Origin of the sequence: Leifsonia sp. RAF41, assembly GCF_052114085.1 — a bacterium.
Taxonomy (GTDB): Bacteria; Actinomycetota; Actinomycetes; order Actinomycetales; family Microbacteriaceae; genus Leifsonia.
This window is the reverse complement of record NZ_JBFREB010000001.1, coordinates 620413-735431: the sequence shown is the minus strand read 5'-3', so window position 1 is coordinate 735431 and position 115019 is coordinate 620413. Positions and strand designations below refer to the sequence as shown.

102 protein-coding genes, 1 pseudogene and 1 riboswitch (2 of these 104 only partly in view) are annotated in these 115019 nt (G+C 69.0%); of the genes and pseudogenes, 46 read left to right on the top strand and 57 right to left on the bottom strand.

The window, feature by feature from the left end:
* The 3 genes from ahcY to AB4Y74_RS03465 all read right to left on the bottom strand — a co-directional run.
* On the bottom strand, nt 1–401 hold the 5' end (the start) of the coding sequence (gene ahcY, locus AB4Y74_RS03475; protein ID WP_441797724.1) for an adenosylhomocysteinase. It extends 1078 nt beyond the left edge of the window; 401 of the gene's 1479 nt are visible here — the first part of the coding sequence; its start codon is at nt 399–401; its stop codon lies off the left edge, out of view.
* Nucleotides 402–505: 104 nt separating this feature from the next.
* Nucleotides 506–1930, bottom strand: coding sequence for a phosphomannomutase/phosphoglucomutase (locus tag AB4Y74_RS03470; protein ID WP_441797723.1), 1425 nt, complete (start codon nt 1928–1930; stop codon nt 506–508).
* A 39-nt stretch (nt 1931–1969) separates the two neighbouring features.
* Complete coding sequence (locus AB4Y74_RS03465; RefSeq protein ID WP_441797722.1) at nt 1970–2176, bottom strand: DUF3499 family protein; 207 nt, start codon at nt 2174–2176, stop codon at nt 1970–1972.
* A gap of 42 nt (nt 2177–2218) precedes the next feature.
* On the opposite strand from AB4Y74_RS03465, the gene AB4Y74_RS03460 reads away from it, so the two are divergent.
* Nucleotides 2219–2662: a metallopeptidase family protein gene (locus AB4Y74_RS03460; RefSeq protein WP_441797721.1), complete on the top strand. Its 444-nt coding sequence runs from the start codon at nt 2219–2221 to the stop codon at nt 2660–2662.
* 25 nt (nt 2663–2687) lie between these two features.
* On the opposite strand, the gene AB4Y74_RS03455 is transcribed toward AB4Y74_RS03460, so the two are convergent.
* From AB4Y74_RS03455 to AB4Y74_RS03435, 5 genes are all read right to left on the bottom strand, one after another.
* Nucleotides 2688–4124 carry a DUF5719 family protein gene (locus AB4Y74_RS03455; RefSeq protein WP_441797720.1) on the bottom strand — a complete coding sequence of 479 codons (1437 nt, stop codon included), beginning with the start codon at nt 4122–4124 and terminating at the stop codon, nt 2688–2690.
* Nucleotides 4117–7323, bottom strand: coding sequence for a glycosyltransferase (locus AB4Y74_RS03450; protein WP_441797719.1), 3207 nt, complete (start codon nt 7321–7323; stop codon nt 4117–4119). Before AB4Y74_RS03450 ends, AB4Y74_RS03455 begins: the two co-directional genes overlap by 8 nt.
* Nucleotides 7324–7404: 81 nt before the next feature.
* The gene (locus tag AB4Y74_RS03445; protein ID WP_441797718.1) at nt 7405–7728 is read right to left on the bottom strand and encodes a WhiB family transcriptional regulator; all 324 of its coding nucleotides are present in this window, start codon (nt 7726–7728) and stop codon (nt 7405–7407) included.
* 187 nt (nt 7729–7915) lie between these two features.
* Complete coding sequence (gene galE / locus AB4Y74_RS03440) at nt 7916–8878, bottom strand: UDP-glucose 4-epimerase GalE (RefSeq protein ID WP_441797717.1); 963 nt, start codon at nt 8876–8878, stop codon at nt 7916–7918.
* Between the two features lie 95 nt (nt 8879–8973).
* On the bottom strand, nt 8974–10152 hold the full coding sequence (locus AB4Y74_RS03435) for an acyl-CoA dehydrogenase family protein (RefSeq protein ID WP_441797716.1): 1179 nt from the start codon (nt 10150–10152) through the stop codon (nt 8974–8976).
* Between the two features lie 114 nt (nt 10153–10266).
* On the opposite strand from AB4Y74_RS03435, the gene manA reads away from it, so the two are divergent.
* The 4 genes from manA (at nt 10267) to AB4Y74_RS03415 (ending at nt 15410) form a co-directional block, all read left to right on the top strand.
* A complete protein-coding gene (gene manA / locus AB4Y74_RS03430; RefSeq protein WP_441797715.1) occupies nt 10267–11433 on the top strand; it encodes a mannose-6-phosphate isomerase, class I in 1167 nt (388 codons plus the stop codon).
* Nucleotides 11434–11447: 14 nt separating this feature from the next.
* Nucleotides 11448–12788 (top strand): O-antigen ligase family protein, encoded by a 1341-nt coding sequence (locus AB4Y74_RS03425; protein WP_441797714.1) that lies wholly within the window; start codon nt 11448–11450, stop codon nt 12786–12788.
* Between the two features lie 115 nt (nt 12789–12903).
* On the top strand, nt 12904–14058 hold the full coding sequence (locus AB4Y74_RS03420) for an SGNH/GDSL hydrolase family protein (RefSeq protein WP_441797713.1): 1155 nt from the start codon (nt 12904–12906) through the stop codon (nt 14056–14058).
* A gap of 62 nt (nt 14059–14120) precedes the next feature.
* Nucleotides 14121–15410, top strand: a complete 1290-nt coding sequence (locus tag AB4Y74_RS03415; protein ID WP_441797712.1) for an O-antigen ligase family protein — start codon at nt 14121–14123, stop codon at nt 15408–15410.
* 60 nt (nt 15411–15470) lie between these two features.
* On the opposite strand, the gene AB4Y74_RS03410 is transcribed toward AB4Y74_RS03415, so the two are convergent.
* From AB4Y74_RS03410 to AB4Y74_RS03400, 3 genes are read right to left on the bottom strand one after another with little or no spacing between them, the layout of a single operon-like run.
* On the bottom strand, nt 15471–15878 hold the full coding sequence (locus tag AB4Y74_RS03410) for a DUF2304 domain-containing protein (RefSeq protein ID WP_441797711.1): 408 nt from the start codon (nt 15876–15878) through the stop codon (nt 15471–15473).
* On the bottom strand, nt 15875–16612 hold the full coding sequence (locus tag AB4Y74_RS03405) for a glycosyltransferase family 2 protein (RefSeq protein WP_441797710.1): 738 nt from the start codon (nt 16610–16612) through the stop codon (nt 15875–15877). The genes AB4Y74_RS03410 and AB4Y74_RS03405 overlap by 4 nt, the downstream gene beginning before the upstream one ends.
* 51 nt (nt 16613–16663) lie before the next feature.
* Entirely contained in the window at nt 16664–17551 is an 888-nt protein-coding gene (locus tag AB4Y74_RS03400; protein WP_441797709.1) for a glycosyltransferase family 2 protein, read from the bottom strand.
* A 29-nt stretch (nt 17552–17580) separates the two neighbouring features.
* Here AB4Y74_RS03400 and AB4Y74_RS03395 point away from each other — a divergent pair, with 29 nt between their 5' ends.
* Both AB4Y74_RS03395 and AB4Y74_RS03390 read left to right on the top strand, forming a co-directional pair.
* Entirely contained in the window at nt 17581–18939 is a 1359-nt protein-coding gene (locus tag AB4Y74_RS03395; protein ID WP_441797708.1) for a lipopolysaccharide biosynthesis protein, read from the top strand.
* A 68-nt stretch (nt 18940–19007) separates the two neighbouring features.
* Complete coding sequence (locus AB4Y74_RS03390; protein WP_441797707.1) at nt 19008–20642, top strand: DUF2142 domain-containing protein; 1635 nt, start codon at nt 19008–19010, stop codon at nt 20640–20642.
* A gap of 1406 nt (nt 20643–22048) precedes the next feature.
* On the opposite strand, the gene AB4Y74_RS03385 is transcribed toward AB4Y74_RS03390, so the two are convergent.
* The 3 genes from AB4Y74_RS03385 to AB4Y74_RS03375 form a co-directional block, all read right to left on the bottom strand.
* Nucleotides 22049–23023: a glycosyltransferase family 2 protein gene (locus AB4Y74_RS03385; protein WP_441797706.1), complete on the bottom strand. Its 975-nt coding sequence runs from the start codon at nt 23021–23023 to the stop codon at nt 22049–22051.
* Nucleotides 23020–25497: a glycosyltransferase gene (locus AB4Y74_RS03380; RefSeq protein WP_441797705.1), complete on the bottom strand. Its 2478-nt coding sequence runs from the start codon at nt 25495–25497 to the stop codon at nt 23020–23022. Before AB4Y74_RS03380 ends, AB4Y74_RS03385 begins: the two co-directional genes overlap by 4 nt.
* A gap of 72 nt (nt 25498–25569) precedes the next feature.
* Nucleotides 25570–27567 carry a hypothetical protein gene (locus AB4Y74_RS03375; RefSeq protein ID WP_441797704.1) on the bottom strand — a complete coding sequence of 666 codons (1998 nt, stop codon included), beginning with the start codon at nt 27565–27567 and terminating at the stop codon, nt 25570–25572.
* Nucleotides 27568–27771: 204 nt separating this feature from the next.
* Between AB4Y74_RS03375 and AB4Y74_RS03370 the strand changes: the two genes are divergently transcribed.
* The 8 genes from AB4Y74_RS03370 to AB4Y74_RS03335 all read left to right on the top strand — a co-directional run bounded on the left by AB4Y74_RS03370 (nt 27772) and on the right by AB4Y74_RS03335 (nt 36523).
* Nucleotides 27772–28011 carry a hypothetical protein gene (locus AB4Y74_RS03370; protein WP_441797703.1) on the top strand — a complete coding sequence of 80 codons (240 nt, stop codon included), beginning with the start codon at nt 27772–27774 and terminating at the stop codon, nt 28009–28011.
* Between the two features lie 3 nt (nt 28012–28014).
* Nucleotides 28015–28839, top strand: coding sequence for a rhamnan synthesis F family protein (locus AB4Y74_RS03365; protein ID WP_441797702.1), 825 nt, complete (start codon nt 28015–28017; stop codon nt 28837–28839).
* 20 nt (nt 28840–28859) lie between these two features.
* On the top strand, nt 28860–30896 hold the full coding sequence (locus AB4Y74_RS03360) for a glycoside hydrolase family 99-like domain-containing protein (RefSeq protein ID WP_441797701.1): 2037 nt from the start codon (nt 28860–28862) through the stop codon (nt 30894–30896).
* Nucleotides 30897–30904: 8 nt separating this feature from the next.
* Entirely contained in the window at nt 30905–32026 is a 1122-nt protein-coding gene (locus tag AB4Y74_RS03355; protein ID WP_441797700.1) for a glycosyltransferase family 2 protein, read from the top strand.
* A gap of 96 nt (nt 32027–32122) precedes the next feature.
* Nucleotides 32123–33025 (top strand): ABC transporter permease, encoded by a 903-nt coding sequence (locus AB4Y74_RS03350; protein ID WP_441797699.1) that lies wholly within the window; start codon nt 32123–32125, stop codon nt 33023–33025.
* A gap of 10 nt (nt 33026–33035) precedes the next feature.
* Nucleotides 33036–34274 carry an ABC transporter ATP-binding protein gene (locus AB4Y74_RS03345; protein WP_441797698.1) on the top strand — a complete coding sequence of 413 codons (1239 nt, stop codon included), beginning with the start codon at nt 33036–33038 and terminating at the stop codon, nt 34272–34274.
* Between the two features lie 13 nt (nt 34275–34287).
* Entirely contained in the window at nt 34288–35145 is an 858-nt protein-coding gene (locus AB4Y74_RS03340; RefSeq protein ID WP_441797697.1) for a glycosyltransferase family 2 protein, read from the top strand.
* Nucleotides 35146–35161: 16 nt separating this feature from the next.
* Complete coding sequence (locus tag AB4Y74_RS03335) at nt 35162–36523, top strand: glycosyltransferase family 4 protein (RefSeq protein ID WP_441797696.1); 1362 nt, start codon at nt 35162–35164, stop codon at nt 36521–36523.
* A gap of 33 nt (nt 36524–36556) precedes the next feature.
* Here AB4Y74_RS03335 and AB4Y74_RS03330 read toward each other — a convergent pair whose 3' ends face one another.
* The 8 genes from AB4Y74_RS03330 to AB4Y74_RS03295 form a co-directional block, all read right to left on the bottom strand.
* Nucleotides 36557–37357, bottom strand: a complete 801-nt coding sequence (locus AB4Y74_RS03330; RefSeq protein ID WP_441797695.1) for a hypothetical protein — start codon at nt 37355–37357, stop codon at nt 36557–36559.
* A 23-nt stretch (nt 37358–37380) separates the two neighbouring features.
* Entirely contained in the window at nt 37381–38238 is an 858-nt protein-coding gene (locus AB4Y74_RS03325) for an NAD-dependent epimerase/dehydratase family protein (RefSeq protein WP_441797694.1), read from the bottom strand.
* Nucleotides 38235–39599 (bottom strand): polysaccharide biosynthesis protein, encoded by a 1365-nt coding sequence (locus AB4Y74_RS03320; protein ID WP_441797693.1) that lies wholly within the window; start codon nt 39597–39599, stop codon nt 38235–38237. Before AB4Y74_RS03320 ends, AB4Y74_RS03325 begins: the two co-directional genes overlap by 4 nt.
* An 88-nt stretch (nt 39600–39687) precedes the next feature.
* A complete protein-coding gene (locus tag AB4Y74_RS03315; protein ID WP_441797692.1) occupies nt 39688–42015 on the bottom strand; it encodes a cell wall-binding repeat-containing protein in 2328 nt (775 codons plus the stop codon).
* Between the two features lie 113 nt (nt 42016–42128).
* Nucleotides 42129–43409: a cell wall-binding repeat-containing protein gene (locus AB4Y74_RS03310; protein ID WP_441797691.1), complete on the bottom strand. Its 1281-nt coding sequence runs from the start codon at nt 43407–43409 to the stop codon at nt 42129–42131.
* Between the two features lie 72 nt (nt 43410–43481).
* Nucleotides 43482–44363, bottom strand: coding sequence for a glucose-1-phosphate thymidylyltransferase RfbA (gene rfbA / locus AB4Y74_RS03305; RefSeq protein WP_441797690.1), 882 nt, complete (start codon nt 44361–44363; stop codon nt 43482–43484).
* A 1-nt stretch (nt 44364) separates the two neighbouring features.
* Nucleotides 44365–44988 carry a dTDP-4-dehydrorhamnose 3,5-epimerase family protein gene (locus AB4Y74_RS03300; RefSeq protein ID WP_441797689.1) on the bottom strand — a complete coding sequence of 208 codons (624 nt, stop codon included), beginning with the start codon at nt 44986–44988 and terminating at the stop codon, nt 44365–44367.
* Nucleotides 44989–45031: 43 nt separating this feature from the next.
* Nucleotides 45032–46876, bottom strand: coding sequence for a cell wall-binding repeat-containing protein (locus AB4Y74_RS03295; RefSeq protein ID WP_441797688.1), 1845 nt, complete (start codon nt 46874–46876; stop codon nt 45032–45034).
* A gap of 68 nt (nt 46877–46944) precedes the next feature.
* Between AB4Y74_RS03295 and rfbB the strand changes: the two genes are divergently transcribed.
* The 4 genes from rfbB to AB4Y74_RS03275 are packed head-to-tail and all read left to right on the top strand — an operon-like array spanning nt 46945 to nt 51164.
* Complete coding sequence (gene rfbB, locus AB4Y74_RS03290; RefSeq protein WP_441797687.1) at nt 46945–47934, top strand: dTDP-glucose 4,6-dehydratase; 990 nt, start codon at nt 46945–46947, stop codon at nt 47932–47934.
* A complete protein-coding gene (gene rfbD / locus AB4Y74_RS03285; protein ID WP_441797686.1) occupies nt 47934–48785 on the top strand; it encodes a dTDP-4-dehydrorhamnose reductase in 852 nt (283 codons plus the stop codon). Before rfbB ends, rfbD begins: the two co-directional genes overlap by 1 nt.
* Nucleotides 48782–49930, top strand: coding sequence for a glycosyltransferase family 4 protein (locus tag AB4Y74_RS03280; RefSeq protein ID WP_441797685.1), 1149 nt, complete (start codon nt 48782–48784; stop codon nt 49928–49930). Before rfbD ends, AB4Y74_RS03280 begins: the two co-directional genes overlap by 4 nt.
* 16 nt (nt 49931–49946) lie before the next feature.
* Nucleotides 49947–51164, top strand: a complete 1218-nt coding sequence (locus AB4Y74_RS03275; RefSeq protein ID WP_441797684.1) for an acyltransferase family protein — start codon at nt 49947–49949, stop codon at nt 51162–51164.
* On the opposite strand, the gene AB4Y74_RS03270 is transcribed toward AB4Y74_RS03275, so the two are convergent.
* Complete coding sequence (locus AB4Y74_RS03270; RefSeq protein ID WP_441797683.1) at nt 51141–52397, bottom strand: acyltransferase family protein; 1257 nt, start codon at nt 52395–52397, stop codon at nt 51141–51143. The genes AB4Y74_RS03275 and AB4Y74_RS03270 overlap by 24 nt on opposite strands.
* A 138-nt stretch (nt 52398–52535) precedes the next feature.
* Here AB4Y74_RS03270 and purE point away from each other — a divergent pair, with 138 nt between their 5' ends.
* Together purE and AB4Y74_RS03260 are read left to right on the top strand one after the other, a co-directional pair.
* Entirely contained in the window at nt 52536–53039 is a 504-nt protein-coding gene (gene purE, locus AB4Y74_RS03265) for a 5-(carboxyamino)imidazole ribonucleotide mutase (protein WP_441797682.1), read from the top strand.
* A 10-nt stretch (nt 53040–53049) separates the two neighbouring features.
* Complete coding sequence (locus AB4Y74_RS03260) at nt 53050–54408, top strand: LCP family glycopolymer transferase (RefSeq protein ID WP_441797681.1); 1359 nt, start codon at nt 53050–53052, stop codon at nt 54406–54408.
* Nucleotides 54409–54411: 3 nt separating this feature from the next.
* Here the strand turns inward: AB4Y74_RS03260 and AB4Y74_RS03255 are convergent.
* A pseudogene (locus AB4Y74_RS03255) lies at nt 54412–55554 on the bottom strand (5-(carboxyamino)imidazole ribonucleotide synthase); the annotation flags it as partial.
* Between the two features lie 115 nt (nt 55555–55669).
* Between AB4Y74_RS03255 and AB4Y74_RS03250 the strand changes: the two are divergent.
* The gene (locus AB4Y74_RS03250; RefSeq protein ID WP_441797680.1) at nt 55670–56257 is read left to right on the top strand and encodes a GtrA family protein; all 588 of its coding nucleotides are present in this window, start codon (nt 55670–55672) and stop codon (nt 56255–56257) included.
* Here AB4Y74_RS03250 and AB4Y74_RS03245 read toward each other — a convergent pair.
* Together AB4Y74_RS03245 and AB4Y74_RS03240 are read right to left on the bottom strand one after the other, a co-directional pair.
* Complete coding sequence (locus AB4Y74_RS03245; protein ID WP_441797679.1) at nt 56219–56773, bottom strand: PH domain-containing protein; 555 nt, start codon at nt 56771–56773, stop codon at nt 56219–56221. The two genes, AB4Y74_RS03250 and AB4Y74_RS03245, sit on opposite strands and share 39 nt — an antisense overlap.
* Nucleotides 56774–56779: 6 nt before the next feature.
* The gene (locus AB4Y74_RS03240) at nt 56780–57541 is read right to left on the bottom strand and encodes a biotin--[acetyl-CoA-carboxylase] ligase (RefSeq protein WP_441797678.1); all 762 of its coding nucleotides are present in this window, start codon (nt 57539–57541) and stop codon (nt 56780–56782) included.
* A gap of 94 nt (nt 57542–57635) precedes the next feature.
* Here AB4Y74_RS03240 and AB4Y74_RS03235 point away from each other — a divergent pair, with 94 nt between their 5' ends.
* Both AB4Y74_RS03235 and AB4Y74_RS03230 read left to right on the top strand, forming a co-directional pair.
* Complete coding sequence (locus tag AB4Y74_RS03235; RefSeq protein WP_441797677.1) at nt 57636–59258, top strand: acyl-CoA carboxylase subunit beta; 1623 nt, start codon at nt 57636–57638, stop codon at nt 59256–59258.
* On the top strand, nt 59255–59509 hold the full coding sequence (locus tag AB4Y74_RS03230) for an acyl-CoA carboxylase epsilon subunit (RefSeq protein WP_441797676.1): 255 nt from the start codon (nt 59255–59257) through the stop codon (nt 59507–59509). The genes AB4Y74_RS03235 and AB4Y74_RS03230 overlap by 4 nt, the downstream gene beginning before the upstream one ends.
* 391 nt (nt 59510–59900) lie before the next feature.
* On the opposite strand, the gene AB4Y74_RS03225 is transcribed toward AB4Y74_RS03230, so the two are convergent.
* Genes AB4Y74_RS03225 through AB4Y74_RS03210 form a run of 4 tightly spaced genes read right to left on the bottom strand, consistent with a single transcriptional unit; the run spans nt 59901 to nt 64290 of the window.
* On the bottom strand, nt 59901–60926 hold the full coding sequence (locus AB4Y74_RS03225; RefSeq protein ID WP_441797675.1) for a hypothetical protein: 1026 nt from the start codon (nt 60924–60926) through the stop codon (nt 59901–59903).
* Nucleotides 60923–62224, bottom strand: coding sequence for a sensor histidine kinase (locus AB4Y74_RS03220; RefSeq protein WP_441797674.1), 1302 nt, complete (start codon nt 62222–62224; stop codon nt 60923–60925). The genes AB4Y74_RS03225 and AB4Y74_RS03220 overlap by 4 nt, the downstream gene beginning before the upstream one ends.
* Nucleotides 62211–62870, bottom strand: coding sequence for a response regulator transcription factor (locus AB4Y74_RS03215; RefSeq protein WP_441788316.1), 660 nt, complete (start codon nt 62868–62870; stop codon nt 62211–62213). Before AB4Y74_RS03215 ends, AB4Y74_RS03220 begins: the two co-directional genes overlap by 14 nt.
* Nucleotides 62871–62916: 46 nt before the next feature.
* Nucleotides 62917–64290, bottom strand: coding sequence for a class I SAM-dependent RNA methyltransferase (locus AB4Y74_RS03210; protein WP_441797673.1), 1374 nt, complete (start codon nt 64288–64290; stop codon nt 62917–62919).
* Between the two features lie 24 nt (nt 64291–64314).
* On the opposite strand from AB4Y74_RS03210, the gene AB4Y74_RS03205 reads away from it, so the two are divergent.
* Entirely contained in the window at nt 64315–64953 is a 639-nt protein-coding gene (locus AB4Y74_RS03205) for a Maf family protein (protein WP_441800384.1), read from the top strand.
* 94 nt (nt 64954–65047) lie between these two features.
* Complete coding sequence (locus AB4Y74_RS03200) at nt 65048–66811, top strand: acetyl/propionyl/methylcrotonyl-CoA carboxylase subunit alpha (protein WP_441797672.1); 1764 nt, start codon at nt 65048–65050, stop codon at nt 66809–66811.
* Nucleotides 66812–66881: 70 nt separating this feature from the next.
* On the opposite strand, the gene AB4Y74_RS03195 is transcribed toward AB4Y74_RS03200, so the two are convergent.
* The 3 genes from AB4Y74_RS03195 to AB4Y74_RS03185 all read right to left on the bottom strand — a co-directional run bounded on the left by AB4Y74_RS03195 (nt 66882) and on the right by AB4Y74_RS03185 (nt 71159).
* Nucleotides 66882–67202, bottom strand: coding sequence for an endonuclease domain-containing protein (locus AB4Y74_RS03195; protein ID WP_441797671.1), 321 nt, complete (start codon nt 67200–67202; stop codon nt 66882–66884).
* Between the two features lie 614 nt (nt 67203–67816).
* Nucleotides 67817–69706, bottom strand: coding sequence for a cation:proton antiporter (locus tag AB4Y74_RS03190; RefSeq protein WP_441797670.1), 1890 nt, complete (start codon nt 69704–69706; stop codon nt 67817–67819).
* A gap of 16 nt (nt 69707–69722) precedes the next feature.
* Entirely contained in the window at nt 69723–71159 is a 1437-nt protein-coding gene (locus AB4Y74_RS03185) for an NAD(P)H-quinone dehydrogenase (protein WP_441797669.1), read from the bottom strand.
* An 85-nt stretch (nt 71160–71244) separates the two neighbouring features.
* On the opposite strand from AB4Y74_RS03185, the gene AB4Y74_RS03180 reads away from it, so the two are divergent.
* Both AB4Y74_RS03180 and AB4Y74_RS03175 read left to right on the top strand, forming a co-directional pair.
* Nucleotides 71245–72078: a purine-nucleoside phosphorylase gene (locus AB4Y74_RS03180; RefSeq protein ID WP_441797668.1), complete on the top strand. Its 834-nt coding sequence runs from the start codon at nt 71245–71247 to the stop codon at nt 72076–72078.
* A complete protein-coding gene (locus tag AB4Y74_RS03175) occupies nt 72075–73778 on the top strand; it encodes a phospho-sugar mutase (protein WP_441797667.1) in 1704 nt (567 codons plus the stop codon). The genes AB4Y74_RS03180 and AB4Y74_RS03175 overlap by 4 nt, the downstream gene beginning before the upstream one ends.
* A 10-nt stretch (nt 73779–73788) precedes the next feature.
* On the opposite strand, the gene AB4Y74_RS03170 is transcribed toward AB4Y74_RS03175, so the two are convergent.
* Complete coding sequence (locus AB4Y74_RS03170) at nt 73789–74976, bottom strand: MFS transporter (RefSeq protein WP_441797666.1); 1188 nt, start codon at nt 74974–74976, stop codon at nt 73789–73791.
* Nucleotides 74977–75049: 73 nt separating this feature from the next.
* Between AB4Y74_RS03170 and AB4Y74_RS03165 the strand changes: the two genes are divergently transcribed.
* Nucleotides 75050–75328 carry an ArsR/SmtB family transcription factor gene (locus AB4Y74_RS03165; protein WP_441797665.1) on the top strand — a complete coding sequence of 93 codons (279 nt, stop codon included), beginning with the start codon at nt 75050–75052 and terminating at the stop codon, nt 75326–75328.
* An 82-nt stretch (nt 75329–75410) separates the two neighbouring features.
* Here AB4Y74_RS03165 and AB4Y74_RS03160 read toward each other — a convergent pair whose 3' ends face one another.
* The 11 genes from AB4Y74_RS03160 to AB4Y74_RS03110 all read right to left on the bottom strand — a co-directional run bounded on the left by AB4Y74_RS03160 (nt 75411) and on the right by AB4Y74_RS03110 (nt 87146).
* Nucleotides 75411–75683 (bottom strand): PTS sugar transporter subunit IIB, encoded by a 273-nt coding sequence (locus tag AB4Y74_RS03160; protein ID WP_441788422.1) that lies wholly within the window; start codon nt 75681–75683, stop codon nt 75411–75413.
* Nucleotides 75684–75696: 13 nt separating this feature from the next.
* Complete coding sequence (locus tag AB4Y74_RS03155) at nt 75697–76158, bottom strand: PTS sugar transporter subunit IIA (RefSeq protein ID WP_441797664.1); 462 nt, start codon at nt 76156–76158, stop codon at nt 75697–75699.
* A 25-nt stretch (nt 76159–76183) separates the two neighbouring features.
* Complete coding sequence (locus AB4Y74_RS03150; protein ID WP_441797663.1) at nt 76184–77302, bottom strand: adenosine deaminase; 1119 nt, start codon at nt 77300–77302, stop codon at nt 76184–76186.
* 10 nt (nt 77303–77312) lie between these two features.
* Nucleotides 77313–78620 (bottom strand): thymidine phosphorylase, encoded by a 1308-nt coding sequence (locus tag AB4Y74_RS03145; protein ID WP_441797662.1) that lies wholly within the window; start codon nt 78618–78620, stop codon nt 77313–77315.
* 14 nt (nt 78621–78634) lie between these two features.
* Nucleotides 78635–79054: a cytidine deaminase gene (locus AB4Y74_RS03140; protein ID WP_441797661.1), complete on the bottom strand. Its 420-nt coding sequence runs from the start codon at nt 79052–79054 to the stop codon at nt 78635–78637.
* Nucleotides 79051–80343 (bottom strand): ABC transporter permease, encoded by a 1293-nt coding sequence (locus tag AB4Y74_RS03135; protein ID WP_441797660.1) that lies wholly within the window; start codon nt 80341–80343, stop codon nt 79051–79053. Before AB4Y74_RS03135 ends, AB4Y74_RS03140 begins: the two co-directional genes overlap by 4 nt.
* On the bottom strand, nt 80340–81626 hold the full coding sequence (locus AB4Y74_RS03130) for an ABC transporter permease (protein ID WP_441797659.1): 1287 nt from the start codon (nt 81624–81626) through the stop codon (nt 80340–80342). The genes AB4Y74_RS03135 and AB4Y74_RS03130 overlap by 4 nt, the downstream gene beginning before the upstream one ends.
* Nucleotides 81623–83143 carry an ABC transporter ATP-binding protein gene (locus tag AB4Y74_RS03125; RefSeq protein ID WP_441797658.1) on the bottom strand — a complete coding sequence of 507 codons (1521 nt, stop codon included), beginning with the start codon at nt 83141–83143 and terminating at the stop codon, nt 81623–81625. Before AB4Y74_RS03125 ends, AB4Y74_RS03130 begins: the two co-directional genes overlap by 4 nt.
* A gap of 212 nt (nt 83144–83355) precedes the next feature.
* On the bottom strand, nt 83356–84438 hold the full coding sequence (locus AB4Y74_RS03120) for a BMP family lipoprotein (RefSeq protein WP_441797657.1): 1083 nt from the start codon (nt 84436–84438) through the stop codon (nt 83356–83358).
* Nucleotides 84439–84778: 340 nt separating this feature from the next.
* A complete protein-coding gene (locus AB4Y74_RS03115) occupies nt 84779–85912 on the bottom strand; it encodes a magnesium and cobalt transport protein CorA (RefSeq protein WP_441797656.1) in 1134 nt (377 codons plus the stop codon).
* A gap of 64 nt (nt 85913–85976) precedes the next feature.
* Nucleotides 85977–87146 carry a glycosyltransferase family 4 protein gene (locus AB4Y74_RS03110; RefSeq protein WP_441797655.1) on the bottom strand — a complete coding sequence of 390 codons (1170 nt, stop codon included), beginning with the start codon at nt 87144–87146 and terminating at the stop codon, nt 85977–85979.
* A 75-nt stretch (nt 87147–87221) separates the two neighbouring features.
* On the opposite strand from AB4Y74_RS03110, the gene AB4Y74_RS03105 reads away from it, so the two are divergent.
* Nucleotides 87222–88355 (top strand): mannose-1-phosphate guanylyltransferase, encoded by a 1134-nt coding sequence (locus AB4Y74_RS03105; RefSeq protein ID WP_441797654.1) that lies wholly within the window; start codon nt 87222–87224, stop codon nt 88353–88355.
* A gap of 5 nt (nt 88356–88360) precedes the next feature.
* On the opposite strand, the gene AB4Y74_RS03100 is transcribed toward AB4Y74_RS03105, so the two are convergent.
* The gene (locus tag AB4Y74_RS03100) at nt 88361–88585 is read right to left on the bottom strand and encodes a hypothetical protein (RefSeq protein ID WP_441797653.1); all 225 of its coding nucleotides are present in this window, start codon (nt 88583–88585) and stop codon (nt 88361–88363) included.
* Between the two features lie 186 nt (nt 88586–88771).
* On the opposite strand from AB4Y74_RS03100, the gene sdhC reads away from it, so the two are divergent.
* From sdhC to AB4Y74_RS03055, 9 genes are all read left to right on the top strand, one after another.
* Nucleotides 88772–89164 (top strand): succinate dehydrogenase, cytochrome b556 subunit, encoded by a 393-nt coding sequence (gene sdhC / locus AB4Y74_RS03095; RefSeq protein ID WP_441800383.1) that lies wholly within the window; start codon nt 88772–88774, stop codon nt 89162–89164.
* Between the two features lies 1 nt (nt 89165).
* On the top strand, nt 89166–89609 hold the full coding sequence (locus tag AB4Y74_RS03090) for a succinate dehydrogenase hydrophobic membrane anchor subunit (protein ID WP_441797652.1): 444 nt from the start codon (nt 89166–89168) through the stop codon (nt 89607–89609).
* A gap of 17 nt (nt 89610–89626) precedes the next feature.
* Complete coding sequence (gene sdhA, locus AB4Y74_RS03085) at nt 89627–91429, top strand: succinate dehydrogenase flavoprotein subunit (protein WP_441797651.1); 1803 nt, start codon at nt 89627–89629, stop codon at nt 91427–91429.
* A complete protein-coding gene (locus AB4Y74_RS03080; protein WP_441797650.1) occupies nt 91429–92190 on the top strand; it encodes a succinate dehydrogenase iron-sulfur subunit in 762 nt (253 codons plus the stop codon). Before sdhA ends, AB4Y74_RS03080 begins: the two co-directional genes overlap by 1 nt.
* A gap of 150 nt (nt 92191–92340) precedes the next feature.
* Nucleotides 92341–93570 carry a YihY/virulence factor BrkB family protein gene (locus tag AB4Y74_RS03075; protein WP_441797649.1) on the top strand — a complete coding sequence of 410 codons (1230 nt, stop codon included), beginning with the start codon at nt 92341–92343 and terminating at the stop codon, nt 93568–93570.
* Nucleotides 93571–93579: 9 nt separating this feature from the next.
* Complete coding sequence (locus AB4Y74_RS03070; protein WP_441797648.1) at nt 93580–94416, top strand: exodeoxyribonuclease III; 837 nt, start codon at nt 93580–93582, stop codon at nt 94414–94416.
* A 44-nt stretch (nt 94417–94460) separates the two neighbouring features.
* On the top strand, nt 94461–95471 hold the full coding sequence (trpS, locus tag AB4Y74_RS03065) for a tryptophan--tRNA ligase (RefSeq protein ID WP_441797647.1): 1011 nt from the start codon (nt 94461–94463) through the stop codon (nt 95469–95471).
* Nucleotides 95471–96064, top strand: coding sequence for a GNAT family N-acetyltransferase (locus AB4Y74_RS03060; protein WP_441797646.1), 594 nt, complete (start codon nt 95471–95473; stop codon nt 96062–96064). Before trpS ends, AB4Y74_RS03060 begins: the two co-directional genes overlap by 1 nt.
* Nucleotides 96061–96813, top strand: coding sequence for an HAD family hydrolase (locus tag AB4Y74_RS03055; RefSeq protein WP_441797645.1), 753 nt, complete (start codon nt 96061–96063; stop codon nt 96811–96813). The genes AB4Y74_RS03060 and AB4Y74_RS03055 overlap by 4 nt, the downstream gene beginning before the upstream one ends.
* A gap of 159 nt (nt 96814–96972) precedes the next feature.
* Here AB4Y74_RS03055 and glpK read toward each other — a convergent pair whose 3' ends face one another.
* The 3 genes from glpK to AB4Y74_RS03040 all read right to left on the bottom strand — a co-directional run bounded on the left by glpK (nt 96973) and on the right by AB4Y74_RS03040 (nt 101213).
* On the bottom strand, nt 96973–98493 hold the full coding sequence (gene glpK / locus AB4Y74_RS03050) for a glycerol kinase GlpK (RefSeq protein ID WP_441797644.1): 1521 nt from the start codon (nt 98491–98493) through the stop codon (nt 96973–96975).
* A 72-nt stretch (nt 98494–98565) separates the two neighbouring features.
* On the bottom strand, nt 98566–99294 hold the full coding sequence (locus tag AB4Y74_RS03045; RefSeq protein WP_441800382.1) for an MIP/aquaporin family protein: 729 nt from the start codon (nt 99292–99294) through the stop codon (nt 98566–98568).
* Between the two features lie 179 nt (nt 99295–99473).
* Entirely contained in the window at nt 99474–101213 is a 1740-nt protein-coding gene (locus tag AB4Y74_RS03040) for an FAD-dependent oxidoreductase (RefSeq protein WP_441797643.1), read from the bottom strand.
* Nucleotides 101214–101332: 119 nt separating this feature from the next.
* Here AB4Y74_RS03040 and AB4Y74_RS03035 point away from each other — a divergent pair, with 119 nt between their 5' ends.
* The 5 genes from AB4Y74_RS03035 to ribH all read left to right on the top strand — a co-directional run bounded on the left by AB4Y74_RS03035 (nt 101333) and on the right by ribH (nt 106116).
* A complete protein-coding gene (locus AB4Y74_RS03035) occupies nt 101333–102355 on the top strand; it encodes a sugar-binding transcriptional regulator (RefSeq protein ID WP_441797642.1) in 1023 nt (340 codons plus the stop codon).
* A gap of 85 nt (nt 102356–102440) precedes the next feature.
* Nucleotides 102441–102593, top strand: a riboswitch (FMN riboswitch).
* 74 nt (nt 102594–102667) lie between these two features.
* Nucleotides 102668–103711: a bifunctional diaminohydroxyphosphoribosylaminopyrimidine deaminase/5-amino-6-(5-phosphoribosylamino)uracil reductase RibD gene (gene ribD / locus AB4Y74_RS03030; protein WP_441797641.1), complete on the top strand. Its 1044-nt coding sequence runs from the start codon at nt 102668–102670 to the stop codon at nt 103709–103711.
* Between the two features lie 4 nt (nt 103712–103715).
* Nucleotides 103716–104345: a riboflavin synthase gene (locus tag AB4Y74_RS03025; RefSeq protein WP_441797640.1), complete on the top strand. Its 630-nt coding sequence runs from the start codon at nt 103716–103718 to the stop codon at nt 104343–104345.
* Nucleotides 104342–105643 carry a GTP cyclohydrolase II gene (gene ribA / locus AB4Y74_RS03020; RefSeq protein ID WP_441797639.1) on the top strand — a complete coding sequence of 434 codons (1302 nt, stop codon included), beginning with the start codon at nt 104342–104344 and terminating at the stop codon, nt 105641–105643. Before AB4Y74_RS03025 ends, ribA begins: the two co-directional genes overlap by 4 nt.
* Nucleotides 105640–106116 (top strand): 6,7-dimethyl-8-ribityllumazine synthase, encoded by a 477-nt coding sequence (ribH, locus tag AB4Y74_RS03015; RefSeq protein WP_441797638.1) that lies wholly within the window; start codon nt 105640–105642, stop codon nt 106114–106116. The genes ribA and ribH overlap by 4 nt, the downstream gene beginning before the upstream one ends.
* Before the next feature lie 4 nt (nt 106117–106120).
* Here ribH and AB4Y74_RS03010 read toward each other — a convergent pair whose 3' ends face one another.
* The 4 genes from AB4Y74_RS03010 to AB4Y74_RS02995 form a co-directional block, all read right to left on the bottom strand.
* Entirely contained in the window at nt 106121–106531 is a 411-nt protein-coding gene (locus tag AB4Y74_RS03010; RefSeq protein ID WP_441797637.1) for a VOC family protein, read from the bottom strand.
* Nucleotides 106528–107004, bottom strand: coding sequence for an SRPBCC family protein (locus tag AB4Y74_RS03005; RefSeq protein ID WP_441797636.1), 477 nt, complete (start codon nt 107002–107004; stop codon nt 106528–106530). Before AB4Y74_RS03005 ends, AB4Y74_RS03010 begins: the two co-directional genes overlap by 4 nt.
* Complete coding sequence (locus AB4Y74_RS03000; protein WP_441797635.1) at nt 107001–107357, bottom strand: ArsR/SmtB family transcription factor; 357 nt, start codon at nt 107355–107357, stop codon at nt 107001–107003. Before AB4Y74_RS03000 ends, AB4Y74_RS03005 begins: the two co-directional genes overlap by 4 nt.
* Before the next feature lie 85 nt (nt 107358–107442).
* The gene (locus AB4Y74_RS02995) at nt 107443–107871 is read right to left on the bottom strand and encodes a DUF2269 family protein (RefSeq protein WP_441797634.1); all 429 of its coding nucleotides are present in this window, start codon (nt 107869–107871) and stop codon (nt 107443–107445) included.
* Between the two features lie 168 nt (nt 107872–108039).
* On the opposite strand from AB4Y74_RS02995, the gene AB4Y74_RS02990 reads away from it, so the two are divergent.
* On the top strand, nt 108040–109434 hold the full coding sequence (locus AB4Y74_RS02990) for an MFS transporter (RefSeq protein WP_441797633.1): 1395 nt from the start codon (nt 108040–108042) through the stop codon (nt 109432–109434).
* Nucleotides 109435–109455: 21 nt separating this feature from the next.
* Here AB4Y74_RS02990 and AB4Y74_RS02985 read toward each other — a convergent pair whose 3' ends face one another.
* Genes AB4Y74_RS02985 through AB4Y74_RS02975 form a run of 3 tightly spaced genes read right to left on the bottom strand, consistent with a single transcriptional unit; the run spans nt 109456 to nt 112081 of the window.
* Nucleotides 109456–110286, bottom strand: coding sequence for an ABC transporter permease (locus AB4Y74_RS02985; protein ID WP_441797632.1), 831 nt, complete (start codon nt 110284–110286; stop codon nt 109456–109458).
* Nucleotides 110283–111161 (bottom strand): ABC transporter permease, encoded by an 879-nt coding sequence (locus AB4Y74_RS02980; protein ID WP_441797631.1) that lies wholly within the window; start codon nt 111159–111161, stop codon nt 110283–110285. The genes AB4Y74_RS02985 and AB4Y74_RS02980 overlap by 4 nt, the downstream gene beginning before the upstream one ends.
* Nucleotides 111158–112081, bottom strand: a complete 924-nt coding sequence (locus AB4Y74_RS02975; protein ID WP_441797630.1) for an ABC transporter ATP-binding protein — start codon at nt 112079–112081, stop codon at nt 111158–111160. The genes AB4Y74_RS02980 and AB4Y74_RS02975 overlap by 4 nt, the downstream gene beginning before the upstream one ends.
* A 171-nt stretch (nt 112082–112252) precedes the next feature.
* Between AB4Y74_RS02975 and AB4Y74_RS02970 the strand changes: the two genes are divergently transcribed.
* Nucleotides 112253–114232 (top strand): ABC transporter ATP-binding protein, encoded by a 1980-nt coding sequence (locus tag AB4Y74_RS02970; protein WP_441797629.1) that lies wholly within the window; start codon nt 112253–112255, stop codon nt 114230–114232.
* An 89-nt stretch (nt 114233–114321) separates the two neighbouring features.
* On the opposite strand, the gene AB4Y74_RS02965 is transcribed toward AB4Y74_RS02970, so the two are convergent.
* Nucleotides 114322–115019 carry the 3' end of a phosphoenolpyruvate carboxykinase (GTP) gene (locus tag AB4Y74_RS02965; protein WP_441797628.1) on the bottom strand. Its footprint extends 1135 nt past the window's final position, so only the last 698 of its 1833 coding nucleotides appear in the window; the start codon falls outside the window, past its right edge; it ends in the stop codon at nt 114322–114324.

The following is a 115019-nucleotide window of genomic DNA, read 5'->3' as shown; positions in this document are numbered from 1 at the left end:
GACCAGTCGAAGATCTGCTGGGTGCACCACCAGTACTCCTCCAACGTCTCGCCCTTCCAGGCGAAGACCGGCTCGCCGGCGGGCGCCTCAGGCGTGCCCGTCGGGCCGACCGCGATCGCCGCGGCGGCCTCATCCTGTGTGGAGAAGATGTTGCAGCTCGCCCAGCGCACGCGGGCGCCCAACGCCACCAGCGTCTCGATGAGGACGGCGGTCTGCACGGTCATGTGCAGCGAGCCGGCGATGCGCGCTCCGGCGAGCGGCTTGCTGTCGCCGAACTCGGCACGCAGGGCCATCAGCCCCGGCATCTCGTTCTCGGCGAGGCGGATCTGGTGACGTCCCGCTTCTGCGAGGGACAGGTCGGCGACCTTGAACGGAAGGGCGGTCGAGGTGGGAGCTGGCATGGTGCCATTCTCGCATGCCCACCTCCCGCTGAAGATTTGCGCCAATTCGCGGTTATACGCCCGCCATAACCGCGAATTGGCGCAAATCTCAAAGGAGGGTGAGGTCAGGCGCGGATGAGGGAGAGCACCTCGTCGCGGATCCGGGCCATGGTCGCCTGGTCGGCCGCCTCGACGTTGAGTCGCAGCAGCGGTTCGGTGTTGGAGGGACGCACCGAGAACCACCAGAACGGATCGTCCTGGCCGACCCGCCCCGTGACGGTCAGCCCGTCGAGCTCGTCGAAGTCGGCACGGCTGGCGAACGCCTCCACCACACGCGTGAAGGCGGCGGGAACGTCGTCGACCGTCGAGTTGATCTCCCCCGACATCGCGTACGGCGTGTACTCGGCGGAAAGCGCCGAAAGCGGTCGCTCCTGGGAGCCGAACTCGGCGAGCAGGTGCATCGCCGCGAGCATCCCGTTGTCGGCGCTCCAGAAGTCGCGGAAGTAGTAGTGGGCCGAGTGCTCACCGCCGAAGACGGCGCCGGAACGCCGCATCGCATCCTTGATCAGGGTGTGCCCGACGCGCGTGCGCAGAGGAACCGCCCCGGCCGCCTCGATGGTCTCCGGCACGATGTTCGAGGTGATCAGGTTGTGGATGACCGTGATCTCCGCATCCGGATCCTCCGCCCGCGCACGGGCGATCTCACGCAGCGCGACGATGGCGGCGACGGCGGACGGTGTGACGGCCGAGCCGCGCTCGTCCACGACGAAGCAGCGGTCGGCGTCACCGTCGAACGCGAGCCCGAGGTCTGCACCGTGTTCGACGACCGCGTGCTGCAGGTCGACGATGTTCTTCGGCTCCAGCGGGTTGGCCTCGTGATTCGGAAACGTCCCGTCGAGCTCGAAGTAGAGCGGGATGATCGTGATCGGCAGAGCCGGAAGGCCTGCCGCGGTCTCCAGGACGGCCGGGACCGTGAGCCCGCCCATCCCGTTGCCCGCATCGACCACGACGGTGATCGGGCGGATCGTGCTCAAGTCGACGAGCGACCGGAGGTAGGCCGCATAGCGCTCCAGCACATCCTCTTCGCGGAAGCCGCCCTGCCGGTCGACCGCCGGAATGCCGTCGCGGAGGTACGCGTCTGCGCGGTCGCGGACCGCGCCGAGCCCGGTATCCATGCTCAAGCCCTGAGCGCCCGCGCGGGACAGCTTGATGCCGTTGTACGTGGGCGGGTTGTGGCTCGCCGTGAACATGGCGGCCGGCGCCTGCAGGTACCCGGAGGCGAAGTACGACTCGTCGGTGGAGCACAGGCCGATGGAGACCACGTCGGCGCCCCGCGCCTGGGCTCCGCGTGCGAAGGCGGCCGCGAATGCCGGGGACGAGTCGCGCATGTCGTGACCGACGATGACGTCGGTGCCCGCCGCATCCACCTCGTCGACGAAGGCGGCGGCGATGGCCTCGACGACGTCCACGGTGAGGTCCTTGCCGACCAGCCCCCGGATGTCGTAGGTCTTGACGACGGACTGCAGACGAGGGTCCTTGGGGCTGCTCATGGCCCTAACCTACCGCGACGCCCCCACGAGCGCCGGTAGTCAGTCGGTGACGCCGACGTGACGGACGATCTGCCAGCCCTGCGGCGCGGAGAGCCGTTCGGCGTGGATCGCGCAGAGGTCGTACGAGTGCGGCTCGTGCGACAGGCTGAGCGGGCCGATGACCGCCATCGAGTCCGCATAGACATACGTCAGCGTCTGGATGGCGTCGCGCGGACACGCGACACGGGAACAAGGGCGGCTCAGCATCGGGCTCAGAATAGCGGAGCGGAGCGGACGTAGGATGGCGACATGCCCCGCAACCGCCGCACCAGCAGCCAGCCCCCGGCGACGAGCCGCTGGCGGAGCCGCCACGGGCGCGGGGCCCGGGGCCCGGTGACGGGTCCGCACCTGCCCATGCTGCAGAACCGGATCGACTTTTTCGACATGACCGTCGCCTCCACCGCCGACTACCTCAAGGGCGTCTGGCCCGAGGAGTTGTCGAGCGTGCATTTCGAGGTCGCCGCGACGCCGATCGGCAACTCCGGAGGCGATGGAGTGGACCGCTGGCGGGTGGATGCCGCCCGTCGCCGCATCGTGCTCTACCGGGTGCCCATCCAGCGACTCACGAAGCTGCACCGCGACGACGAGCTCCATCGCCGCATGTACATCGAGGGGTGCGTCTTCCGCGCCGTCGCCGAGCTGCTCGGCAAAGACCCGTGGGACCTGGCGCCGGACCGGTACCGGCACTTCTGATCGCGTCGCCCGTCGGGCCGGATCCCTACTTCGGGTACACGGTGATCGGCGCGGCGAGCGCGCCGGGCGGGGCGAGCGCGAAGCTGCTCGCGCGTCCGTCGCCCGCGAAGCTGATGCTGCCGTGCAGTCCGTCGGCCCCGGCCACGCGGTAGCTGCCCGGCGCCACCTTCACGTGGACGCCGCCCTCGGCGGGGACTGTCAGCGTGGTGGGCTTTCCGCCGCCGGTCACTCCCGTCACCGTGACCGTGCGGTCGGATTCGCCCGCGTTCGCGAAGTGCAGGGTGGCTTCCCCACCCGAGGGCACGGATGCCAGCAGATCCTTCTGCAGCGGCTGCGTCGACGAGAACCAGGTGAAGTCGCGCAGCTTGGTTCCGATGACCGACGTGCGGACCGCGGAGACGACCGGCACGCTGGAGTTCACCGTCACCGTGTAGCTGCCGTCCTTCAGCTGGTCGAGCGGGACTTCGGCGACCGTCCCGGCCTTGAGGGTCGTTGCGTAGGAGTTGCCGGCGGCGGTGCCCGCCTCACCGACCGCCCCGATCGTGATCTGCGCGTCCTTGTCGCCGGGCACGAGCAGCCGGACGACCGGGAAGTCGACGCCGACTCCCTCCGCCGACTGCGCGCCGGAGATCGCCGCCATCGAGGCGATGGTCACGCCGGGGATGATCTGTTGACGACTCGGCGCAGCCGTCGCTCCCGCGATCTCGGCACCGCGCGGCTGGATGCCCTGCTCGTAGCTCTGCTGCATGGAGGCGACGACCTCGCCGCCGCTGGCGCGCACGCGGACCACCGGCGCGGATGCGGAGGTCGCGAGACCGGCGAGCGGCACGACCTTCTGCGAGCCGGCCGGGACGACGATTCCGGTGGCGCCCGGAGCGCTGACGACACCGGACTCCGTGTAGATCGAGAGCTCGACGGTCGCGTCGACCTCCCCCGCGTTCGACAGCAGCACGAGGCTGGTCTGCCCGAGGGAGGTTGCTCCCGCCACCAGCCACGCATCCGCGCTGGGCTCCGCGCACGCGGACGAAGCGAGGCCGGCCAGGTCCTCGGTGGACGCGATCTGGGACTGTGCGGCCGCGAACAGCGGGGGCTTTGTCGCGCCCTGCGGAGTCGAGACCGACGCGACGAGTGGCGCCTGATCGGACGACGCACTCTCGGCGTCGGGCTTGAGGGGCCGCGCACGCACGTCGGCTCCGTCGGCACTGGAGGCGAAGGACGGAGAGCTGACAGCGCTCGGCCGGGTGGCCGCTCCCGCGTCTGCGGCGAGCGCCAGCACCGGGCCAGGGCACACTCGTTGCTGGTCGGCGGGCACGGGCGTGACGGTCTGCGCCGGCGCGGAGATGGCGTAGTCGGGCAACGGCAGCAGGGTCGCGCCGGCGACGGCGACGATCGCCACACCGATGCCGACCACTCCGCCGACCGCGCGCATCCCGATCCGGGCGATACCCCTGCGGTCAGCCACGGTCGCCTCCCTCGAAGCGGGCACGGGGTCGGATGATGGTCTCCTCCAGTCCGTCCTCGAGCGTCGTCGGGGCGGGCGGCGTGGTCACGCGTTCCGTCTCGCGCTCGAACGGGCGATCGGTGTCGAGGTCGGCGTCCGGCTCGGCCACCCGATCCTGCTCCGGCGTCTCCGGCAGCAGCCCCGGCTGCGGCTCCGGCGGCGCCTCCGACTGCGGCTCCGGCATCTCGTCCTCTTCGGCCGACTCCACGACGGCCTCGTCCTCCGGTTCGGCCTCGTACTCGGTGAGCGTCTCGTCCGCCACGCCGCCGGCCGTGTCCGGCGCATCCGGCTCATCGTCCGGCTCCACCGCCCTCTCGTCGGCCGTCCGCCGCGGGCGACGCGCGGACAGCTCGGACACCCGATCGGCGGAGCGCGTCGTCGGGATCGCGAGGAGAAGCGTGACTCCGACGATGAGGCCCTGCACGACGAGGACGATCACGCGCCAGATACCGCCGGCATCGGCCGGGATCTGCGCGGCGGGTGGGACGACGGCGGTGGCACGGTCGAAGGCCCAGAGCCGGCCGGTGCCGGTGGATCCGACGGGGGCCAGCAGCGGGTTCGCATCCATGGCGACCTCCGCGCGGGCGCGGGTGGCGTCGGCCGCCGAGGTGTCCGACGACCCGAGCGCGGTGGCGGACGGCGTGAGCAGCACGAAGTCGACGCCGAGCCGCTTGAGCTCAGGAGATGCGTCGTAGCCGCTCCGCGAGGCGAGGTTGCCGGCCAGCATGGCGAGGCTGCTCTGGCCCGGTGTTAGGGCGCGCTGGGTGTTCGCAAGGGTCGACTGGTCGTCCAGGGTCTGGCCGCTGCCGCGAAGGATGTCGGCGCGGATGCCCCCTCCCGGCTCCGGCACGATCCTCAGGGTTCCGGTGCGCGGCTGGGTCGCCGCCTTGGCCGTCACGACGGCGGGCAGGGTGCGCCCGTCACTCTCGGCGACGGCCGCCCGGCCGGTGAGGCTGGCGATGCCGACCGGCACGATGGCGATCGCCAGCGCGACGACGACGACCCAGGCGGGGTATACCGCCGCGCGGCCCAGGGCCGACAGCGCGAGCACCGCAGCGCCGACCAGTCCCAGCCAGTAGAGGCTCACAGCGCTTCCCGGCCAGATCGGGACGACGGTCCCGCCGCTCACGGCGAGCTGCAGATGCAGGGCGACGACGGCCGTGACGAAGCCGGCGAGCGCGACGAGAAGGGCGACGATGGCGCGGACCGTCCCGCGCAGGAAGAGCGCCAGAATGGCCAGCACGCCGAGCGGCGCCAGCAGGATGGGCACGATGACGGTGGCCGAGGTGGTCGGCAGCGACAGGCTCGCGGCGAGGGCGTGCCAGCCGCCGAGGGTGCCGTCCGGGAAGCCGAGGGCGAGCTGCCAGGCCGGGGTCTGGTGGGCGTCCAGCGGGACGCCCGGGTCGGCGAAGATCGACAGCCAGGCGCCGCGCGACAGCTGTTGCCAGACGAGCGGCGCGAACAGCACGACCGCAGGCAGCGGGATGAAGACGATGCGGGCCGCGCGGCGGCCGGCGAACGCGATGGCTGCGATCCATGCGATCGCGAGGGCCGGGATCAGGATCGGCGCGCACGCGACGGTGGCGGCGGCCAGCAGTGCCGTGGTGGCGCTGGCTGCCCACGAGCGCCGAGCGGCCAGGCCCGCGAAGAACAGCCAGGGCAGCAGGATGTGCGCGAGCACAGCCGCAGGGCGGCCGCCCTGCAGTGCCACCAGCAGCGTCGGCGCCAGCGCATAGGCGAGGGCACCCACCGCCCGCAGGATGCCGCGGTTGGTCAGTCGGGCGGCAGCGAGCCATGCCCCGAGAGAGGCCAGCGGCAGGGCGAGGATCCAGAGCAGCACCAGTGACTGCGACGGCTGCCAGAACGTGATGGTGCCGAGCACCGCGAGCACGGCCGAGAAGGGGTCGGCAGCGCCCGTGAACCCGAGGCTCACATCCCGCCAGCCGTACCCGAGTTCCGCCCACAGCTGCCCGACCGACGCGTTCAGCGGGAGCAGTCCGCCTCCGCTGAGGGCGCCCGACCCGACGAGCGGGAAAAACAGCGCGACGCCGACGAGAAGCGCGGCGAGCACCGCCCATCCCCCGCCGGTGCCGAAGAAGTCGAGGTCCTGCCGCTCGCCCTGCTGCTGCACCAGCGCAGCCTCACGCTTCAGGGCGTGCGCGCGGCGCACCTCGGAGAAGGGGATGCGCAGCGGCGCGATGGCCGCCCAGCCCACCTCGCGGGCGGAGGCCAGCCTGCGGCGGGCGTTGCCGACGGCGAGACCGGAGAATGCGACACGGAAGGCGGCGCCGAGCTCGCCTCCGACCGAGCCTGGCTCCTTCCGCAGCAGTCGGACGACTCCGCGGAGCACCGCGAGCGGGACGAGGGTCAGCCAGTGCAGCGGAACGGCCCAGCCCGGGGCGTAGGCCATCCGGCGGTGCAGCTGCGCGCGGCGACGCTCCCCGGCGAGACGCCGGCGCACCGTCCACTTGCGCGACAGGTTGGGTCCGGCCAGGCCGTCTCCGGCGAGCGCGACGCGTGCCTGGGCGACCAGGGTGACGCGGAAGCCCGCCAGGCGGGCGCGCGTGCAGAAGTCGAGGGCGTCATCCGCCGTCGGGAGCGCCGGGTCGAAGCCGTCCAGCCGCTCCCAGAGGGCCTGACGGACGAGCATCCCGGCGCTGGAGACCGCGAGCACGTCGCTCAGGCCGTCGTGCTGCGCCTGGTCGAGCTCGTTCTCGACCAGGGGGACGGACGCGCCGAACGGCGTCATCGCCTCGCCGAACTCGCGGATGAAAGCGGGGTCGTCCCAGTCGACGAGCTTCGGACCGACGACCGCGACGGAGGGTGAGACCTCCAGAGCGGCGAGAAGGGCCTCGAGGGCCTCCGGCTCGGGGGCGGTGTCCTGAGCGAGCAGCCACAAGAGCTGCTCGGGACCGGAGGCGGGAGGGAGCACGCGGACGGCGGCGCCGACGGCCGCTCCGAACGCGAGCTTCTCGGGGAGGGCGATCAGCTGCGTGGGCTGGAACTCGGACAGCAGCCGCGAGGCGTCGTCGGTGGACGCACCGTCGACGGCGATCACGGCGTCCGGTCGACGGGTCTGTTCCGCGAGGGCGTCGAGAGTGCGTTGCAGGTGGGGCCCGCCGCTCTGGGCGACGACGATGGCGGTGACTCTCGGATACATCGGGAGCCAGCCTAGGTTGGGGTCGCGCCTAATTCGTCTTTGACGTGGGCGCGGCGCGGATCAGCCAGGCGCGTGGGTCGGTCAGCCGGCGCGCTTGCGGAGCTTGCGACGCTCGCGCTCGGACAGCCCGCCCCAGATCCCGAACCGCTCGTCGTTGGCGAGCGCGTACTCGAGGCACTGCGACCGCACCTCGCACGTGGTGCAGATGCGCTTCGCGTCGCGGGTCGAGCCGCCCTTCTCCGGGAAGAACGCCTCAGGGTCGGTCTGCGCGCAGAGCGCGTCGGACTGCCAGGACAGCGGGTTGTCGTCGTCGACCTCCGCTGCCCGGACTCCGGGGACCCCGAGTTTGACCGGGTCGATGAACCAGTCGTCGGGTACCCCCGCACGATATTCGGGTACTGGCATATCGGTCTCCCCACCCATGAACTGCTGAAACACGAGATTCCCGTGTGCCACTAATTACACCGTTGTCATTCGCTCACGTCAAGTCGCGAATCGTAAAGCCTGTACCGCTAGTCGAGAGTTCGCGACGCGCCGAGGAACGACAACAATCGCGACACGCCCGGCCCGGGCCCCCGGCCGGGCGACGGTGTCAGGACGCCGCCTGGCGTGCTTCCCAGGCGCTGCGCACCATCTGGTCGAGGGTGTGTCGCATCTTCCAGTCGAGATCGCGCGCGGCGAGCTCTCCCGAGGCAACGATCCTCGCCGGATCGCCCGGGCGTCGAGGCCCCACTTCTGGGGTGAAGTCGATGCCGGTCACATCGGCGACCGTGGACATGATCTCGCCGACCGAGACACCCTCACCGCTGCCGAGGTTGTAGACCGGCTCGATCGGCACGCCGGCATCCAGTCTCTTCGCCGCCGCGACGTGCGAGACCGCCAGGTCGGCGACGTGGATGTAGTCGCGCACGCACGTGCCATCCGGCGTCGGGTAGTCGTTGCCGTTGATGCGCGGCGTGCGCCCCTCGGCCAGCGCGTCGAAGACGAGGGGGAAGAGGTTGTGCGGGCTGGTGTCGCGCAGACTGACGTCTCCCGAGCCGACGACGTTGAAGTACCGCAGCGAGGTATGGCGCAGGCCGACGGCCACACCCTGGTCGCGCAGCAGCCACTCCCCGATCAGCTTCGACTCGCCGTACGGCGACTCCGGGCTCTTCGGAGTGGACTCGGTGACGATGTCGACGTCCGGCGTGCCGTACACAGCGGCGGAGGACGAGAAGACGATCGCGTCGACTCCCGCGTCCTGCATGGCGGCAAGGAGGACGGCGGTCGCGGTCACGTTCTGCTCGTACGTGTGCAGCGGACGCTGCACGGACACTCCGGCGTACTTGAAGCCGGCCACGTGCACGACGCCGCTGATGCTGTTCTCGGCGAAGATCGTCGACAGCAGCTCCCCGTCGAGGATCGTGCCCCGGTAGAAGGGGACGCCCGCCGGCACGAACTCCGCGTGCCCGCTGGACAGGTCGTCGATGACGACCACGTCGATCCCCTGCTCACGGAACGCCCGCACGACGTGCGCCCCGATGTAGCCCGCTCCTCCGGTCACCAACCACGCCACGACGGGTCCTCCTCCAGCTCGATGGAGCCTCCCACCCTACCGGGCGGGAACGGAGGAGTCCGGTGCCCCATCCGACCCGCCGGCCACCGGGTCAGCTAGACGAAGGCGGCCTGCCCGGTGATCGCACGACCGACGATGAGGGTGTTCATCTCGCGCGTCCCCTCGTACGAGTAGAGAGCCTCGGCATCCGCGAAGAAACGCGCGACGTCGTAGTCGAGCACGATGCCGTTGCCGCCGAGGGCCTCACGGCACCACGCGACCGTCTCGCGCATGCGTGCGGTCGCGAATGCTTTCGCGAGCGCCGAGTGCTCATCGCGCTGCTCACCGGCGTCGAGCATCTCCGAGACGCGTGTGCACAGGCCGATCGAGGCGGTGATGTTGCCGATCGACTTCACCAACAGGTCCTGGATGAGCTGGTGGCCGGCGATCGGCTTGCCGAACTGCACCCGCTCCTTCGTGTAGCGCACAGCCGCCTCGTAGGCCCCCACCGCGACGCCGACGGCCGCCCAGGCGACCTCCGCGCGGGTGAGCCGGAGAACGCGGGCCGTGTCCTTGAAGCTGTTCGCGTTCTGCAGGCGCAGCGACTCGGGAACGACCACGTTCTCGAGCGTGATGTCGGCGTTCTGCACCATACGCAACGACTGCTTCCCCTCGATCTTGGTCGCGGTGAAGCCGGGCGTGGAGTTCGGGACGATGAAACCCTTCACCTGCCCGTCCTCCGCGCTCTTCGCCCAGATGACGGTGATGTCGCTGAAGGTGGCATTCCCGATCCAGCGCTTCGAGCCGTTCAGGACCCAGTTGTCGCCGTCGCGCGTCGCCACGGTCTTGAGCCCCTGGGCGGAGTCCGAGCCGGAGGTCGGCTCGGTGAGCCCGAACGCACCGAGCACCTCGCCGCTCGCCAGCTTCGGCAGCCACTCGGCCCGCTGCTCCTCCGAGCCGCACACGCCGATCGCGCCGAGCGCCAACCCGTTCTGCACGCCGACGTAGGTGCTGACCGACGCGTCGATGCGCGCCAGCTCGAGCGCGACCCAGCCGCGGAACACGGCCGAATTCTCGAACGCCGCCGTCTCGGCGAAGCCCAGGCCGATCACCTTGTTCCGGTGCAGCACATCGATGATCTGGTGCGGGAACTCCGCCTTCTCCCAGTACTCGTTGACGATCGGCTTGACCTCGGACTCCAACTCCGCACGGAGCGTCGCGATGAACTCCTTCTCGCGGTCGGTCAGCAGGTTCTCGAAGCCGTAGAAGTCTCCGGCGATGGTCTCGAAAGGCATGTGTGCTCCAGTGCGTCCACAGGTTGGTCGGGCGGTCGCCAGCCTAGGGAAAGGATGCGGGACCGGCCAAAGGGATTGGTAGTTTGGTCCAAGCGACAAAAGGGATGAGGACGCATGTTTGTGCGCATCGGCAACACTCCGCGCGACTACGCCTGGGGTTCCACGACGGCGATCGCCGCCCTGCTCGGGACCGAGCCGAGCGGAGGGCCGGAGGCCGAACTGTGGCTGGGAGCGCATCCCGGTTCCCCCGCTCGCGTGCTCGACCCCACTCTCGCGGACGGCGCGGCGAACCTCGCCGAGTGGGAGCGCACCAGCGACCTGCCCTACCTGCTCAAGGTGCTCGCGGCCGACGGGCCGCTCTCGCTGCAGGCGCATCCCTCCCCTGAGCAGGCGCGCGCCGGCTTCGAGCGGGAGAACGCGGCGGGGCTCGCCGCGGACTCGCCCGACCGCAACTACAAGGACCCGTTCCACAAGCCGGAGCTGATCTTCGCGCTCAGCGACCCGTTCGAGGCACTATGCGGCTTCCGCGACCCGGCCGAGAGCCGGGCCGCCCTGGAGCGGCTCGCCGCCGCCGGCCCGGGAGGCGCGGTGCTGTCCGGATTCGCGCGCACCCTCGACGGCGAGCCGGGAACGGTGCTGCGCCGCGCCACGGAGTGGCTGCTCGGCGAAGACGGCGATGTCGACCTGCTGGTGGCCGAGGTCGTCGCGGCGGCTCGTGCACTGCCGGATGATCGGGATGCCGACACCGTGAGGATGCTCGACGACGCGTTCCCCGGCGACCCGGGGATCGTCCTCGCGCTGCTCCTCAACCGGGCGACCCTGCGACCCGGTCAGGTGCTCTACCTGCCGGCGGGCAACATCCATGCGTACCTTCGGGGACTCGGTATCGAGCTGATGGCGGCGTCGGACAACGTGCTTCGCGGCGGGCTCACCCGGAAGCGGATCGACGTCCCCGAACTGGTCTCGGTGCTCGACTTCTCGCCCATCCGAGCGACCCCTCTCGCGCCCGAGCACCCGGCGGACGGTGTCGAGGTCTTCCGGCCCGACGTGCCCGACTTCCAGCTGTCGCGCATCGAGCTCGGTGGCGATGTGACCTTCGCCGAACTGTCGCTCCCCGGGACGGCCATCGCGCTGTGCACCGAGGGGACGGTGGAACTGACCGGCGCCACCGATTCGCTGGTGCTGACGCGCGGCGAGGCCGCGCTCGTGACCGCCGACGAGGGCACCCTCTCGGTCGCGTCCGGACCGGGCACGCTCTTCGTCGCGACGCCGAACCGGTGAGCTATTCTGCGGGAGTGACGAGCCCGCTTCCCGCGCTGAAAGAGCGCGTCCGCGCTGCCCAATCGTCGACCGGGACCGGCGAGGCTGTCTTCGCCACGGTCGTCCTGTTCACGTTGTTCGCCGGTGAATTCTGGCGCAACCTCATCAGCTGGCCGGGATACTTCGTCCTGGCCGCGGTGCTGGCCGTGGGCAGCGCCCTGCTCCTCGTTCGGGCGCGGCCCGCGTTCCGCTGGCGGAAGACCCCGAAGACACTCGTCCTCTTCCTGGCGCTCGCGATCGTGTCGATCGCATGGTCGGCCTATCCGGGGGCGAGCGCGCTCGGCGTGGTCGCCCAGCTGGCGACCACCCTCGCGGGGCTGTTCCTGGGGCTGCGGCTCGGCTGGGCGGGACTGCTCAGCGCCCTCTCCTCCGCATTCCGCTGGATCCTCGGGCTCTCGCTGCTCTTCGAGTTCGTCGTGGCGGTCTTCGTCCGCCAGCCGGTGCTGCCGCTCACGCCGGCCGAGGCTGTGCCGTCCGGTCCGCTGCCGCAAGCCTTCTACTGGAGCCGTGGGCTGCTGTTCCACGGAGGGCCGCTCCAGGGAATCGTCGGCAACAGCAACCTCCTGGCGATGATCGCCCTGCTGGCAATCATCGTGTTCGGCATCCAGTTCGCCGACCGGACCATCCGGCGCGGATCGGCGGCGACCTGGCTGGTGATCGCCGTGCTCACCCTCGTGCTGACCCGCTCCGCCACCGTCATCGCGGCCACCCTCGCCACGCTGGTGGTCCTCGGCTTCGCACTGTGGACGCGCCGGGTCGGCCCCCGACGGCGGACTCCCGTGTACGTCGTCGCGATCGTCGCCGTGGCCGCCGTCATCGCGCTCGTTTCCGTCTTCGCGTCCCGGATCCCCGCACTGTTCGGCAAGAGCGAAGACCTCACCGGCCGGCTCGACATCTGGGACAAGGTCATCGGGCTGGCGCAGCAGCGGCCGGTCTTCGGCTGGGGATGGGTGAGCTACTGGGCGCCCTGGGTCAAGCCGTTCGACGGACTCGCCACCCGCAACGGTGTGGAGTACCTGCAGGCGCACAATGCCTGGCTCGACGTCTGGCTGCAGCTCGGCATCGTCGGGCTCGTGGTGTTCATCCTGCTCGTGCTGTCGACCTTCGGCCGGTCGTGGTTCCTCGCGGTGGACCGCCCGCGCGCCGGCATCGCGGACGACCGCGCATACAGCGCGACGACCCTCCTTCCGCTCCTGCTGCTCGCCGCGCTGATCGCGCAGAGCTTCGCCGAGAGCCGGCTCCTCATCGAGGGCGGGTGGGCGCTCCTCGTGGCGCTGGCGATATCGACCAAGCGTTTCGACCCTGTCGCGTCATGAATCCGTAAACGTCTTCGTCTACCCCTACGAGGCCGCGTCGCGGTCACGAAGGAGACGAAGCGTGTCATTTTCGAAACGTCGAGCGGTACTGGCCGCAGTAGTGACAATCACAGCGATGGTGGGATCCGTGGCCATCGCGGGTTCTGCCGCGAGCGCAGTGACGTCGACCGGAGCGACGGCGAGCGAGCAGCTGTCAGGAAAGCGCTATGTCGCGCTCGGGGACTCGTATGCCGCCGGCTACGGACTGCCGCCCTACGCCGCGACGCCCGCACCCGGCTGCCTGCAGTCGGCGGACAGCATCGCACACCGGATCGCGGCGACCTATGGCCTCGATCTGAGCGATGTCAGCTGCACCGGCGCCACCATCGCCAATGTGGTGTCGTCTCCGCAGACTGTCGCCGGTGCGACAGTGCCTGTCCAGCTCGACGCCGTCACGAACGATACGACGCTCGTCACGGTGACGATCGGCGGGAACGACAGCAGGTTCTCGTCCGTGCTGTCGTCGTGCGTCGCGGCGAGCCCCGCCGGCCCCCTGCTCCAGGACCCCACGGCCGCGAACTGCGCCGCGCAGTACGGCTCACAGCTGGGCGGCGCCATCCAGGGCGTCGTCGAGCCGGCTCTGGACGGGATGCTGGCGGCGATCCGCCAGAAGGCGCCGGACGCGGCCATCATCGTTCTCGGCTACCCGGCGCTCGCGCCGAGTGACGCCGCGGTTCCGGCCGCGGGCTGCTTCAGCTCAGCGCTCGGCACCGGAGTGCCGCCGCTCCCGCAGAACGCGTTCCCCTTCACCGAGGTCGATCGTTCGTACTTCGCGGGGCTGAGCGCCCAGCTCGACGCGGCCCAGCGAGCGTCTGCCGCGCGGAACGGCGCCACCTTCGTGTCGGTGCTTGAAGCATCCGATACCCACTCTCCCTGCACGGGGAGCCCTGAGCCGTATCTGAACGGTGTGACCCTCCGGTCCCTGACCCCTCCGACCCTTGCCGAGGGCGCGATGCACCCCAACGCGGCCGGAGCCTCGTTCTTGACAGCGCAGCTGTCCGCGGCGATCGACGAAGCATTCCCGGAGACGGCCGCTGGTCCCACAGCCGGCCAGACACCTCCCGCAACGCCCGTCGGCGCGGACTCGTCCGCGATCGCGTCGGCCACGGGACCGACGGGAGAGCTGGCGGCCACCGGAACGGACGTCGCGTCCGCCACCGTCATCGGTCTGCTCGCGCTCGTCACGGGGTCGGCGGCGCTGATGGCTCGTCGGCGCCGACGCTCCGTGTGACCGGCGGCGCCGGGCGGGGGCCGCTGCGTCCGCCCGGCGCCCCGCCCTCTAAGATGCCTCATATGGCAACGCCCCGTCGGACCCTGGTGCCCCCCGCGGTCACCGAGTTCCTGGGCTCCGCCCGCTTCACCTCCACGCTCGCTTTCCTGGCCGTGGTCACCGGATTCTCGACGCACGCCATCCGCGCTCTGATCGGCTGGCCGGGCCTCATCGGCGCCCTCGCCGTGCTGGTCGCCCTCGCGGCCGTGTCGTTCGCGGCGCAGTGGCGCCTCATCGAATGGCACGGACTCCTGCCCATATCGGCGCTGACCTTCGTCGGATGGTGTGCGCTCTCCCTCCTGTGGAGCCAGTACCAGTGGGCAACCTTGGGCGCGGTCATCTACCAGCTGATCTTCGCGTTCATCGCCGTCTACATCGCGCTGGTCCGAGACGCCATCCAGATCGTGCGCGTGGTCGGCGACGCGCTCCGCTTCCTGCTCACGCTCTCGCTGTCGCTCGAGGTTCTGAGCGGGCTGCTGCTCGACTCCCCGATGCGCTTCCTGGGCATCCAGGGCAACATCGCCCTCGGCGGTCCGATCCAGGGGCTGTTCGGCACCCGCAACCAGTTGAGTATCGTCGCTCTGATCGCGTTCGTCACGTTCCTCGTCGAGTTGCGCACCCGCTCCGTCCGGCCGCCGGTCGCGGCGTACTCGATCACGCTCGCCGGCCTGTGCATCCTGCTCGCCCACTCCCCCGTGATCGCGGCGGTCTCCGTCGTCGTCGGACTCGCAACGCTCGCGCTCTACCTCATGCGCAAGGCTCCCGCGCAGCAGCGGCCGTACTTCCAGTGGGGACTCGCCATCCTGACCGTCGCGGTGCTGGTCGCGGCGTACATCTACCGCACCAGGGTGATCGATCTGCTGAACGCGCGGGCCGATTTCCAGGTGCGCTACCAGCTGTGGATCCAGATCTGGGAGCTCATTCCCGTTCAGCAGACCGTCGGCTGGGGCTGGGTGGGCTCGTGGCCGACCGATCTCTACCCGTTCACGGCCATCCAGTCGGCCACTGGGGTCTACCACTCGAACGGCCTGAACGCGTATCTCGACGTCTACCTGCAGGTCGGGATCATCGGGCTGTTGCTGTTCGTGGCCCTCATCGCCTTGGCGTTCGGCCGCTCCTGGCTTCTCGCCTCCAACCGTCGCAGCGTCGTCTACGCCTGGGCCCCGCTCGTGCTCGTCGCGCTGCTGGTCACGAGCGTGTTCGAGAGCTCGATCCTGTTCGAGTCCGGATGGATGCTCCTGGTGATCTGCACGGTCAAGGCGTCGCAGGGGATGAGCTGGCGGCTCCGGCTACCGCACCGCGACGCGAGCTGACCCGCGGAGGTCAGGCGGCCAGAAAGGCCAGCGACCCGAAAAGCCACGCGGCCCGAAAGGTCAGGCGGCGGGCGGCACGCTTCCGGTGTCGGCCGATCGGTCTCCGCCGTTCGCGCCGAGTCGGCGCTCGAGCTCTTCCACACGCAGCTGCAGCAGGACGGTGTGCTCGGCGAGCGAACGCGTCTTGTCCTCCAGCGTGGTCAGCTCGGAACTGGCCTGGATGCAGACCAGGAACAGCACGGCGATGCTCACGAAGAACACCAGGTTGGTCGGAGCGCCGACCCCGAAGAGTCCGGCCGCCCAGTTCAGGATGCCCGGGAAGACGCCGATCACGAGCGCCAGCGTTCCCGCGAGGAGCCACCAGATGGCGTGACGTTCGCGCATCCGCTTGCGGCGCATCATCTCGATGACCAGACCGAGGGTCAGGAGGGCGGCGAGGATGCCGAGGATGTAGGCGGTGAGGCTCACGAGGGGTTCAGCTGCCTCTCGGCGGGGGCGATCGGGCGGAACAAGGCGAAGCCGAGGGCCAGGAAGGCCCGGCCCAGGTAGGTGGCGGCCTTGATCGGGTTGTGCGACGGCACCCCGGCGGCGCGGGGGCGCATGACGACCGGCACCTGCACGATGCGGCAGCCGGCGCGAGCGGCGATCACGAGCGCCTCGATGGTGTCACCGAGGTACTCGGCCGGATAGTTGCTGGCGAACAGGGCGACGGCGCGGGGTCCGCTGGCCTTGAAGCCGGACGTGGTGTCGCTGAGCTGCGTGCCGGCGGTGCGGCTGAGCGTGCGGGAGAGCATCCGCATCGCCCACTTGCGCGGACCGCGGACCGTGTAGTCGCCCGCACCGGCGAAGCGGGCCCCGATCACGAGGTCGGCGCCCTCGAGTGCGGCGAGCAGTGCCGGGACGTTCGACGGGTCGTGCTGGCCATCCGCGTCGATCTGGATGACATTGTTGAAGCCGTGCTCCAGCGCGTACTTGAAGCCGAAGCGCATGGCTCCGCCGACGCCCATGTTGAACGGGAGCCGGGCGACCTCCGCGCCGGCCTCGGCGGCGACGACGCTGGTGGTGTCGGACGACCCGTCGTCGACGACGAGGACGCTGACGCCCGGCAGGGTGGCGGCAATCTCACGCACGACGGCCCCGACGGCGGCCTCCTCGTTGAAAGCGGGCACGACGATGAGAGTCTGTGCGAGCGAGGTGGGCATGATCCGGGATTCTAGCAGTCGAGGGTGTCGGAAACGCCGTCAGGACGCACGTCACCAGCCGCGGACGACGTGGCGCAGGAGGGCGCCGACGCCCGAACCGTCGCGCTTGGCGAGGGCGGAGGGAAGCCGGGTGACGGCGTTGAGCCGACTGGACACATGGGCGGAAGCGACCCGTGCGGCGCGCCTCCAGCCGCGCTCTCGCAGGCGGCGCTTCACGTCGAGGAAGAACGCACGCTCCTCGTCGAAACGGGTGCCGTCCTGCGCGGTCCAGGAGGACACGCTCCCCGCGTGCCGGCGGTAGCGGAAGGTGTGCTCCGGGAGGAGCACGAGGTCACCGCCGTCGAGAACGATGTCGAGCTGAAGCGCCAGGTCGAGCACCACGTCGAACGCCGGGTCGAAGCCGTGCCGGCGCACGGTCTCGGTGCGCCAGCAGATCGAGGGGAAGTAGGTCCAGTTGCCGCGCAGCAGGCTGACCGCCAGTTCCTGCCCGCTCATCGCGGTCGCCTCCGAACGGTTCGGGCGGTACCAGGCCTTCACCCTGTCGGCGAGCGGCAGGGCGGCCGAGCCGTCGTCGTCGATGACCGTCACCGCGGGCTGCAGGTACGACGCTCCGGGATGCGCGTCGATCGCGCTCCGCATCGAGGCGACGTACTCCGTCTCCATCAGGTCGTCGCAGCCCATCAGCACGAAGTACTCGGCGGCGACCAGCTCGACCGACTTGCTGAAGTTGCCGCTGACCCCGAGATTCGACTCGTTCCGGACGTAGTGGATGCGCGGGTCGTCTAGCGAGGACACCCACTCCCCCGGAGCTGTGTCCGGGTAGACGTCGTCGATCACCACGAGCCGCCAGTCACCGTCGGACTGCGCCAGCACGCTCTCCACGGCCGCCCGGAACAGCCCCGGATCGCCGTAGAACGGCATCATGATGTCGATCGTCACTGCGTCCAGGCTTTCGTCATAAAGTGGGCGTGCCGCGCTCCGCGGCCGCCGTCCATCCTTTCACGCGACCCGGGGAGTCACCCATCACCGCCTTCGAACCGCTGAACGAGCCCATCCCCGATATCGAGGAGCCCGGGGCGCCGCGGTCGGCACGGAACTCGGTGGCGCTCATTCTCGGCGCGACGGTGATCGCCGGGGTCGCGGGCTATGTCGTCACGTGGCGGGTCTACACGGAGGCGGGCGCAGCGGGGTACGGCGTGTTCTCCGTGTTCTGGTCGGCGCTGTTCCTCGTCGTCGGGGTTCTCTTCGGACTGCAGCAGGAGTCGACGCGCGCGACGGCGCAGACCGTCTCTACGCGCGGGACGGATGCGGCAGCCACCCAGCGCACCACCTCCCTCTGGATCTTCTCCGCGGTGGCGGCGCTCACCGTCGGCGTGGTCGTCATCGCCACCAGTGTGCTCTGGGCGGTCCCGAGCCTGGGGGCCGCGAACGCCGGCCTGGCCTGGTTCGTCGCGCTCGGGGCAGCGCTGAACTGCCTGGTCGCCGCCGCCTCCGGGGTCATGGCCGGGGCCGGGATGTGGCGCCAGCTCGCCGCCATCGTCGCGCTGGACGGCATCCTGCGTGTCGTAGGCGTCGTCGGGGTGCTGAGCGTGACGCACGACATCGTTCCCCTGGCGATCGCGGTCATCCTGCCGTTCCCGGTGTCGCTCGCGATCGTGTTCCTCAGCGCACCGCGCGCCCTGGTGGAGAACGCGCGAGTGAACCTCGGCGTCCGGCGGCTGATCGCCAACACGGGACGCACGATGCTGGCGGCATCGGCGACCGCCGTCCTCATCAACGGCTTCCCGTTGGTCTTGTCGTTCTTCGCCGGCCCGGACAACCATGCCGCCCTCGGGTCTCTCGTCCTCGCGGTCACGCTCACGCGGGCGCCGATCCTGGTTCCCTTGACCGCGCTCTCCAGCTTCCTGGTGAGCCGGTTCTCCCACCACCCGGAGCGCACCGGGCGCACGGTCGCGATCCTGCTCGCCGGCATCGCCGCCGTCATCCTGGTGCTGTGCGGCGCGGCCTGGCTGTTCGGGGAGCCGGTGATGCACTTCGTCTTCGGCGAGCAGTTCGACCTCAGCGCGGGCATCCTGGTCGCCTTGATCGCCTCCTCGGGGCTCATCGGCGCGCTGTTCGTGAGCGGTTCCGCGGTGCTGGCGCGCAACCTGCATGGCCTCTACGCGGTTGGATGGGTCGCCGCTTCGGTCGTCACACTGGCACTGCTGTTCCTGCCCTTGCCGCTGCCGGAGCGCGCCGCGCTCGCCCTCGCGGTCGGCCCCGCGGTCGGCTTGGTGGTTCACCTGGTGGGGATGCGGTTGCTACCACAAAGACGCCCCCACGCCTAGATCGTGACGCCTGCCGAACTGCGAATCCCCTAGGGTGTTTGTGTGCAACCTGTGCTTTCGGCGATGCAATGACGCTCCTGCAGCGACGAGCCGTCGGCCTCGATGAGACGAGCCCTGTGAACGACCATCCCGCCACCGTCCGGAGCACTCGCTTCCCCGTACGGGCGTTCCTGATCGCCTGGGCCCTGCTCAGTGCGCTCTGCCTGTGCTGGAGCTTCGCCACCCCGATCTCCGGCTCCCCCGACGAACCGGCTCACATCGTTCGGGCCGCCAGCGTCGTGCGCGGCGAGTGGGTCGGACAGCCCTCCCCCGACGGCAACATCGTGACGGTGCCCGCGTACATCGCGCGGTCGCAGGCGGTCACCTGCTTCGCGTTCCACCCCGCCGTCGACGCCGACTGCGGCATCGCCGAGCCGAGCGACCCGGGGGCCGACACGAAGTCGACCACGACGGCGGGCCTCTACAACCCGCTCTACTACCTCGCCGTCGGCTGGCCGACGCTGGTCATCCACGACACGTCGGGCATCTTCGCAATGCGTGCCGTGAGCGCCCTCCTCACCGCGCTCTTCCTGGCGCTCGCGTTCGCCGTCACCACCACCCTGCCGTTCCGCCGGCTGGCCATGCTGTCGTATGCGCTCGCGATCACGCCGATGGTGCTGTTCCTCGGCGGCACCGTGAACCCGAACAGCCTGGAGGCGGCGGCAACACTGGCCGTCTTCGTCGGGATGCTGTCGATCGCGCTCGACCGCACCTCGGTCCGGCTACGGGCGGACCTCACGATCGTGGCAGCCGGTGTCGCCGTCGGGGTGAACGCTCGCGGGCTCTCACCACTGTGGCTCGTCGTCGCGCTCGGCGCGCCGCTCGTGCTCATCGAGCGCAAGCGACTGCTCTCGCTGCTGCGCCGACCGGCCACCCTCATCGCCATGGCCGTCTCCGCCCTGTTCGTGATCGGCGCGCTGGCCTGGACGCTCGGGTCGAACTCCCTCGCCAACGCCATCGTGAAGCCAGAGGACGCGCTCCACTTCCCCGGTGTCGGGGCGTCGCCGCTGACCGGATTCCTGCGCGTGCTGACGGGAACGGTCGGCTACGGCCAGGGACTCGTCGGGCTGTTCGGCTGGCTGGACACCCCCGCGCCGGACGTCGTCATCTACGCCTACGGCGCCGGGATCGCGGCTCTCGTCCTGGCGGCCCTGCTGGTGCTGCGCGGCCGCAAGCTTCTCGCGTTCGCGATCGTCCTGGCCGCGTTCCTGCTGCTCCCGGCCCTAGTGCAGGCCGTCTACATCCACGGCGGCGGTCTCATCTGGCAGGGACGCTACAACCTGCCGCTCTTCCTCTGCCTGATCGTCGGCGCGGCCGCACTGCTCGGCTCACGCGCAGACCGGATGGCACCGACCACGATGCGCCGCCTGATCCTGCTGGTGACTGTGGTCGCGGTGGGCGCCCAGTGGTGGGCATTCGAGGCCACGCTGCGCCGCTACTCCGTCGGCGGCAACGGCACCCTGAAGCTCTTCCTCTTCGGGGGCGCCCCGTGGTCAGCTCCGGGTGGGAACCTGCTCTGGCTGGCCGCCAGCGCTCTCCTTCTTCTGGCTGCCGGAGTCCTCCTGGCTGTGGCCACGTGGCCGCGCGGACGCGATGTCCCGGTCGGGCAGCGTCGCGTCGTCCCCGTCTACGCGCCCCAGGGCGCCGACGGCCCCGAGGCCTGACCGCCCGCCGAGTGCGGTGAACAGGTAGAGCGCGATGACTGCCAGGAACAGGCCGAGCAGCGATAGTCCGTAACGGTCGCTGAGCGGCGTGTAGTAGCCCACGGTCAGCCGGGTGAAGAACGCGAGCGCCGGGCCGAGCAGCAGAGCGACGAGCAGCAGCGCGCCGGCGATGACGAGGCCTCTGACCCCCCAGACCCGGAAACCGACGACCAACCCGACGAGGGATCCGATGGTCAGCAGCACCAGCAGGCTCGACACCGCGAACCCGAGCGCTCCGGAACCGTCGACGGGACCGCCGACGCTGGTCAGGAACCGGAACGACTCGGTCACGAGCGCGTGGAGCGAGAGGGGCTGCCGGACGGTGTCGACACCCGGGGTGGTCCCGGGCAACTTGATCGCGGACCGATAGGCCAGCCAGGCGACCTGCGCGCACAGCGCGAGCACCACAGCCGCAATGGCGGAGAGCGAGCGCCCATCGGTGAAGATCCGGGCGAAACGGTTGGAGCGCAGCGGCCGATCGGGGGTGGACCTCTCCACGATCACCCCGACAAGGAGCGCGAGGCCCACCGCCCCGACCGCTGCCAGGTTCTGGACCTTGATCAGCACGACGAGGATCGCGGCGAGCGGGAGCAGGACGAGCGCGGCTCGCCGGCGCATCCACGCCCAGACCCCGAGGCATCCCACCCAGGCGCCGGCGGCGAGCGACGGCGCGTCCGTACTGATGTACGTGGTCGACCAGTACACCGCCGGGGTGGCGATCACCAGCAGCCCGAGCGCCAACCCGTAGAGCGGGTCGATCCGCAACAGCCGCACCAGCAGCCAGACCCCGACCGTGCCGAGGGCAAGCCAGAACGCCCCCACGAGTCGGCCGGCGTCGACGAGGTCGAGCCCGGCCCAGGTCAGCGGCTGGGCCAGAGCCCAGGTGACCGCGAAGTAGACCGGGGTGTAGATGTCGGCGCCGGTGTGGCCGGCGTACGGGTAGATCTTGTCGTCCGAGAAGTCGGTGCCGCGGCACGGCTGAACCTTGATGGTGTACCACTGCACGCCTAAGCACGCGAGCGCCTGCCGGGCGATGTCGCCGGTCTCCTCCCCCGTACGGACCACGCCCTCGGTGGGCACCTTGGCTAGGTAGTCGACGTAGACGTACTCGTCGTAAGGAGAGAGAGCGCGAGAGTGCGAGGTCTGCCAGCCGACGAATCCAGCGCTCGCCACGACGAGGATGAGCACCGGAGCGACGACCCCCCTCAGCACCCGCAGAAGGCGCGACGCGAGACTCTGTGTGGCAGCCACCGGCTCCGCCCTCCCATCGATGTGCGCGCGGACGGTGTCGGCCCCCGCGGCTGCGGCGATCGACCGCCCGGCAATCGTATCAACGGGTCTCGGGCGCTCCCGGCGCCGCTGGCCGTTTACGCGGGCTGCAGCAGGTCGCGGAGAATGTCTGCCCGGCCGCGGCTGGCGAACCGCTCGTAGTCACGGCGAACGGCCAATCGCACGATAGACGGAAGCCGCAACGCCCGCGTCGCAGGCATCGCAGCGCGCTCCGCCTCGAACGCCTGTTTGCGCCGCGCCGACTCCAGCGTCGCGGCAGGGATGCGGTCGCCGAGCGATTCCAGCCGCTCCACCAGCACCGCAGCGCGACGGGCGAGCCCCCGATTGCGGTCACCGCGCGCCTGCAGCACGCGCGCCACCTTGCCGCGCAGTGTCGGGTCGGCGACGCCGATCTGGTTCGAGCCGTGCCGGCGGTACTCGGTGAGCGGTTCCTCCAGCAGGTCCGCGCCGGACAGCGCTGCCGCGATGATCGCGAGCCACTCGTCGTGCACCCATTCGTCCGGGAACGGCAGGGCCGCCTCCAGCAGCGACCGCCGGAAGACCACGGTCGCGCCGGTCGCCAGGTTGCGGCGCAGGTAGACGCGGAACGCATCCCCCGCGTGCACGGCGTCGCGGTCCGCCTGACTGACCTCCAGGGACGCGAACACCGTTCCCCCGGCGGGCCGGCCGACGCCGTCGATCAGGCGGGCGTCGGTGTGCAGGAAGAGCAGCCCCGGATCGTCGGCGAAGCGCGCCGCCATCCGTTCGAGCTTCTCGGGCAGCCAGAGGTCGTCCTGGTCGCTCAGAGCGATCAGGTCGCCGTGCGTGGCGGTCACCGCCTGCTGGAAGTTGCGGACCACGCCGAGCGGACGCTCGTTCCGGATCACCCGCGCCTGCGGGAAGCCGGCGAGCACCGTCTCGGCGACAGCGACCGTCGTGTCGGCCGACCCGTCATCCGAGACGACGATCTCCGCCGGCGGGCGCGTCTGCGACCGGATGGACCGCAGCTGGGCGTCGACGAACGGCGCGCCGTTGTACGTGCACAGCGCGACCGAGACGGTCGGCCCGGTCACAGCGTCCGCTTGATCCGGCTCGTGATCTTCTTGGCGACGACCTTCGGGCCGCCGTTGCTCATGTAGTGGAAGAACAGCCCGACGTCGTGGCGGACGCCGTGCTTCTTCCGGCGCGCGGGGCGGCCGCCGACCGGGCGGGCCGAGCGCACGGTGCCGCTCTCCACCAGGTCGGGCGCGTGGCGGGCGTCGGCCACGAACGCGGTCAGCGGCCGCAGCACGTTCTCCCAGAAGTAGCGCTGGCGGACGCGGCGGATGTTGCGCTTGGCCGACGCCGCGAAGGCCTCGTCGTAGAGCACCTTCTCCAGTGCGTCGCGCAGCGCGGCCACGTCTCCGGACGGGACGACGATGCCCAGCTTCTCGTCACGCACCAGCTCGGCGAAGTGATCGCCCTCGGTGACGACCATGGGCAGTTCGGCCCAGAGGTAGTCCAGGATGCGCGTCCGGAACGAGAACGTCGTCTCGATGTGCGCGAAGTGGGTGCTCACGCCGGCATCCGCCTCGGTGAGGAAGTTCTGCCGGTCGGCGTAGTCGACCCAGGAGTCGTTGAAGAACACCGCGGAGTCGAGCACGCCCAGTTCGCGAGCGAGCGACCGCGACTCGGCGACGATGCCCATCTCGGGGACCCCGGGATGCGGGTGCTTGGTCCCCTGGAAGAAGAGCCGCACATCCGGGTGCGTCTCGGTCAGCGCCGCGACCGCCCGAATCAGCGAGGCCGGATCGAACCAGTTGTAGAGGCCACCGCTCCAGAGCAGCACCTTGTCGTCCACGCCGATGCCCGGACGAACGCCCTTGAGCACCTCGCGCTCGTGGCGTGGGGGCGTGCTCGACAGGCCGAACGGGACCACGTCGATCAGGTGCTCGAGATCCGGGTCGGACTCGTACACGGAGGGGTTGATGCGCCCGAGGGCGGCCAGCTGCCCGAGGTAGAAGTGCCGCTGCCGCTCCGACGCGCACAGGAAGAAGTCGCCACGCTCCAGCTGCTCGTTGAGCACGTCCGTCGCATCGCCGACCTGCTTCTTCCACTGGGCGGCGCCGAGCTCGCGTCCTTGCTCCAGCTGCTCCAGATGCATCGGGTCGTAGATGTCGGCCACGATGATCTTGTCGGTCGTGCGGATGCTGTCGAACAGTGCCATCGCGAGGCCCTGGAACACGATCACATCGGCTTCGCGCTCGAACGGGCGCATGGCGCGGTCGTCGCCCGGCCGCACGTGCTCGACGCGGAACGGCGCGGACACCGGTTCCACCCCGGCCAGCGACACGAGGGTGACCTCGTTCGAGGCCGAGAGCGCCTCGGCCATATGCCAGGCGCGGATGGCCGGGCCGGCCATCTTCTCGCCGATCGGGTCGCCGGTGATGATGAGGACGCGCGTGACCTGGGGCGACTCCGTCACCGGGAACGCGGTGGCCAGCTTGTCGTAGCCCTCCAGGTAGTGGTCGTTCTGGAAGGACGGCGCGTCCGTCTCGCCGAACAGCGACCAGAGCCGCGCATCCGAGACCACCCGGGTGGCCTGGATCTCGCGGCGGGACTCGACCAGCGACGGCAGATTCTCGACGAACTGGTCGATCGCGAAGACGCCGGCGAGCGTCTCGCGCGACACCTCCTGGGTCGGCGCGTCGTCGATCCCCTTGCGGAGGTCGAAGGAGTCGGAGTCGAGGCCGCCCTTGGCGACGGCACGGCGAACGGCGAGCGCCAGCGTGGCGGGCAGCGCGTCGGCGAGGGCCTCGTCGCCCAAGTTCTTGTACTGCGTGTAGAGCGCGTTGCGCTCCAGCAGGTACGTCTCTTTGAACTGCCCGAACGCGCTCATCGACGCGTGGTGCTTGTGGTACGCCAGCGACTTCGGCTCGTAGACGTAGCGCCAGCCGCGGAGGTTGAGGCGCCAGCCGAGGTCCACATCCTCGAAGAACATGAAGTAGCGCTCGTCGAAGCCGCCGAGCGCGTCGTACACGCTCCGGCGCACGAACATGGCGGACCCCGTTCCGAACAGGACGTCGGCTGGGATATCGGCGGACGCCGGGACCGGCTGCGCGGTCAGCGGCTTGTAGCCCTGGCCGAACCAGGTGAGGGCTGAGCCGACGTAGTCGACCAGCTCGCCGTCCCAGTCGAGCACCTTGCTGGCAACGGCGCCGATCGCGCTGCTCTCGCCGAACCGCTCCACCGCAGCGGCGATCCAGCGGGCATCCGGACGTGCGTCGTTGTTCAGGAAAGCCACGAACTCGCCGGAGGACGACTTCACGCCGAGGTTGCAGCCGCCCGCGAAGCCGAGATTCTTCTTCGACACGACCAGCGTGATCCCCTCGATCGCGCGCAACCTCTCGAGGCTGTCGTCGCCGGAGCCGTTCTCGACGACGACGATCTCGAGGCGCTCGGCGGGCCAGTCCTGTTCACGGAGGTGACGGATGGCCAGCAGCGTGTCGTCGGTTCCGCGGAAGTTGACGAGCACGACGGAGACGACGCCGGGACGGAGGTTCGGCATGGAGCCCTTCCTGTTGGCTTGCGGAAACCGATCCTATCAATCGGGCCCTCCGCGGCCGTTCCGCGCGTGACCTCAGCGCACGGTGACGGCGCGGCAGCCCAACGGCGTCAGCGCGGACATCGTCGTCACACAGACGTTGTAAGTGCCCGGCGGACGCGGGATCGTCACGTCGTAGCCGTGCGCCTGCCCCGATCCCGGGTAGAGCCCGTCGAACCAGGTGAGGGGAACGGAGGCCTTGGCCGGGCTGCCCGAGCCGTCGACGTCGATCCAGACATACGACGGAACGCTGCGCTGTGTGAGGTCGACCGCCCAGCCGTGTACGCGGATGCCCCCGGGGACGGCGTCGGCGCCGTCGAACGAGCCGTCGTCGGACTTCGTGACCGTCGCGGTCTTGCAGCCGAGCAGTTGTGTGCCGCCCACCCCATACACGCAGAACTGGTGCGTGCCCTTCGGGGCCGTGACGTAGAGGTCGAACCCACTCCCCTGCCCGATCCCGGGAAGGTACCCCGGCAACCAGGTCAGGTTCTTGTTCGTCTTGTAGAAGCCGCCCTGGCCATCCACGTTCACCCAGACATAGGACTGGTTCGGGGACGAGTAGTCGGCAGACCAGCCCGAGACCTGCACGCCGCCCGGCACCGGGGTCGCGGCGTCGAACGACCCGGTGCCCCGCGGCACGGTCACGGTGGTCGACGCGATCAGAGGGCTTTGATTGCCGTACATGCCGTAGACGTCGATGCGATGGGCCCCCGGCGTCGCCGGCGCCACGACATCGAAGCCGTGCGCCGTGCCCGATCCCGGGTAGTAGGTGTTCAGCCAGGAGGTGGCATTGCCGGCCTTGAACGGGCCACCCTGACCGTCGACGTTGACCCAGATGTACGACGGAGCGGTCGTACCGAAGTCGACCGACCATCCGGTGAGCTTCACACCGCCCCACGTTCCGGTCGCCGCATCGAGGTTCCCCGCCCCGTAAGGCACGGTCACGTCCTTGCAGCCCAGCAACGGGCTGCTCGACGCGAGCATGGCGTAGACGCACACCTGGTGCGGGCCGGGGGTGGCGGCGATCGTCTCGGCGTAGCCGTGGTTCGGCCCGAAGCCGGGGAACATCGTGTTGAACCAGCTGAGCGGCTTGTTGGCCGACGCCGGGCCGCCCTGGCCGTCGACGTTGATCCAGACGTAACCGGATGCGGTCTTCGACGGGTCGTACGACCATCCGCTGACCTGGATGCCCTTGTAGATCCCGGTCGCGCTGTCGAACGCGCCGTAGCGGGGAGCCGTCGGCGACCCGAACCAGTCGGTGTACATGCGGAAGAAGTTGCGGTTGCCGTACGAGGAGCAGCCGTCGCCCGTCCCGTACAGGTTCGCGAGGGCCGCAGCGTTCGGCTGGTACGGCGTGTAGTAGTAGAGAGCGGCCGTTGCGGCGTTCTGGATTCGCACGGGGGCTCCACCGCAGGCGGCGTTGGGGCTGTACTGGATGGTGGGGGTGCCACCGACGGGGATCCAGGTGAAGAAGGCGCTCGTGCCCGCGGGGTTGCCGTAGCGCTTGAGCTGCCACGCGGCCTTGTAGACCTGGTTGTAGAACCCGAAGTACTCGGCCGCGCAGGGCGCGGTGTCCGGGCAGGCGTACCCCATCGCTATCTGGTAGCGACCGGACGTCGGGGAGGTCGACGTCACCAGCCCCTGCTCCTTCTCGAGCGTGGTCAGGATGACCTTCGCGCTGATACTGCACGCCTGCTGGACTTTGAAGATGATCTGGGCGGCCGATTCCGATCCCGAGCCGGTGTAGGCGGTGCACATCGCATCGGCAGCGCGGCTGTACGTGCTCTGGCCGTAGCTCTTCAGGCAGGTGTAACCCGACTGGCAGCTCGGGACCCGGGCGTTCAGGAACGACTGGATCTGGGAGGCCGTCATGGCGTCACGCGCATAGAAGTTGTCGTCGCTGATGATGTAGCCCGGCTGGAAGTCGCCGCCGGCGGCAGCCTGCGCGGGCTCCGCCGGCAGCAGCTGCGTCACGGGCACGAGCACGCCGACGGCGAGCAGCAGCGCCCCAAGGGCGGAGAGGACTCGCTTCATGATGTGGGTTCCCTGGTTGGCGGGGGCGACCGGCGAGCGTCGTCTGCAACGTGCCGGCGGGCCCGGATGCACCAGGTCGGCAGGCACATCCACCCACAGGTTAGGGCAGGCCCAGCGACTTTCCGCGTACCCGCGCCGCCCGTCGTCAGACGGGAACGCCCCTTTTCGAGGGTCAGCTGCGGATGCCCTCGTAAGATGTCAACCATGGCTTCCACCACTTCCCGTCCGACCACGGACGACGAGCTGGCCGCCGCTCGGCGGGAGATCCGCGCCCTCCGCGCGGAACTGGCCGGCAGCGCCCCCCTGATCGACGACCTCCGCCGGCAGGTGGCCGCTGCGGAGGAGCAGTCCGAGCGATACCGGAAGCAGGTGACGGCCATGCGGGCCTCGCTCTCCTGGCGCGTCACCAAGCCGCTGCGTATGCTCGCGCGCCGTCGGGGCTGAGTCGTGGCCCGTCAACGCGCGTCTCAGCGCGTCCTCGACCTTGTCCGCGGCGCGGTGACGATCGAACGCGGTCCAGCACGGCTTCCCGCCGGCGACCGAGCGGCGATCGTCGCCAGCTGGGCCCCGGACGCGCGGGTGAGCCGTTCCCTCGCCGCACTCGTCAGCTCCCTCGACGCCGCCGGTTATCCGTCCGTCCTGGTCCGCGCGTCGGACGACCCGACGCCGTTGCGGTGGCCCAGCGCGCCCCCCGAGTCCACCATCGTCGTGCGCAAGCCGAACATCGGCTACGACTTCGGCTCCTGGACTGTCGGACTCGACCGGTTCCCGTCCATCGCGAAGCGCCGCAATGTCATCCTCGTCAACGACTCGATGGCCGGCCCGTTCGCCCCGCTCGACGAGATGGTGGCATCGCTCGAGTCGACCGGCGCGAATGTGTGGGGCGCGACGAACACCCGGCAGATCGTTCCGCATCTGCAGAGCTACCTGCTGGGCTTCCGCGACGGGATCCTCGCCGACCCGGCGGTCCGCCAGTTCTGGAGGAACGTTCACCACCTCGAAGACAAGGGCCGCATCATCGGCGATTACGAAGTCGGCCTCAGCAACCTGCTCAGCGCGGAGGGCCTCACCACGAGTGCCTGGTTCGCCTCGGAACGCGTGGTGTCGCCCGCCGACAACCCGGTCGTGAACGGCTGGCGCCGGCTGGTCGACCTCGGCTTCCCATTCGTGAAGCGCGAGGTCCTCCGCGAGCCCGCGGTCGTGCTCGATGCACGACTCGCCCCCGAAGTCATCCGCGAGCGGTTCGGCGCCGAGGTCGCCGAGTGGCTGTGAGCGGCCAGGAAGGAGAACCCGTGGTCTCGCGTGGAAAACGGATCCGCCGGAACGTCAGCGCCGTGTTCCAGATCGCCGCGAGCGGGATCGCACCGCACGAACCGATCCTTCCCCCGGAACGGCATCCCGCCGAGCATGCCGCCTGGGTCGACCGCCTCTCCGGCAAGCTGCGCCCGACCCTCCCGGACGCCTGGTCGTCGCTCTACGAGTTCCCGCCCGCGCCCGCCCGGGTCGCGGTGCTGATGCACGTCTTCTATACGGACCTGGTCCCCGAACTGTGCAAGCAGCTCGCGAACATCCCGGTGCCGTTCGACCTGATCGTCACCAACGCGAGCGGTGAAGAGCTGGAACTGCCGCTGCACGGCATCCCGCTGGTCGGCCACGTCGCCGTGCTGCCCGTCGCCAACCACGGGCGCGACATCCTCCCCCTCGTCGAGGTGGTCAACGCCGGGCTGCTCGATCCGTACGAGCTCGTGCTCAAGATCCACACCAAGAAGAGCACCTGGCGCGCGGAGCACACGGAGCTCTCGGGCACGGGAGACGCCTGGCGCGACTCCCTGTACTCCACCGTGCTCGGCTCCCCCGAGAACGTGGAGGCTGTGCTCGGCGCGTTCGCGGAGGACCCGAGCGTCGGGATCGTCACGGCCGACGCGGACATCGTCGGCACGGAGTTCTGGGGCGGCGACCTGGTGCGCACCCGCGAACTGATGCGGCGACTCCAGCTGGAGGTCAGCGAGCACGACCTGCGCTTCGCGTCCGGTTCGGTCTACTGGATCCGCGGTTTCCTGCTGCAGGGGCTGCGCGCCTTCGCGATGGATGCCGAAGACTTCGAGCCGGAGGCCGGCCAGGTCGACGGCACCACGGCGCACGCGGTCGAGCGGGCGCTCGGGCTGGTCACGACCGAGGCGGGCTACCGGATCGCGGGCCGGACCTCGCTCGAGACGACCGACGCCGAGTCCTGGCGCCGCTACCAGCAGGACGCCGACCGCGTCCCGCGCGCACGCGTCGTCCCCTTCTACCTGCCGCAGTTCCACACGTTCCCCGAGAACGACCAGTGGTGGGGTCCTGGCTTCACCGAGTGGTCGAACGTGACAGCGGCGCGCCCGGTGTTCGAGGGTCACAACCAGCCGTTCCTGCCCTCCGAACTGGGCTTCTACGACCTGTCGGTGGAGGGCGTCCGCGATCGCCAGTACGAGCTCGCCCGGTCGGCGGGGCTCGAAGGCTTCATGTACTACTACTACTGGTTCTCGGGCAAGAAGCTGATGGACATGCCCGTTGAGCGCCTGCACGCGGCCGACGGCGACCAGCCGTTCTGCCTGATGTGGGCCAACGAGAACTGGTCCCGCCGCTGGGATGGCAGTGAGTCGAGCATCCTGATCGCCCAGGACTACGACGAGGTCCCCGCCGAGCAGTTCATCGACGACGTCATGCACCTACTGCTCGACCCGCGCTACATCCGCGTCGACGGCAAGCCGCTGATCGCGGTTTACAAGATCGCGCAGCTGCCTGATATCCGGGGCACGCTCAGCCACTGGCGAAGGCGTGCGGCCGAGGAGGGCCTGCCGGGCCTGCACATCGTCACGGTGGATGTCGGCCGCGAGCTGGACGGCGTCGACGGCGACCTGGGGTCGTACGACATCGACGCGTTCCTGGAGTTCGCGCCGCACAACCGCCGGTGGAGTCTCATCGACCGGAACGACCTCGACGAACTCGACTCGCGATTCGACGGACACATCATGAGCTACACCGAGATGGCCCGGCACTCCGAGCTGGTTCTGCGCGAGCCCGTCGACCCCCGGCGCTACCCCGGCGTCATGGTCAATTTCGACAACACGGCCCGCCGTCAGTGGCGTCCGGACCTCTGGTATGGTTCCAATCCATACACGTTCCGGCGGTGGTTGAACTCCGCCATTTCCGCTGTCGCCGACCGTGAACCCGAACACCGCATCGTCTTCGTGAACGCGTGGAACGAGTGGGCGGAGTCCGCTGTGCTCGAGCCGTCGCAGCGCTTCGGCCGGACGTTCCTGCTCGCCGTGAGGGATGCGCTCCTCAGCTAAGGAAACCCGTGAAACTGGCAATGACGGTGATGGTTCGCGACGAGGCGGACATCATCCGGCCCATGATCGAGCACCATCTCGAGCAGGGTGTCGACGTATTCATCGTGACCGACAACGGCTCGGTCGACGGCACAGCCGAGATCCTCGGCGAGTTCGCCGAGCGCGGACTCATCGACCTGCGGCACGACCCGGTCCAGCGCAAGCAGCAGGGCGCCGTGGTCACCGGCATGGCGCGCGACGCGGCCACCCGGTACGGAGCCGACTGGGTGATCAACGCCGACGCCGACGAGTTCTGGATCACGCGCGACCCCGCTCTGACGCTCAAGCAGGCGTTCGAGCACATCGATCCCGCCGTGCGGACTTTCACGGTGCCGGTCACCGACATGACGGGTCCGGCGGCACGCGCCGGAACCGGCCTCCAGCGTCTGATCTACCGCGACGAACGCGACACGGAGCAGCTCAACGCGGTCGGACTGCATGCCCATGCGACACCGGATGCCGTCCACGTCGGCGACCCGTCGATCGAGGTCGCACAGGGCAACCACTTCGTGAACATCGAGAGCTCGGGCCGGCCCGACGACGCATACGAGCTCGAGGTGCTCCACTTCCCGTGGCGTTCGTGGCAGCAATTCGCCCGCAAGGTGGAGAACGCCGGACGTGCCTACGAGGACAACCCGGAACTCAAGCCGAGCCCCAACCACCACGGTATGCGCGACTACCGGCGCCTGCTCGGCGGCACCCTCCTCGGTTCCTACCTGGTGCGCAACCCGACAGCGCAGGAGCTGGCGGACGGCCTGGCCAGTGGCGCTTTCCGCGAGGAGCGCCGCGTCGCCGATCGCTGGCCGTCGCCCGTCCCGGACGAACCGATCGACGAAGAGCAGGTGGCTACCGAGTACGCCTACGGACGCGAACTCGGCGCGATGGAACTGCGTATCCGGGAGCTGGAGCGCCAGGGCGTGCGCGAACGCGACATGATCTTCGACATGGCCGCACACGTCGACTCCCTGCAGGAGCGCATCGCGGAGCTCACGCAGGAGGTCCGCGAGGCGGACGCACGCACCGATCGCTACGCCTCGCGCAAGCTCGTCCGCGCGGCCGACAAGGTCTCCCGCACGCTGCGCCGCGGCTGAACGAGGGCGCCGTCCGGCACTCAGCCGCCGCACGGCCGGGCTCAGGAGCCTCCGACTATACTTGCGAGGTCCCCCACCCCCGACGAAAAGAAGTGCATGTCAGCCCAGGCGCGATTCGAGGCTCTCTCCCGCCAGAAACTGGCGACGGTCGGAGCCGCCTCGCCCAGCGGTCGGCGTTCCATCGCCGCCCTCAAGGAGATCTTCTCGCACCGCGAGATGCTCTCCCTCCTGGTCCGCCGTGACCTGAAGTCCCGCTACAAAGACAGCGCGCTCGGGTTCCTCTGGACCCTGATCCGGCCGCTGACGCAGCTCTTCATCTACTACATCGTCATCGGCAAGTTCCTCTCGGCCGAGCGCGGCATCCCCGAGTTCGCGGTGTACGTCTTCACCGGTCTGACGGCGTACGGCCTGCTCAGCGAGATCATCGGCGGCGGCACGGCGTCGATCGTCGGCAACTCCGGCCTGATCAAGAAGGTCTACCTCCCCCGCGAGGTGTTCCCCCTGGCGAGCGTGGGCTCGGCGCTGTTCAACTTCGTGATCCAGCTCGCCATCCTGCTGATCTTCTCCGCCATCCTCGGGTCGTTCCCGTGGTCGCCCGACTTCTTCTACTTCTTCCCCTCGGTGCTCGTGCTGCTGGTGTATGGGACGGCCTTCGGCCTCCTGCTCTCCGCGCTGAACGTCTATCTGCGCGACATCCAGTACCTCGTCGAGGTGATGCTCCTCCTCCTGCTGTGGGCCTCCCCGATCGTGTACTCGTGGAGCATGGTCAAGGGCATCCTGGGCAACGGCCTGGCGATGCAGATCTACACGAACAACCCGATCACGCTCGCCGTTCTGGGCTTCCAGAAGGCGTTCTGGATGGGCGGCCAGGCCACCGCGGAGTACCCGGCTGGCCTCGGGCTGCGCCTGGGCATCGCCTTCGTCATCGGGCTCGTCCTGCTGGTGCTCTTCCAGCGGGTGTTCCAGCGCCTCCAGGGCAACTTCGCACAGGCTCTCTAGGAAGCACGGTATGACTGACAGACTCACCACCCGCCCGGAGCAGAGCGTCAACGACGCCGCGCCCGAGATCGTCGTCATCGACGACGTCTCCAAGCGCTTCGTGCTGCGCAAAGACAACTCCCTCAAGGAGCGTTTGACCGGCCTCGGCCGCGGCAAGAAGCACCGCGAGGAGTTCTGGGCGCTCCGCAACGTCACCGCATCGATCAGCGCCGGGCACACCGTCGCCCTGATCGGTCACAACGGTTCGGGCAAGTCCACCCTGCTGAAGGTGATCGGCGGCATCGTCGACCCGACCAGTGGGACCGTGAGCCGCCGCGGTCGCATCGCGGCCCTGCTCGAGCTCGGCGCCGGCTTCCACCCGGATCTGACGGGACGCGAGAACGTCTTCCTGAACGCCTCGATCATGGGGCTGAGCCGTTCCGAGACCGAGTCCCGCTTCGACGACATCGTCACCTTCTCGGGCATCGGCGACTTCATCGACACCCAGGTGAAGTTCTACTCGTCCGGCATGTACGTGCGGCTGGCGTTCGCTGTCGCCGTGCACACCGACCCCGACCTCCTCCTCGTGGACGAGGTGCTGGCGGTGGGCGATGAGGCGTTCCAGCGCAAGTGCCTCGACAAGATCCGTTCCTTCCAGGAGGAAGGGCGCACGATCATCCTGGTGACGCACACCCTGAGCCAGGTCGTCGAGCTGTGCGACCGCGCGATCCTGCTCAACAAGGGCGAGATCGTGTTCGACGGGGAGCCGCGCGACGCGGTATCGCAGTTCCGCGACATCCTCGAGGAGCGCCGGGTGTCCGAAGTGGACGCGGCGGGCGACCTGACCGCGCCGCCGAAGGAAGCCCGCATCAACGTCGTTTCGGCGAAGCCCGCGGGAAAGACGGTCGGAGCGGTGCTCGAAGATGGCGAAGACCTCATCGTGTCGGTCCAGATCGACCACTACGAGGCGATCGAGGGCTGGTTCTGCGGCATCCAGATCGACAGCACGCTCGGCCAGGTCGTCTACGGCACGACCACCAAGCGCGCGGGCGTCGAACTTCCGGCGGTCACCGGTCCGCAGACGATCGAGCTCCGACTCGACCGTCCGCAGTTCGGCGGCGGCAAGTACTTCGTGAACGTCTCACTCATGGACCCGACCGGTCGTCACTTCGCCGACCTGCCACAGGGGACCAGCTTCGATGTCGCTCCGAAGAAGAAGTCGGCCGGTACGCTCTACGCCGAGCCCGTCTTCAGCGTCGTCACCGATTGATCCTCGACCCAGGATGCCGCACCCCCACACGCCGTCCGTGCTGATCGTCACGGTCACGCACAACACCGGCGACGTGCTGCACGAATTCCTGCGCTCCGCCCGCACGGCCACCGCGGAGCCCGCCCAGATCGTGGTGGTCGACAACGCCTCGGCGGACACCACGGTCGAACAGGCCGCGAGCGACGAGTTCGGTGCCGAGTTCATCGCGTCGACGGAGAACCTCGGCTACGGAGGCGGGATCGAGGCGGGCTACCGCCACGGCTCCCCGGACGCCGAGTACCTGGTGATCGCGAATCCCGACGTCGTCTTCTCCCCCGGCTCGGTGGACGAGCTGGTGCGCGTGCTGCGCGAGCGCCCGGCCGCAGGGTCGGCCGGCCCCCGCATCCTGAACGCCGACGGAACGGTGTACCCGTCCGCCCGCAGCCTCCCCTCGCTTCGCACCGGCGTGGGCCACGCCCTCTTCGGCCGCCTGTGGCCGGGCAACCCCTGGACGAAGCGTTACCGCGGAGTCGACTACGCGAGCGACGCAGTCCGCCCGGTCGGGTGGCTCTCCGGCGCGTGCTTCGTCGTCCGCCGCGACGCCTTCGAACAGATCGGCGGCTTCGACACCTCGTACTTCATGTACTTCGAGGACGTCGACCTGGGCGCCCGGCTGAGCAAGGCCGCCTGGGCCAACCTGTACGTCCCCACCGCGAGCGTCATTCACACCGGCGCGCACTCGACGAGCACCGCCTCGCGTCGCATGGAGGCCGTCCACCACGAAAGCGCCTACCGGTACCTGTCGCGCAAGTACGCGGGCTGGTATCTGCTGCCCGTGCGGGCCACATTGTGGGTCGGGCTGCGGGTGCGCCAGTGGTGGGTCACGCGATGAGAGAAAGGGTCAGCTGATGGAGGACCGCAGGAAGCACATCCTCGTCGTCACCCCGGACACGATCGGCGAGAGGATGGCCGGCCCGGCCATCCGCGCCTGGAACGTGTCGCAGGCGCTCAGCGCCGTCGGCGAGGTCCGCCTCGCGTCGACGGTGGGCGCGACGGTCACGACCTCCGACTTTACGATCCTCCACGCGGGCGGAGAGGCGTTGAAGCCGCACGCCGAGTGGGCGGACATCGTGGTCTTCCAGGGCCACATCCTCCGCACCCACCCCTGGCTGAAGCCGATGGACAAGCTCCTCGTCGCCGACATCTACGACCCGGTGCACCTGGAGTGGCTGGAGCAGGGCCGCGACCTGCCCGAGGCCGACTATTACGCCTCCACCATCGACGCCGTCGAGGTGATGAACGACCAGATCGAGCGCGCCGACTTCATGGTCTGCGCCTCGGAGAAGCAGCGCGACTTCTGGCTGGGCCAGCTGGCAGCGATGACCCGGGTGAACCCGGCGACGTACGCGGCCGACCCGACCCTGCGCAACCTGCTCGATGTCGCCCCGTTCGGCATCCAGGACACTCCACCGGTGCAGAAGCGTCACGGTATCCGCGGCGCTGTCGACGGCATCGGGATGGACGACAAGATCATCGTGTGGGGCGGCGGGATCTACAACTGGTTCGACCCGCTGACCCTCATCTCGGCGGTCGGCCGTCTGGCGGCGGAGCACCCGGAGGTGCGGCTGTTCTTCCTCGGCGTCAAGCACCCCAACCCGGACGTCCCGCAGATGGAGATGGAGCGCGCCGCGCGCCGTCTGTCGGACGAACTGGGACTCACCGACCGGGTCGTTTTCTTCAACGAGACGTGGGTGCCGTACGACGAGCGCGCCGACTACCTGCTCGACGCGGACCTCGGCGTGAGCACCCACCTCGAGCACATCGAGACCGCCTACAGCTTCCGCACCCGCGTGCTGGACTACTGGTGGGCCGGGCTTCCGGTCGTCGCGACCGACGGCGACACCTTCGCCCCGCTCATCCGCGAGAACGGCCTCGGCCGGATCGTGCCGCCGCAGGACGTCGAGGCCCTCGAGGAGGCTCTCGGCGCTCTCCTGTTCGACGAGGAGGAGCGGGCTCGCACCCGCGAGCACGTCGACGGTTTCGCCGACGGGATGCACTGGTCGACAACGCTGGAGCCGCTGGTCCGCTACGCGAAGGCGCCGTACCCGGCAGCTGACCGCGTGCGTGGCGTCATCTCGCAGCGCAACCAGATCACCGCCGACCTGCGCAAGCGGGTCGCGGGGATGGAGCGCAGCTCGTCCTGGCGACTCACCGCGCCGCTGCGCGCCGCCGGCACGTGGGTGAGCTCGCTGCGCCGTCATCGCGGCTGACTCTGAGGCGACTCACGCGCGCAGCGTCCGCGGTCAGGAGACCGGGACGGCGCCCGACGCGAGGCGGTCGAAGAAGGCGCGCTTGATGTCGGCCTGACCGTGGTGCTGGTTCGTCTCGTCGAGCACGAACTGGATCGGCACGTCGAGCTTGGCGAGGCGGTAGCCCTTGGCCTTCGCGAAGTAGGACAGCCAGACGTCGTCCAGCATCCAGAACTCCTGCGGCATCCGGGTGAAGAACCGCTCGTCGGCGATGATCTCCGACGAGAGCACGGAGCCGCCGGGACCGATGTGATCCACGCGGTCGCCGGGCTCTGCCGGCGTGCGATCCCAGTAGCCCTGCGGCCCGAGGGTCCAGGCCCACCACGCGGTGACGGCTTTCGGGTCGTACTGGCTCAGGGCCGACGCGAGGAAGTCGTTCTGGATGTCCTGATCGTCGTCGATGACCACGATCGGCTGCGGGCCGTCCGTCAGCACGAGTTTGCGGGCCCAGTAGAAGCGGGCGATCGAGCCGAGGTTGAAGGGACTCCGCACGAGCCGGGCGCTGCGGAGCGCCCCACCCGGACGGAAGCCGTCCAGAGTGCTGAGGTACTGCTCGTGGTCGTTCCGCGCGTTGTTCCAGAGGTAGAGGCGTACGCCCGTCACGCTGGTCTGCGCATCCAGCATCCTGAGCACGTCGACCAGGCGTTCGGGACGGTTCCACAGGCACATGAGAACGGCGACGTCGCCATTGTGCTCGGTGCCATACGCCCACGTGCGGAACCGGAACCGGCCGGCCAGGAGGCGCCTCTTGATGACGGATTTCACACGGGATTTCAATGCGGGCAGGAGTGGCACCCTGACATCCTAAATGAACGCCGTCAGCCGAGGGCGAGGATGCGTTCGCGCGACAGCGGAGACCCGAGCCCCTGCGGAGTCACGCCCAGCGCCCGGAGCCAGGTGACGTCTCCGCGACTCCACCCGGCAGCGTCGCCGGTGACGCGGTAGACCGGCGCGATGCCCGCCTGGTGGAGGACCGCCACGAGCTCTTCGTTGGAGGTGCCCTCCCCCGTCGCGACGTTCACCGCCGGCGGAAGGGCAGCCGGATCCGCAGCGGCTACGCCTGCGAGGGCGTCGGCGACATCGTCGACGTGGATGTAGTCGCGCACGAACCGCGTCCAGCCGTGCAGCTCCACGGCACCGTCCGCTGCCGATCGGGCGAGCCGGGCGACCAGGCTGTCCGGGAAGTCCGCGCCCCAGACGTTGAAGATTCGCGCCGAGACGGTGGCGAACCCGGGCGCCGTCTCGGCGGCGAGCCGCTCCTCGGCGTCGCGCTTGCTGTCGGCGTAGGCTCCGCGACCGCCGAGCGGGGCGTCCTCGTCGAGGACAGCGTCTGCGTCGGTGCCGTAGACGGCTGCTGTGGAGGCCTGCACGACCAGGGAGGCGCCCGCATCACGCGCCGCCGCCGCCAGCGTGACCGCACCGACGACGTTCACCCGGTGTGTGAGCTGCGGGTCCGCCGCGCAGGCGGCGCCGACGACGCCGCCCAAATTGACGACGACGTCCGGATGGGCTGCAGCCACCGCCGAGCGGATCGATGCTTCGTCCGCGAGGTCGAGCCGGTGGACTCCCGAGTGCGACGTGGCGACGACCCCGAAACCGGCAGCCTGCAGCCGGGGCAGCAGAACGCGTCCGATCCGCCCGTGTGCGCCCGTCACCAGGGCCCGACGAGCCGTCATTGCAGGGAGAAGCCCAGGCGGCGGAGCTCGGCGACGACCTCGTCCGCACCCACTTCGTAGGCGAGCGAGCGGGTCATCAGCGAGCGGATGGCCGCCACCTCGGCGTCGTCGGCGTCGGCCGCGTCGCGCACGATGAAGATCTTCGAGTTGCCCGTCCGCTCGACCTCCTCCGGGCCGTACGAGAGCTCCTCGTACATCTTCTCGCCCGGACGCAGGCCCACGATCTCGATCTCGAGCGACGGGTCGACGGCCTTCACCAGGCTGTGGGCGAGGTCCAGGATGCGCACCGGCTCGCCCATGTCGAGCACGAAGATGTCTCCGGGATGCCCCGCGAGGGAGGACTGCACGATGAGCTGGCTGGCCTCGTCGATCGTCATGAAGAACCGGGTCACATCCGGGTGCGTCACGGTCAGCGGCTGCTTGCGGCTGATCTGCGACCGGAAGATCTGCATCACCGAGCCGTTGCTCTCGATCACATTGCCGAACCGAACGGCGTTGAAGCGCGTCCCGGAAGTGTCGGCGAAGGACCGCAGCATCAGTTCGCCCAGGCGCTTGGTGGCGCCCATGACGTTGACCGGGTTCACCGCTTTGTCCGTGGATACGTAGACGAAGTTGGCCACCCCGGCCTCGCGCGCGAGCTGCATCATGTTGACGGAGCCCCACACGTTGTTGTTGACGGCCTCGCGGGGATTCTCCTGCATCAGTGGCACGTGCTTGTAGGCGGCGGCGTGGAAGACGATCTCCGGCTGCTCCTGCAGCATGATCTCGCGCATCAGCCGTTCGTTCTTCACATCGGCGATGTGGAAGCTGAGTCGCCCGTCACCCTGGTCCAGCTCCTGCCGCAGGAAGAAGATGCCGTTCTCCCACCAATCGACCGCGGCCACAGAGGCCCCCAACGTCGTGAGCAGGCGCACCAGGCGCGAGCCGATCGAGCCGGCCGCTCCGGTGACGAGTACCTTCTTGCCGCTGACGAACGCACGCGACGAGACGACATCCTGCTTCACCGGCTCGCGGCCCACCAGGTCGAGCACGTCGACGTCGGTGAGGTCGTCGATGTGCACCGTCTCGCGGCTGAGCACGTCGTACGTGCGCGGGATCATGGTGAACTCGACGGCGTCGAGGTCGAGCCGGTTGATCACATCCCGCAGCAGCTTGCCGCCGGCGGAGGGGATCGCGAAATAGACCAGGCTCACGTCGTTGGCGCGGACCACCTCGCCGATGTCGTCGAGCGTCCCGAGGACGTCGTCTCCGGTGAGCCGGTCGTCCACGAAACCGGCGAGCGAGCCCCCGCGCCTCCGGATGTCGTCCGCGAGCGCGCTCCCGGCGGTGCCCTTGCCGACGATCAGAATCCTCTTGTCCATCACAGAAGACCCTATCCGCTGGAGGCTGAGCGCCGGGTGCGGCGCCGGTCCGGGCGCCGGTCCGAACGGACCGGCGCCGCGACCCGGATCAGCTGGCGCAGAGCTTCAGCGCGGCGACGTTGGCGTCCAGCGAGGCCGGACCGCCGAGCAGCGTCATCCCGGACGCACCCAGCCGCTTGACCTCCGCTGCGACGCCCTGCGGCACGCAGCTGGTCTGGGCCAGGTATACCGGCGCCGTGTTCTTACCGGCGAGCGCCGCACCCGCGAGCGCGTCCGGGAAGTTGAACCCGGTCGCGACGTAGACCTTCGTCTCGGCGGTCTTGAAGGCGTCCGCGTTGATCGCCGCCGCCGCACTGAAGCGGTCGTTGCCGCTCAGGCGCGTGGTGTTCGCGATCGTCGACAGGTCGTTCTGGATGCCCTGCGATACGGAGTTCGGACCGCCCGCGATCTTGATGGTCGTCGCGTGCAGGTCGCGGATCAGCTGGGCGGTGGCCGCATCCAGCGACCCCTGCGTGCCGGGGACGAGGATGACCGGTGCGCTGAACGCGCCGCCCGCTCCGCTTGCCGCCAGAGCGTCAGGGAAGTTGAAACCGGTCGCCACGTAGACGGTGCTCGCGCCGAGCGGGAACGCATCGCGCACGATGTTGCGGGAGGCCTCGAACCGGTCGGCGCCGTTGATGCGCTTCACGTCCGGAACCAGACCCTGCAGCTGGGCGATCACCGTGGGCGACACCGAGTCGACGCCTCCCACCACGACGACGTGCTGCGGCTGGAGTCGCTGGATCTCCTGTGCGACAGCGGTCGGCAGCGCAGTCGGTGCCGTGAGCAGAAGGGGACCGCCCTTCTTCACGGCCGCGGGAGCGGCGCTCAGCGCGTCGGGGTAATTCGCACCCGTCGAAACATAGACGGTGTCGGGATGCGCGGACGGGTACGCCGCCTGCGAGATGGCGACGGCTGCCGCGTAGCGGTCGGAGCCCGAGAGCCGGTCGACGGCGGGCGCCGGGACGACCGTGAAGCTGCCGGTGACCGGGGTCGATGCAGACAGCGTGCCCCAGGTCACGACGACCTTGTAGGTGTGGGCGCCGGGGGCGAGGTTCTGCGGGACGCTCCAGGCGAGGTCGTTTCCGGTCGGCTTCGTGGTCGCGCTCGGCGTGGTGGCGCCGTCGAAGAAGACGTTCACCGTCTCCTGCGCGTTGCCGCCCGGGACGGTGCCCGTGACCGGCTTGCCCTGGAACACCGTTCCGCCCGAGAGGGCCGGCGCCGCCGGCGGGACGAAGGCGGAGAGCTCCCAGTCCCCCTGTTGGTCCTCGATGTCGAGGCCGTTGCTCGATTTCATCGGGAAGATGCCCGACTTGTCGTCGCTCGCGCAGTTCGGAGCTCCTTCAGCTGCCGTACCCGCGGAGGTGATGCCGAGCGCGAGAGCACCGACGACCGCCGCACCGCCGCTGTCCCCTCCGAGGGAGCACGCGCTGGTGATGTAGAGGTTCACAGGAGTATCGGACACCGAGACGTTCTGGTTGACGGCCTCGATGTACCCGCAACGCCATCCTGTGGTTCGGCCCGACTTACAGACCACCGAACCGACCGTGCCCTGGATGTCGCCCCGGATGAGCAGCTGCGTCCCCGAGGCCGGGGCGCCTCCCCCGCCGTTCCAGGTCGCCACCTTCGGCTGCGGAGTGACAGCGGCGGTCGTCGCCTGAAGACCCGAGTCCAGGCCGCCGCCGAAGGCGTAGCTGCTGGCGATAGTGGTGCCGATCTGCGTGCCGACCGTCCCGTAGTCGTTCGGGTAGTTCTGGTTGAGCGCATATACGGGCTGCGTCCCGTAGTAAGGCTGGCAGTGACCGGCGGTCACGAACTGGGCGGCCCTCGTGGACTTGCTCGCGCCATTGAAGCCCACTGAGCAGAGGTAGCCGCCGGAGACGCCGGGCTCGCCGTCGAAGTAGTAGCCGGTGCCGCCGAGGAGGTCCTCCTGCTTGTTCATCTTCGGTGGGGCGGTCTCGGTGACCGGCTGGTTCACCGTGGCGGCCGCGCCGGTGGCCTTCACCGCCGGGACGTCGGCCTTGTCGGCGACGTTGACCGTCAGAGCCTGTCCGTCGAGGTGGGACGAGAGGATTTTGACGCCCTGCTTTCGCAGGCCGGTGAGCACGTCGCTGGCGTCGGAGGCGGCCTGCGCGTCTGCCAGGTACTGCTCGGGCGACGAACCCAGGTCGCGCCGCACGGCCTCGCTCAGCGCCGGGGGCAGCGTGGCCGCTTGCGCCGCGAACTGGCCGGCAGCGTAATGACCCATCGTCGCGGGCGGCGTCGGCGCGGGATGTGAGCCTCCCGGATCACCGGCGGCCTGGGCCGCGAGCGGCTGCAGACCGCTGAGGACGAGAGCGGATGCGGCCACAAGCCACACGGATCGACGACGGAGCACGGATTCCCCCTTCAGGCGGTCGCACAGCACCGGCGACCGGACGCTGGGCAGATTATCAGGTTGTAAGCGTCGATCAACGGCCCCCATTAGGGACGCGCCGATCGGTCCGGGGATCAGCCGTGACAGACCCGCAGCGCCGCGACGTTCTCGTCGAGCGAGTCCGCGCCGCCGAGCAGCACCATCGATGTTGCACCCATGATGCCTGCCGTGCGCACGACCGCCTGGGGGATGCAGCCGGGCCGGGCGAGGAACAGCGCTGCATGGCCTTTTCCGGCCAGCGCCGCGCCGGCGAGGGCGTCAGGGAACGTCATCCCCGTGGCCACGTAGATCGTCGGACTCGACGTGATGTCGTCGTAGTTGATGGTGGCGGCAGCGTCGAACCGGTCCATGCCCATGTTCCGGGTGGTCGGCGCAATCCCCTGGAGGGAGTCCTCCAACCGCACAGTCACCGAGTCGGGGCCGCCGGCGACCTTGATGCGGTTCGGGTGGAGGTTCCAGAGCAGGTCGACGGAGTCTTCGTCCAGATACGAATCGGCACCGTTGACCAGCAGGACCGGGCTGCCAACGCCGCCCGCCACCGCGCTGGCGGCAAGCGCATCCGGGAACTTCGTGCCGGTGGCGAGGTAGACCATCGACGACTGGGTGAACGCGCTGCGCACCAGGTTGCGCGAGACCTCGTAGCGGTCGGCGCCGCCGATCCGCGTCACGGTGGTGGCCAGATCGGAGAGCTGGTCGAAGACGGCCGGTGTGACCGACACCTCACCGCCGACGACGACGATGGAGGCGGGATGCAGCCGCTCGACCTCCGTCTGGACGGGGGCGGGCAGCGCGTCCGGTGTCGTCAGCAGCAGCGGGCCGCCCCGCTTGACGGCGACGGGTGCGGCGGCGAGCGCATCCGGGAACGTCGCCCCCGATGCGATGTAGACCACCGGCGCTCCACCCGTCGGGAAGGCAGCCTGCGAGAACGCGACCGCAGCCTGGTAGCGGTCGGCTCCGGTGAGCCGGTCGACCGTCGGTGCCGCGACGACGGTCATCGACCCGGTGACCGGCGAAGACGACGTCGTGCCGTCGGTGACCACGAGGCGGAAGGTGTGCGACCCGGGCGTCAGCGTCTGTGCGGCGGACCATGCCAGCGTCGGACCCGAGGCGGTGGCGGTCGCACTGGGGCCGGCCGCGTCGGTCCGCCCGTCGTAGTAGACCTGCACGACGTCGCCATCCGCCCCGCCCGGGACCGTCCCGTTCAGGGTCGAGCCGCTGAACAGCGTCGGTATGACGCTCTCACTGTCGACGACGGCCGGCGGCACCGACGGAGCCTCGACAGCGTTGGCCGCGGCCGGAGCACCGGTGAGGATGAGGACGGAGGCGGCAATCAGCCACACACGCGAACGGAGCACGATGGTTCCTCTCTGCCGGTCGCCCCCCGCGGCCGATCGAGGCGAGGCTAGCAGTTTCGCCAGCCGCTCGCGTCAACCCCGTTCGGGGCCGGTGGCCTCCAAGAGCTCCATCAGGTACTTGCCGTAACCGCTCTTCACCAGCGGGCCCGCGAGTTCGCGCAGCTGCGCGTCGTCGATCCAGCCGGCACGCCAGGCGATCTCCTCGATACAGCCGATCTTGAAGCCCTGCCGGTCCTCGATCACACGCACGTACTCCGACGCCTGCATCATCGACTCGAATGTGCCCGTGTCGAGCCACGCGGTGCCGCGGTCGAGCACCTGCACCTGCAGCTTCGCCGCCTCCAGGTAGCGCTCGTTGACCGTGGAGATCTCCAGCTCGCCGCGCGCGCTCGGAGTGATCGACTTCGCGATCTCGACCACGTTGTTGTCGTAGAAGTAGAGGCCGGGCACGGCGTAGTTGCTCTTCGGCACCGTCGGCTTCTCCTCGATGGAGAGCGCCTTGAAGTCGTCGTCGAACTCGACGACGCCGTACGAAGTCGGGTTGCTGACGTGGTACGCGAAGATGAGCGCGCCCTCGAGCTCATTGTTCGTGCGCAGCGACGACCCGAGTCCGGCGCCGTGGAAGATGTTGTCGCCGAGCACCAGCGCGACCGACTCGTCGCCGATGAACTCCTCGCCGATGATGAACGCCTGCGCCAGGCCGTCCGGCGAGGGCTGCACCGCGTACTCGATCCGCAGCCCGAGGTGCGACCCGTCGCCGAGCAGCGACCGGAACTGGTCGTTGTACTCGGGCGTCGTGATGACGAGGATCTCGTTGATCCCGGCCATCATCAGTGTGGACAGCGGGTAGTAGACCATCGGCTTGTCGTAGATCGGCATCAGCTGCTTCGAGATGCCGCGCGTGATCGGCCACAGGCGGGTGCCGGAACCTCCGGCGAGGATGATGCCGCGCATGTCAGTTGCTCTCCTTGTTCGAGGCGGAGTCCAGGGAAGCGTAGAAGGCGCGTGCCGCCTCCCAGGTGGGGAGCAGGCCGGCGGCGCGGGCCTCCTCGAGTCCTGGCGCTCCGGTGTCTTTCGGCGACAGCAGCGGCTCACCGGCTTCCTCCGGGAAGCGGAGCGCGATCTGCTCGTCGAGCGGATTGATCCCGTGCTCGCGGGTCGGGTTGTAGGTGTCCGTCACCAGGTAGCTCACGGTGGCGCCCTCGGTCAGAGCGACGAAGCAGTGCCCGAGGCCCTCGCCGACGTAGATGGCGCGGCGGTCGACGTCGTCGAGCAGCACCGAGTCCCACTGACCGAACGTCGGCGAGCCGACCCGGATGTCGATCACATAGTCCAGGACGGCGCCCTTCGGAGCCATCACGTACTTGGCCTGGCTCGGCGGGATGTCCGCGAAGTGGATGCCGCGCACCGATCCGCGCTTCGACACCGAGAGGTTGCCCTGACGGAGGTCGAGCCGGTGGCCGACGGCCTCCTCGAGACGGTCGAAGCGGTACCACTCCGTGAACAGCCCGCGGTCGTCGGCGTGCTGCTTCGGCGTGATCTCGTAGGCGTCGGGAATGGACAGTTCGCGGATTTGCACCCGACGAGTGTACCAACGGGTCGCTGACCAGCCCGGGGGCGGGTCAGGAGCAGACCGTGAGCTTGCCCACTCCCGCGCCGATCGAGGCCGTGCCGCCGAGCAGCCGGATCGCGGTCGAGGAGGGCTTGAGCGCCGCCTGCGCGGCCGCGGTCGTCACGCAGCCCGCCTGGGACACGTACAGGGGCGAGTGCGCTTTGGCCGCGGCCGCGGCCCCCGCGAGCGCATCCGGGAACGTGAACCCGTTGGCGAAGTACACCGAGGGGACCGTCGGGAAGATGCTCGTGTCCGCGTTGAGGGAGGCGCTCACCGCGAACCGGTCGGCACCGGAGAAGCGGTGGACGGTGCCGGTCAGCGTGCCGAGCTGCCCTTCGATCGTGGACGACACGGAGTTCGGACCGCCCACGATATCGATCTCGCCGGCATTCAGGCGCTGGATGAGGGCGACCGTCGCGTCGTCGAGGGTGGCGGCCGAGCCGTTCACCAGCAGCACAGGAACCCCGAGGGTGCCGGCGGCGGCGCCCGCCGACAGCGCATCGGGGAAGTTGGCGCCGGTCGCGATGAAGAGGCGTGTGACAGTACCGGGCCAGACCGCCGAGACGAGCGATCGTGCCGCGGCGTAACGATCGTCGCCGGACAGGCGCCCGACCGGGCCGTACTTCGCCAACTGACCGAGCACCGCATCGCTGACGGAGTTCACCCCGCCGACCACGACGATGCCACCGGGCTTGAGGCGCTGGAGCTCGGCCCCCACACTCGCAGGGATCGAGTCGGGCGTGACCAACAGGAGCGGACCACCCTGGAATGCCGCCGCCGGGGCCGCCCCGAGCGCGTCCGGGAAGTTCAACCCGTTGGCGATGTACACGTTTCCGTGTCCGTTGAGCGGGGTCGGGTAGCTCTGCTGCGAGATCGTGACCGCGGCATCGAACCGGTCGGCGCCGGCCGCGCGCGTCACGGTCGGCGTGCCGCCGGTGGACGTCGATCCGAACCAGTCACTATAGGAGCCCCAGAAGTTGCGGTTGCCGAGCGACGAGCATGCGTCGCCATTCCCGAAGAAGTCGGCCATCGCTGCCGCGTTCGGCTGGTACGGCGTGTAGTAATACAGCGCCGCGGTGGCCTTGTTCCAGATCGCGACCGGCGCGGACCCGCATCCCGCCTGGTCGGAATAGAGGATGCTGCTCACCTTTCCAACCGGATACCAGGTGAAGTAGTTGCTGGTGCCCGCGGGGTTGCCGTACCGCTTGAACTGCCAGGCGGCTCCGTACACCTGCTGGAAGAACCCGGTCGTGTCCGGGTCGCAGCCGACGCCGGGGTCGTCGGGGCAGGCGTACCCGGTCGCGTAGGAGTACTGAGTGGCGGAGGGCCAATCGTCCGTCACCAGGCTCTGCTCTTTCTGGAGCAGCGCCAGCAGCACCTTCTGGCTGATCCCGCACGACTGACCCACCTTGAAGATGATCGCGGCGGCGTTCTCGCCGGCGGCTCCGGTGTAGCCGGCGCACATCGCGTCGGACGGGCGGCTCACCGTGGTCGTGGTGTAGCTCTTCAGGCAGGTGTACCCCGTGCGGCAGGTCGGCACCTCACCGTTGAGGAAAGTCTGCACTGCGGCTTGCGTCAGTGCACCGCCATCGAAGAACAGCTGGTCGCTGATCAAGTTCCCGGCCGAGAACAGCGACTTGTCGATGTCGTAGTTCGGGTGGAATCCCTTAGCGGCCGACGCCGTCATCCCGTGACTCTCGGCCGCATGGGCGACGGAGGCGTAGTAATCGGCCGCGCGGCCCGGCGGGTCGTCGGGCGCGGCGGCCGCTGGGGCGATCGAGAGGGCCGAGAGGGCCACGACGGATACGGACACAGCGATCAGGAGACGCCTTGCTCCCCCACCCCAGGCAGACATGCCGGCGAGTCTAGCGGTCCGGGTAGGATGATCTCCGACCATCTCAGGAGAAAGCACCCATCATCCCCATGAAGATTCTCGTCACCGGCGGCGCCGGTTTCATCGGCTCCAACTTCGTCCGTCGCACCCTGCAGGACGCGTACCCGGGCCTCGAGGGCGCCGAGGTCGTCGTGCTCGACGCGCTGACCTACTCCGGCAACCTGGCCAACCTCGCGTCGGTCGCAGACTCCCCGCGCTACACGTTCGTCAAGGGCGACATCCGCGACGGCGGCCTCCTCGACCAGCTGTTCCCGACCGTGGATGCGGTCGTGCACTTCGCTGCCGAGTCGCACGTCGACCGCTCCGTCCGCGACGCGTCGATCTTCGTCGAGACGAACGTTCTCGGCACGCAGCAGCTGCTCGACGCGGCGCTGCGCAACAACCTGAAGCGCTTCGTCCACGTCTCCACCGACGAGGTCTACGGCTCGATCGCCGAGGGCTCGTGGGCGGAGGACCGCCCGCTGGAGCCGAACTCGCCGTACTCGGCGTCGAAGGCCGGCAGCGACCTGCTCGCACGCAGCTACTTCCGCACGCACGGCCTGAACCTGTCGATCACGCGCTGCTCGAACAACTACGGGCCCTACCACTTCCCCGAGAAGGTCATCCCGCTGTTCGTCACGAACCTGATCGACGACAAGCACGTCCCGCTGTACGGCGAGGGCAACAACATCCGCGACTGGCTGCACGTCGACGACCACACCCGCGGCATCGCGATGGTGCTGGTGAACGGCCGCGCCGGGGAGATCTACAACATCGGCGGCGGCACCGAGCTCACCAACAAGGAGCTCACCCAGCTGCTGCTCGACGCGACCGGCAAAGACTGGTCGTACGTGGACCGCGTCGCCGACCGCCTCGGCCACGACCTCCGCTACTCGGTCGACATCTCCAAGATCCAGTCGGAGCTCGGCTACGAGCCGCTCGTGCCATTCCAGCAGGGCCTCGCCGACGTCGTCCAGTGGTACCGCGACAACCGCGCCTGGTGGGAGCCCCTCAAGGCTCGCGCCGCGCTCGACAACTGATGACGCGCTACCTCATCGCCGGCGCGGCCGGGATGCTCGGCCAGGACCTGCAGAAGGCGCTGGCCGGGCGCGAGGTGACCGCGCTGTCCCGCGCCGACCTCGACGTCACCGACCGCGACGCCGTGCTTGCGGCCGTCGCCGGTCACGATGTCGTCCTCAACGCGTCCGCCTACACGAAGGTGGACGACGCCGAGACGCACGAGGACGACGCCTATGCGATCAACGCGCTCGGCACCGAGAACCTCGCCATCGCGGCCGCGCGGAACGGCGCGCGCTTCATGACCGTGTCGACCGACTACGTGTTCGACGGCCAGGCCACCGAGCCGTACGCCGAAGACACCGTCCGCGACCCGCTGAACGCGTATGGACGCACCAAGGCGGCCGGTGAGGAGCTCGCGCTCGCAGCGCATCCCGACGGCACCTTCGTGGTGCGCACCGCTTGGCTGTACGGCGCGGGCGGCCCCAACTTCGCCAAGACCATGGTGAAGCTCGCGGGCAGCCACGAGACCGTCAGCGTCGTCGACGACCAGCTCGGGCAGCCGACCTGGACGGGCGACCTCGCCGCGCAGATCGTCGCCCTGCTCGACGGCGATGCGCCGGCCGGCATCTATCACGGCACGAACTCGGGCCAGGCGAGCTGGTACGACTTCGCTCGCGCCGTCTTCGCCAGCGCAGGGCTCGACCCCGACCGCGTGAAGCCGACCGACAGCGCGAGCTTCGTGCGCCCGGCTCCGCGTCCCTCCTACTCCGTGCTCGGGCACGACGCCTGGTCGCGCGCGGGTCTCGCGCCCCTGCGCCCGTGGGAGGACGCCCTGGCGGCCGCCACGGCGGCGGGACTCTTCGCGGAATGACCACGCTTCGCGTCATCGTCGACGAGCTCGTCACCGACGAGCCCGGCGGGGCGCGCCGCTACACCGAGGAACTCACTCGGCAGCTGATCGCGACGGCTCCCCCGGGCTGCGACGTCGAGGCGCTCGTCTCGAACGTGAGCGACGAGCAACTGCAGACCCTGCGCGACCGTCTGCCCGGGGTCGGCGCCGTCACCCGCCTGCCGCTGGCCCATCGCGAGCTCGCCCTGGCCTGGCAGTCCGGCCTCTCGGTCGGGGGACCTCCCGGGATGCTGCACGCGCCGACTCTGCTGGCCCCGCTTCGGCGACACAGCCAGTTGAACGGCCATCAGCAGGTCGCCGTGACCATCCACGACACGCTTGCGTGGACGCACCCGGATGACCTCGGAACCGGCGCGACCCTGTGGACGAAGGCCATGGCGAAGCGCGCACGCAAGCACGCCGACGCGGTCGTGGTCCCGACGCACGCTGTGGCGAACCGGCTCGCCGAGGTGATGGATCTCGGCGACCGGGTCCGCGTGATCGGCGGCGCACCGGCGACGAGCCTCCGCCTCCCTCCCGACGCCGACGAACGCGCTGAGCGCCTCGGCCTCCCGGAGCGTTACGTACTGACCCTCGGCACCGTCGAGCCGAGGAAGGGCCTCGCCCCGCTCATCCGGGCCATCGCACGACCCGAGACGCAGGGCATCCCCCTCCTCATCGCGGGTCCCGATCGCGTCGGGGAGCGATCGGCGACCGGTGTGGCGGCCGCGGCGGGTCTGCCCGAGGACCGCGTGCGTCCCCTCGGCCGGCTGGAGGATGCAGACCTCGCCGTCGTGCTGGACCGCGCCACCCTGTTCGTCTATCCGAGCCTGGCGGAGGGGTTCGGCCTGCCGATCGTCGAGGCCTTCAAGTTCGGGCTGCCCGTCATCCACTCGGACGACCCGGCGTTGGTCGAGGTCGCCGCGGGCGCCAGCCTGGTGGTGGAGCGCGCAGCGAGCTCCACGGACGACGCCGCGTACACCGACCGCCTCGCGGCCGCGATCGGGCGCGTCCTGTCCGACGGTCAGCTTTCCGCCCGCCTCGGCGTGTTAGCCTCTGACCGCGCGCGTGCATTCAGTTGGCGGGATTCCGCCGAGCGCGTCTGGCAGCTTCACGCCGACCTCTGACCCCTCCCCCTCTTACATGACTTCCTCTCCGATCGGATCTGGACGGCTGTCGTCTCTCGACGGCCTCCGCGGCATCGCCGCCCTCGTCGTGGTCGCGCATCATGCGTCTCTACTTTTTCCTGAGATCTCGGCGGCGTACCTTGACCCCGCGCACGGTCCGGTCGCCGGCAGTGTCGCATGGTGGTTCACTTTCACGCCGCTCAAACTGCTGACCGCCGGCCCCGAGGCGGTCATCGTCTTCTTCGTGCTGTCCGGCTTCGTCCTGACCCTTCCGCTGCTGTCCGGCCGCCCGTTCGACTGGATGGCGTACTACCCGCGGCGCATCGTTCGCATCGGGCTGCCGACCCTCTGCTCGCTCCTTTTCGCGGCAGCCCTCGCGCTGCTGATCCCCCAGCAGATCGACCACGCCATGAGCTCCTGGGTGGCCAGCACGTCGATGCCCGGCCTCACCGTCGGGAGGTTTATCCAGCAGATCGACCCGACCTTCGGCAACTATCCGCTCAACAACCCACTGTGGTCGATCTACTGGGAAGTCGCTTTCTCGATGATGCTGCCTCTCTTCGTGGGGCTCGCCATCTGGACACGCCGCATCTGGCCGCTCGTTCTCGCCGCGGCGTCGCTGGCGGTGTTCTTCGGGGTGGTCGCGGGCGCCGGCGGCTTCCACTACCTCCCCCCTTTCTTCGTCGGGGTACTGGCAGCGGTGATCCTCCCTGGTATCCGCCGAGTCGGAGCGACGATCTCGGGATGGCGTGCCGGCTGGCTGGTGTGGCTGTTCGTCGTGCTGATCTCGGCACTCCTGCTCGTCGCACACTGGATGGTGCCGGACGGCGTCGTGAGCGTCGCCCTGGTCGCTCTTCAGCCTCTCGCCGCGCTCGGTCTGCTCATCTGCTGCCTGGAGTGGCGGCCCCTGGCCGGACTCCTGTCGCACCAGCCGTTCCGTTGGACGGGGAAGGTCTCGTTCAGCCTCTACCTCGTCCACGTGCCGATCATCGTCGGTCTCAGCTATGCCCTTTCAGCCTGGGGCCCGATCCGCGTCGGCCTGTTCGCCGTCCCTCTCGCCCTGATCGCTGCCGCCGTCTTCTACCAGCTCGTCGAGAAGCGGTCGCACGGCCTCTCGAAGTTCTTCGGAAGCCGGATCGCCGCCGCCGTCCGCCAGTCGGCACCGACGGCGCCCGCCGCACCGCCCGCGCCCGTCGAAAACGCCGAACGGCTACCGACGAGCGGCCGCGGCTGAGGCGTTCTCCTCCGCCCGGGCGGCCGCGTCGTCCTGACGCGCCCCCTTCGGCGACTCTTCGTCCTCGCGTCCGAACCACGTGGCATACCGCTGGGAGGCCCAGGCCCCGAACGCTTTCGACCAACCGTGGCTGCGCTGCTCGATGAGCCACATGAACCCCACCGCGACGAGCACCGCGACCGGCATCCCGAACAGCGGCCCCACATACCAGGCGGCGTCCGCGAAGAGGTAGGTGCTGAAGATCAGGATCGGCACGTGGACGAGGTAGAGGCTGAAGGAGATCTTCCCGCTGAACTGCACGGGGCGTGTCTCGAGGGTCGCCCGCAGCGGGGTCCAGCCGAGGGCGGCGACCACGAGACCCGCCGCAGCTAGCGGTACCATGCCCTTCAGGATCGGCTCCAGCTCGGTGATGTCACCGACGTTCGGCCCGACCAGCCAGGGAGCGATCATCAGCAGCAGGCTGCCGATCGTGAGACCGGCCCACAGCGGGTGGCGGTACCAGTGCGAGTTGATGCGGTCGGCGACATTGCGCACGGCGTCGAGGCGCACGGCGATCACCGCACCGACGAAGAACGCGGGAAGGTACTGCAACTCGCCCGAGCCCGCATGGACGCCCAGGTAAGTGAGGGCGCACGCCGCGGCAAGGCCGCCGATCCACCACTTCCGGACCGCCAGCGCCAGGACGGCGAAGATGGGCAGGGCGAGCGAGAAGACGAGCTCCCAGCGCAGCGACCACAGCGGGTTGTTGATCTGGCCGTCGCCGCCGAGGAGGTCCCAGCCCTTGACGATGTACTCCCAGCCGAAGTTCGGCGTCGAGGAGTTGCTCAGCCAGGTCCCGTCGGCCTGCGTGGACTTCTGGGGGATGGCCATCACCCACACGGCGGCGAGCAGCACTGACGCCATCACCGGCACCAGGAGGCGCACGGCGCGGCGCGGGAAGTAGGCGATCCAGTCGAATCCACGTTTCCGGATGACCGGCAGTGTGACCACGAGTCCGGACAGCACGAAGAACACGATGACCGACTCGACGCCAGCCGTGAACAGCTTCAGCGGCGTGTAACTGATCCACCACATCGCCGACCCGGTCGGAGCCGAGCCACCGCCTGGCGTGCCAGGGAAATCCGGGTTGGTGTACATCGCATGGTGCAGCAGCACGACCACCGCGGCGATACCCCGAAGGCCGTCGAGCGCGGCCAGCCGGCCGCCCGTCGCCTGTCTCGTTTTCTCTCCCACACTTTCACCTCTACCCGTCATAGGCGGGCGACGCTACGGGCTTGCGCTGAGCAGATCCTGTGACCTATTCAGGGGGTGCCTGAGCGCGTTCCGCGTGGCGAACGGCCTCTCCGCCGGGCGGCACCTAGCATGATCGCTATGCCCGCAACCGCCTCCCCGTTGATCTCCGTCGTGATGGGATCCGACTCCGACTGGTCGGTCATGCAGGAGGCGTCACGGGTGCTCAGCGAGTTCGACGTCGCGCACGAGGTGGAGGTCGTCTCGGCCCATCGGACGCCGGAGAAGATGATCGCTTTCGGCAAGGCCGCCGCCGGACGAGGTGTGCGCGTCATCATCGCGGGAGCGGGCGGCGCAGCACACCTGCCCGGCATGCTCGCCGCGGTCACCACCCTCCCCGTCGTGGGCGTCCCCGTACCGCTGGCGCGCCTGGACGGGCTGGACTCCCTGCTCTCCATCGTGCAGATGCCTGCCGGTGTGCCGGTCGCGACCGTCTCCATCGGCGGCGCGCGGAACGCCGGACTCCTCGCCGTCAAGATCCTCGCAACCTCCGACGACGCCCTGGCGGAGAAGCTCGCGCAGTTCGCCGCTGACCTGGAGGCGAGCGTCGAGCAGAAGAACCAGGCCCTCAAATCCCAGCTGTGAGCCGCACGCCATGACGATCGCCACTCCCCTCCGCCACCCCGACGCCACGTCGTCGCACACCATGACGAAACGCGGCTGGTGGCTCGTCACCATGAACGTTCTGCTGCCCGGCTCGGCGCAGGTGGTCGCCGGCAATCGCACGCTGGGCCGCGTCGGCGTGCTGGCCACGCTGCTGCTGTGGCTGCTCGCCATCGTGACCCTGGTCGTGTACCTCGTGGCGCCGTCGGCCGTCTACACGATGTTCACGCAGGCCGGCAGCCTCACGCTGGTGCAGCTCCTGCTCATCGCCTACGCCGTGCTCTGGGTCGTCCTCACTCTCGACACGCTCCGCCTCGTGCGCCTGGTGCGCACCGCGCCCAACTCACGCGGCTGGATCGCAGCCTTCTCCGTGCTCGTGCTCGTGGGCCTGACCGGGACGGCCGGCTACGCGTCGATGGTCGCCGGATCCGCCCGTGGCGCGCTCGGCGACATCTTCTCGGCAGCGGCCTCCCAGCCCCCGGTGGACGGTCGCTACAACATCATGCTGCTCGGAGGAGACGCCGGTCCCGACCGCGACGGGCTGCGTCCCGACAGCATGTCGATCGTGAGCATCGACGCGAACACCGGCCAGGCCGTCACGATCGGCTTGCCGCGCGACCTTGACCCCGTCCCCTTCCCCAAGACGTCGCCGCTGCACAACCTCTACCCCGACGGATACGGCTATGAGGACCGCTGCGACGTGGACGTCTGCCAGCTGAACTCCATTTACACCGAGGTCGAGCTCTACAAGCCGGAGCTGTACCCGAACGCGGAGAAGAACCGGAGCCAGCCCGGTATCGAAGCCATGCGCGACGCGCTCGAGGGCGCGACCGGCCTCACCATCCAGTACTACGTCCTCATCGACATGCAGGGCTTCGCCGACCTGGTGGATTCGGTCGGCGGCGTCGACGTCACCGTCAAGGACCGCGTGCCGATCGGCGGCGACGAGAACCTCAACGGCGTCGCAGAGTGGATCGAGCCGGGTAACCGTCACCTCGACGGCTACCACGCCCAGTGGTACGCCCGGGCCCGCCACGGGTCGAGCGACTACGACAGGATGGCGCGCCAGCGGCAGCTGCAGGACGCCATCCTGAAGCAGGTCAACCCGGTGAACGTGGTGTCCAAGTTCCAGGACATCGCGAAGGCCGGTGCCCAGGTGATGAAGACGGATATGCCGCAGTCGATGCTCGGCTACTTCGTCGACCTCGGGCTGAAGACCCGCAAGCTGCCGGTGCAGCAGCTCGAGCTCGTTCCGCCCACAATCGACCCGTCGAACCCCGACTACGCCCAGATCCAGGAGTTGGTGCGCCAGGCGGTGCACCCGGCGACGGCGAAGCCCTCGGGCAAGTAGGGCTCAGCCCTCGAAGAACGCCGCCGCCGCGCGAGCCCGGTACACCACGTCGTCGAGGTCGTCGCCGCCGACGGTGACGTGCCCGACCTTGCGGCCGGGCCGCGGTGCCTTGCCGTACCCGTGGAACTTGACCTCGGGATGCGCGGCGAGCGCCGCCGGGTAGCGGTCCTGAAGGGTGCCCTCCGCGGGCCCGCCCAGGATGTTGACCATGACCGACCAGTCGGCCCGCGTCTCGGTCGAGCCGAGGGGCAGGTCGAGAACGGCCCGCAGGTGCTGCTCGAACTGGCTGGTGACGGCGCCCTCGATCGACCAGTGGCCGCTGTTGTGCGGACGCATGGCGAGCTCGTTAACGAGCACCCGTTCATCCGTCGTCTCGAACAGCTCGACGGCCAGCACACCGGTAACACCGAGTCCCTCCGCCACGCGGCGGGCGATCTCCTCGGCGACCTCAGCGACACGGCCGGCCGAGCCCGGCGCCGGCGCCAGCACCTCGGCGCAGACCCCGTCGCGCTGCACGGTCTCGACGACGGGCCATGCCGCGATCTCACCCGAGGGGCGACGCGCCACCAACTGCGCGAGCTCGCGACGGAACGGGACGAGCTCCTCCACGAGCAGCGCACCGCCCCGGCCGTCCTCGGAGAGCGCGAGGAACCAGTCGTCGGCGCCGCTCGCGTCGGAGACGACGCGTACGCCCTTGCCGTCGTACCCTCCGCGCGCGGTCTTCACGACAGCACGGCCGCCGTGGTCGGCGAGGAAGGCACCCAGCTCATCGGCCGACTCCACCGCCGCCCAATCCGGCACGGGCAACCCCAGCTCGCTCAGCTTGGCGCGCATCTGCAGCTTGTCCTGCGCATAGAGGAGGGCGTCCGGGCCGGGGTGCACGGGGATGCCGCGCGACACCAACTCGTTCAGGATGGCCTGCGGGACGTGCTCGTGGTCGAAGGTGAGCACATCAACCGTCTCGGCGAAGGCCAGCACGGTGTCCAGGTCGCGGTAGTCGCCGACGCCGCTCGCCGCGAGGTCGGCGCTCATGCCTTCCGCCTCTTCCAGCACCCGGATCTCGATGCCCAGTTCGATCGCGGGCGGGATCATCATGCGGGCCAGCTGCCCTCCGCCGATCACTCCGACGATCTGACTAGCCATGGCCGTCCGCCTCTCTGATACTTTTCATGCTGGCCGGGGAAACTCACAGCAACGCGAAACCTGGTCCGCGTACCGTGAAGAACGCACTGACAATCATCCCGCATCTCCAGGCAGGGGCATGACGACCGAGACCCGTACACCGGCGCACAAGGCGCGACTGCTCCCGCAGCTGATCAAGTTCGGCGCGGTCGGGGCGGTCGGTTTCGTGGTCAACCTCGTCGTCTTCAACGTGCTGATGCTCGTGGTCCTGGTGAACGTGCCGCACAAGACCCTGTTCGCGACGGCCATCGCCACGCTCGTCGCCATCGGCGCGAACTGGCTGGGGAACCGCTACTGGGCGTTCGCGGGCAACCGCAGTGACAACGCGACCCGGGAGGGCGTCGAGTTCTTCGTCGTCAGCCTTGCGGGCATGGCCATCCCGCTGCTGTGCGTGTGGGTGTCGCACTACCTGCTCGGCTACCAGAGCCTGCTGGCCGACAACATCTCGAACAACGTCGTCGGGCTGGCACTCGGAACGGTCTTCCGCTTCGCGTTCTACCGCTGGTGGGTGTTCTCCCCCGATCGCGCCGCCGCACGCGCCGGCCGCACCGAGCGCGGCCTCATCTCGGCGGGCTCCCACGTGCCGTCCCGCCCCGCCCGCGAGAAGGCCCCGATCACGGGCTCGACCCTAGCGAGTGCCCCAGACCGTGGTCTCGTCGGTGACTGACTCCGACTGCTGACGCCGCACGGCAACCACCGTCTGCGAGTGGTCCATCAGCTCCGACAGGGCGCGCTGCACCTGGTCCGCTTTCGGTACGTCTTTCAGGACGACCGGATGCTCCAGTCCGGAGTTGATGAGCACATCCCCCGACCGGAACAGGCTCTGCAGCCAGGTGCGTCGGATGGCGACATCGTAACCGCGGCTGTGCAGCAGCTCCTGCCGCACGCGCACGAAGAAGCCGTGCCGGATGATCAGCCGACGCGTCGTGATCGTGTAGCGACGACTCAACCAGGCCGCCAGCGGCAACAGGAAGAGCAGCAGGAGCACGGCCGCGGCCGCCGACCAGAGCAGGACGACCTCCCAGACCTCGGTGATCCGCCCGGCGAAGTAGCCGACCGCTCCGGCGGCCAGAATGAGCACCAGGCTCGGCCAGAAGAGGCGGCGGGCGTTCGACCGCAGCCGGGCGATCACGCGCTCGGGCGGTTGGGCGGGCTGCGCGGGTGTCCCGTCCGGGGTGCTCATGCTCAATTAATACCGCAGGTGGGTCACGTCGCCGGCCGCCACCGCGGTGCGGCCCGCATCCGACTCCACGATCAACCGTCCGTCTTCGTCGATGCCGACCGCCGTGCCGAGCAGATCCTCGCCCGCGGGCAGGTGAACGCGCACCGCCCGGCCGACCGTGTGGCACGCCTCGACCACTTCGTCGCGCAGCGCGCTGCGGATCGGATCGCCGTCGGCGGCCAGGAACTCGCGGTACACCGTCGACAGCTGGATGAGGTACGCCGAGAGCACCACATCCGGGTCGACGTCCTCCGCTCCGGCGAGCGCGAGCGAGGTGGAGGTGTCCGTCGGCAACTGCTCCCGCGTCTGCGACAGGTTGACGCCCGCGCCGATCACCAGCCCGGTCATCCCGGGGAGCAACTCGGCGAGGATGCCGCACACCTTGTCGCCGTCGATGAGGACGTCGTTGGGCCACTTCACCTGTACCCCGCCCGGCACCAGCGGGCCCAGCGCGCGACTCATCGCGAGTCCGGCCAGCAGCGGGAACCAGCCGTACGACGTCGGCGGCAGTCCGACCGGCTTGAGCAGCACCGAGATCGCGAGCGCCGTCCCTGGCGGCGTCACCCATTCCCGCCCGAGCCGGCCGCGGCCCCCCGTCTGGTTGGCGGTCACCAGCACCGCGAGATCCGGCAGGTCGCCCGCTCGCGCGCTCAGGACGTCGTTGGTCGAGCCCGCCTCGGGCAGGACCTCGAGCACGGGGACGATGGATCGGCTGCGTCGGAACTCCACCCGCCCAGTCTCTCGCACTGGGCCACTCCGCTAGTGCAGGCGGGCGGATTTGTAGGATTTCGTCAACGGCACGGCCGATCGGCTGGCCGGTAGAGTGAACGGCGTGACCGACACCGAACCACGTCAGACCGAACAGCTCCCCGACCTGACCACCACCGCCGGCAAGCTCGCCGACCTGAAGGAACGGTTCCACGAGGCCGTCACCGCGAGCGGACAGGCGGCGATCGAGAAGCAGCACGCGAAGGGCAAGCTGACCGCCCGCGAGCGCATCGAGCTGCTGCTCGATCACGGCTCCTTCGTCGAGCTGGACGAATTCGTCCGCCACCGCACCCACGCCTTCGGTATGGAGGCCAAGCGTCCGTACGGCGACGCGGTCGTCACCGGCGTCGGCACCATCCACGGCCGCAATGTCGCGGTGTTCAGCCAGGACTTCACCATCTTCGGCGGGTCGCTCGGCGAGGTCGCCGGCGAGAAGATCATCAAGGTCATGGACCACGCCCTCAAGACCGGCGTTCCCATGATCGGCATCCTCGACTCGGGCGGCGCGCGCATCCAGGAGGGTGTGGTCGCGCTCGGCAAGTACGGCGAGATCTTCCGCCGCAACACCGCCGCGTCCGGCGTCATCCCGCAGATCTCTATCGTGATGGGCCCGGCGGCGGGCGGAGCGGTGTACTCCCCCGCGCTCACCGACTTCGTCATCATGGTCGACAAGTCGAGCCACATGTTCGTCACCGGCCCCGACGTCATCAAGACGGTCACCGGCGAGGACGTGGGCTTCGAAGAGCTCGGCGGCGCGCTCACCCACAACAAGATCTCCGGCGTCTCGCACTACCTGGCGAGCGACGAGGATGACGCGCTCGACTACGCCCGCACCCTGCTCAGCTACCTGCCGCAGAACAACCTGGCCGAGCTGCCGACCTTCCAGGCGGAGCCCGAGCTCGAGATCACGGACGCCGACCGCCGCCTGAACACGGTCATCCCGGACTCCCCCAACCAGCCGTACGACGTCAAGACCATCATCGAGGGCGTCGTCGACGACGGTGAGTTCCTCGAGGTCCAGCCGCTGTTCGCGCCCAACATCGTGATCGGGTTCGCCCGGGTGGAGGGTCGCTCGGTCGGCATCGTCGCCAACCAGCCCAGCGCCATGGCCGGGACGCTCAACATCGACGCGGGCGAGAAGGCGTCGCGGTTCGTCCGCTTCTGTGACGCGTTCGGCATCCCGATCCTGACCCTGGTGGATGTGCCCGGCTACCTGCCCGGCACCGACCAGGAGTGGACCGGCGTCATCCGCCGTGGCGCCAAGCTGCTCTACGCGTACGCGGAGGCCACCGTGCCTCTGGTGACGATCATCACCCGCAAGGCGTACGGCGGGGCGTACATCGTGATGGGCTCCAAGCAGCTGGGCGCAGACATCAACCTCGCGTGGCCGACCGCCGAGATCGCCGTCATGGGCGGTCAGGGCGCGGTCAACATCCTGTACCGCGGCGAGATCAAGCGCGCAGAGGAGGCGGGCGAGGATGTGGCAGCGGTGCGCACCAAGCTGGCCAACGAGTACACGTACAACGTGGCCAGCCCCTTCCTGGCAGCGGAGCGCGGAGAGCTCGACGGCGTGATCGAGCCGGCGGCGACCCGCGTCTCGGTCATCAAGGCCCTCCGCGCGCTGCGGACCAAGCGGGCCTCGCTGCCGCCGAAGAAGCACGGGAACATCCCCCTGTGAGCGGCGCGCACGCCAAAGAGACGGGCGACTCCCCGCTCGACCCCTCGCAGCTCCGGTTCGTCACGCGCGGCGTGACGCCGGAGGAGGTCGCTGCGGTGACCGCGGTGCTGGCCGCTGCGGCCGCGGAGCAGGCCGCTGCCGCCACCGAGGCGCGGGCGGAGAACGGACCGGACGCCTGGGCGCGCACTCAGCCCGCCCTGCGCTCGGAGCTGCGATCGGGTGCCGGAGCGTGGCGTTCCTTCTCCGGTTGAGCCCCGTCCTGTACCCCTATCGGGGCGCGCCGAGAGGCCGTTCGGGCCGGTTCTCCGGAGTGCACCTCGAACGGGGGCCGCGAAATGTCCCCCATGTCCTCCAAAATGACGACTATGTATTTCCCGAGAGCCCGACCACTATAGATATTGCTAGGTGTCTCTCCTCGTGAGTCACACCGCCAATCACTCGCCGACTAGGGTAAGCGGGCGAGTGCTTTGGGGGCGAGTCAGGGCGATATTCGGGTTGTCGCCCTGACTCGGGGTTTGAAAAGGGGCCGACAATTCGGGTGTCGGCCCCTTTCCCCTTTTAACGCGCACGTCCCCCCGCACGATTTGGCGCAAATCGCGGTTATCGAGACGCCAGAACCGCGATTTGGCGCAAATCGCGGCGTCAGGAGGCCACGGGACGCGGGATCTCCAGCCAGAGGTCGACCTCGTCGTCCTCCGAGTCCGCGCCCAGCGCGTTCGCTGCCCCGTCGTCCGACATGCGCAACCCGACGACCGTCACAGCCGTCTTCGACGAGCGGGGCACGGTGCGCACGATGAGCTTGTCGGTGGTCGTACCGCGGATGGCCTCTGCGAGCCGCCGGAGCACCGCCTCCAGACCGCGCTGGTCGAGGTCGTCGATTCCCCCCTCGTCGAGCAGGCTGACGACCACGCCGCGCCGGCGCGCATCCATCACCTCGCGTCGCACATCGTCGTTGAGGAGTCGGCGGCCGCGGATCTCGTCGCGGATGGCGCCCTCGAGGTAGCGGCACTCGCGTCGCTCGGCCTCGGTGAGGTCGCCGCCGCGGCGGACGATCTCCGCCAGCATGGGCGCAGCCACGCGGTACGTCTGCCGCAGCCGCAGCTGACGTTCCATGACGTGCGCCTCCTGAGCGGCCTGCCACTCGGTGGCCTCGCGCTCGGCACGCGCGAACTGCAGGGCGTCCCTTCCCGCCTTCGCGAGCGAGCCGGAGATGACGACGGCCACCCCCACCCAGACGACCGAGCCGATCACGCCCAAGCCCGCCAGAGCACCCGGGCCCGCCCAGACGACGGTCTGCACGGCGAGGAAACCCACACCCGCCCAGGCGACGATCTGCTGCCGGCGGACCGCGCAGATCGTCATCAGAGTGCCCACCGCGGCGACATACCAGGTGGCGTAGCCATTGTCCTTCGACGGGTCCAGCTCGCTGGTGACCAGGATCGGGATGACCACGCAGACCGCCAGGTCGAACGCAGCCAGCCAGAGGGGCATCTTCGTCGGACTCGTCGGCCACAGGCTCACCACTGTTGCGATTCCGTACAGCACCATCGCGACGATCGCCGGACCCGCCGCCCGCGGTGTCGACAACGACGAGAGCGCGAGGAAGAGGTGGTATGCCGAGAACAGCCCACCGAGGCTGAGGAAGAGGACGCGGTTGAGGGTGATCACTCGCCCGCCTCCGACCCGTTGACGGTGACCGGCTCGTGCATCCCCGCCGGGATGGCGGAGCCCACAGCGTGGCTGTCGGCGGACGGCCACAGAATCGTCACGGTCGTGCCGACCCCCGGCTCGGACTCGATCCGCGCGCGGCCGCCGACCTTGGCGAGCCGGTCGCGGATGCTGATCCGGAGCCCCAGTCGCTCCGCCGGAACCTCGGACTCCGTGAAGCCGCGGCCGTCGTCACGCACGACGACCTCTACCGTCGCGGCCGGTCCGCCGCCGCGGATGGAGACGTTCCGCTGCACTTCCGGACCGCCCGCGTGCTGCATGCTGTTCACCATCGCCTGCACGGTGGCGGAGTAGACGGCCTCGGCCACATTGACGGGGAGAGTGTGCACCTCGACGTCGCGCACCTCCACCTGGAAGGGCGAGGAGAACGCGTTGGCGGCCGTCACCAGCCGCTCGGTGAGGCGATCGAGCCCGACGGCCGACTGGTCCTCGGGCGTCGCCGCCTCTGCCGCGTGGAGGTGCCCGATCGCATCCGCTGCCATCGTCGCCGCGAGCTCTTTCTGCTCGGGTGAGCGGGCAGACGCGGCGGAGAGCAGCGTGGTAAGGACGCTGTCATGCACGATCGCGTCGACCTGGACGCGCTCGACCTCGGTCGCGTGCTGACGGACGGCGTTCGCGTACCGGGCGAGGGCCTGGCTCTGTGCCGCATCCACCGCGCTCGCGGCCTGCCGCATCATCGCGATGATCGCGAGGATGACGCCGCCGAGGATGACCGCGTAGATGGCGTCCAGCGCGGCGATCTCGGGGCCGACACCGCCGCCGGCAGGAAGGGCCCGGACCACGCCGTATGCGATCGGCGCGATGAACGTGTACGCGATCGCCAGCCCGAGCGGGTAGGCGACCGCAGCGAACGCGGTGAAGACGGAGCAGAGGAACCACACCCACGGCTTGCCGGGAGCGAGCGCCGGGTCTCCGATGAGCAGAGGCCACGTGACGAGAGCGGCGAGGTAGACGACGGCGAGCACGCCCATCGCGATTTTCACGCCGCGCTGGACGATTGCGAGGATCACCGTCAGGGCCAGTCCGCCGAAGATGACGATCATCCATACGCCGCCCCACGGCTCGCGCAGCTGATGAAGCTGGCTGAGGGCGGTCGGGAGGGTTTGCAGGCCGAAGACCAGGCCGAATGCCGAGACCGTGCGGTCGGCGATGCGCTCGATGCGAGCGCGGCTGAGGGGATTGCGGGGTTTGACCGATTCGAGCGGCAGCCCCGGGCGCACCCCGCTAGGAACGCTCATTGCCCGTCTCGGGATCGAGCCCGGGGAGGATGCCGTCCTCGACCGCGCGACGGAGGAGGTCGACCTTGGTCGGTGCCGGCCGGCCCACTTCGACGTACTTGACGCGGATGCGGTCGAGGTACTCGCGCGCGGTCGAGTTGGCGATGCCGAGCTGTGCGGCGACGGCTTTCAGCGGGAGGCCGGACGCGTACAGGTGGAGCACGTCGCGCTCGCGTCGACCCAGCTGGGCCTTGGCGAAGTCGCTGTCGGCGTCGATCGCCGTCGCCCACTCGAGATTGTTGAGCACATCGCCGCGCGCGACCGTGGCGATGGCGCTGATGACGGTAGTCGTGGGCGAGGACTTGGGGATGACCCCCGCCGCTCCCGCGGCGAGAGCTTCACGCACGGACGCGACGCGGTCGGCGATGCTGTGCACCAGCACGGCGGCGCCGGTCGCCTGGGCGCGTTTGACGTTGTCCGTCACCTTGGAGCCGTCGCCCAGGGACAGGTCCAGCACGACGACGTCGCACTCCTGAGAGCCCAGCTGGGCGACGAAGTCGTCAACCGTGGGCGCGGTCAGCACGACCTCGTACCCTGCGTCCTGACAGGCCGCCTTCAGCCCGAGCCGCACGGATTCGTGATCGTCGACGATTGCCACCCGCACCATGTTGACCATCGTAGGGGGTGAATGCGTTCGTCCGGGCCGTCGCTCGTCATCGCGTCAGGGTGGCGACCGCCTCGACGTGGTGCGTGTTCGGGAACAGGTCGAACGCACGCATCCCCTGCAGCGCGTAGCCGTGGCCGGCGAAGAAGGCGAGGTCGCGCGCCAGGGCGACAGGATCGCAGGCGACATAGACGATCTGTGCGGGGGTGACCGAGGCGATCGCGTCCACGACCTCCCGCCCGGCACCGGAGCGCGGCGGGTCGAGGACGACCGTCGCCGCGCGGAGCCGCGCCCGTTCGGCAGCGGAGGCATCGGCGGCGAGCCGGGTGACGTAGCGCTCCACGCGGTCGGTGATCGCCGAGGCACCCACCCAGTCTGCGAGGTTTTCTGCGGCATCGTCGGTGGCCGTCTCGCTGCTCTCCACCGAGGTGATGCGCAGGGTGGAGCCGAAGCGGTCGCCGAGGGCCGCGGCGAGCAACCCGACGCCGCCGTACAGGTCGAGGTTGGCCGCCCGCGGGTCGAAGAGGGCTTCGTCGACGGCCGACTGCACCGCCTCGGTGAGCGTGTGCGCCGCGCCGCGGTGCACCTGCCAGAAGCCCCGAGCATCCAGCCGGAACTCCCGGTCGCCGACGCGTTCGCGGATCGGGACGGGGCTCCGGCGGGGAGGGGCAGCGCGGTTTCCACTCCTGTTGCCCGAGCGGTTTCCGGACCGGTTGCCCGAGCGATTGCCCGATCGGTTGCCCGAGCGGGCCGGCGCGTCGTTCACGAGCACGTGCGACGTGCCGAGGCCGGTTGCCACCACATCCACCGACTCGGCACCCGGGAACTGCTGGCCGAAAGGCGTCGCGTCCTGGACGAGATCTGTCGCGAGTGGCAAATCGTCCACCGGGACGACGGTGTGCGAACGCGACGAATACGGGCCGATCCGGCCGCGATCGTCGACCTGCAGGCGGACGCGAGTGCGCCATCCCGTGCCGTCAGGAGTCTCGCCGGCAACCGGTTCGACGACCACCGGTCCACCGTCGGGTCCCGCCGCGGCGATCTGGTCGGTCGAGAACTTCGCCGTCCGCTGCAGGGCGTCCTCGATGACCCTCCGTTTGAGCTCGCGCTGGTGCTCCAGCCGGATGTGTCCGAACTCGGCCCCACCCGCGCGCTCAGCCGGCGGCCGCTCGATCGAGGCTGCCGACCAGACGTGCGGCTGCCGCTCGGGCGACGCCTCCAGCACCTCCACCACTTCGCCGCGCCAGAACCGCTCGTGGCTGGTGTCCCCGATCTGGGCACGAACTCTCTCCCCCGGCATCGTGTCGGGCACGAAGACCACGCGGCCTTCATGCCGGGCGACGAACACGCCGCCGTGGGCGACGTTGGTAATGTCGAGCTCGACCTCGCGCTTCGGGAGGTCTCCCTCATCTCTCTGGGGCATCCTTCGAGCATTCCACAGGTGACCATGCGCCTCTACCTCGCCTCCACCTCTCCCGCCCGTCTCGCGCTTCTGCGCGCAGCGGGCATCGAGCCCGTCGTCGTGCCGTCGTACGTCGACGAGCCGGCAGCAGTCGCCGCAGCCGAGGCCGACCACGGCTCGCTGGACGCGCACGCCATGGTCCAGCTGCTTGCCCGGCTGAAGGCGGAGGCCGTGCGCGGCACGCTGGACGGCGAACCGATCGACGGCCTCATCCTGGGCGGGGACTCCGCTTTCGCGATCGACGGCGCCATCCACGGCAAGCCGCACCTGCCGGCAGTCGCCCGCGAGCGCTGGATGCAGCAGCGGGGACGCACCGGTGTGCTGCATTCCGGCCACTGGCTGATCGATCACCGAGAGGGTCGCGAGAACGCCGCTGCCGGCGCCGTCGCGGTCGCGTCGGTGACCTTCGCGGACGTGACCGACCGCGAGATCGACGATTATGTGGCCAGCGGCGAGCCGCTGGAAGTCGCCGGGGCGTTCACGGTCGACAGTCTGGGTGGACCGTTCATCACGCGTGTCGAAGGAGACCCCAGCACCGTGGTGGGCCTCTCGCTGTCGACCCTCCGCGACCTCGTGGGCGAGCTCGGCATCGGGTGGACCACGCTGTGGAACCGGAGCCGCTGACTTCCTTCGTTGTAGGCTCCTTGAGCTTCCGGCCGCTCATTTTTGTGGGAATCGGCCAAATCCCGTTCAATATCGAGCAATAGGCTAGGGAACTGTGCCCCGTATCACCAAGGTTTTGATCGCCAACCGCGGCGAGATCGCCGTCCGCGTCATCCGAGCGGCGAAAGACAGCGGAATCGCTTCGGTCGCCGTGTACGCGGACCAGGATCGCGACGCCCTCCATGTACGTCTGGCCGACGAGGCCTACGCCCTGGACGGCACGACCAGCGCCGAGACCTATCTGGTCATCGACAAGCTGCTGTCCGTGGCCCGCCGTTCGGGGGCGGACGCCGTTCACCCCGGCTACGGCTTCCTCGCCGAGAATGCAGACTTCGCCCGTGCCGTGATCGCGGGTGGTCTCACCTGGATCGGTCCGTCGCCCGAGGCCATCGAGCGCCTCGGTGACAAAGTCTCCGCGCGACACGTCGCCGAGAAGGTCGGCGCTCCGCTGGCGCCCGGCACTCTCAACCCGGTCGCAGACGCTGCCGAGGTCCTGGATTTCGTCGACGTCTACGGGCTCCCTGTCGCCATCAAGGCGGCGTTCGGCGGTGGCGGACGCGGACTGAAGGTCGCCCGAACCCGCGAGGAGGTCGGCGAGCTCTTCGAGTCGGCCACCCGCGAGGCGATCGCGGCGTTCGGCCGCGGCGAGTGCTTCGTCGAGAAGTACCTCGACCAGCCGCGCCACGTCGAGACGCAGTGCCTCGCGGACGCGTACGGCAACGTGGTCGTCGTCTCGACGCGCGACTGCTCGCTGCAGCGTCGCCACCAGAAGCTCGTGGAGGAGGCCCCCGCGCCGTTCCTCACGCCCGAGCAGACGGAGAAGTTGTACTCCTCGTCGAAGGCGATCCTCAAGGAGGTCGGCTACCAGGGAGCGGGCACCTGCGAGTTCCTCATCGGCAAGGACGGCACGGTGTCGTTCCTCGAGGTGAACACCCGACTGCAGGTCGAGCACCCGGTCTCCGAGGAGGTCACCGGCATCGATCTGGTGCGTGAGCAGTTCCGCCTGGCGGAGGGCGGCGAGCTCGATTACGACGACCCGGCGCCGCGCGGGCACTCGTTCGAGTTCCGGATCAACGGCGAGGACGCCGGCAAGGGCTTCATCCCCTCGCCCGGCCCGGTGCACGTCTTCAAGGCTGCCGGAGGCCCCGGCGTCCGTGTCGATAGCGGAATCCAGGCGGGCGACGTCATCAGCGGGGCATTCGACTCGATGCTCGCGAAGCTCATCGTGACCGGGTCCAGCCGCGAGGAGGCGCTCGAGCGCTCCCGCCGCGCACTCGACGAGTTCGAGGTCGCCGGCTTGCCGACCGTTCTGCCGTTCCACCGCGCCATCGTGCGCGACCCGGCCTTCGCCCCGCAGGACGGCGAGCCGTTCTCGATCTACACGCGCTGGATCGAAACCGAGTGGGTCAACGAGATCGAGCCGTGGTCGGGCGAGCTGGGCGAACAGCCGACAGCCGAGCGCCGCAGCAACGTCGTTGTCGAGGTCGAGGGCAAGCGCATCGAGGTCTCCCTGCCGGCGAAGCTGCTCGGTGGCGGCACCGGAGAGTCGGCCTCGGCGCCCGCACCCCGTCGTCGTGGTGGCGCGCACAGCGTCGAGACCGCGACGGGCGACTCGGTGACCGCCCCCATGCAAGCCACGGTGGTGAAGGTGGCTGTCGCCGACGGCGAGACGGTGGTGAAGGGCGATCTGGTCCTGGTGCTCGAGGCCATGAAGATGGAGCAGCCGTTGACCGCCCACAAGGACGGCACGGTCTCCGGAATCAACGCAGCGGTCGGCGAGACGGTCTCGTCCGGCCACCTCCTGCTCAACATCGTCTGACCGCACCTCTAGCGGTCGTCCAGGGAGGAATCCTGGCTCTGTTCGAGCCCGGGTTCCTCCCTTTCCCGTCTCAGGCCGCCCGCCCACCGCGGTTCTCCTCCGTTTCGAGTAGCTCCAAGACCGCCTCGATCGTCCGCACCGCGGCCTGCGGGTCGTCGATGATCTGTCGCGCGGAAAGTCGGAGCTGCCGCGCTCCACTGAGAGTCAAGGCAGCGTCTCGTGCTCGGTCACGCTCGAACGAGGCCGCATCGCCGTGAAAGCGGAATCCGTCGACCTCGACGAACAACACGCCGTCGACCCGAGCGTCCACTCGCCCGACCCCCGGAACGAACACCTGCTGTTCGACGATGTGGCCGCGCGCCGCGAGACGTTGTCGCAGGATCGACTCCACCCCCGGAGTCGGATCCGGGCCGCGCCCGGCCGGCCAACGCGCGACACCGCTGAGGTTCTTCCCTGAACATGCGCTGCAGCCCGCCCAACGTCGTCTGACCGGATGCCAGCGACGTGTCGAGCACCGCCAGTGCGGTTTCGGGCTCGGCACAACGGACGACCGTGCGCAAGCAGTCTGCGAGGGACACCCGCCAGATCTCCGGATGGTCATCACATCCCTGCCAATGGCGGACCAGAAGGGGATTCGCAGTGGAGGAGACGTAGCGGCCATTTCGTGGTCGTCGAAGGTCGCCACGCGCGACCGCAACCCGGAGGCCGTGCTCCGTGGCTCCGGCCGCGCGGAGCTGGCTGAGGGACGCGGCGCCACCCAGGCGCTCAAGCTGCAGTTTCCAGGTCATGGATCCATCCTCCAAAGAGGCAGCAGTCGGCATGAGCCCCGCCTCAAAGTGGTGGAGAACCCCCTCGCAGGGTGCCTTGTGCACACTTCTCGCCGCCCGAAATCGGGCGACGGAAACGGAGGAGTTCCGCCCCGACACGCGGGCAAAGTGCGGGAAACGGAGGAGACAACAGCCGTCAGGCGAGACAACTCCTCCGTTTCCGTGAGAGGTGGACCGATCAGCTCGAAGTGCCCGGATCGCCCTTGAGGTCGATGCTGATCTCGTCGGCGTCGAGGTTGCTGAGCGCACCGGCGAGCACATCGGCACTGAACGTGCCGTCGTCGCGAGCATCGAGCAGGGCCTCGCGTTGAGTCCGGATGCGCGCGAGCCGCGCCGCTTTGTGCTCAGCGAACGCCTCCGGCGTGCGTTCGGCAGTCGTCGGCAGCGGAACCGTCTTCCCCGCTTCGTACAGCAGCTCCATTAGTCGCCGTCGCTCGTCGCGCTCGGCCTGCGGGTCGGCACCCTCGGGCTTCACGAGCTTCAGCACGAGTCCGAGGGTTCCGCCTTGCAGCAGCAGTGATCCGGCCGCGACCAGGAAGGCGATCAGCACGAGGACGGACCGCCCGGGAGTCTCGCTCGGAAGGGACTGCGCCGCGGCTACCGTGACCGCTCCGCGCATCCCGGCCCAGACGACGATCGCGCCCTCACGCCAACCGAGCGGCGCCCCCGTGAAGTACTCGATGTCCGCGATCAGTCGGCGCAGGCGCGTTCCGAAGCGCGTCAGATTCTCGACCGATGGGATGCCGCGCCGGATCAGCCTCCGACGACGGCGCTCCGCCTGTTTGGCCGAAACCGCACGCGGACGGTCCCCCCGCGCATCCTGGAACACGTCGTCGGGAAGCCCCGGGACGGCGAGGGCCGCGTCGGCTGCCGGGAGCGCGCCGTCGGCAGGGCCTCCCGGCGCATGCTCTCCCGGCGCAGCGGTGTCCGGATCCGCCTCGGCACCTGCCCCCGCCGTCAGCGCCCGCTCCTCCGGCGGTGCGACGCGCTGCGCGATGCCGCGCTGCACCGCCTCCGGATCCGACAGGTGCTGCTGCAGCTGCTCCAGCCGTGGTCGCATCCGCTGCCCGCGGCGATGCCGTCGCGCCAGCAGAGCGAGCAGCGGGGCGACGAATCCCGCGCGGACCAGAATCGTCAGCAGCAGGGCGGCCGCCGCGATCACGATGGCGGGCAGCACGCCCGCGTGGTCGTTCTGAACGTTCTGCAGGATGCCGAAGAGCTCAAGGCCCATCGTCAGGAAGATGAGCCCTTCGAGGATGAGTTCCACCGTGCGCCAGTTCTGCGCGTCCGAGAGGCGGTGCTCCGGCGACAGCACTCGCGGCGCTCGGCTGCCCGTGACCAGCCCGGCGACGACGGCTGCGACGAGCCCGGACGCCCCCAGCGCCTCGGCGGGGATGGATGCCAGGAACGGAACGGTGAAGGAGATGACCGTGTTGACCGTCGCATCCTTCACCCGCTGCCGGACCACCAGGTTCAACCACCCGACCACCAGACCGAAGACGACGGCGATGACGACCGAGTAGAGGAACGTCAGCGTCACGAACCCGACGGTGAACGAGGTGGCCGCCGCGGCGATCGCCGCGCGCAGCAGCACGAGGGCGGTCGCATCGTTGAGCAGGCTCTCGCCTTCGAGGATGGCGACGACCCGCGGCGAGACCCCCGCGCGTTTGACGATGCCGGTGGCAACGGCGTCGGTCGGGCTCACGATCGCGCCGAGCGCGACGCCCCACCCGAGGCCCAGCCCGGGAATCGCCCAGGCGAAGAACAGCCCGAGCAGTACAGAGCTGACGATCACGAGAAGGACGGAGAGGCCGCCGATGGCGCCGAATTCGCGCCGGAAGTTCATCGCCGGCATGGAGACGGACGCCGAGTACAGGAGGGGCGGAAGCACGCCCGCGATGATCCACTCCGGTTCGATGGTGACCACCGGAACGAACGGCAGCAGGCTGACCAGGATGCCGAGGACCACGAGGATCAGGGGCGACGCGACCCCGAACTTCGGACCGATGGTGGTGGCGGCCGCGATCGCCAGGACGGCGAGGACGCCGACGACGAGCCCGATCTCCATCCCCCCGGCCTTCCCGTCAGAGCACGATGTGCATGGCGCGGGCGGCGTCGGTGATCGACCCCGACAGCGAGGGGTAGACGGTGAATGCGCGAGCGACCTGGTCGACCGTGAGGCGCTGCTCCACGGCGAGGGCCAGCGGGAAGATGAGCTCCGACGCGCGCGGTGCCACGATGACTCCGCCGATCACGGTGCCCGAACCGGTGCGTGCGAACAGCTTCACGAAGCCGTCACGGATGCCGAGCATCTTCGCGCGCGGGTTGGACTTGAGCGGCAGCTTGTAGATGTCGCCCTGCGCGATGCCCTCCTCGATCTGCTTCTGGCTCCAGCCGACCGTCGCGATCTCGGGCTGGGTGAAGATGTTGGAGCTGACATTGCGCAGCTCGATCGGGTTCACGGCGTCGCCCATGGCGTGGAAGACTGCGGTCCGGCCCTGCATGGAGGCGACCGAGGCGAGCGGCAGCGAGTCGGAGCAGTCACCCGCGGCATAGATGTTGGGGATGGAGGTGCGCGCCACCCGGTTCACCCGGATGTTGCCGTTCGGCGTGAGCTGGACTCCGGCCTCCTCGAGCCCGATGCCGGCGGTGTTCGGCACGGAGCCGACGGCCATGAGGCAGTGTGAGCCCTCGATCGTCCGTCCGTCGGTGAGCGTAGCGACGACTCCGGTCTCTGTGCGGACCACCGACTCGGCACGCGACTTCGACAAGACCTGCATGCCGTTGCGTCGGAACACGTTCTCGATCACGGCCGCCGCATCCGCGTCTTCACCGGGGAGGACCTGGTCGCGCGACGAGATCAGGGTCACCTTCGAGCCGAGCGCGTTGTACGCCGAGGCGAACTCGGCGCCGGTGACGCCGGACCCGACCACGATCAGGTGCGACGGGACCGCCTGCAGGTCGTAGAGCTGCGTCCAGGTGAGGATGCGTTCGCCGTCCGGGATCGCGGACGGCAGGATGCGCGGGCTGGCGCCGACGGCGACGACGATCGTGTCGGCCTCCACCCGGTCGAAGTCGGTGCCTGTGTCGCCCTTGGCGGTGGACACGATGATCGCCCGGTCGCCGTCGAGCCGGCCCTCGCCGCTGACGATGCGGACGCCGGAACGCACGAGTTCGGCGCGCATGTCCTCCGACTGCTGCCGGGCGAGCCCGATCAGGCGCTTGTTCACGGCAGCGAGGTTGACCGCGATCTCCGGGCGGACCGGCTTGCCGGTCTCGCCGCGGTGGAAGAACTGCACGCCGAGATCGGTGGCCTCGCCGATCGAGTTGGTCGCCTCCGCCGTCGCGATGAGGCTCTTGGACGGGACGACATCGGTGATGACGGCCGAACCGCCCACGCCGGAGCGCTCAACGATGGTCACGTCGGCGCCGAGCTGGGCGCCCGCGAGCGCCGCCTCGTACCCACCGGGACCGCCACCGAGCACTGCGATCCGCTGTTTCCGCTCGAATTCGTACGCCATGTCCCTCATTCTTCCGTATGGGGGTGCACACATGCGCATCCGGCCGCGGACCTGGGGAAAGGCGGCGGATCAGTAGAGTTGGCTCATGTCGGAATCCCTCACGAACCCGCTCGACGACCCTGCCGCCGATCCCTTCGAGGTGGCTCGCGAAGCCGCCGCCCAGCTGGCCGAGAAGACCGGAGTCGAGCGCCATGACATCGCGCTCACCCTGGGCAGCGGCTGGGGCAGGGCGGCCGATCTCATCGGCGAGACCGTCGCGACGGTGCCCGCCACCGAGATCGTCGGCTTCAGCAAGCCCGCGCTGGAGGGCCATGTCGGCACCCTGCGCTCCGTCCGCCTACCCAACGGCAAGCACGCGCTGGTGATCGGCGCCCGCACGCACTACTACGAGAACCACGGGGTCCGCCGTGTGGTCCACAGCGTCCGCACCGCGGCGGCCGCCGGGGCGAAGACGATGGTCCTCACGAACGGCGCAGGCGGCATCAAGGATCACTGGAAGCCGGGAACGCCCGTCCTGATCAGCGACCACATCAACCTGACCGCCGATTCGCCACTCGAGGGCGCTACCTTCATTGATCTGACCGACCTCTACTCGAAGCGCCTGCGCGACCTCGCCCGCACCATCGACCCGTCGCTCGACGAGGGCGTCTACACGCAGTTCCGGGGACCGCACTACGAGACGCCGGCCGAAGTGCAGATGGCCAAGGCGGTCGGCGGCCACATCGTCGGCATGTCGACCGCACTCGAGGCGATCGCCGCCCGCCAGGCCGGGATGGAGATCCTCGGCATGTCGCTCATCACCAACCTGGCCGCGGGCATCCAGAAGACCCCGCTCAGCCACCAGGAGGTCATCGATGCCGGCCGCGCCGCCGAGCCGGTGATCAGTGCCCTCCTCGCTCAGATCGTGGAGGCACTGTGACGACGAAGGACACCCCGCAGCTGCTCGCCGACGCCAGGGCCTGGCTCGACCAGGACCCGGACCCGGAGACCCGCGACGAGTTGGATGCGCTGATCGTCGCCGCCGAGGCCGGCTCGGCCGAGGCGGTGGCCGACCTGCACTCACGCTTCGACGAGCGTCTGGCCTTCGGGACCGCCGGGCTTCGCGGAGCCATCGCGGCGGGTCCCAACCGGATGAACCGCGTGCTCGTCGCGCAGGCCGCCGCCGGCTTCGCACGGTGGCTTCTGGAGCACGCCGAGGGCGGCACGCCGTCGGTGGTCATCGGCTACGACGGTCGCAAGAACTCGGACGTCTTCGCGCGCGACACCGCGGAGCTGATGGCGGGCTCCGGCATCCGCGCGATCCTGCTCCCCCGCCTCCTGCCCACACCCGTGCTCGCGTTCGCCGTGCGGCACCTGGATGCGAGCGCGGGCGTGATGGTGACCGCCAGCCACAACCCGCCCAACGACAACGGCTACAAGGTCTACCTGGGCGGCCAGGACCACGGCTCGCAGATCATCTCGCCGGTCGACGCCGAGATCGCGGCGCACATCCTCGACGTCGCGGAGGGCAGCGTGGCCGACCTGCCGCGCTCCGACCGCTACGTAGTGGCTTCCGATGACGTCGAGCAGGCGTACATCGACGCGACGGTCGCCGTCGCGTCGACGCAGAAGCCGCGGGATGCGGTCTCGTTCGCGTACACCGCCATGCATGGCGTCGGCTGGCGCACCGCGCGCGAGGTCTTCGCGCGCGCCGGGTTCGCCTCCCCCACCCCGGTCTCCGCCCAGGTCGATCCGGATGCGGCGTTCCCGACCGTGAGCTTCCCCAACCCGGAGGAGCCGGGAGCGATGGATCTCGCCTTCGCGACGGGTCGGGATGCGGGCGCTGAGCTGGTCATCGCCAACGACCCGGATGCCGACCGCCTCGCGGTCGCCATCCCTGACCCGTCGAGCGCCGGCGGCTACCGTCGGCTTTCCGGCAACGAGGTGGGCGCGCTGCTCGGCTGGCGCGCCGCCGAACTGGCCGTCGCGACCGCCGGCGAGCGCGGCGACCTCGGAACGCTGGCCTGCTCCATCGTCTCGTCTCCTGCTCTGGCCGCCGTCGCCCGCGCGTACCGGATGGACTTCGCGGACACGCTGACCGGGTTCAAGTGGGTCTCCCGCGCGCCCGGTCTCGTCTACGGCTACGAGGAGGCCCTCGGCTACCTGGTGAACCCGGGCACCGTCCGCGACAAGGACGGCATCTCGGCCGCCGTCGCCTTCCTCGACCTGGCGAACGGTCTGGCCGCCGACGGCGTCACGATCGCTCAGCGGCTGGATGCCTTCGCCGAGCGATTCGGGTTCTTCGCGAGCGATCAGATCTCGATCCGGGTGACCGACCTGTCGCGCATCGGCGAGATCATGTCCACGCTGCGTTCCACTCCGCCGAGCCACCTGGGCGAGGTCCGCGTCACGCAGATCGATGACCTGATCGACGGCTTCGGCGGGCTGCCGCCGAGCGACGTCCTGCGCATCCTGCTCGAGGACGGTTCCCGCGTCATGGTGCGCCCGAGCGGTACCGAGCCGAAGCTCAAGATCTACATCGACGCGTCCAGCGACGAGGGAACCGTCGGCGAGCGCAAGGCCACCGCCACCGCTCGCGTCGCGGCTCTCGGCGAGGCTATGCGGCTGCTCACCGCGTAGGGCTCCGCCCTCAGGCCGTGGCCGGTCGCGGCGAACGCGCGAGGTATCCGACGAAGAACAGCGCGAGCGCCGCGACGGTCACGACCGCGCCCGCAAGCGGCACCGCGACCGCTCCGCCTGCCGCGAGCGCGAGCGCGCCGATCGGCGGTGCGATCGCGATGCCCACGTACATCGCCGTCGAGTACCAGGACAGCGCGAGCGCGGCGTTCTCGGGTTCCACGTGCACGAGCCGGTGCTGCACCGGGATCGCGATGGCGAACGCCGCGACACCCCACAGCGCGAACACGATGATCGTCGCCGTGAACGACGCCTCGGCGAAGGCCAGCACGACGAGCGCCAGCGCCTGGCCGGCGAGCGCGATGACGGCGATCGGCCTGCTGCCGAAGCGATCGGTGAGGGGACCCGCGACAGCGTTGCCCGCGACGCCCGCAACTCCATAGGCGAGCAGAAGGATGGCGAGCAAAGTGCCGGATCCGCCGGTCGCGGAGTGGGTGACCGCGGCCGAGAAGATGTAGACGATGTTGAACCCGGCGATCATCAGGAGGGTCGTGCCGAGCGGCGCGACGATGCGGCGGTTCCCGAGGGGCGCTAGCCGGCGCCGGAGGGACACGGCCGCGGGCACGGGAACGCCGCGCACCACGAGCGGGATAGCCACGACGAGCACCGCGGCGATTCCCACGATGCACCACAGTGCGAAGCGCCACCCTGCGACGCCGCCGAGAGCAGTCCCCAGCGGCGAGCCGACGGCGGTCGCGAGGGTGAAGCCCGCGCCGACGATGGCGAGCGCCTGCCCGCGCTTCTCCGGTCGCGCGATCGAGGCCGCCGCCGCAGTCGCGGTCGGAACGAGCGCCGCGCCGCCCAGCCCGGAGAACGTCCGTCCCGCGATGAACAGGGTGAGGTCGGGAGCGAGTGCGGAGACAGCGGTGCCGATCGCGAAGATCGCGAGTCCGACAGCCATCAGCGTCGCCCGCGGTACACGCGGAAGCAAGATCGAGACAGCGGGCGCGGCGACCGCGACGACCAGCGAGTAGCTGGTGATGGACCAGCTCACCTCGGTGGCGGTGGCACCGAGACCTTCCGCCACTTGCGGCAGCAGACCGGCGATGACGAATGCGTTCGTCCCCACCACGAAGAGTGCGAGGGCGAGCACCAGCAGTGATGGGAGGGTCCTGCGGTAGGATTGTTCGACGAACGTCATACCGTTACGGTACGGGAACTGTTCGATGATTGTCAAACATTTGGTGAAGATGACCGATTACCCCAGCCCAGACATGGCAGATGTGCAGCTCGTCGACGTGCTGCGGGCCGCCGGCGACCCCATCCGGTTGCAGATCATCCGCGTCCTCGCCGACGGCCGCCCGCATCCTAAGACCATGACGGAGTGGGGCGTCGACATCCAGAAGTCGACGATGGCGCATCACTTCAAGACGCTGCGCGAGGCCGGGGTCACGCGCACCATCGTCAGCGGCCGCACCCACGAGATCCAGCTGCGGCGCACCGAACTCGACGAGCGCTTCCCCGGACTCGTCGAGGCACTCCTCCGCGACTGATTGCGGCCGCTCGCGAGACCGTACGCCCTGACTGCTTTCGCCGAACGTACTAGACGCCGGGCGCGCCCGTGAGCGCCTGTCGCTAGCCGAGCGCCTCGTCGAGCTTGCGCTCGAGCTCCTCGAGGTCGAAGTAGTTGTGCACCACGATCACGTCAGCGTTCGTGCGCCCGATGCGGTCCACCAGCTCAGGCGACGTCAGGACGACCTGCGCGTCCGCGGCGGCCTCATCGATGTGGGCGGCGTCGGACGCGGTGACGTCGGCGTCGATCCCGAGCCGGTCGAGCACGCGCTCGGCGTTCACCTTCAGGATGCCCGACGTGCCGACTCCCACGCCGCAGATGGCGACGATCTTCATCGCGACCTCCCCGTCACCGCGCGGCCTCTTCCTCGCTCAGGGTGAGGATCCGCTGCACGTCGGCGGTGCTGGTCGCAGCGGCGAGAGCGGGGATGGCCTCGGGGTCGTTGAACACGTTGGCGAGCTCGGCGACGCTGGTGACGTGCGCCTCGGGCGTCGAGACGGCGAGACCGAGCACAACGGACACGGGGTCGTTGTGCGGGTGGCCGAACACGACCGGCTCGTCGAGCGTCACCACGGCCAGGCCGTCAGAGTTGACGTCGGGGCCGGGGCGCGCGTGGGCCAGAGCGAGACCCGGCGCGATGACGATGTAGGCGCCGAACTCCTCGATGACCTGGATCATGCGATGCCCGTAGCCCTGCTCCGTCGCTCCGGAGCGGGCCAGTGCCTCCCCCGCCAGCTCGACAGCCTGACGCCAGTCGGCGGCGTGCGCGCCGACGGTGATGGCGGAATCAGGCAGCGGTGGCAGGGTCATGTCTTCAGAGTAACGCGAGGGCGGGTTACGAACCCTCGAAACCTGCTGTGATGATCTCGGCCAATTCCTCACGCTCTTCGAGCGGCAGGAAGGCGCCGGCCGCGGCGTTGAGCTGGAAGATCTCCAGGTCGGTCCGGTCGTAGGCGAACGCGTCGGCCAGGATGCTCAGTTCGCGCGTGAGTGTCGTCCCACTCATCAACCGGTTGTCGGTGTTGACCGTGACCCGGAAGCCCAGCTGGTAGAGCAGATCGAACGGGTGGTCCAGGATGTCGTCGCCCCAGGCGGCGATCGCACCGGTCTGCAGGTTGGAGGTCGGGCTGGTTTCCAGCGCGATCTCGCGGTCTTTCACCCACTGAGAGAGGGTGCCCAGGGTGACGTAGGTGTTGTCGTCGTCCTGACGCTCGATGGTGATGTCTTCAGCGAGCCGGACGCCGTGACCGAGCCGCAGGGCACGCCCGTCGAGCAGCGCGCTGCGGATGCTGTCCAGCCCGTCCGCCTCGCCGGCGTGCACGGTTGCCGGGAAGAACTCGGTGGCCAGATAGTCGAAGGCCGCGCGGTGGTTGGAGGCGGGGAAACCCGCCTCGGGGCCCGCGATGTCGAAGCCGACCACGCCGCGGTCGCGGTGCCGCACAGCCAGTTCGGCGATCTCCAAACCGCGGTCATTGTGCCTCATAGCGGTCACCAACTGGCCAACGCGGATGCGGCCGCCGGCGGAGCGCACATCGTCGATGCCCTGCTCGATGCCCTCCTGCACCGCTTCGACCGTCTCGTCGAGGCTGAGACCGCTCGACAGGTGCTGCTCGGGGGCCCAGCGGACCTCCCCGTAGACGACGCCGTCGTCTCCGAGGTCTTGCACGAACTCGCGTGCCACGCGGCTGAGGCCCTCACGGGTCTGCATGACGGCGGTGGTCACGTCGAAAGTCTTCAGGTACTCGACCAGCGAACCGGAGTTCGACTTCTGGGCGAACCAGCGGCCCAGCTCGGTCGCATCCTGCGCGGGCAGGTCGAGACCGATCGCGGCGCCCAGTTCCAGCACCGTCGCGGGGCGGAGGCCGCCGTCGAGGTGGTCGTGCAGGGAGACCTTCGGAAGGGGACGGATCTCGGTTCCGTCGGCCAGTGCGTACTCGTTCCAGGCGTCGCTCATGAGTCCAACCCTAGGCGATGCGGTCGGCGATCAGCGGGCCGCGCTCGAAGGGGGTTCCGAGCGGGGCGATCCGGTACGAGCCCTCCAGCGCCTCCAGCGCGCGCTCGAAGCGGGCGGGCTCGTCGGCGGACAGTGTGAACAGCGGCTGACCCTTCCGGACCTCGTCGCCGGGTTTCGCGTGCAGGTCGATCCCCGCCGCGTGCTGGACCGGATCCTGCTTGCGCGCGCGTCCCGCACCCAGGCGCCAGGCGGCGATGCCGAACGGCAGCGCCTGCTGCTCGACCAGGATGCCGTCCTCGTCGGCGAGCACCGTGTGGGTGTCCGACGCGACGGGCAGCGCCGCGTCCGGGTCGCCGCCCTGGGCGCGGATCACCTCGCGCCACTTGTCCATGGCGCGGCCGTCCTTGAGCGCCGCCTCGACATCCTCGTCGGGACGCCCGGCCAGCGCCAGCATCTCTCGCGCCAGTGCGACCGTCAGCTCGACGATGTCAGCGGGGCCGCCGCCCGCAAGGACCTCCACCGACTCGCGGACCTCGTTGGCGTTGCCTATCGCAAGGCCGAGCGGGACGTTCATGTCGGTGAGGAGCGCCGAGGTCGCGACCCCCGCATCCCGGCCGAGTTCGACCATCGTGCGGGCGAGCTCGCGCGAGCGCTCGATGTCCTTGAGGAACGCGCCGGAGCCGAACTTCACGTCCAGGACCAGGGCACTGGTGCCCTCGGCGATCTTCTTCGACATGATCGAGGAGGCGATCAGCGGGATGGCTTCGACCGTGCCGGTGATGTCGCGAAGCGCGTACAGCTTGCCGTCGGCAGGGGCGAGGCCGGAGCCTGCGGCGCAGATCACGCCGCCCTCGTTCTGCAGCTGGGCGAACATCTCCTCGTTGCTGAGGTTCGCCCGCCAGCCCGGAATGCTCTCCAGCTTGTCCAGCGTGCCGCCGGTGTGCCCGAGTCCGCGGCCGGAGAGTTGCGGGACGGCGACACCGAAGGTGGCGACCAGGGGCATCAGCGGAAGCGTGATCTTGTCCCCGACACCGCCGGTGGAGTGCTTGTCGGCGGTCGGCTTCCCGAGGCCGGAGAAGTCCATCCGCTCCCCCGACGCGATCATCGCGAGCGTGAGGTCCTTGATCTCGCGCCGCGTCATCCCGTTGAGGAAGATCGCCATGGTCATCGCCGACATCTGCTCGTCGCCGACGTAGCCGCGGGTGTACGCATCCACGAGCCAGTCGATCTCGGCGGTGTTGAGCTCGCCGCGGTCGCGCTTGGTCCTGATCAGGTCGACGGCGTCGAACGCCTCGACCTCTCCTGCAAGGTCGGTCACGAAAGTGTTCCTGTTCAGTCGTTCTCGTGCTCGGCCGCGTAGGCGGCGAGCTGGCGCGGTCCGAACGCGTCGGGCAGCACCTGGTCGATGGTGCGGATGCCGGAGACCGTCTCCAGCAGCATCCCCTCGGCCGAGTGTTCGTACAGCAGCTGGCGGCACCGGCCGCACGGCATCAGCGTCGCGCCGTCGCCGTCGACGCAGGTGAAGGCGACCAGGTGGCCTCCGCCCGTCATCGCGAGCGACGACACCAGGCCGCATTCGGCGCACAGCGTGATGCCGTAGCTGGCGTTCTCGACGTTGCAGCCACTGACGATGCGGCCGTCGTCGACCAGCGCGGCCGCGCCGACGGGGAACTTCGAGTACGGGACGTACGCGTGCGACATCGCCTCGTTGGCGGCGGCGCGGAGCGCATCCCAGTCGATGGCGTCGCTCATGATTTGATGTACGGCTTTCCGTCGGCGGCTGGCGCACGGGAGATGCCGACCAGCCCGGCGACCGCGAAGATCGTCACCACGTAGGGCAGCATCAGCATGAACTCGCTCGGGACGGGCGAGCCGATGATGCTCAGCACGTTCTGCAGGTTCGAGGCGAAGCCGAACAGAAGGGCGGCGAGCGTCGCGCGGATCGGGTCCCAGCGTCCGAAGATCACAGCCGCGAGGGCGATGAAGCCCTGACCTGCGGTCATCTCCTTCGAGAAGGCCCCGACCGATCCCAGCGTGAAGTAGGCGCCGCCGAGTCCGGCGATCGCGCCCGCGAGCGAGACGTTCCAGAAGCGCGTGCTGTTCACATTGATGCCGACGGTGTCTGCCGCCTCCGGGTGCTCGCCGACGGAGCGCAGGCGCAGACCCCAACGCGTCTTGAAGAGGCCGAACCACACCAGGAAGACCGCGATGTACATCAGGTACTCGATGATCGACTGGTCGAACAGCACCTTGCCGATGACGGGGATCTCGCTGAGCACCGGGATCGGCCAGCTCGGCAGGCGCGGCGGGTGGTTGAGCAGCTGGGGGTTGCCCGCGAGCACCTTCGAGTAGAGGAAGCTGGTGAGTCCGATGACGAGCACGTTCAGCACCACACCGACGATGACCTGGTCGACGAGGTACTTGATCGCGAAGGCCGCGAGGAGGAACGAGACCAGCACGCCCGCGATCATCGCGGCGATGAGGCCGACGACCCAGCTCCCGGTGAGGGAGGCCGTCATCGCGGAGACGAAGGCCCCGGCGAGCAGCTGGCCCTCGATGGCGACGTTGACGACGCCGCCGCGCTCCGACACGACACCGCCGAGGGCGCCGAACACGAGAGGGACGGCGAGCGAGACGGTGCCGAGCAGCAGTCCGGTGACGGGGACCGGATAGGGGCTTCCGGAGTCGGCCCAGGCCAGGAACGCGAACATGAACAGCAGCGAGAAGACGATGACCATCCAGATGGGAGTCTTCCGCGCGCGATACGAGAGGTAGGCGCTCCACAGGGTCAGCGCCAGCAACAGGATCGTGACGATGGTCGTCGTCAGGAAGGTGTCGACGGTCAGACCGGGAAGCTTCACCGCGTCCGAGGTCTCGGAGAACCGGAAGCTGCTCTGCTCATGCCGGGCGAACCCGAAGAACAGGATGAGGCTGATCAGGACGAAGACGCCGAAGGCGATCGGGGCCTTCCAGGAGCGGATCTCCGCCTTCTCGAGGACGATCGGCGACGAGTCGGGAACGACGGGGGCGGTCGTGGTCACTTGGCCTCCACCTCCTTCGTGACGATGGGGCCGGGTCTCCGGGGAGCGCTCCCCGGGGTGGGCAGGCGGAAGATCGCCCGCACCAGCGGCGGCGCGGCGACGAACAGCACGATGAGCGACTGCAGGATCAGGACGATGTCGATCGGGATGTCGTTGGCCGCCTGGATCGTGTAGCCACCGGCCTTCAGGGCGCCGAACAGCAGCCCCGCGATGAAGACGCCGCCCGGCCGCGAGCGACCGAGCAGTGCGACGGTGATCGCGTCGAACCCGATGCCCGCATCCACGCCCGAGCTGATCCCCTGCGGGAACACGCCGAGCGCCTGGCTCGCGCCGGCGACGCCGATCAGGCCACCGGCGATGAGCATCGCGTAGACGTAGATGTTCTTGACGTTGATGCCCGCGACCCGCGCGGCGTTCGGGTTCTCGCCTACGGCCCTGAAGCGGAAGCCGAGGCTCGACCGGTCGATCAGCCACCACACGAAGATCGTTGCGGCGATGACGATGACGAAGGCCCAGGTGAGGTTGTACTGCTCTCCGAACAGCGGCGGGAACACGGCGTTCGGATGCACGGCGGGCGCCTTCGGGTTGTTCGACCCGGGCGCCTGGAGCAGCCCCTTCGTGCGCAGCATGTATGAGATGAGATAGAAGGCGATGTAGTTGAGCATGATCGTCACGATCACCTCGTGTGCGCCCGTCCGCGCCTTCAGCAGGCCGACGATGCCGGCCCAGATGGCGCCGCCCACGATGCCGGCCACGATGGCGAGCACGAGGTGGACGACCGGCGGCAGGTCGAACGAGAACCCGACCCAGGCAGCGGCGGCCGCGGCGATGAGGATCTGTCCCTGACCACCGATGTTGAACAGCCCGACGCGGAACGCCAGGGCGACACCGAGACCACTGACGATGAGCGGCGTCGCGAACGAAAGCGTGTCGGTGAGGGGGCGGATGCCCGCGGCGAAGGTGGGACGGCGGAAGTTGTAGATCGCGCCCTGGAACATCGAGACGTAGGCGTTCGACACCGACGTCCAGATGGCCGAGAAGGTGTCACCCGGCCGGGCGAAGAAGTAGCCCGCCGCGTGCTGCACCTGCGGGTCCGTGAGCGCGATCAGGATCGCGCCGACGATCAGTGCCAGTACGACGGCCAGGATCGAGATGATCACCGGCCCGCTCATGATCTCGCGGACCGCCTGGTTCCAGCGCGAGGGCTCCCCGTCGTGTCCCGGAGTGGGGGCCGGCTTACCCGGCTCCACGGGCTGGGCCGGCGCAGTGTCGGTCCCGGTCATGCTGCTGCTCCTGCCTGCTCCGGCGACTCGCCGGCCATCATGAGGCCGAGGACGTCGCGAGACGTGTTCCCCGGCACGATTCCTACGATCCCTCCGCGGTACATCACTGCGATGCGGTCGGCGAGCGCCGCGACCTCGTCGAGCTCCGTGGAGACGACGATCACCGGCACACCCGAGTCACGCGTCTCGACGATGCGCTTGTGGACGAACTCGATCGAGCCGACATCGAGCCCCCGGGTCGGTTGCGCCGCCACGAACAGCCGGAGCTCTCGGCTGAGCTCGCGGGCGAGCACGACCTTCTGCGCGTTGCCGCCGGAGAGCCGGCCGACCTTCGTGTCGATGGACTGGGTGCGCACGTCGAACTCGCGCACCTTCTCCGTGGCGAAGTCCTTCAGATACGAGAACTGAATGTTGCCGCCCTTGACGAACGGCTCTCCTGTCGAACGGTCGAGCATCAGGTTCTCCTGGATGCTGAACTCGCCGACCAGGCCGTCCTCGTTGCGGTCTTCCGGCACGAACCCGACACCGGCGTCGAGCACCTTCCGGACGCTGTGACCCTGGATCGGTGCGCCGTCGAGCAGGATCTCGCCCTGGACCCGGGGCTGCAGGCCGATGATCGCCTCGGTCAGCTCGGTCTGGCCGTTGCCCTGGACTCCTGCGATCGCCAGGATCTCGCCGGCGCGCACCTCGAAGTTCACGTTGTTGACCACGAGCTGCCCGATGGGGTCGATGACCGAGAGATTCTTCACGACGAGAGCAGGCGCCCCGGGAGACGCCGCCTCCTTGTCAACCGTGAGCGAGACCGCGCGGCCGACCATCATCGACGCGAGCTCGACGTTGGTCGCGGTCGGCTCGGCCTCGCCGATGACCTTGCCCAGCCGGATGACTGTGATGCGGTCGGCGACCTCACGCACTTCGCGCAGCTTGTGGGTGATGAAGATGATCGCCGTGCCCTGCTCCTTGAGCTGGCGCATGATGCCCATCAGCTCGTCGGTCTCCTGCGGGGTCAGGACCGCGGTCGGCTCGTCGAACACGAGGACGCGGGCGTTCTGCGACAGCGCTTTGATGATCTCCACCCGCTGCTGCACTCCGACCGGGAGGTCTTCGACCAGAGCGTCCGGATCGACGTCGAAACCGAACCGCGCCGAGATCTCGCGCACCTTCGCGCGAGCCGCGTTGAGGTCGAGGCGGCCGCCGAACTTGGTCTGCTCGTGCCCGAGCATCACGTTCTCAGCCACTGTGAACACCGGGATGAGCATGAAGTGCTGGTGCACCATCCCGATTCCGGCCTTCATCGCGTCGCCCGGGCCTGCGAAATGCTGGACGGCGTCGTCGAGCAGAATCTCGCCCTCGTCGGCCTGGTAGAAGCCGTAGAGCACGTTCATCAGAGTGGACTTGCCTGCACCGTTCTCGCCGAGCAGGCAGTGGATCTCGCCGGGTTCGACCGTCAGGTCGATGTGGTCGTTCGCGACCAGGGCACCGAACCGTTTGGTGATGCCGCGGAGTTCGAGCTTCATTCGGGTGGGTTTCCTTCTCTGCTCGCCCGGGGGGAGCACAGAGCCTGATAAGAAGTGGGCACGCGGAATGGCGGGTGGCCTCGCTGCGCCTATTCACACTACTTGCTGCGCATATGTCAGTGTGCGCTCAGATGAGCGGCCGCGACAAGAGAGCAACGGAACGGGGAGGCCAGCCGCGGCTGACCTCCCCGTTCACCGGTTCTCTTCGCTGATTACTGCTTCGGCGAGGACGGCGACGTGACCTTGATCGAGCCGTCGATGATGCCCGCCTTGATCTTGTCGAGCTCGCCCTGCAGGCCCGAGTCGACCTTCGACTCGAAGTCGTGGAACGGGGCGAGGCCGACGCCGTCGTTCTTCAGCGTGCCGACGTACGGGGTGCTGTCGAACTTGCCGTTGGCGGCCTGGGTGACGACGTCGTTGGTCGCCGGCTTCATGCCCTTCATGACCGAGGTGAGGAGCAGGTCCTTCACGCTCGGGTCGGACATGAAGACGTCGGCGTCGACGCCGATCATCGCGATCGGCTTGGCCGAGTCCTTGATCGCCTGAGCGGCCGACTGGTAGATCGGACCACCGACGGGCATGATGACGTCGGCGTTCTGGTCGATGATGCCCTGAGCCGTGTTCTTCGCGGTCTCGTTGGCGTCGAAGCCACCGGTGAAGGAGCCGTTCTGCTTGTCGACATCCCAGCCGACGACCTTGACGGACTTGCCCTTCTGGTCGTTGAAGTACTTCACGCCATCGGCGAAGCCGTCCATGAAGATGGTGACCGTCGGGATCTGCATGCCGCCGAAGGTGCCGACGATGCCGGTCTTCGAGTAGCTGGCGGCCGAGTAGCCGGCCAGGAACGCCGCCTGAGCGGTGTCGAAGATGATCGGCTTGACGTTCTTCGCCTGGATCTCGTTGTCGTCGATGATGGCGAAGTTGATGTCCGGGTTCGCCTTGGCGGCCTTCTCCGTCGCGTCCTTGAGAAGGAAGCCGACCGTCACGACCAGGTTGCAGTTGGCGTTGACCATGCTGTCGATGTTCGGAGCGAAGTCGTTCTCGCTTTTCGACTCCGCCGACTTGTACTTGACGTTCAGCGACTTGGCGGCCTGCTGCAGGCCCTCGTAGCCGAGCTGGTTGAACGAGTGGTCGTCGAATCCACCGGAGTCGGAGACCATGCAGGGGGTGAAGTTGGTCTTGGCGGCGCCGGCGGACGAGCTATCCGACGGGGCAGCCGAGCACGCAGCGAGCAGCGACATGACGCCGACCGCCGCCAGGCCGAGCAGGCCGGCCTTACGGGCTGTGATTGACAAGGTTGTTCCTCCAAGATGCGTAGCCGCGCGGGTAATCGCAGGCTGTCTGCGGTTCACGTTACCGAATGTGACGAACGGCTCCGTCCGAAAATCCGGCTTCTTCATGCAAGCGTTACAAACGCTCACACGATTGGCACGCGCTCATTCGAGCAACCTGTCACCCGTTCGGGAGGGGACCTTGAGAGCCGGCCGCGACACGTGGTCGCCGCCTACGAACGAAGGAGATCCGTGCCGAAATCTCCTTCGAATGGCAGTGACGCAGGAGATCCGAACGCAAATCCGTCGAATCTCCTTCAGCAGCGCCGCCACGCGACAGCCACCGAGCGACCGAGCGCAGCGGTCAGAGCCAGCCGCGTCGCTTGAAGATCGAGTAGAGCAGTCCGCTCAGACCGACCATCGCCAGCACGGCCAAGGGGTAGCCCAAGGGCCAGGCCAGCTCCGGCATATGCGTGAAGTTCATGCCGTAGATCCCGGCGATCAGCGTGGGGGCGAACAGGATGGCCGCCCACGACGAGATCTTCTTGACCTCCTCGCCCTGCCGGTTGCTGGAATGCGCCAGGCGGGTCATCTCCTCGTTCTGACGCTCCGAGACCAGGGTCGAGTTCACCGTCAGGATGTCGCGCAGGAGGTAACGGAACCCGTCGACGCGCTCGTTGACCTGGGTGAGGTGGTCGGCGACGTCGCGCAGACGACGCTCCAGCTCTTGAGTGACGCCGTACTTGACCGACCCGCGCTCGAGCGCCAGCATCACCGCCGAGAGGGGATGCGTGGCCCGCTGGAAGTCGATCACCTCGCGCGACAGCTCGTAGATGCGCCGGGAGACCAGCGCATCCCCGCCGAATACCTGTGTCTCGATCTCGTCGATGTCGTTGGCGAGCCCGGCGACGACCGGGCTGTACGCATCCACCACCGTGTCGATGATGGCGTACAGAATGGCCTGCGGCCCGAGTGCGAGCAGTTCGGGCTCCGCCTCCATCCGCTGCCGGACATGAGAGAGATCCGGCGACTCGCTGTGGCGGACCGTGATGACGAAGTTCCGCCCGACGAAGAGGTGCAGCTCTCCGAAGTCGACCTCCTCCGACACGTCCAGGTAGTTCGCCGCTTTGAGCACGACGAAGAGGACGGTGTCGTAGCGCTCGAGCTTGGGGCGCTGGTGGGCGACGATGGCGTCCTCGATCGCCAGCGGGTGGAGGTTGAACTCCTCCGACAGCGACAGGAGCTCCTGCTCGGTCGGCCGGTACAGGCCGATCCAGGCGACACCGCCAGGCGTCCGGTCGAGTGCGGAGTAGGTCTCGGCGAGCGTCGTCGGCGAGGCCACGCGGACGCCGTTCGCGTAGATGGCGCTGTCGACCATGCTGCGCCGCCCCGGCGCCTGGTCGGCGGCCGGCTGCATGATGCTGGCGGACGGAGGCTCGACCCGGCGGGTGCGTGTGACGAAGGGCATGGGGATGCCGCGTCGGTTCAGGTTGGCCATCGGTCACCTCCAGGGTGCAGAGGACGGAACTCTACGAACAACAGGACGGCCCGCTCCGGGCCACCTAACTGTACGCTCGGGACCCCGGCGAAGGCTGGACGCCGCCCGCTGCGGCGTCTGCGACCACGTTCAGGATGACGCGCTCGTAGTGACCGGTCAGTTCGGCGCAGACGACGTCCCAGCTGCGGCCGAGCACCGCGCGGCGTCCCGCCTCCCCCATGCGGCGTCGGAGGGCACCGTCGCGGACGAGCATCGCAACCGCGGCCCGCAGCATGCGGTCGTCCGACGGCGGGAACAGCAGCCCGTCGACGCCGTGCTCCACGAGGTCGATCGGGCCGCCTGCACGCGGTGCGACGACGGGGAGCCCGGAGGCGTGCGCCTCCTGCACCGTCTGGCCGAAGGTCTCCTCCGATCCGGTGTGCGCGAACAGGTCGAATGCCGCGTAGGCCGCGGCCAGGTCGTCGCCCCCCAGCCGCCCGAGCCAGTGCACGTTGATCCCGCGCAGCTCGCGCGCCACCGCGTCCCGCGACGGCCCGTCACCGACGATCGCGACCGACAGCCCACCGATCCCGCGCAGCGAGCGGAGGCGCTCGACCTGCTTCTCGGGGGCGATCCGGCCGACGTACCCGACGACGGTCTCCCCGTCCGGGGAGAGCCGCTCGCGCAGCGCCGCCGCGGCGGCGGTCCTCCGCTTGTTGGGGTGGTAACGCTCGAGGTCCACCCCGCGGCCCCAACGGTCGACGCGGGAGACGCCCGCCGAGCGGAGGTCGTACTCGCTGGCAGCCGACGGCGCGAGCGTCACATCTGCCCCCTCGTGCACCCAGCGGACGTACTTCCAGGCGATCGCCGAGGTGACGCCCAGACCGTTGCGCCGGGCGAAGCCCGCCACGTCGGTCTGGTAGATCGCGACGGAAGGGACGCCCAGTCGGTTCGCTGCGGCGATCGCCTGTGCGCCCAGGAAGAAAGGAGAGGCTGCGTGCAGGACGTCAGGACCGAACCCGGCCAGGATGCGCTGCACCTGCGGGCTCGGCAGCCCCACCGGGAACTGCCGGTAGGCGAACGACGGAACCTGGTGGATGCGGAACCCGGCGTACTCGGCCGGAGCCCCGGCATCCGGGCAGATCACGATCGCCTCGTGCCCGTGCTCCGCGAGGTGATCGAGCACCCGCAGCACACTCGTGGTGACCCCGTTGACCGTGGGGAGGAAGCTCTCGCTGACCACCGCGACTCGCATGTGCCTCACGCTAGGAGCGGCCGGTGTCGCGACTGTGAACGGCCGGTGTCCGGCACCGCTCGGTATCCTTTCGGCATGACGCGTCGCAGGATCACCCAGGGCCAGCCCATCGAGCACTTCTACAGCGTGATCCCGGCCGGCGGCATCGGCTCGCGGCTGTGGCCGCTGTCGCGCGCCGACGCCCCCAAGTTCCTGCACGACCTGACCGGCTCCGGCCAGACGCTCCTCCGCGACACCTGGGACCGTCTGATCCCGCTCTCCGGCGAGCAGCGCATCATGGTCGTCACCGGTCGTGCGCACCGCGCCGCCGTCGAGCAGCAGCTCCCGACCCTGGCGGACCCGAATGTCGTGCTCGAGTCGGAGCCGCGCGACTCGACGGCCGCGATCGGACTGGCCGCCGCCATCCTGGAGCGCCGGGAGCCGGGCGTGATCATCGGCTCGTTCGCCGCGGACCACGTCATCAACAACCTTCCACTGTTCCAGTCGGCGGTGCGCGAAGCCGTCGCCGCAGCGGAGGCCGGGTACATCACCACCATCGGAATCCGTCCGACCGAGCCCGCGGTCGGTTTCGGGTACATCCACTTCGGCGACCGTCTGGAGATCGAGGGCGCCCCGAGCGCACTGGCCGTCGACTCCTTCAAAGAGAAGCCCGACCTGGAGACGGCCGAGCGCTACGTGGAGAACGGCTCGTACCTCTGGAACGCCAGCATGTTCATCGCACGGGCGGACCGCCTGCTCGAGGAGATCGGGCGCAGCCGTCCCGAACTGCTGGAAGGCCTGCAAGAGCTGGCCGAGGCCTGGGACGACCCGGCGACCCGCGGCCCGGCCGTCGACCGCATCTGGCCCGGACTCGAGAAGATCGCCATCGACTACACCGTCGCCGAGCCGGTCGCCGCCGCTGGGCGCCTCGCGGTCATCCCCGGATACTTCGACTGGGACGACATCGGCGACTTCGCGTCACTCGCGAAACTGAACTCGGCCGGCCGATCGGACCTCGCCATCCTCGGCAAGAACGCCCGCGTCCTCGCCGACTCCTCGAGCGGCATCGTGGTCAGCCAGAGCAACCGGGTGATCAGCCTGATCGGGGTCAAGGACATCGTCGTCGTCGACACTCCCGACGCGCTGCTCGTCACCACGAGCGAGAACGCTCAGCGCGTGAAGTCGGTGGTGGATGCGCTGAAGATCACCGGGTCCACCGACGTACTCTGAGCGGCTCAGCCGACCGGAGACGGGCCTCCGTCGATCTCGGCGACCAGCCGCGACAGCTCCTCCGGGGAGACCTGCAGGCCGGACGCCTCGAAACGCTCCCTCAGCATCATCTCGGTGGTTTCGGACCGCGGCATCTGCATGTCGACGCGCACCTGCTCGACGATCCCGGCAACCTTCGACTGGTCGCTCGCCTCGGTGCTGCCGTGCATGATGGGTTCGTCCTGGGTCATGGCGTGGACGGTACGCCGCGGCCCATCCGCCGTCGAGGGCGAGTTATCTCGACGTCGAGATAACCAAGGTGACCCTAAGAGGCGTGACCCCCGCACGCGGCATAGACTGACGCTGCGCTCAGCGCGTTCGATGAAGCGATCTGCAACCAGGAGGGTTGTCCCGTGTCAGACCAAGCGACAGGGACGCTGCAGCCGGCCAAGACCCGGCCCGGCGGCACTCTGTACCGAGGCCGCGAGGGGATGTGGTCGTGGGTACTCCACCGCATCACCGGCGTCGCCATCTTCTTCTTCCTTCTCGTCCACATCCTGGACACCTCACTCATCCGCGTGAGCCCTGAGGCCTACAACGCGGTGATCGGGACCTACAAGAACCCGATCATGGGGTTCGGTGAGATGGCCCTCGTCGCGGCGATCATCTTCCACGCCTTCAATGGCATCCGGATCATCCTCATCGACTTCTGGAGCAAGGGCGTCAAGTACCAGAAGGTCATGTTCTGGATCGTCATCGCCCTGTGGGTGATCCTGATGGCCGGATTCGTTCCGACGCAGCTCATCCACATCTTCTCGGAGGTGAACTGACGTGACGACCATCGAGGCGCCGCGCACCCCCGCCCGCTCCAGCCGCTCCGGTAAGAACTGGGAGAAGTGGGGCTGGATCTACATGCGGGCCTCCGGCCTCGTGCTGGTGATCCTGATCTTCGGCCACCTGCTGATCAACCTCGTGCTCGGCGACGGCGTCAAGCAGATCGACTTCGCTTTCGTCGCCGGCAAGTACGCGACCCCGTTCTGGCAGGTCTGGGACCTCCTGATGCTGTGGCTCGCACTCATCCACGGCGGCAACGGCATGCGCACGCTGATCAACGACTATGCGTACAACCGCACGGTGAACCGCATCCTGAAATGGGCTGTGCTCGCCGCGGTCGTGGTGCTGATCGTGCTCGGCACGCTCGTGATCTTCACGTTCGACCCCTGCCCCGCGGGCGCAGCGGCGGCCGACCTGCCGTCCTTCTGCCCGGCACGCTGAACCGACACGGAAACCCTGTGACAACAGAAGCTACTGAATCGACCGTCATCGACGGCGTCCACTATCACGAGTTCGACATCGTCATCGTCGGCGCCGGCGGCGCCGGGATGCGCGCGGCGATCGAAGCAGGGCCCCACGCCCGCACGGCCGTCATCTCGAAGCTCTACCCCACCCGCTCCCACACGGGCGCAGCGCAGGGCGGCATGGCCGCGGCGCTCGCCAACGTCGAGGAGGACAGCTGGGAGTGGCATACCTTCGACACCGTCAAGGGCGGCGACTACCTCGTCGACCAGGATGCAGCCGAGATCCTCGCGAAGGAAGCCATCGACGCGGTCATCGACCTCGAGAACATGGGCCTGCCGTTCAACCGCACGCCCGAGGGCAAGATCGACCAGCGCCGCTTCGGCGGTCACACCCGTGACCACGGCAAGGCGCCGGTCCGCCGCGCCTGCTACGCCGCCGACCGCACCGGCCACATGATCCTGCAGACGCTGTTCCAGAACTGCGTCAAGCTCGGCATCAACTTCTTCAACGAGTTCTACGTGCTCGACGTGATCATGAACGAGGTGGACGGGGTCCCCCAGCCCGCCGGCGTCGTCGCGTACGAGCTCTCCACCGGCGAGCTGCACGTCTTCCACTCGAAGGCGATCATCTTCGCCACCGGCGGCTTCGGCAAGATCTTCAAGACCACCTCCAACGCCCACACCCTGACCGGTGACGGCGTCGGCATCATCTGGCGCAAGGGCCTGCCGCTGGAGGACATGGAGTTCTTCCAGTTCCACCCGACCGGCCTTGCCGGCCTCGGCATCCTCCTCACCGAGGGCGCCCGCGGCGAGGGCGCGATCCTCCGCAACGCCTCGGGCGAGCGGTTCATGGAGCGCTACGCCCCGACGATCAAAGACCTGGCGCCGCGCGACATCGTCGCCCGCTGCATGGTTCAGGAGGTCGCGGAGGGACGCGGCGCCGGCCCGCACAAGGACTACGTGCTGCTGGACTGCACGCACCTGGGCGCCGAGGTGCTCGAGACCAAGCTCCCGGACATCACCGAGTTCGCCCGCACCTACCTCGGTGTCGACCCGGTCGTCGAGCCGGTGCCGGTCATGCCGACCGCGCACTACGCGATGGGCGGCATCCCGACCAACGTCAAGGCCGAGGTGCTGCGCGACAACACCACCGTGGTGCCCGGCCTGTACGCCGCCGGCGAGTGCGCGTGCGTATCGGTGCACGGCTCCAACCGCCTGGGCACCAACTCGCTGCTCGACATCAACGTCTTCGGCAAGCGCGCCGGAAACAACGCGGTCGAGTACATCCAGACCGCCGAGTTCGTGCCCCTGCCGGAGGACCCGGCGGCCGCCGTCCGCGACATGATCGGCGACCTGCGCACCTCGAACGGCACCGAGCGCATCGCCGCCATCCGCAAGGAGCTGCAGGACGAGATGGACAGGAACGCCCAGGTGTTCCGCACCGACGAGTCCCTCGCCCAGGTGACCGAGACGATCCACGGCCTGCGCGAGCGCTACCGCAACGTGCAGGTGCAAGACAAGGGCCGCCGCTACAACACCGACCTGCTGGAGGCCGTCGAACTCGGCTTCCTGCTCGACCTCGCCGAGGTCGTCGTCTACTCCGCTCGCAACCGCAAGGAGTCCCGCGGCGGCCACATGCGCGACGACTTCCCGAAGCGCGACGACGAGAATTACATGCAGCACACGATGGCCTACCTCACCGGCGACCCGCACTCGTCGGATGCAGCGGACCACATTTCGCTCGACTGGAAGCCGGTCGTCATAACCCGCTACCAGCCGATGGAGAGGAAGTACTGATGTCGAACGCCGTGCTCGAGACTCCCCCTGCCCCCGAGGCACCGGTCCAGTCCTTCACCGTGACCCTGATCATCCGCCGCTTCGACCCGGATGTGGACTCGGAGCCGCGCTGGCAGGACTTCGACGTCGAGTTGTTCCCGACCGACCGCATCCTGGACGCCCTGCACAAGATCAAGTGGGAGCAGGACGGTTCGCTGACCTTCCGCCGCTCGTGCGCCCACGGCATCTGCGGCTCGGACGCCATGCGGATCAACGGGCGCAACCGCCTCGCCTGCAAGACGCTGATCAAGGACCTCGACATCACGAAGCCGATCTACGTCGAGGCGATCAAGGGTCTTCCGCTCGAGAAGGACCTCATCGTCGACATGGAGCCGTTCTTCGAGAGCTACCGCGAGGTGCAGCCGTTCCTCGTCGCCAACTCGAAGCCCGAAAAGGGCAAGGAGCGCATCCAGTCGGTCGCCGACCGCGCCCGCTTCGACGACACCACCAAGTGCATCCTCTGCGCAGCGTGCACGTCGTCGTGCCCGGTGTTCTGGACCGACGGACAGTACTTCGGCCCGGCCGCGATCGTCAACGCGCACCGCTTCATCTTCGACTCGCGTGACGACAACTCGCAGGTCCGCCTCGACATCCTCAACGACAAGGAAGGCGTCTGGCGCTGCCGCACGACCTTCAACTGCACCGACGCCTGCCCGCGCGGCATTCAGGTGACGCAGGCGATCGCCGAGGTCAAGCAGGCGATCATGCGGGGCAAGGCCTGATCGCCCGCTGACTCGGTCGGCACAGCCGGCCTCCTTTCCCGACACGGCCGCGGTCCGGGCCCGTCGGAAAGGGAGGCGGTGGCGTTCGATGCCCAAGACTCCTCCGTTTCCTGTAGGGCCGGGCGTTTGCACGCTCGCTATCCTGGCGGCGTGGCCAAGAAGTCCAAAGGTGCTCCCATGGAGCCAGACCCGAGCGTGCAACGCGCGGAAGGATCCGAGGAGCCCGAGGAGACTCTGACCCATCGGCTGCTCGAGCGCGCCGACCCGATCCGCCGCCGTCTGCAACGACCGGTGGAGCGCGTGTCGGGATGGGCGAAATGGGTGGAGGGCCTGCGTCCCTACCGCGTCTACATCAACTTCTCGCACTCGGACGGCAACCTCCGGGCGGCCGGCATGGGGTACCAGTCGCTTTTCGCCGTGTTCGCAGCACTGTGGCTGGGGTTTTCGTTCGCCAATGTGTGGCTGCACGGAAATCCGGACCTGTATGACGCACTGATCAGCGTGATCAACCGGGTCGTGCCCAACCTGATCGAGACCGACACCAGTCCCGGCGCGATCACCACGGAACAGCTCGACTCCGCCTCCGCGTTCGGATGGGCTGGAGTCGTGGCCGCGATCGGCCTGCTCTGGACCGCCATCGGCTGGCTCTTCTACACGCGCCAAGCCGTGCGCGCGGTCTTCGGGCTCAGCCGGGACAAGACGAACTACGTCCTCCAGAAGGTCCGCGATCTCTTTCTGGCCCTGGCATTCGGAATCGTGCTGATCGCCTCGGCGCTGCTCACCATCCTGAGCACCCAAGCCGTGACCTTCATCCTCCAACTGTTCGATCTCAGCTCGAACTCGTTCTGGACATCGCTGGCGGCCCGTTATTCGGGGCTCCTCGTTTCGGTCATCCTCAACACGTTCACCCTCGGGGCGATGTTCCGGGTGATGGCGCGCGTCACCATCCCGCTGCGCAACCTGTTCTTCGGGTCGCTCCTCGGCGCCGTCACGCTGGCGGGCCTCAGTGTGCTGGCGGGCCTGCTGTTCCGCACGTCGAGCAACCCGTTGCTCGCGACGTTCGCCGTGTTCATCGGTCTCCTGCTCTGGTTCAACCTGATGTCCCGCGTGATCCTCTTGTCGGCGTCGTGGATCGCCGTCGGGATGTTCGACCGCGGGCTGTCGCCGCGGCATCTGACGGCGCAGGAGGCGGAGCTGGAACGGGCCTTGGCCGAACGCCAGGCGCGCGAGCTGGTGGCGAGCGCAGAATTGCAGCGGGCCCGTGAGGAGCTCGCCGCGGCTGCCTGGTATGCGCGCCTCCCCGCGCAGCGCCGGGTGGCCAAGGCGGAGCGGCGGCTGAACGATGTCCTCGACGAGGGCGCTGTCAGCCGCCCCCGGTAGGCTGGGAGCATGCCGCCTCGCCCCTTGCGCATCGCCACGATCAACACCAATGGCGTCCGAGCCGCCTTCCGCAAGGGCATGGGCGAATGGCTTGCCGGACGCGATGTCGACATCCTCGCCATCCAGGAGGTCCGCGCCTCCAGCGAAGACCTGCAGGGCCTGCTCGGCGACGAGTGGGACATCGTGCACGACCCCGCGACGGCGAAGGGCCGGGCCGGCGTCGCCATCGCGAGCCGTCACCGCGCCTCCATCCACCGGGTGGAGCTCGGCCCCACCGACTTCGACAGCGCGGGCCGCTGGCTCGAAGCCGACTACGAGGTCGGCGACACGATCGTCACGGTGGTCAGTGCCTACGTCCATTCGGGCGAGGCCGGCACCGAGAAGCAGACCGAGAAGTACCGGTTCCTGGATGCGATGGAGGCGCGCCTGCCCGAGCTCCAGAAGCACAACGAGCTCGCCGTCGTCATGGGCGACCTCAACGTCGGGCACCGGACACTCGACATCCGCAACTGGAAAGGCAACGTGAAGCGCGCCGGCTTCCTGCCGGAGGAGCGCGCGTACTTCGACCGCTTCGTGGGAGCGGAAGGCGACGCCGACTACAACGCCGGCGCGGGCCTCGGCTGGGTCGACGTCGTCCGCCGACATGCCGGTGAGGTGGACGGCCCCTACACCTGGTGGTCGTGGCGCGGCCAGGCGTTCGACAACGACACCGGCTGGCGCATCGACTACCAGCTCGCCTCCCCGGCCCTCGCGGCGCGGGTGAAAGACGTCGCAGTGGACCGCGCGGCAGCCTACGACGAGCGATGGTCCGACCACACCCCTGTGGTCGTCGACTACGAGCTCTGACGGCTGCGCGGCATCCCCCTCTCCCTGACTTCTGAAAGCTGATCATGACAACACCGCCCCGCCTCTACTCAGGCATGCAGCCCTCCGCCGATTCGCTGCACCTCGGCAACTACATCGGCGCACTCCTGCAGTGGAAAAAGCTGCAGAGCACTCACGACGCGTTCTTCTCGGTGGTCGACCTGCACGCCATCACGGCCGCACAAGACCCGGCAGAGCTCCGCGAGAAGACCCGTCGCACAGCGGCCCAGTACATCGCCGCCGGTATCGACCCCTCCGCATCCACTCTCTACGTGCAGTCGCATGTGCCGGCTCACGCGCAACTGGCCTGGGTGCTCAATACGATCACCGGCTTCGGTGAGGCCTCGCGCATGACGCAGTTCAAGGACAAGTCGGCCAAGCAGGGGTCTGACGCTGCTTCGGTCGGACTGTTCGCCTACCCGATCCTCATGGCGGCCGACATCCTGCTCTTCGGCGCCGAGGTCGTGCCCGTCGGCGACGACCAGCGCCAGCACGTCGAGCTCACCCGCGACCTGGCCGAACGCTTCAACAGCCGGTTCGGCCCCACGTTCGTCGTGCCTCAAGCAATGATCCTCAAGGACAGTGCCCGCATCTACGACCTCCAGAATCCGGAGTCGAAGATGTCCAAGTCGGCCGAGTCGGGAGCCGGCATCATCTGGATGCTCGACGAGCCAGACGTCACGCGCAAGAAGATCATGCGTGCGGTCACCGACACGGACGGCGTCGTTGCGTTCGACCGTCAGGGCAAGCCGGGAATCTCGAACCTCCTCACCATCTACTCGGCGCTGAGCGGCCGTTCGATCGAGTCGATCGAGCTGGAGTACGAGGGCAAGGGCTACGGCGATTTCAAGAAGGGCCTGGTCGAGGTGGTGGTCGAGGAGTTCGCGCCCGTACGGCAACGTGCGCTCGACCTGCTCGGCGACCCGGCGGAGCTCGACCGCATCCTCGCGGTCAACGCTGGGCGAGCCAGCGAGGTCGCAGAGGGAACCCTCGACAAGGCCTACGAGCAGGTGGGCTTCCTGCGGCGGGCGCGCTGATGCCGCAACCGGTCGTCCTGACGGGCGAACGGGTCACGCTGTCCACACCGGCGCTGGCGGACATCGACCGCATTGCGGAACTGTGCACCGACCCCGCGATCGCCCGCTGGACGACTGTGCCGTCGCCGTATGAGCGCGACCACGCCGTCGCCTTCGTGACGAGCGTCGTCCCGGACGGATGGGCGAGCGGACGGGTGTGCACCTGGGCGATCCGCTTCCGCGACGTGCTGGTCGGGATGATCAGCATCGCCGACATCCACGAGCGCCAAGGGGAGATCGGCTACTGGCTGGCTCCGGAGGCGCGCGGCCAGGGCGTCATGTCGGAGGCGACGGAGCTGGTGCTCGACTACGGCTTCGGTCGGGCGCCGCACGGCCTCGCCCTCACGCGAATGGTGTGGCGCGCACTGGCGGGCAACGCCGCCAGCGCGGCCGTCGCCCGGCGCGCCGGATTCCGGTGGGACGGCGTCGCACCCGAGGGGGCCGAGCAGCGCGGCGCACGGTTCGACGAGTGGCGAGCAAGCCTGCTGCCCGGCACACCGCGCGAATCCGCGGGTGACTGGCCCGACATCTCCTACGTGCAAGCGGCGCTGTGAACGAGCGCCCCACGGCCGGTCCGCGCGTCGTCCTGTTCGATCTCGACGACACGCTGTTCGCGCACCGGGCGGCCGTCGAGTCCGGCATCCTGGCCTACGCGGAGACTCTGGGTTCTCCGTACGGCGCTCACGAGGCTGACGAAGTGGTGACGATCTGGCACGACCTGGAAGAAGAGCACTACCACTCCTACCTCTCGGGTGAGCTCGACTTCGAAGGTCAGCGCCAGGCACGCGCTCGCGACTTCGCAGCACGCCACGGCGAGCAGTTGACCGACGATCAGGCGAGCGCCTGGTTCGCGGATTACTTCGAGCACTACGTCGCCGCCTGGTCGCTCCACGACGATGCCCTGCCCGCGCTCGACGCGCTCGACGCCGCCCTGCCGGGCGTCCGCTTCGGCCTCATCACCAACGGCGACCTCGCCTTCCAACGACGCAAGGTCGAGACGGTCGGGCTGGATACGCGAATTGCTCACCTGATCGCCTCCGGCGAGCTGGGGGTGGCCAAGCCCGACGCGGCGATCTTCCTGGCGGCCTGCGAGACGTTCGGCGTTCGTCCGGATCAGGCCGCCTACGTCGGTGACCGTCTGCGCACCGACGCGATCGGCGCCGCCCAGGCGGGCCTGACCGGCGTCTGGCTGAACCGCCGTAACGCCGTGCCCTCCCCCGAGGACGAACTGGAGGCCGTCACCTCCGGCGTGCACACCATCCACTCGCTCGCCGAGCTCGCGCCGCTCCTCGCGGCCGCTTGACGCGACGCGTCGCCCGCGTCGGCACCGCGAGTGCGGCACCACGGAACGATTGCGCCTGCGCGCGCGCCCGCAGACGTTCCGGGAGGGCGCAGTCAGTCGAAGGCACGGACGGCGAAGCGCCGCCCGGCGTGAGCCGGACGGCGCTTCGTAGAGGTGGTTTCAGGCGTTGCGGACGTCGTCGTCGACCCAGTCGAAGGTCTTCGTGACGGCCTTCTTCCAGAGACGCAGCTGACGGTCGCGCTCGGCGTCGTCCATGTTCGGCGTCCAGCGGCTGTCCTCCTGCCAGTTCTTGCGCAGGTCGTCGAGGTCGGACCAGAACCCGACCGCGAGGCCGGCGGCGTACGCGGCACCGAGGGCCGTCGTCTCTGCGACGACCGGACGGACGACGGGCACGCCGAGGATGTCGGCCTGGAACTGCATGAGCGTGTTGTTGGCGATCATGCCGCCGTCGACCTTCAGCTCCTGCAGGTCCACACCGGAGTCGGCGTTCACCGCATCCAGGACCTCGCGGGTCTGGAAGGCCGTGGCCTCCAGCACTGCGCGGGCGATGTGTCCCTTGTTCACGTACCGCGTGAGGCCGACGAGCGCGCCACGCGCGTCCGCCCGCCAGTACGGCGCAAACAGACCCGAGAACGCCGGCACGAAGTACGCGCCACCGTTGTCGTCGACGGTCTTCGCCAGCTCCTCGATCTCCGGGGCGCTGGAGATGAGCCCCAGGTTGTCACGCAGCCACTGCACCAGCGAACCGGTGACGGCGATCGAGCCCTCCAGCGCGTAGTGGGGCGCGGCGTCGCCGAGCTTGTACCCGAGGGTCGTCAGCAGGCCGTTCTTGGAGTGGACGATCTCCTCACCCGTGTTGAAGATGAGGAAGTTGCCGGTCCCGTAGGTGTTCTTGGACTCGCCCGGATCGAACGCGGCCTGACCGAATGTCGCGGCCTGCTGGTCGCCGAGGATGCCCGCGACGGGTACCTCGCGCAGCAGGCTCGAGGACTCGACAGTCCCGTAGACCTCGGAGGAGCTCTTGATCTCCGGGAGCATCGACTTCGGGACGCCGAACGCCTCGAGGATGTCGTCGCGCCAGGTCAGCGTCTCGAGGTCCATGAACATGGTGCGGGAGGCGTTGGTCACGTCGGTGGCGTGCACTCCGCCGTCCGGGCCGCCGGTGAGGTTCCACAGCACCCAGGCGTCGGTGTTGCCGAAGAGCAGGTCGCCCGCCTCGGCGCGCTCACGTGCGCCCTCGACGTTCTCCAGGATCCAGGTGATCTTGGTGCCCGAGAAGTAGGTCGCGAGCGGAAGGCCCACGATCGACTTGAAGCGCTCGACTCCGCCGTCGGCCGCGAGGCGGTCGACGATCGGCTGGGTGCGGGTGTCCTGCCAGACAATGGCGTTGTAGACGGGCTCACCCGTGTTCTTGTCCCACACCACCGCGGTCTCGCGCTGGTTGGTGATGCCCACTGCCGCGATGTCGTGGCGTGTCAGGTCGGCCTTGGAGAGCGCCTGCCCGATGACCTCACGGATGTTGTTCCAGATCTCCACCGGATTGTGCTCGACCCAGCCCGCCTTCGGGAAGATCTGCTCATGCTCCAGCTGTCCGGTCGAGACGATCGACCCGGACTTGTCGAAGATGATCGCCCGAGAGCTGGTCGTGCCCTGATCGATGGCGACGACGTAGTCGGCCATAGGTAACTCCTTTGTTCTTTGGGGGTGGAACGGGAAGGGGCCGGCGGGAAGAATCCCTGCCGGCCCCCGGTGTCACTTGATGAGCGGGAGGAGCCAGGTGGCAAGGAGTCCGGCCAGCACGCCGCCGAGGATCGGGCCGACGATCGGGACCCACGAGTAGGACCAGTCGCTGGAACCCTTGCCGCGGATGGGGAGGAACGCGTGCGCAAGGCGCGGACCCAGGTCACGTGCCGGGTTGATGGCGTACCCTGTCGGGCCACCGAGGCTGGCACCGATGCCGACCACGAGCAGGGCCACGGGGAGAGCGCCGAGCGCTGCGAGTCCGGGCGCCTGGCCGGGCTGGTGACCGAACGCGATCACCACGAACACCAGCACGAAGGTGCCGATGATCTCGGTGATGAGGTTCCAGCCGTAGCTGCGGATGGCAGGGCCGGTCGAGAAGACACCGAGCTTGTTCGCCGGGTCCGGCTCCTCGTCGAAGTGCTGCTTGTAGGCCAGCCAGGTCACGATCGCACCGATGATGGCACCGATCAGCTGAGCGAGGATATACAGCAGGACCGTGATGAAGTTCACCGGTACCAGCGTGTGCGCCGCCGCGGACCCGAAGGTCTTCGCGCCGTTCGCCACCAGGCCGAGCGTGACCGCGGGGTTCAGGTGTGCGCCCGAGTTGTAGGCGACGACCACGCCGGCGAAGACCGCGAGGCCCCAGCCGAAGGTGACCATCAGGAACCCACCGTTGAAGCCCTTGGTCCTGATCAGGGCGACGTTCGCCACGACCGCTGTACCGAGCAGGACCAGCATCGCCGTGCCGACCAGTTCGGACAGGAAATCTACACCGATATTGTCCACGTTGACCTTCCAGTTGTTCAGTTGACCCGCACCCTGTTGTGCGTTCTGGTGAGGCTCTCGTCAGGGTGGGCAGTAGAACGCTATTGCGGCCACGTCCACTTGACAAGAACCGTGTCATGCACGTTCGTGCATTATCGAACAGCCGCGGCTTCGCTCCCGTCTCCCGACTTGAGCTGCACCCGGTGGGCGTCGGCGAGGTCCGCTACGAACGAATCTTCCTCCTCCAGGCGCTGATTTGGCGACCATCCGAGCGCGTTTGCCGCGATTTCGCCGATCTCGTGCACGAGGGCCGTTGTGATGGCACCCGTGAAGGCGAGGCTGGTACGGCGCAGGAAGATGTCGGCGAGGTGGACGACGTGCTCGCCGCGAACCAAGTGGTCGACCTCTGCGCGGGAGTATGTGGGGGCTGCGGCGAGCGGCGCATCCTCGCCGTCCCACCCGGCGATGGCGTCGATGACGAAGCTCGCCTTCGTGCCGTAGCGGTGCAGCAGCGTCGTGGCGCGCTCGGCGCCGATGTCCGCACCGTAGCGGGCGATCCAGTCGCGCTCCGCCTGCGGCGTCGTCGGGAAGCCGGCTCCGCCGCCGATCGGCAGGCCCAGCGTCTGGACCGTGCGCTCCACGCCGAGCAGCCCCAGCGTCTCGTTCGCCAGGTGCTCGCTCAGGGCGCGGAACGTGGTCCACTTCCCGCCCACCAGGCTGAGCACGGTGGTGTCGCCCAGGCCGGCGATCGTCCCGGGAACGATGCGGTAGTCGCGGGAGACGAATCCGGGTGCGGTGTCGTCGTGGTGCGGCAGCGGGCGCACTCCGGAGAACGTGTAGACGATCTGCTCGCGGGTGACCGGGATCGATGGGAAAACGTGCGAGACCAGCTCGATGAAGTAGTCGATCTCGTCTTCGGTGATCACCGCGCGCTCCGACATGTCGGCGTCGATGTCGGTAGTGCCGACCATCACGCGTCCCTTGAGCGGGTAGATGAGGACGATGCGGCCGTCGTTGTTCTCGAAGAACATCTCGCGGCCCTGGCAGGCCTCCAGGAGCTCGGGGTTGTCCAGGACGATGTGCGAGCCCTTGGTGCCGCCCATGAAGCGGGTGGCGTCGCCGAGGGCCTCGTTGGTGAGGTCGGTCCACGGGCCGGACGCGTTGACGACGACGTCCGCCGTGATGGCGAACTCCTCGCCGGTCTCGCGGTCGCGGACGAGAACGCCGCCGTCGCGGGCTCCGATCGCCTCGACGTAGTTGACGGCGCGTGCGTGCGGCCCTGCGGCGAGGCCGTCCGCGAGCACGTCCAGAGCGAGACGCTCGGGGTCGTGAACGGAGGCGTCGAAGTAGGTGGCGGTGTACTTCAGCCCCGGGTTCAGCGCCGGAAGGATCTCCAGCGACTTCTTGCGACCGTGGAAGCTGTGGCGCGGCACCGAACCGCCGTCGCGCGAGAACGCGTCGTAGATCGTCAGCCCGGTCTTGATGAGGAACGCACCGCGCTCCTTCGGCTTGCCCTGCTTGTGCGTGAGGAACCGCAGCGGCGCGGCGAGGATGCCGGAGAAGGTGGAGTAGATCGGGATGGTCGTCTCGAGCGGCTTGACGTAGTGCGGCGCGATCTTCAGCAGACCGTTGCGCTCGGTCACCGACTCCTTGACCAGGCGGAACTCGCCGTTCTCCAGGTACCGGATGCCGCCGTGGATCATGTGGCTGGATGCCGCCGATGCACCGGACACGAAGTCGTTGCGCTCGACGAGGACGACGTCGACGCCCTGAAGCGCGAGGTCGCGGAAGGTGCCGAGTCCGTTGATGCCGCCGCCGACGACGAGCACCTGTGCTCGGGGGCGTTCGCGGAGGCGCTGAACCTCGGTGCGTGTAGTCGGCTTCGTCGTCACGGTGTTCTCCTGTTGCTCTCGTGAACGTGCTGTGCGGATATAGTCTTCGTGGCAGCACAACTTCGATCAAGCGCGATGCACATACGTGCACGGCTGGTTTCCCGAGTAAGAAGGCCCGAATGCCCCAGCCCGACACCGAGCACCTGCCCGACAAGGTCCGCGACGCCCTCAAAGCGGGCCACCTGTACTACATGCAGGACCTCACGATGGAGGCCATCGCGCACGAGATGCACACGTCCCGTTCGAGTGTCTCCCGGCTGCTCAGCTACGCCCGCACCTCGGGCCTGGTGACCATTCAGATCGCCGAGCCGCACGAGGGCGCGAGTCGCATCCAGCAGACCATCCACGAGCGCTACGGCATCGCCGCGCACATCGTCCCGATGCCGAGCGCCATCAGCGACGTCGATCGGCTCGAGCGCGTCGCCATCTCGGCTGCACGAATTCTCGACCGTTTCGTCGACTCCAACCAGACGGTCGGCATCGCGTGGGGCTCCACGATGAGTGCGCTCAGCCGCCACCTCATCCCGAAAGAACTGCACAACGTCGAGTTCGTGCAGCTCAACGGCGCCGGGAACACCTACACCACCGGCGTGCTGTACGCGTCCGAGATCCTGCGGCGCTTCGGTGACACGTACTCCGGCACGATCCAGGAGTTCCCCGTCCCGGCGTTGTTCGACGACCCGCAGACCAAGATCGCGATGTGGCGTGAGCGCAGCACCCGCCGCATCCTCGACATCCAGGAGCGGATGGATGTGGCCCTCTTCGGCCTCGGCTCCCCGTTCTCCGAGGTGCGCTCGCACGTCTACGCCGGCGGCTACCTCGACCAGGCCGACTACGCCTCCCTCGACGAGTCGGGCGTGGTCGGCGACGTCGCAACGGTGTTCTTCCGCGAGGACGGGAGCCACCACGGCATCCCCCTGAATCAGCGCGCCAGCGGTCCGGACATTGACCTGATCAAGCGCGTGCCGCGCCGGGTCTGCATCGTGTCCGGCCCGTCGAAGGTGCACAGCCTCCGCGGCGCCTTGGCGGCCGGTCTCATCACCGATCTCATCGTCGACGAGGGGACCGCCCGCACCCTCGCGCAGCTGGCGCAGTCCCCCGGGCCGGCAGAGCCGGACCTCCGGGAGCCGACCGCGGCCTGAGGCGCGCAGGCGCGTAACCCTGCGCCTCACAGCGCAGGGGAATAGACGCCGCCGGAACGCGTTGATCTAGACTCGACAACGAAATAACGTGCTCCGGGGTCGGTGAGAGTCCGAACCGGCGGTGATAGTCCGCGAGCGGGACGCCCAGGCGTCCTGCTGAACCGGTGGAATTCCGGTACCGACGGTAATGCGTGCAGGCGAGAGTCTGCCGCTCAGTCCGGATGGGAGGAGGCACGGTGGGCAGCCCGCATGGGCTGGCGCCCGCGCGACCCCGGTGACACGTCTCGACGCGAGAGACAGGATGGCAACCGGATGACGTGGGAAGCCCCCATGCACACGGCGCTCGAACTCGCCGCCAACGGTCCGTCCACCGGCGTGAACCCGCGGGTCGGCTGCATCCTGCTCGACGACGAGGGACGCATCATCGCCGAAGGCTGGCATCGCGGCGTCGGAACACCGCACGCCGAGGTGGATGCGCTCAGCAAGCTGCCGGAAGGCGGCGCCCGCGGCGCGACCGCCGTGGTCACGCTGGAACCGTGCAACCATTGGGGTCACACCGGCCCGTGCTCAGAGGCCCTGATCGACGCGGGCGTGGCGCGCGTCGTCTACGGCGCCGACGACCCCGGACACCACTCGAGCGGGGGCGCCGCGCGTCTCCGTGAGGCGGGCGTCGATGTGACCGGCGGCGTTCTGAGGACGGAGATCGAGGCGTTCCTCGACGACTGGCTCACCGCCGCACGGCTGGGCCGCCCGTACATCGTCGTCAAGTGGGCCAGCAGCCTGGATGGCCGCGCGGCCGCGGCGGACGGCACCAGCAAGTGGATCACGGGAGCCGCCGCGCGCCAGCGCGTGCACGAGCAGCGGGAGGCCTCCGATGCGATCGTCGTCGGCACCGGAACCGTGCTCGCCGACGACCCCAGCCTCACCGCTCGGGGCGACGCGGGCGAGCTGATGGGCACCCAGCCCACGCCCGTCGTGATCGGCACCCGCGCGGTCCCGAAGGACGCCGCGGTCTTCCACCATCCCAACCCGGTCGTCTTCGAAGGCACCCACGACCTCCACGAGGCCGTCGCCGATCTGTATCAGCGGGGATTCCGGCGCATCTACGTCGAGGGCGGTCCGACGCTCGCGAGCGCGTTCGTCGCGGCCGGGCTCGTCGACGAGTACGCGATCTACCTCGCGCCCACGTTGCTCGGCGGTCCCCGCCTTGCGCTCGGCGACATCGGGGTCGAAACCATCGGCGAGCAGCGGAGGCTGCGCATCCTCGACGTCGAGCGCCTCGGCGGCGACCTCCTCCTCCGTGCCGTCCCCGTACCGACCACTCCTTCTTCTACTCCCACCACTCAGGAGGGCTGACCATATGTTCACCGGAATCATCGAAGAACTGGGCGAAGTCACCGCCGTCGAGCGCACGGCGGACGCCGCGCGGCTCACCGTCCGCGGACCCCTCGCCGTCAGCGACGCGCGACACGGAGACTCGATCTCGGTCAGCGGCGTCTGCCTGACGGTCATCGGCAAAGACGCCGAGAGCTTCACAGCGGATGTGATGGCCGAGACCCTCGCCATCAGCACGCTCGACGACGTCGCGGCAGGCCGCCGGGTCAACCTGGAGCGCGCCGCGCAGGTCGGGGACCGCCTCGGCGGCCACATCGTGCAGGGGCACATCGACGGCACCGCCACCGTGCTGTCCATCACCGACGGCAGCGCGTGGCGCGTCGTCCGGCTCTCCCTCGACCCGGCGCACGCACCACTCGTCGCCCGAAAGGGCTCCATCGCCATCGACGGCGTCTCCCTCACAGTCAGCGCCGTCGGCGGTGGACGCGAGGACGGCTGGTTCGAGGTGTCCCTCATCCCCGAGACGCTCGCCGCCACCACGCTGGGCGACCGCGCCGTTGGCGATCGCGTCAACATCGAGACGGACATCCTCGCCCGTCATGTGGAGCGCATGCTCGCGCTCGAACCGGCACTGACTGAACGGAGTGCGTCATGAGTCTGGCCACCATCCCCGAGGCCCTGTCCGAGCTGCGCGCCGGCCGGCCGGTCATCGTCGTCGACAACGAGAGCCGCGAGAACGAGGGCGACGTCGTACTCGCCGCCGAGCTCGCCAGCCAGGAGTGGATCGCCTGGACCGTGAAGAACTCCTCCGGTTTCATCTGCGCGCCGATGACCGACGAGATCGCCGACCGCCTCGAGCTTCCCGTGATGGTCGCTCACAACGAGGACTCGCGCGGCACGAACTACACGGTCAGCGTGGACGCGGCCAACCGCCTGTCCACCGGCATCAGCGCGGCCGACCGCGCGCACACCCTCCGCGTGCTGGCCGACCTCGACTCCACTCCGTCCAGCCTGCACCGGCCCGGCCACATCCTTCCGCTGCGCGCGGTCGAGGGCGGCGTACGCGAACGCGACGGCCACACCGAGGCGGCGGTCGACCTGCTCAAGCTGGCCGGGTTGACGCCGGTCGGCGCCATCGCCGAGATCGTCGCTGACGACGGTGAGATGATGCGCCTGCCCGGCCTCATCGAGCTCGGAAAGCGGGAGGGCGTACTCGTCATCACGATCGAGGCGCTCATCGACTACCTTCAGGAATTCCACTGCGATCAGCCGCTCGAGACGGTGACGCCCATTCCCGAGACGTCGAGGGTGATCTTCGAGGTCGAGACGACCGTCCCGACCACCCACGGCCCTTTCCGGATGCGCGCGTACCGCGACCGCATGACCGGCGCCGACCACGTGGCGATCGTCGCGGGCACTCCGCAGCGCGACGGGACGCTCGTCCGGGTGCACTCCGAGTGCCTCACGGGTGAGGCGTTCGGCTCGCTCAAGTGCGAATGCGGCCCGCAGCTCGACGCCGCGATGGACACCATCCAGCGCGAGGGCGGCGTCGTGGTCTACCTGCGCGGGCACGAGGGGCGCGGCATCGGCCTCATCAACAAGCTGCGCGCCTACAAGCTGCAGGAGGAGGGCCTCGACACCCTGGACGCCAACCTCGCCCTCGGCCTGCCGATCGACGCCCGCGACTACGGTGCGGCCACGGCGATACTGCAAGATCTGGGGATCGAGTCGGTGCGACTGCTGACCAACAACCCGGAGAAGGTGCGCCAGTTGGAGGAGCACGGCATCGAGGTCGAGGAGCGCGTGCCCCTCGTCGTCGGCGTGGGTGCATTCAACGAGGGCTACCTGGAGACCAAGCGTGACCGCATGGGTCACGCGATCGGAGACATCGACGCGGTGTCCGGACTGGATGAGACGACCGCGGGTATCGCGGCGGAGAGGACCACACGATGAGCGGAGCAGGAGCCCCCAGCGCGGCCGAACGGATCGACGGGAGCGGCCTGAACGTCGTCGTCGTCGCCGGCAGCTGGCACGAGACCATCAGTGAGGCGCTCATCGCGGGCGCCCAGCGGACACTGGATGCCGCGGGCGCCACTCACACGCTGGTCCGGGTGCCGGGCAGCTTCGAGCTCCCGGTCGTCAGCAAGGCGGCGCTGGAGGCGGGTGCTGACGCGGTCGTCGCCCTCGGCGTTATCATCCGCGGCGGCACTCCGCACTTCGAGTACGTATCCGCGGCTGCCACCGACGGGCTGACGCGCGTGGCGCTCGACACGGGCAAGCCGGTCGGCTTCGGCGTGCTGACGCTCGACGATGAGAAGCAGGGCATTGACCGTTCCGGCCTGCCGGGGTCGAAGGAGGACAAGGGCGCCGAGGCGGCACACGCCGCACTCGCCACCGCAGTCGCCGTGCGGGAGTTGCGCGCCTGACCTCTCAGGCCCGCCAGGGCATGTGCTGGAGCGTCCAGGTGTTCCCGTCCGGGTCGGCGAACCAGGCGTAGAGCACGCCGCCCATGTCCTGGACCGGCGCGACATCCACGCCGCGCGCGACCAGCGCGTCCCGCGCGGCCTCGATGTCGGCGACGACGAGGTGGAGTCCGCGCAGCGAGCCAGGCGGCATGGCGGCGTCGGCCATGCCCGTCGTCATCGTCACCGAGCAGTAGGAGCCGGGCGGCGTGAGCTGGACGATGCGGACACCCTCCGTCGGTGCCACATCCACATCGACGGCGAAGCCCGCCTGGTCGCGGTAGAATGCGATCGAGCGGTCGATGTCCGCGACCGGCAGCATCACCAGTTCGAGCATCATCGCCCCGGCGGCAACGGACGGAGTCGGATTGTTTGTCATGATGCCCCCAGCAATTCGTCGAGCTTCTCGTATCCCTCGCGCATGCCGTACTCCATGCCGCTCGCGATCATCTGCTCCAGAGCCTCGCGCGACGTCATGACGGACCGGCCGACGAGTCGCGAGCGACCGTCCGGCAGGGCCTCGAACCGCATCCGGTCCAGGCTCACCTCGCCGGGCGCGCCCAGGAACTCGAAGGTCTGGATGACGAGCTCGTTCTCGACGACGGTGTGGATGACGCCGCGGAACGCGTACACCGATCCCTCGTCGTCACGCGCCTCGTAACCGTAGCTTCCGCCGGAGCGGAAGTCCCAGTCGGTGATGGTGTTCGCGAGCCGGCGCGGGCCGATCCACCGGGCGAACAATTCGGGGTCCGCGTGGGCGCGGAACACCGCCTCTACCGGCGCGTCGAATTCGCGCGTGATGTCGGCGTAGGACGTGCCGGGTACGGCATCGATGACGACGGGGTTGCTCATGATTCCCTCTCCCTGTTCAGGTGCTCCTGTTGTCCGGCGTCGGTCAGAACGGCGTCGAGGCGGCGATAGCGTGCCTCCGCCTCGAGCCGGTAGCGGTCGATCCAGGAGGTGAGCCGTTCGAGCGCGGCCGCCTCCAGGTGCACCGGACGCCGCTGGGCCTCGCGGGTGCGCGAGACCAGGCCGGCCGCCTCCAGCACACTGATGTGCTTGGACACCGCCTGCAGCGTGATGGCGAACGGCTCCGCGAGTTCGTTCACGGTGGCGGGGCCGCGACTCAGACGCGCGACGATCGCGCGCCGTACCGGGTCCGCCAGCGCGGCGAAGGCTCTGTCGAGACCCTCATCGTCCGGCAAGATCAACCTTCCTCTTGATCAACGCTTTGGTTGATTACCAATGTAGAGCGAATGTCGAGCGGCGTCAATGCACCGGAGGACCGGCTTACGGCTTCCAGACCATGAGCACGACGACAGCGAGCAGCAGAAGGCTGGCGACACCCGAGCCTGCGGCGATGGCGGGGTAGCGCGACGCCGTGCCGTCGCGCAGCGCCTCTCCCGCGCGGCGCATGCTCGGGACGACCACGAACAGGGTCAGACCGAGCGCGACCACGTACAGGATGATCGACCACAGGATCCACGGCGTGGTGATGCTCAGGTCGTACTTCTTGTCCGCGAGCCCCATCACGCCGAAGCCGAACAGCACGACCAGGAGCGACAGCAGCGACAGCAGGTTGGTCGACTTCGCCAGCGTTTCGACCTGACGGGCGTCCCCCGCGCGAACGGCGCGCATCGCGGTCATGGGGAGGATGGCCATCGGACCGACGATGAAGACGGCCGTGACGACGTGCAGTACAGCGAACAGTGTTTCCATGCCCTCCAGCGTAGTGAGCCGCCGGATTCGGCTGACTCCCGCCCCGCGCATAGGGTAGAAGGGCGCCACAAGCGCTGCCTGTCTTTTCGCCCATGCGCGCCTTCCGCCCGACCGACGCCGCGCACGCCATGCGGCCCTCCCTCGCAACTCTGGAAGCACTCCACACGCATGTCTACGACGGCCCCCGCCATCTCCCCTGCGCCCGCCAACACCCGCGGCCGCGTCATCCTCGCCAGCCTCATCGGCACGTCGATCGAGTTCTACGACTTCTACGTCTACGCGACCGCCGCCGTCCTGGTCTTCCCCGCCCTGTTCTTCACCAACGCAGACCCGACGACGGCACTCCTCGCCTCCTTCGCCGTGTTCGGCGTCGCCTTCATCGCGCGCCCCATCGGCTCGGTCCTGTTCGGCCACTTCGGCGACCGCATCGGCCGTAAGGGCACGCTCGTCGGCTCGCTGCTCACCATGGGCATCGCAACGGTGCTCATCGGCTGCCTGCCGACCGCGCAGGTGCCGGGATGGGAATTCTGGGCGCCGTTCCTCCTCGTCGTGATGCGCTTCTGCCAGGGGCTCGGCCTCGGTGGCGAATGGAGCGGCGCTGCGCTGCTCGCGACCGAGAACGCCCCGGCGGGCAAGCGCGCCATCTACGGCACCTTCCCGCAGCTGGGCGCACCGATCGGTTTCATCGTCGCGAACGTGCTGTTCCTCATCCTGAGCCTCACGATCTCCCCCGAGGCGTTCGCGGCGTGGGGGTGGCGCATCCCGTTCCTCCTGAGCGCCGTGCTCGTCGTCGTCGGGCTCTACGTCCGGCTCAAGCTCGTCGAGACCCCCGCATTCCAGAAGGTCGTCGACACCGGCGAGGTGGCGAAGCTCCCGCTCGCGCGCGTGTTCCGCACCAGCTGGCGGCAGATCGTGCTGGGCACCTTCATCATGCTGGCGACCTATGTGCTGTTCTACCTGATGACGGCGTTCACGCTCACCTATGGAACCACCGCGTCGACACCCGAGCAGGCGCAGGCCGCCGCTGAGAAGGCCGGCAAGCCGTTCGCGGCGGCGAGCTTCGTGCCCGGTCTCGGCTTCAGCCGCAACGACTTCCTGATCATGCTCATCATCGGAGTGGTGTTCTTCGGCATCTTCACGCTGGTGGCAGGTCCCCTCGCGGAACGGTTCGGCCGCCGCAAGACACTGATCTGGGTCACCATCGGCATCATCGTCTTCGGTCTCCTGTTCGTGCCGCTGTTCGCCGGCGGCACGGTCGGCACCATGGCCCTCCTCATCATCGGCTTCACGCTGATGGGGCTGACCTTCGGGCCGATGGGCGCGGAGTTGCCGGAGCTCTTCCCGACGAACGTGCGCTACACGGGATCCGCCGTGGCGTACAACCTCTCCAGCGTGCTGGGCGCGGCCGTCGCGCCGACCATCGCGGTGTGGTTGTGGACGATCGCCGGCGGCAGCACCATCTGGGTCGGCGTCTACCTGTCCCTCGCGGGCGTGCTGACGCTGATCGCGCTGCTCATCTCGAAGGAGACCCGCGACATCGACTTCTCCGGCAACGTGAGCTGAGGACCGCCGCCGCCTGCGCGCTCAGTCGAGGAACAGGGCGCGCAGGCGGCGGGTGGTCAGGATGAGGCCGAGCACGATCATCACCACGAAGTACAGGACGTGCCACAGCATCCCCAGGTGCACGTCGCCCGTCGTGAGTCCCCGGACCAGTTCCACCCCGTGCCACAGGGGCATGGCCTGGATGATGACCTGCACCGGCTCGGGGTAGACGGTGATCGGGTAGAAGGTCGCCGAGAGCAGGAACATGGGGAGCAGGATGAAGTTGATCCAGTCCATCTGCTGGAACGTCTTCATGTAGCTGGTGATCCCCATCCCGAAGCTGGCGAACCCGAACGCGATGAGCAGGACGGCGGGCAGCGCCAGCAGCGCCCACCACGACAGGTTGAGGCCGAGCGCCTGCATCACGAGCATGAAGCCGACCGCGTAGAGGGCACCGCGCAGCAGGGCGAGCAGGATCTCGCCGAGCGCCACATCCAGCGGGCCGAGGGAGGTGGCCAGCATCCCCTCGTAGAGCTTGGCGAAGTGCATCTTGAAGAAGACGTTCCACGTCGAGTCGTAGACCGCGCCGTTCATGGCCGCCGTCGCCAGCAGCGCGGGCGCGATGAAGGCGGCGTACGGCACCTGCTCACCGGTCGAGGTCTGGATATCGCCGACCAGCGCCCCGAAACCGATGCCGAGCGAGAGCAGATAGAAGATCGGCTCGAAGAAGCCCGAGAGGATCACCAGCCAGTTCGTGCTCCGGGTCGCGGACCAGCCTCGCTGCATCACCGAGCGCGCGTTCCCCGCGTACAGAGCACCCAGGGGACGGGTTCGGGAGGCGGACGTCGCGAGCCGATCGCCGGTCGCGGTCATTTGTTCAACCTCTTCGCGGCGATGCGACGCGTCCACAGCCAGAAGGCGACGAACAGCGCGAGCAAGTAGAGGACGTGGACGACCGAGAGCCAGAGCGGCTCCTCCATCCCGTACGTGAAGACGCGCGAGAGCTCGGTGGAGTGCCAGAGCGGTGAGATCCAGCCGATCCACTGCAGGAACGGCGGCATGCTCGACAGCGGGAAGAATGTACCCGAGAACAGGGTTATCGGCAGGAGCACGAAGCGCATGAGCATCGCGATCTGGCCGGTGTCCTGCTCGAGAGTGGCGACGTAGGCCATGATCGGAACCCCGAACGCGAGGCCGCCGAGCGTGGCGATCAGGATGCTCACCCAGCCCCACGGATCGGGCACCCCGCCGAACAGCACCATGAACGCGAAGTAGACGATGCTCGTGCCGAGCAGCCGGGCCACGACGGCGATCAGGACGCCGTCGATGATCTGGCCGGGAGCGATCGGAGACGCGTTGATGCCGTAGAAGGTCGGGTTCCACTTGAACCCGAGCATGATTGGGTAGGTGAACTCCTCGCTCGCCACCGTGACCGCCGCCGTGCACAGCAGCGCCGGCGCGACGAATGCGAGGTAGCTGACGCCGTCGACCGCATTGGGGCCCATGTTGGCGCTCACCAGGCTCCCCAGCCCGAGCCCCATGGCCAGCAGGTACAGCAGCGGATTGCCGAATCCGGTGACGAGCAGCGTCTGCAGGTACGAGCGCATCACCAGGAAGCGGTGTTCGGCCACGTACCAGGCGCCGAAACGTCGTGGCCGCAGCGCTGCGGCGAGTGCCGCCCGCGCATCCTCCCGCAGGTCCGGCTCGGGCGCGCCGGCCGCCCCCACAGGTCCGACGGTCGCGCTCATTCGATGAGGCTCCGTCCGGTCAGCCGGAGGAAGACGTCTTCCAGGCTCGACCGGCGCACCAGGCTGGTGAGGGGATGCAGCCCGCGCTCGGTGATCCGCACCAGTTCGGCTTCGCCGTCGTCGCTGTAGACCAGCACCCGGTCCGGCAGGACCTCGATGCGTTCGCCGATGCCGTCGAGGCGGCCCGCGACTTCCGCGTTGCGCTCGGACCCGAACCGCACCTCCAGCACTTCGCGCGTCGAGTACTCGCGGATGAGCGCCGCCGGCGCACCCTCCGCCATGATGGTGCCCTTGTCGACGACGACCAACCGGTCGCACAGCTGCTCGGCCTCATCCATGTAGTGGGTGGTGAGGACCAGCGTCGTGCCCTGCTCTTTGAGGCGGAACAGACGGTCCCAGAGGATGTGACGCGCCTGCGGGTCGAGGCCGGTCGTGGGTTCGTCGAGCAGCAGGATGCGGGGATCGTTGATGAGCGCGCGCGCGATCGTGAGCCTGCGCTTCATGCCGCCGGAGAGGTCGTCGACCTTCGCCTTTGCCTTGTCCTCCAGCTGGGCGAAGGCGAGCAACTCGTCGGCCCGCTTGCGGACGCGGGTCGCTGGCAGGCCGAAGTATCGCCCGTAGACGATGAGGTTGTCGCGCACGCGCAGTTCGGTGTCGAGGTTGTCCGCCTGCGGCACGACTCCCAGCTGCGAGCGGATCTCGGGACCGTAGCGGTCCGGATCGAGTCCCAGGATGCTGAGGTCGCCGCCTGTCCGCGTGGAGACCGCGCCGATCATCCGCATCGTGGTCGATTTACCCGCGCCGTTGGGGCCGAGGAGTCCGAACGACTCCCCCGGCTCGACCTCGAAGCTGATGCCGTCGACGGCCGGGAAGTCTTTGTACTTCTTGACCAGGTCGCGAGCGGCGATGACGGGCGGCATAGTTCAGCACTGTAGCCGCGACCGCCGACATTAGGGACGGCACGTCGTCTGGCAGTTCATGGCCCTGGCTGTCGGTGTCAGCAAACAGGCAGTCCACAAGAAGTACGGTCGGAGGTAGCGGCGCCGCCGCCCCCAACGACGCCCCCTCCTCCCCCGATCGGAGACACCGTCATGTCACGCACGTCCACCGCCGCGCCGCGCCGCCGTCGCGGCTTCGGCCGCCCCACCGACGACGCGGGGCCGCGCGCCCGCTTCTCGCAGCTGCTGCCGTACCTGCTCGAGCACAAGCGCGTGCTCGCGGTCGTGGTCGTTCTCAGCATCCTGGGCGCCGCGGCCAGCCTCGCGCAGCCGCTCCTGGTGGGCCAGGTGATCAACGTCGTCGGCAAGCAGCAGCCGCTCGGCGGTCTGGTGTGGGCGCTCGTCGCCCTGGTCATCATCTCCGGACTGATCTCCGGCTACCAGCACTACCTGCTGCAGCGAACCGGTGAAGGGGTCGTGCTGTCGTCGCGCCGCAAACTCGTCGGACGGCTGCTGCGACTACCGATCAGCGAGTTCGACACCCGCCGAACCGGCGATCTCGTCTCGCGCGTCGGTTCGGACACCACGCTGCTGCGCGCGGTGCTGACGCAGGGGCTCGTGGAGGCGATCGGCGGCGCGCTGACGTTCATCGGCGCTCTGATCGCGATGCTCATCATCGACCCGGTGCTCCTCGGCCTGACCGTGCTCGTCGTGGCCATCTCGGTCGTGACCGTGGTGCTGCTGTCCGGGCGCATCCGGGTGGCCAGCCAGAAGGCGCAGAACAAGGTCGGCGACCTCGCCGCCGCGGTGGAGCGGGCGATCAGCTCGGTGCGGACCATCCGGGCCGCGAACGCAACGGAACGCGAGATCGCCGCGGTCGACGACGACGCCACCGGTGCCTGGCGGATGGGCATCCAGGTTGCGAAGATCTCGGCGCTCGTAGTCCCGGTGGCCGGGATCGCGATGCAGGTGTCGTTCCTCGTCGTACTCGGCGTCGGCGGGTTCCGGGTGGCCAGCGGAGCGATCACGGTCGCGAGCCTGGTGACGTTCATCCTGTTCCTGTTCATGATGATCCTGCCGCTCGGCCAGGCGTTCGGCGCGATCGCGGCGGTGAACTCGGCGCTCGGGGCGCTGGGCCGCATCCAGGAGATCCTCGACCTGCCGACCGAGGACCAGCACGACCGGGAACTCGCACCCCTCGCCCTGACGGTCGGCGCGGCCAACGAAGGGCTCGCGCCGGAGGCGCCGGCGATCGAGTTCGCCGACGTGCGCTTCGCGTATCCCGACGGCGTTTCGGCGCCGGTCGCGACCGCCGACGGGGCGGTCGCCGGGAGGCAGGCGCCCGAGCCGAGCCCCGAGCGCCTGGCGTTCGAGGCGTTCACCGGTGCGGATGTGGTGGCCGAGGCGGAGGCTGCAGCCGGGGCAGGCAGCAGCGAGGGCGCCCAGCGTCACGGCGGCGTCCTGCACGGCGTCAGCTTCCGCGTCCCGCGCGGCAAGCGCACCGCCCTCGTCGGGCCGTCGGGCGCGGGCAAGTCGACCATCCTTGCTCTCGTCGAGCGCTTCTACGACCCGCAGGCCGGCGAGGTCCGCTTCGGCGGGATGGATGTGCGCACGCTCGACCGCGTGGGGCTGCGGTCCCAGATCGGCTACGTCGAGCAGGATGCGCCCGTGCTGGCGGGGTCGCTCCGTGACAACCTGACCCTCGCGGCGCCGGAGGCGACCGACGGGGAATGCATCGACGTGCTGCACGCCGTGAACCTGACCGAGGTCCTCGAACGGAACGAGCTCGGGCTGGGCGCTCCGGTCGGCGAAGACGGCATCATGCTGTCCGGCGGCGAGCGCCAGCGTCTCGCGATCGCCCGTGCGCTGCTGGCGGCGCCGCCCGTGCTTCTGCTGGATGAGTCCACCTCCAGCCTCGACGGCCGCAACGAGCAGCTGATGCGGGAGGCGATCGACGCGGTCGCCGTGGACCGGACGCTCCTGGTGATCGCGCACCGCCTGTCCACCGTCGTCGACTCCGACCAGATCGTGGTGCTCGACCACGGCCGCGTGATCGGCACTGGCACCCACTCGGAACTCGTGGAGAGCACCCCCCTCTACCGCGACCTCGCCAAGCACCAGCTCCTCGTCTGACCCGCTCGTCCCCTCAATCGCTTCCTCACTTAATCCGGCTTCGCAGGCACATTCAGCGGATTAAGTGAGGAAGCGATGGAGGGGACGGGTCAGGCGCGGAGGTGGTAGCGGAGCGAGGCGAGCTCGGCGCGGAGAGCCGGCGGGACGCGGCTGCCGAAACGGGCGAAGAACTCCTCGGTGAGGTCGCACTCGGCGAGCCAGCTCTGCGGGTCCACCTCGAAGAGGGCCGCCACATCGTCCGCCGGGAGGTCGAGTCCGTCCAGGTCCAGCTCATCGACGACCGGCAGGCGACCGATGGGCGTTCCTACGCTTCCAGCGGTCCCCTCCACGCGACGGGCGATCCATTCGATTACGCGGGCGTTCTCGCTGAAGCCGGGCCAGAGGAACCGGCCGTCGTCGCCCTTGCGGAACCAGTTCACCTGGAACACGGCCGGTGCCTTGTCGCCGAGCTGCTCCCCCATCTCCAGCCAGTGCGCCCAGTGGTCCGCCATGTTGTAGCCGCAGAACGGCAGCATCGCGAACGGATCGCGCCGCAGCTCGCCGACGGTCCCCTCGGCCGCGGCGGTTCGTTCCGACGAGATGGTGGCACCGATGAACACGCCGTGGCGCCAATCCCGCGCCTGAGCGACCAACGGGACATTGCTGGCCCGGCGTCCGCCGAACAGGATGGCGTCGATCGGCACGCCGTCGAACGCATCCCAGTCGTCCGCGATAGACGGGCACTGCGCGGCGCTCACGGTGAAACGGGAATTCGGATGCGCGGCCGGGCGACCGCTTCCGGGCGTCC

Excerpts from the sequence above, each read along its gene's own strand:
- AB4Y74_RS02975 (WP_441797630.1), bottom strand. The coding sequence starts at position 112,081 with ATGCCGCCCGTCATCGCCGCTCGCGACCTGGTCAAGAAGTACAAAGAC.
- AB4Y74_RS03180 (WP_441797668.1), top strand. The coding sequence starts at position 71,245 with ATGTCGGAATCCCTCACGAACCCGCTCGACGACCCTGCCGCCGATCCC.
- AB4Y74_RS03005 (WP_441797636.1), bottom strand. The coding sequence starts at position 107,004 with ATGAGCAACCCCGTCGTCATCGATGCCGTACCCGGCACGTCCTACGCC.
- AB4Y74_RS03320 (WP_441797693.1), bottom strand. The coding sequence starts at position 39,599 with ATGGACAAGAGGATTCTGATCGTCGGCAAGGGCACCGCCGGGAGCGCG.
- ribH (WP_441797638.1), top strand. The coding sequence starts at position 105,640 with ATGAGCGGAGCAGGAGCCCCCAGCGCGGCCGAACGGATCGACGGGAGC.
- AB4Y74_RS03275 (WP_441797684.1), top strand. The coding sequence starts at position 49,947 with ATGACTTCCTCTCCGATCGGATCTGGACGGCTGTCGTCTCTCGACGGC.
- AB4Y74_RS03405 (WP_441797710.1), bottom strand. The coding sequence starts at position 16,612 with ATGCCCACCTCGCTCGCACAGACTCTCATCGTCGTGCCCGCTTTCAAC.
- AB4Y74_RS03210 (WP_441797673.1), bottom strand. The coding sequence starts at position 64,290 with ATGCCCCAGAGAGATGAGGGAGACCTCCCGAAGCGCGAGGTCGAGCTC.
- AB4Y74_RS03450 (WP_441797719.1), bottom strand. The coding sequence starts at position 7,323 with ATGTATCCGAGAGTCACCGCCATCGTCGTCGCCCAGAGCGGCGGGCCC.
- rfbB (WP_441797687.1), top strand. The coding sequence starts at position 46,945 with ATGAAGATTCTCGTCACCGGCGGCGCCGGTTTCATCGGCTCCAACTTC.
- AB4Y74_RS03125 (WP_441797658.1), bottom strand. The coding sequence starts at position 83,143 with ATGAAGCTCGAACTCCGCGGCATCACCAAACGGTTCGGTGCCCTGGTC.
- AB4Y74_RS03390 (WP_441797707.1), top strand. The coding sequence starts at position 19,008 with ATGACGCTCCTGCAGCGACGAGCCGTCGGCCTCGATGAGACGAGCCCT.
- AB4Y74_RS03060 (WP_441797646.1), top strand. The coding sequence starts at position 95,471 with ATGCCGCAACCGGTCGTCCTGACGGGCGAACGGGTCACGCTGTCCACA.
- AB4Y74_RS03345 (WP_441797698.1), top strand. The coding sequence starts at position 33,036 with ATGACTGACAGACTCACCACCCGCCCGGAGCAGAGCGTCAACGACGCC.
- AB4Y74_RS03470 (WP_441797723.1), bottom strand. The coding sequence starts at position 1,930 with ATGAGCAGCCCCAAGGACCCTCGTCTGCAGTCCGTCGTCAAGACCTAC.
- AB4Y74_RS03160 (WP_441788422.1), bottom strand. The coding sequence starts at position 75,683 with ATGAAGATCGTCGCCATCTGCGGCGTGGGAGTCGGCACGTCGGGCATC.
- AB4Y74_RS03165 (WP_441797665.1), top strand. The coding sequence starts at position 75,050 with ATGGCAGATGTGCAGCTCGTCGACGTGCTGCGGGCCGCCGGCGACCCC.
- AB4Y74_RS03380 (WP_441797705.1), bottom strand. The coding sequence starts at position 25,497 with ATGCCGAACCTCCGTCCCGGCGTCGTCTCCGTCGTGCTCGTCAACTTC.
- AB4Y74_RS03070 (WP_441797648.1), top strand. The coding sequence starts at position 93,580 with ATGCCGCCTCGCCCCTTGCGCATCGCCACGATCAACACCAATGGCGTC.
- AB4Y74_RS03035 (WP_441797642.1), top strand. The coding sequence starts at position 101,333 with ATGCCCCAGCCCGACACCGAGCACCTGCCCGACAAGGTCCGCGACGCC.
- AB4Y74_RS03100 (WP_441797653.1), bottom strand. The coding sequence starts at position 88,585 with ATGACCCAGGACGAACCCATCATGCACGGCAGCACCGAGGCGAGCGAC.
- AB4Y74_RS03325 (WP_441797694.1), bottom strand. The coding sequence starts at position 38,238 with ATGACGGCTCGTCGGGCCCTGGTGACGGGCGCACACGGGCGGATCGGA.
- AB4Y74_RS03245 (WP_441797679.1), bottom strand. The coding sequence starts at position 56,773 with ATGAGCACCCCGGACGGGACACCCGCGCAGCCCGCCCAACCGCCCGAG.
- AB4Y74_RS03350 (WP_441797699.1), top strand. The coding sequence starts at position 32,123 with ATGTCAGCCCAGGCGCGATTCGAGGCTCTCTCCCGCCAGAAACTGGCG.
- rfbD (WP_441797686.1), top strand. The coding sequence starts at position 47,934 with ATGACGCGCTACCTCATCGCCGGCGCGGCCGGGATGCTCGGCCAGGAC.
- ribA (WP_441797639.1), top strand. The coding sequence starts at position 104,342 with ATGAGTCTGGCCACCATCCCCGAGGCCCTGTCCGAGCTGCGCGCCGGC.
- AB4Y74_RS02985 (WP_441797632.1), bottom strand. The coding sequence starts at position 110,286 with ATGACCGCGACCGGCGATCGGCTCGCGACGTCCGCCTCCCGAACCCGT.
- AB4Y74_RS03155 (WP_441797664.1), bottom strand. The coding sequence starts at position 76,158 with ATGACCCTGCCACCGCTGCCTGATTCCGCCATCACCGTCGGCGCGCAC.
- AB4Y74_RS02980 (WP_441797631.1), bottom strand. The coding sequence starts at position 111,161 with ATGAGCGCGACCGTCGGACCTGTGGGGGCGGCCGGCGCGCCCGAGCCG.
- AB4Y74_RS03130 (WP_441797659.1), bottom strand. The coding sequence starts at position 81,626 with ATGACCGGGACCGACACTGCGCCGGCCCAGCCCGTGGAGCCGGGTAAG.
- AB4Y74_RS03370 (WP_441797703.1), top strand. The coding sequence starts at position 27,772 with ATGGCTTCCACCACTTCCCGTCCGACCACGGACGACGAGCTGGCCGCC.
- AB4Y74_RS03080 (WP_441797650.1), top strand. The coding sequence starts at position 91,429 with ATGTCGAACGCCGTGCTCGAGACTCCCCCTGCCCCCGAGGCACCGGTC.
- AB4Y74_RS03375 (WP_441797704.1), bottom strand. The coding sequence starts at position 27,567 with ATGAAGCGAGTCCTCTCCGCCCTTGGGGCGCTGCTGCTCGCCGTCGGC.
- AB4Y74_RS03010 (WP_441797637.1), bottom strand. The coding sequence starts at position 106,531 with ATGACAAACAATCCGACTCCGTCCGTTGCCGCCGGGGCGATGATGCTC.
- AB4Y74_RS03335 (WP_441797696.1), top strand. The coding sequence starts at position 35,162 with ATGGAGGACCGCAGGAAGCACATCCTCGTCGTCACCCCGGACACGATC.
- AB4Y74_RS02970 (WP_441797629.1), top strand. The coding sequence starts at position 112,253 with ATGTCACGCACGTCCACCGCCGCGCCGCGCCGCCGTCGCGGCTTCGGC.
- AB4Y74_RS03460 (WP_441797721.1), top strand. The coding sequence starts at position 2,219 with ATGCCCCGCAACCGCCGCACCAGCAGCCAGCCCCCGGCGACGAGCCGC.
- AB4Y74_RS03445 (WP_441797718.1), bottom strand. The coding sequence starts at position 7,728 with ATGCCAGTACCCGAATATCGTGCGGGGGTACCCGACGACTGGTTCATC.
- AB4Y74_RS02990 (WP_441797633.1), top strand. The coding sequence starts at position 108,040 with ATGTCTACGACGGCCCCCGCCATCTCCCCTGCGCCCGCCAACACCCGC.
- AB4Y74_RS03215 (WP_441788316.1), bottom strand. The coding sequence starts at position 62,870 with ATGGTGCGGGTGGCAATCGTCGACGATCACGAATCCGTGCGGCTCGGG.
- AB4Y74_RS02995 (WP_441797634.1), bottom strand. The coding sequence starts at position 107,871 with ATGGAAACACTGTTCGCTGTACTGCACGTCGTCACGGCCGTCTTCATC.
- AB4Y74_RS03190 (WP_441797670.1), bottom strand. The coding sequence starts at position 69,706 with ATGGAGATCGGGCTCGTCGTCGGCGTCCTCGCCGTCCTGGCGATCGCG.
- AB4Y74_RS03220 (WP_441797674.1), bottom strand. The coding sequence starts at position 62,224 with ATGAGCGTTCCTAGCGGGGTGCGCCCGGGGCTGCCGCTCGAATCGGTC.
- manA (WP_441797715.1), top strand. The coding sequence starts at position 10,267 with ATGTTTGTGCGCATCGGCAACACTCCGCGCGACTACGCCTGGGGTTCC.
- AB4Y74_RS03295 (WP_441797688.1), bottom strand. The coding sequence starts at position 46,876 with ATGTCTGCCTGGGGTGGGGGAGCAAGGCGTCTCCTGATCGCTGTGTCC.
- trpS (WP_441797647.1), top strand. The coding sequence starts at position 94,461 with ATGACAACACCGCCCCGCCTCTACTCAGGCATGCAGCCCTCCGCCGAT.
- AB4Y74_RS03185 (WP_441797669.1), bottom strand. The coding sequence starts at position 71,159 with ATGGCGTACGAATTCGAGCGGAAACAGCGGATCGCAGTGCTCGGTGGC.
- AB4Y74_RS03205 (WP_441800384.1), top strand. The coding sequence starts at position 64,315 with ATGCGCCTCTACCTCGCCTCCACCTCTCCCGCCCGTCTCGCGCTTCTG.
- AB4Y74_RS03420 (WP_441797713.1), top strand. The coding sequence starts at position 12,904 with ATGGTGGGATCCGTGGCCATCGCGGGTTCTGCCGCGAGCGCAGTGACG.
- AB4Y74_RS03110 (WP_441797655.1), bottom strand. The coding sequence starts at position 87,146 with ATGCGAGTCGCGGTGGTCAGCGAGAGCTTCCTCCCCACGGTCAACGGG.
- AB4Y74_RS03340 (WP_441797697.1), top strand. The coding sequence starts at position 34,288 with ATGCCGCACCCCCACACGCCGTCCGTGCTGATCGTCACGGTCACGCAC.
- AB4Y74_RS03260 (WP_441797681.1), top strand. The coding sequence starts at position 53,050 with ATGACGATCGCCACTCCCCTCCGCCACCCCGACGCCACGTCGTCGCAC.
- AB4Y74_RS03280 (WP_441797685.1), top strand. The coding sequence starts at position 48,782 with ATGACCACGCTTCGCGTCATCGTCGACGAGCTCGTCACCGACGAGCCC.
- AB4Y74_RS03415 (WP_441797712.1), top strand. The coding sequence starts at position 14,121 with ATGGCAACGCCCCGTCGGACCCTGGTGCCCCCCGCGGTCACCGAGTTC.
- AB4Y74_RS03045 (WP_441800382.1), bottom strand. The coding sequence starts at position 99,294 with ATGCTGGTCCTGCTCGGTACAGCGGTCGTGGCGAACGTCGCCCTGATC.
- AB4Y74_RS03465 (WP_441797722.1), bottom strand. The coding sequence starts at position 2,176 with ATGCTGAGCCGCCCTTGTTCCCGTGTCGCGTGTCCGCGCGACGCCATC.
- AB4Y74_RS03435 (WP_441797716.1), bottom strand. The coding sequence starts at position 10,152 with ATGCCTTTCGAGACCATCGCCGGAGACTTCTACGGCTTCGAGAACCTG.
- AB4Y74_RS03150 (WP_441797663.1), bottom strand. The coding sequence starts at position 77,302 with ATGAGCGACGCCTGGAACGAGTACGCACTGGCCGACGGAACCGAGATC.
- glpK (WP_441797644.1), bottom strand. The coding sequence starts at position 98,493 with ATGGCCGACTACGTCGTCGCCATCGATCAGGGCACGACCAGCTCTCGG.
- AB4Y74_RS03025 (WP_441797640.1), top strand. The coding sequence starts at position 103,716 with ATGTTCACCGGAATCATCGAAGAACTGGGCGAAGTCACCGCCGTCGAG.
- AB4Y74_RS03170 (WP_441797666.1), bottom strand. The coding sequence starts at position 74,976 with ATGACGTTCGTCGAACAATCCTACCGCAGGACCCTCCCATCACTGCTG.
- AB4Y74_RS03250 (WP_441797680.1), top strand. The coding sequence starts at position 55,670 with ATGACGACCGAGACCCGTACACCGGCGCACAAGGCGCGACTGCTCCCG.
- purE (WP_441797682.1), top strand. The coding sequence starts at position 52,536 with ATGCCCGCAACCGCCTCCCCGTTGATCTCCGTCGTGATGGGATCCGAC.
- AB4Y74_RS03105 (WP_441797654.1), top strand. The coding sequence starts at position 87,222 with ATGACGCGTCGCAGGATCACCCAGGGCCAGCCCATCGAGCACTTCTAC.
- ribD (WP_441797641.1), top strand. The coding sequence starts at position 102,668 with ATGACGTGGGAAGCCCCCATGCACACGGCGCTCGAACTCGCCGCCAAC.
- AB4Y74_RS03140 (WP_441797661.1), bottom strand. The coding sequence starts at position 79,054 with ATGAGCGACGCCATCGACTGGGATGCGCTCCGCGCCGCCGCCAACGAG.
- AB4Y74_RS03115 (WP_441797656.1), bottom strand. The coding sequence starts at position 85,912 with ATGGCCAACCTGAACCGACGCGGCATCCCCATGCCCTTCGTCACACGC.
- rfbA (WP_441797690.1), bottom strand. The coding sequence starts at position 44,363 with ATGCGCGGCATCATCCTCGCCGGAGGTTCCGGCACCCGCCTGTGGCCG.